At 71.2% G+C, this 114152-nt stretch carries 99 protein-coding genes, 11 tRNA genes, 1 other RNA gene, 3 pseudogenes and 1 riboswitch (1 of these 115 running past the window's edge); of the genes and pseudogenes, 64 read left to right on the forward strand and 50 right to left on the reverse strand.

Features of this window, described 5'->3' with window-relative positions; genetic code table 11:
- Positions 1–469 precede the first annotated feature (469 nt).
- Positions 470–1021, reverse strand: coding sequence for a MarR family winged helix-turn-helix transcriptional regulator (locus IE277_RS15135; RefSeq protein WP_189952610.1), 552 nt, complete (start codon positions 1019–1021; stop codon positions 470–472).
- 97 nt (positions 1022–1118) lie between these two features.
- Between IE277_RS15135 and IE277_RS15140 the strand changes: the two genes are divergently transcribed.
- Complete coding sequence (locus IE277_RS15140; RefSeq protein WP_229881554.1) at positions 1119–2408, forward strand: MFS transporter; 1290 nt, start codon at positions 1119–1121, stop codon at positions 2406–2408.
- Between the two features lie 59 nt (positions 2409–2467).
- Here IE277_RS15140 and IE277_RS15145 read toward each other — a convergent pair whose 3' ends face one another.
- Together IE277_RS15145 and IE277_RS15150 are read right to left on the reverse strand one after the other, a co-directional pair.
- Positions 2468–4129 (reverse strand): ATP-binding SpoIIE family protein phosphatase, encoded by a 1662-nt coding sequence (locus IE277_RS15145; RefSeq protein WP_189952612.1) that lies wholly within the window; start codon positions 4127–4129, stop codon positions 2468–2470.
- 131 nt (positions 4130–4260) lie between these two features.
- Complete coding sequence (locus IE277_RS15150) at positions 4261–5640, reverse strand: NAD(P)/FAD-dependent oxidoreductase (protein WP_189952614.1); 1380 nt, start codon at positions 5638–5640, stop codon at positions 4261–4263.
- A gap of 379 nt (positions 5641–6019) precedes the next feature.
- On the opposite strand from IE277_RS15150, the gene IE277_RS15155 reads away from it, so the two are divergent.
- Together IE277_RS15155 and IE277_RS15160 are read left to right on the forward strand one after the other, a co-directional pair.
- Positions 6020–6769: a TetR/AcrR family transcriptional regulator gene (locus IE277_RS15155; RefSeq protein WP_189952616.1), complete on the forward strand. Its 750-nt coding sequence runs from the start codon at positions 6020–6022 to the stop codon at positions 6767–6769.
- 248 nt (positions 6770–7017) lie between these two features.
- Entirely contained in the window at positions 7018–8925 is a 1908-nt protein-coding gene (locus IE277_RS15160) for a sigma-70 family RNA polymerase sigma factor (RefSeq protein WP_189952618.1), read from the forward strand.
- On the opposite strand, the gene IE277_RS15165 is transcribed toward IE277_RS15160, so the two are convergent.
- Both IE277_RS15165 and IE277_RS15170 read right to left on the reverse strand, forming a co-directional pair.
- On the reverse strand, positions 8912–12271 hold the full coding sequence (locus IE277_RS15165) for an AfsR/SARP family transcriptional regulator (RefSeq protein WP_189952620.1): 3360 nt from the start codon (positions 12269–12271) through the stop codon (positions 8912–8914). The genes IE277_RS15160 and IE277_RS15165 overlap by 14 nt on opposite strands.
- Before the next feature lie 210 nt (positions 12272–12481).
- The gene (locus tag IE277_RS15170; RefSeq protein ID WP_189952622.1) at positions 12482–14557 is read right to left on the reverse strand and encodes an asparagine synthase-related protein; all 2076 of its coding nucleotides are present in this window, start codon (positions 14555–14557) and stop codon (positions 12482–12484) included.
- 722 nt (positions 14558–15279) lie between these two features.
- On the opposite strand from IE277_RS15170, the gene IE277_RS15175 reads away from it, so the two are divergent.
- From IE277_RS15175 to IE277_RS15190, 4 genes are all read left to right on the forward strand, one after another.
- On the forward strand, positions 15280–16704 hold the full coding sequence (locus IE277_RS15175) for an NsdA family TPR-like regulatory protein (RefSeq protein ID WP_189952624.1): 1425 nt from the start codon (positions 15280–15282) through the stop codon (positions 16702–16704).
- A 62-nt stretch (positions 16705–16766) separates the two neighbouring features.
- The gene (gene lhgD, locus IE277_RS15180; RefSeq protein ID WP_189952627.1) at positions 16767–17984 is read left to right on the forward strand and encodes an L-2-hydroxyglutarate dehydrogenase; all 1218 of its coding nucleotides are present in this window, start codon (positions 16767–16769) and stop codon (positions 17982–17984) included.
- Positions 17985–18026: 42 nt separating this feature from the next.
- Positions 18027–18851 carry a tRNA (guanosine(46)-N7)-methyltransferase TrmB gene (gene trmB / locus IE277_RS15185; RefSeq protein ID WP_189952629.1) on the forward strand — a complete coding sequence of 275 codons (825 nt, stop codon included), beginning with the start codon at positions 18027–18029 and terminating at the stop codon, positions 18849–18851.
- 42 nt (positions 18852–18893) lie between these two features.
- Positions 18894–20207: a PrsW family intramembrane metalloprotease gene (locus IE277_RS15190; protein WP_189952631.1), complete on the forward strand. Its 1314-nt coding sequence runs from the start codon at positions 18894–18896 to the stop codon at positions 20205–20207.
- 85 nt (positions 20208–20292) lie between these two features.
- On the opposite strand, the gene IE277_RS15195 is transcribed toward IE277_RS15190, so the two are convergent.
- Positions 20293–21237, reverse strand: coding sequence for an aldo/keto reductase (locus IE277_RS15195; protein WP_189952633.1), 945 nt, complete (start codon positions 21235–21237; stop codon positions 20293–20295).
- A gap of 89 nt (positions 21238–21326) precedes the next feature.
- Entirely contained in the window at positions 21327–22349 is a 1023-nt protein-coding gene (locus IE277_RS15200) for a M23 family metallopeptidase (protein ID WP_189952635.1), read from the reverse strand.
- 9 nt (positions 22350–22358) lie between these two features.
- Positions 22359–22525: riboswitch (cyclic di-AMP (ydaO/yuaA leader) on the reverse strand.
- A gap of 343 nt (positions 22526–22868) precedes the next feature.
- Between IE277_RS15200 and IE277_RS15205 the strand changes: the two genes are divergently transcribed.
- Positions 22869–22942, forward strand: a tRNA-Met gene (locus IE277_RS15205).
- Between the two features lie 60 nt (positions 22943–23002).
- Here the strand turns inward: IE277_RS15205 and IE277_RS15210 are convergent.
- Positions 23003–24136 carry a dihydrofolate reductase family protein gene (locus tag IE277_RS15210; RefSeq protein WP_189952637.1) on the reverse strand — a complete coding sequence of 378 codons (1134 nt, stop codon included), beginning with the start codon at positions 24134–24136 and terminating at the stop codon, positions 23003–23005.
- A gap of 77 nt (positions 24137–24213) precedes the next feature.
- On the opposite strand from IE277_RS15210, the gene IE277_RS15215 reads away from it, so the two are divergent.
- On the forward strand, positions 24214–24729 hold the full coding sequence (locus tag IE277_RS15215; protein ID WP_189952639.1) for a MarR family winged helix-turn-helix transcriptional regulator: 516 nt from the start codon (positions 24214–24216) through the stop codon (positions 24727–24729).
- A gap of 113 nt (positions 24730–24842) precedes the next feature.
- A complete protein-coding gene (locus tag IE277_RS15220; protein ID WP_189952641.1) occupies positions 24843–25484 on the forward strand; it encodes a GTP cyclohydrolase II in 642 nt (213 codons plus the stop codon).
- Between the two features lie 73 nt (positions 25485–25557).
- Here the strand turns inward: IE277_RS15220 and IE277_RS15225 are convergent, their stop codons facing one another.
- Positions 25558–26865: a DHA2 family efflux MFS transporter permease subunit gene (locus IE277_RS15225; protein ID WP_229881643.1), complete on the reverse strand. Its 1308-nt coding sequence runs from the start codon at positions 26863–26865 to the stop codon at positions 25558–25560.
- Between IE277_RS15225 and IE277_RS47165 the strand changes: the two genes are divergently transcribed.
- The gene (locus IE277_RS47165) at positions 26864–27052 is read left to right on the forward strand and encodes a hypothetical protein (protein WP_229881677.1); all 189 of its coding nucleotides are present in this window, start codon (positions 26864–26866) and stop codon (positions 27050–27052) included. The two genes, IE277_RS15225 and IE277_RS47165, sit on opposite strands and share 2 nt — an antisense overlap.
- A 101-nt stretch (positions 27053–27153) precedes the next feature.
- Here the strand turns inward: IE277_RS47165 and IE277_RS15230 are convergent, their stop codons facing one another.
- Positions 27154–27762, reverse strand: coding sequence for an NADPH-dependent FMN reductase (locus IE277_RS15230; RefSeq protein ID WP_189953257.1), 609 nt, complete (start codon positions 27760–27762; stop codon positions 27154–27156).
- 209 nt (positions 27763–27971) lie between these two features.
- On the opposite strand from IE277_RS15230, the gene IE277_RS15235 reads away from it, so the two are divergent.
- Complete coding sequence (locus IE277_RS15235; RefSeq protein WP_189952645.1) at positions 27972–28691, forward strand: TetR/AcrR family transcriptional regulator; 720 nt, start codon at positions 27972–27974, stop codon at positions 28689–28691.
- A gap of 10 nt (positions 28692–28701) precedes the next feature.
- Here the strand turns inward: IE277_RS15235 and IE277_RS15240 are convergent, their stop codons facing one another.
- Positions 28702–29367, reverse strand: a complete 666-nt coding sequence (locus IE277_RS15240; RefSeq protein ID WP_229881557.1) for a TetR/AcrR family transcriptional regulator — start codon at positions 29365–29367, stop codon at positions 28702–28704.
- Between the two features lie 160 nt (positions 29368–29527).
- On the opposite strand from IE277_RS15240, the gene IE277_RS15245 reads away from it, so the two are divergent.
- The 4 genes and pseudogenes from IE277_RS15245 to IE277_RS48795 all read left to right on the forward strand — a co-directional run bounded on the left by IE277_RS15245 (position 29528) and on the right by IE277_RS48795 (position 31778).
- Positions 29528–30106, forward strand: coding sequence for a TetR/AcrR family transcriptional regulator (locus IE277_RS15245; protein WP_189952647.1), 579 nt, complete (start codon positions 29528–29530; stop codon positions 30104–30106).
- Between the two features lie 10 nt (positions 30107–30116).
- Positions 30117–30353, forward strand: a pseudogene (locus IE277_RS15250) (cupin domain-containing protein); the annotation flags it as partial.
- A 344-nt stretch (positions 30354–30697) separates the two neighbouring features.
- Positions 30698–31327, forward strand: a complete 630-nt coding sequence (locus tag IE277_RS15255; protein WP_189952649.1) for a DUF2637 domain-containing protein — start codon at positions 30698–30700, stop codon at positions 31325–31327.
- A 322-nt stretch (positions 31328–31649) separates the two neighbouring features.
- On the forward strand, positions 31650–31778 hold the full coding sequence (locus IE277_RS48795) for a hypothetical protein (protein WP_268252559.1): 129 nt from the start codon (positions 31650–31652) through the stop codon (positions 31776–31778).
- A gap of 171 nt (positions 31779–31949) precedes the next feature.
- On the opposite strand, the pseudogene IE277_RS15260 reads toward IE277_RS48795, so the two are convergent.
- Positions 31950–32586, reverse strand: a pseudogene (locus IE277_RS15260) (GyrI-like domain-containing protein); the annotation flags it as partial.
- Between the two features lie 142 nt (positions 32587–32728).
- Here IE277_RS15260 and IE277_RS15265 point away from each other — a divergent pair.
- Positions 32729–33622 carry an AraC family transcriptional regulator gene (locus tag IE277_RS15265; protein ID WP_189952651.1) on the forward strand — a complete coding sequence of 298 codons (894 nt, stop codon included), beginning with the start codon at positions 32729–32731 and terminating at the stop codon, positions 33620–33622.
- A 152-nt stretch (positions 33623–33774) separates the two neighbouring features.
- Entirely contained in the window at positions 33775–34536 is a 762-nt protein-coding gene (locus IE277_RS15270) for an SDR family NAD(P)-dependent oxidoreductase (RefSeq protein ID WP_189952653.1), read from the forward strand.
- Positions 34537–34855: 319 nt separating this feature from the next.
- Here the strand turns inward: IE277_RS15270 and IE277_RS15275 are convergent, their stop codons facing one another.
- From IE277_RS15275 to IE277_RS15285, 3 genes are read right to left on the reverse strand one after another with little or no spacing between them, the layout of a single operon-like run.
- Positions 34856–35281 (reverse strand): arsenate reductase ArsC, encoded by a 426-nt coding sequence (locus IE277_RS15275; protein WP_189952655.1) that lies wholly within the window; start codon positions 35279–35281, stop codon positions 34856–34858.
- A 28-nt stretch (positions 35282–35309) separates the two neighbouring features.
- Positions 35310–36044 carry an aquaporin gene (locus IE277_RS15280; RefSeq protein ID WP_189952657.1) on the reverse strand — a complete coding sequence of 245 codons (735 nt, stop codon included), beginning with the start codon at positions 36042–36044 and terminating at the stop codon, positions 35310–35312.
- Positions 36041–36412, reverse strand: coding sequence for an ArsR/SmtB family transcription factor (locus IE277_RS15285; protein WP_189952659.1), 372 nt, complete (start codon positions 36410–36412; stop codon positions 36041–36043). Before IE277_RS15285 ends, IE277_RS15280 begins: the two co-directional genes overlap by 4 nt.
- A gap of 106 nt (positions 36413–36518) precedes the next feature.
- On the opposite strand from IE277_RS15285, the gene arsM reads away from it, so the two are divergent.
- On the forward strand, positions 36519–37361 hold the full coding sequence (gene arsM / locus IE277_RS15290; protein WP_229881558.1) for an arsenite methyltransferase: 843 nt from the start codon (positions 36519–36521) through the stop codon (positions 37359–37361).
- 34 nt (positions 37362–37395) lie between these two features.
- On the opposite strand, the gene IE277_RS15295 is transcribed toward arsM, so the two are convergent.
- The 5 genes from IE277_RS15295 to IE277_RS15315 all read right to left on the reverse strand — a co-directional run bounded on the left by IE277_RS15295 (position 37396) and on the right by IE277_RS15315 (position 42781).
- Positions 37396–37468: transfer RNA gene (locus IE277_RS15295), tRNA-Lys, on the reverse strand.
- A gap of 110 nt (positions 37469–37578) precedes the next feature.
- Positions 37579–39093 (reverse strand): amino acid permease, encoded by a 1515-nt coding sequence (locus tag IE277_RS15300; RefSeq protein WP_189952661.1) that lies wholly within the window; start codon positions 39091–39093, stop codon positions 37579–37581.
- 118 nt (positions 39094–39211) lie between these two features.
- The gene (locus IE277_RS15305) at positions 39212–41434 is read right to left on the reverse strand and encodes a DEAD/DEAH box helicase (protein WP_189952663.1); all 2223 of its coding nucleotides are present in this window, start codon (positions 41432–41434) and stop codon (positions 39212–39214) included.
- 326 nt (positions 41435–41760) lie between these two features.
- A complete protein-coding gene (locus IE277_RS15310; RefSeq protein ID WP_189952665.1) occupies positions 41761–42285 on the reverse strand; it encodes a hypothetical protein in 525 nt (174 codons plus the stop codon).
- Positions 42286–42430: 145 nt separating this feature from the next.
- Positions 42431–42781 carry a metallopeptidase family protein gene (locus tag IE277_RS15315; RefSeq protein WP_189952667.1) on the reverse strand — a complete coding sequence of 117 codons (351 nt, stop codon included), beginning with the start codon at positions 42779–42781 and terminating at the stop codon, positions 42431–42433.
- Between the two features lie 82 nt (positions 42782–42863).
- Between IE277_RS15315 and IE277_RS15320 the strand changes: the two genes are divergently transcribed.
- The 9 genes from IE277_RS15320 to IE277_RS15360 all read left to right on the forward strand — a co-directional run bounded on the left by IE277_RS15320 (position 42864) and on the right by IE277_RS15360 (position 50040).
- Positions 42864–44516: a metallophosphoesterase family protein gene (locus tag IE277_RS15320; protein WP_373310794.1), complete on the forward strand. Its 1653-nt coding sequence runs from the start codon at positions 42864–42866 to the stop codon at positions 44514–44516.
- 80 nt (positions 44517–44596) lie between these two features.
- A tRNA-Glu gene (locus IE277_RS15325) sits at positions 44597–44669 on the forward strand.
- A 36-nt stretch (positions 44670–44705) separates the two neighbouring features.
- Positions 44706–44780: transfer RNA gene (locus tag IE277_RS15330), tRNA-Asp, on the forward strand.
- Between the two features lie 24 nt (positions 44781–44804).
- A tRNA-Phe gene (locus tag IE277_RS15335) sits at positions 44805–44878 on the forward strand.
- 55 nt (positions 44879–44933) lie between these two features.
- Complete coding sequence (locus IE277_RS15340; RefSeq protein WP_189952669.1) at positions 44934–45131, forward strand: hypothetical protein; 198 nt, start codon at positions 44934–44936, stop codon at positions 45129–45131.
- On the forward strand, positions 45128–45463 hold the full coding sequence (locus tag IE277_RS15345) for a hypothetical protein (protein ID WP_189952671.1): 336 nt from the start codon (positions 45128–45130) through the stop codon (positions 45461–45463). The genes IE277_RS15340 and IE277_RS15345 overlap by 4 nt, the downstream gene beginning before the upstream one ends.
- A gap of 127 nt (positions 45464–45590) precedes the next feature.
- Positions 45591–49535: an ATP-dependent RNA helicase HrpA gene (gene hrpA / locus IE277_RS15350; protein WP_189952673.1), complete on the forward strand. Its 3945-nt coding sequence runs from the start codon at positions 45591–45593 to the stop codon at positions 49533–49535.
- 97 nt (positions 49536–49632) lie between these two features.
- Positions 49633–49707: transfer RNA gene (locus IE277_RS15355), tRNA-Asp, on the forward strand.
- A 141-nt stretch (positions 49708–49848) separates the two neighbouring features.
- Complete coding sequence (locus IE277_RS15360) at positions 49849–50040, forward strand: DUF6274 family protein (RefSeq protein WP_189952675.1); 192 nt, start codon at positions 49849–49851, stop codon at positions 50038–50040.
- Positions 50041–50500: 460 nt separating this feature from the next.
- On the opposite strand, the gene bldC is transcribed toward IE277_RS15360, so the two are convergent.
- Together bldC and IE277_RS15370 are read right to left on the reverse strand one after the other, a co-directional pair.
- Positions 50501–50707 (reverse strand): developmental transcriptional regulator BldC, encoded by a 207-nt coding sequence (bldC, locus tag IE277_RS15365; protein WP_003949541.1) that lies wholly within the window; start codon positions 50705–50707, stop codon positions 50501–50503.
- Positions 50708–51238: 531 nt separating this feature from the next.
- A complete protein-coding gene (locus tag IE277_RS15370) occupies positions 51239–52081 on the reverse strand; it encodes a DUF8083 family protein (RefSeq protein WP_189952677.1) in 843 nt (280 codons plus the stop codon).
- 200 nt (positions 52082–52281) lie between these two features.
- On the opposite strand from IE277_RS15370, the gene IE277_RS15375 reads away from it, so the two are divergent.
- Both IE277_RS15375 and IE277_RS15380 read left to right on the forward strand, forming a co-directional pair.
- Complete coding sequence (locus IE277_RS15375) at positions 52282–53388, forward strand: Leu/Phe/Val dehydrogenase (protein WP_189952679.1); 1107 nt, start codon at positions 52282–52284, stop codon at positions 53386–53388.
- Positions 53389–53678: 290 nt separating this feature from the next.
- Positions 53679–53936, forward strand: coding sequence for a DUF3073 domain-containing protein (locus tag IE277_RS15380; RefSeq protein WP_071374783.1), 258 nt, complete (start codon positions 53679–53681; stop codon positions 53934–53936).
- Between the two features lie 63 nt (positions 53937–53999).
- Here the strand turns inward: IE277_RS15380 and purM are convergent, their stop codons facing one another.
- The 7 genes from purM to purS form a co-directional block, all read right to left on the reverse strand.
- On the reverse strand, positions 54000–55073 hold the full coding sequence (gene purM / locus IE277_RS15385) for a phosphoribosylformylglycinamidine cyclo-ligase (RefSeq protein ID WP_189952681.1): 1074 nt from the start codon (positions 55071–55073) through the stop codon (positions 54000–54002).
- Positions 55074–55107: 34 nt separating this feature from the next.
- Positions 55108–56637 carry an amidophosphoribosyltransferase gene (purF, locus tag IE277_RS15390; RefSeq protein ID WP_189952683.1) on the reverse strand — a complete coding sequence of 510 codons (1530 nt, stop codon included), beginning with the start codon at positions 56635–56637 and terminating at the stop codon, positions 55108–55110.
- Between the two features lie 223 nt (positions 56638–56860).
- The gene (locus IE277_RS15395; protein WP_229881561.1) at positions 56861–57220 is read right to left on the reverse strand and encodes an META domain-containing protein; all 360 of its coding nucleotides are present in this window, start codon (positions 57218–57220) and stop codon (positions 56861–56863) included.
- Positions 57221–57423: 203 nt separating this feature from the next.
- A complete protein-coding gene (locus IE277_RS15400; RefSeq protein ID WP_189952688.1) occupies positions 57424–58221 on the reverse strand; it encodes a maleylpyruvate isomerase family mycothiol-dependent enzyme in 798 nt (265 codons plus the stop codon).
- A gap of 124 nt (positions 58222–58345) precedes the next feature.
- Entirely contained in the window at positions 58346–60604 is a 2259-nt protein-coding gene (purL, locus tag IE277_RS15405; RefSeq protein WP_189952690.1) for a phosphoribosylformylglycinamidine synthase subunit PurL, read from the reverse strand.
- Positions 60601–61305, reverse strand: coding sequence for a phosphoribosylformylglycinamidine synthase subunit PurQ (purQ, locus tag IE277_RS15410; RefSeq protein ID WP_189952692.1), 705 nt, complete (start codon positions 61303–61305; stop codon positions 60601–60603). The genes purL and purQ overlap by 4 nt, the downstream gene beginning before the upstream one ends.
- Positions 61302–61574, reverse strand: a complete 273-nt coding sequence (purS, locus tag IE277_RS15415; protein WP_189952693.1) for a phosphoribosylformylglycinamidine synthase subunit PurS — start codon at positions 61572–61574, stop codon at positions 61302–61304. Before purS ends, purQ begins: the two co-directional genes overlap by 4 nt.
- A 310-nt stretch (positions 61575–61884) precedes the next feature.
- On the opposite strand from purS, the gene IE277_RS15420 reads away from it, so the two are divergent.
- The 8 genes from IE277_RS15420 to IE277_RS15455 all read left to right on the forward strand — a co-directional run bounded on the left by IE277_RS15420 (position 61885) and on the right by IE277_RS15455 (position 66531).
- Positions 61885–62202, forward strand: coding sequence for a histone-like nucleoid-structuring protein Lsr2 (locus tag IE277_RS15420; RefSeq protein WP_189952696.1), 318 nt, complete (start codon positions 61885–61887; stop codon positions 62200–62202).
- 205 nt (positions 62203–62407) lie between these two features.
- Positions 62408–62479: transfer RNA gene (locus IE277_RS15425), tRNA-Gly, on the forward strand.
- Positions 62480–62561: 82 nt separating this feature from the next.
- Positions 62562–62637: transfer RNA gene (locus IE277_RS15430), tRNA-Gly, on the forward strand.
- Positions 62638–62775: 138 nt separating this feature from the next.
- On the forward strand, positions 62776–63720 hold the full coding sequence (locus tag IE277_RS15435; protein ID WP_189952699.1) for an ABC transporter ATP-binding protein: 945 nt from the start codon (positions 62776–62778) through the stop codon (positions 63718–63720).
- On the forward strand, positions 63717–64550 hold the full coding sequence (locus tag IE277_RS15440) for an ABC transporter permease (protein ID WP_189952701.1): 834 nt from the start codon (positions 63717–63719) through the stop codon (positions 64548–64550). The genes IE277_RS15435 and IE277_RS15440 overlap by 4 nt, the downstream gene beginning before the upstream one ends.
- Positions 64551–64594: 44 nt before the next feature.
- Positions 64595–65821, forward strand: coding sequence for a sensor histidine kinase (locus IE277_RS15445; RefSeq protein WP_189952703.1), 1227 nt, complete (start codon positions 64595–64597; stop codon positions 65819–65821).
- Positions 65818–66432, forward strand: coding sequence for a response regulator transcription factor (locus IE277_RS15450; RefSeq protein ID WP_189952705.1), 615 nt, complete (start codon positions 65818–65820; stop codon positions 66430–66432). The genes IE277_RS15445 and IE277_RS15450 overlap by 4 nt, the downstream gene beginning before the upstream one ends.
- Positions 66433–66455: 23 nt before the next feature.
- Positions 66456–66531: transfer RNA gene (locus IE277_RS15455), tRNA-Gly, on the forward strand.
- A 36-nt stretch (positions 66532–66567) separates the two neighbouring features.
- On the opposite strand, the gene IE277_RS15460 is transcribed toward IE277_RS15455, so the two are convergent.
- The 6 genes from IE277_RS15460 to ffs all read right to left on the reverse strand — a co-directional run bounded on the left by IE277_RS15460 (position 66568) and on the right by ffs (position 75351).
- Positions 66568–67467, reverse strand: a complete 900-nt coding sequence (locus IE277_RS15460) for a phosphoribosylaminoimidazolesuccinocarboxamide synthase (RefSeq protein WP_189952708.1) — start codon at positions 67465–67467, stop codon at positions 66568–66570.
- A 102-nt stretch (positions 67468–67569) separates the two neighbouring features.
- Complete coding sequence (locus tag IE277_RS15465; protein WP_189952710.1) at positions 67570–69066, reverse strand: N,N-dimethylformamidase beta subunit family domain-containing protein; 1497 nt, start codon at positions 69064–69066, stop codon at positions 67570–67572.
- Between the two features lie 247 nt (positions 69067–69313).
- Complete coding sequence (locus IE277_RS15470; protein WP_189952712.1) at positions 69314–71128, reverse strand: M48 family metalloprotease; 1815 nt, start codon at positions 71126–71128, stop codon at positions 69314–69316.
- Between the two features lie 317 nt (positions 71129–71445).
- Complete coding sequence (gene purD / locus IE277_RS15475) at positions 71446–72714, reverse strand: phosphoribosylamine--glycine ligase (RefSeq protein ID WP_189952714.1); 1269 nt, start codon at positions 72712–72714, stop codon at positions 71446–71448.
- Positions 72715–72921: 207 nt separating this feature from the next.
- The gene (locus tag IE277_RS15480; RefSeq protein WP_189952716.1) at positions 72922–75216 is read right to left on the reverse strand and encodes a DNA polymerase III subunit gamma and tau; all 2295 of its coding nucleotides are present in this window, start codon (positions 75214–75216) and stop codon (positions 72922–72924) included.
- 38 nt (positions 75217–75254) lie between these two features.
- Positions 75255–75351: signal recognition particle sRNA small type (gene ffs, locus IE277_RS15485), an RNA gene on the reverse strand.
- Positions 75352–75471: 120 nt separating this feature from the next.
- On the opposite strand from ffs, the gene IE277_RS15490 reads away from it, so the two are divergent.
- Positions 75472–75556: transfer RNA gene (locus IE277_RS15490), tRNA-Ser, on the forward strand.
- A 187-nt stretch (positions 75557–75743) separates the two neighbouring features.
- On the opposite strand, the gene IE277_RS15495 is transcribed toward IE277_RS15490, so the two are convergent.
- The 3 genes from IE277_RS15495 to IE277_RS15505 all read right to left on the reverse strand — a co-directional run bounded on the left by IE277_RS15495 (position 75744) and on the right by IE277_RS15505 (position 76830).
- Positions 75744–76145 carry a PIN domain-containing protein gene (locus IE277_RS15495; protein ID WP_189952718.1) on the reverse strand — a complete coding sequence of 134 codons (402 nt, stop codon included), beginning with the start codon at positions 76143–76145 and terminating at the stop codon, positions 75744–75746.
- On the reverse strand, positions 76142–76390 hold the full coding sequence (locus IE277_RS15500; RefSeq protein WP_189952720.1) for a hypothetical protein: 249 nt from the start codon (positions 76388–76390) through the stop codon (positions 76142–76144). Before IE277_RS15500 ends, IE277_RS15495 begins: the two co-directional genes overlap by 4 nt.
- A gap of 128 nt (positions 76391–76518) precedes the next feature.
- Positions 76519–76830, reverse strand: coding sequence for a calcium-binding protein (locus tag IE277_RS15505; RefSeq protein ID WP_189952722.1), 312 nt, complete (start codon positions 76828–76830; stop codon positions 76519–76521).
- Positions 76831–77092: 262 nt separating this feature from the next.
- Between IE277_RS15505 and IE277_RS15510 the strand changes: the two genes are divergently transcribed.
- From IE277_RS15510 to IE277_RS15525, 5 genes and pseudogenes are all read left to right on the forward strand, one after another.
- Positions 77093–79939 (forward strand): SCO1167/SCO6262 family helicase, encoded by a 2847-nt coding sequence (locus tag IE277_RS15510; protein WP_189953263.1) that lies wholly within the window; start codon positions 77093–77095, stop codon positions 79937–79939.
- Positions 79936–81171, forward strand: coding sequence for an SWIM zinc finger family protein (locus tag IE277_RS15515; RefSeq protein ID WP_229881563.1), 1236 nt, complete (start codon positions 79936–79938; stop codon positions 81169–81171). The genes IE277_RS15510 and IE277_RS15515 overlap by 4 nt, the downstream gene beginning before the upstream one ends.
- Before the next feature lie 383 nt (positions 81172–81554).
- Positions 81555–84014: a helicase-associated domain-containing protein gene (locus tag IE277_RS15520; RefSeq protein WP_189953268.1), complete on the forward strand. Its 2460-nt coding sequence runs from the start codon at positions 81555–81557 to the stop codon at positions 84012–84014.
- Between the two features lie 27 nt (positions 84015–84041).
- Positions 84042–84362 (forward strand): annotated as a pseudogene (locus IE277_RS47170) (hypothetical protein); the annotation flags it as partial.
- The gene (locus IE277_RS15525; protein ID WP_229881565.1) at positions 84290–84637 is read left to right on the forward strand and encodes a CopG family transcriptional regulator; all 348 of its coding nucleotides are present in this window, start codon (positions 84290–84292) and stop codon (positions 84635–84637) included. The pseudogene IE277_RS47170 and the gene IE277_RS15525, both read left to right, overlap by 73 nt.
- A gap of 344 nt (positions 84638–84981) precedes the next feature.
- On the opposite strand, the gene IE277_RS15530 is transcribed toward IE277_RS15525, so the two are convergent.
- Positions 84982–85167: a hypothetical protein gene (locus tag IE277_RS15530; protein WP_189952723.1), complete on the reverse strand. Its 186-nt coding sequence runs from the start codon at positions 85165–85167 to the stop codon at positions 84982–84984.
- Between the two features lie 60 nt (positions 85168–85227).
- The gene (locus tag IE277_RS15535) at positions 85228–87582 is read right to left on the reverse strand and encodes an N-6 DNA methylase (RefSeq protein WP_189952725.1); all 2355 of its coding nucleotides are present in this window, start codon (positions 87580–87582) and stop codon (positions 85228–85230) included.
- A 426-nt stretch (positions 87583–88008) separates the two neighbouring features.
- On the opposite strand from IE277_RS15535, the gene IE277_RS15540 reads away from it, so the two are divergent.
- Positions 88009–88923, forward strand: a complete 915-nt coding sequence (locus IE277_RS15540) for a hypothetical protein (protein ID WP_189952727.1) — start codon at positions 88009–88011, stop codon at positions 88921–88923.
- Positions 88924–89421: 498 nt separating this feature from the next.
- Here the strand turns inward: IE277_RS15540 and IE277_RS15545 are convergent, their stop codons facing one another.
- The 5 genes from IE277_RS15545 to IE277_RS15565 all read right to left on the reverse strand — a co-directional run bounded on the left by IE277_RS15545 (position 89422) and on the right by IE277_RS15565 (position 95660).
- The gene (locus IE277_RS15545) at positions 89422–91200 is read right to left on the reverse strand and encodes a copper resistance CopC/CopD family protein (RefSeq protein WP_373310796.1); all 1779 of its coding nucleotides are present in this window, start codon (positions 91198–91200) and stop codon (positions 89422–89424) included.
- A gap of 111 nt (positions 91201–91311) precedes the next feature.
- Positions 91312–92106, reverse strand: coding sequence for an SDR family NAD(P)-dependent oxidoreductase (locus IE277_RS15550; protein ID WP_229881567.1), 795 nt, complete (start codon positions 92104–92106; stop codon positions 91312–91314).
- On the reverse strand, positions 92103–92579 hold the full coding sequence (locus IE277_RS15555; protein ID WP_189952729.1) for a cupin domain-containing protein: 477 nt from the start codon (positions 92577–92579) through the stop codon (positions 92103–92105). Before IE277_RS15555 ends, IE277_RS15550 begins: the two co-directional genes overlap by 4 nt.
- 202 nt (positions 92580–92781) lie before the next feature.
- Positions 92782–93384, reverse strand: coding sequence for a GNAT family N-acetyltransferase (locus IE277_RS15560; protein WP_189952731.1), 603 nt, complete (start codon positions 93382–93384; stop codon positions 92782–92784).
- Positions 93381–95660 carry a penicillin acylase family protein gene (locus IE277_RS15565; protein WP_189952734.1) on the reverse strand — a complete coding sequence of 760 codons (2280 nt, stop codon included), beginning with the start codon at positions 95658–95660 and terminating at the stop codon, positions 93381–93383. Before IE277_RS15565 ends, IE277_RS15560 begins: the two co-directional genes overlap by 4 nt.
- A 105-nt stretch (positions 95661–95765) precedes the next feature.
- Between IE277_RS15565 and IE277_RS15570 the strand changes: the two genes are divergently transcribed.
- The 6 genes from IE277_RS15570 (at position 95766) to IE277_RS15590 (ending at position 99376) form a co-directional block, all read left to right on the forward strand.
- Positions 95766–96365, forward strand: coding sequence for an HhH-GPD-type base excision DNA repair protein (locus IE277_RS15570; RefSeq protein WP_189952736.1), 600 nt, complete (start codon positions 95766–95768; stop codon positions 96363–96365).
- Positions 96366–96608: 243 nt separating this feature from the next.
- Positions 96609–97277, forward strand: a complete 669-nt coding sequence (locus IE277_RS15575; RefSeq protein WP_189952738.1) for an HdeD family acid-resistance protein — start codon at positions 96609–96611, stop codon at positions 97275–97277.
- Between the two features lie 97 nt (positions 97278–97374).
- A complete protein-coding gene (locus IE277_RS15580) occupies positions 97375–97695 on the forward strand; it encodes a hypothetical protein (RefSeq protein WP_229881570.1) in 321 nt (106 codons plus the stop codon).
- Positions 97696–97743: 48 nt separating this feature from the next.
- Complete coding sequence (locus tag IE277_RS48800; protein WP_268252509.1) at positions 97744–97866, forward strand: hypothetical protein; 123 nt, start codon at positions 97744–97746, stop codon at positions 97864–97866.
- Positions 97867–98338: 472 nt separating this feature from the next.
- Entirely contained in the window at positions 98339–98635 is a 297-nt protein-coding gene (locus IE277_RS15585; RefSeq protein ID WP_004943146.1) for a type II toxin-antitoxin system VapB family antitoxin, read from the forward strand.
- A gap of 105 nt (positions 98636–98740) precedes the next feature.
- Entirely contained in the window at positions 98741–99376 is a 636-nt protein-coding gene (locus IE277_RS15590; RefSeq protein ID WP_229881572.1) for a LytR C-terminal domain-containing protein, read from the forward strand.
- Positions 99377–99437: 61 nt separating this feature from the next.
- Here IE277_RS15590 and upp read toward each other — a convergent pair whose 3' ends face one another.
- The gene (gene upp / locus IE277_RS15595; protein ID WP_189952740.1) at positions 99438–100073 is read right to left on the reverse strand and encodes a uracil phosphoribosyltransferase; all 636 of its coding nucleotides are present in this window, start codon (positions 100071–100073) and stop codon (positions 99438–99440) included.
- Between the two features lie 103 nt (positions 100074–100176).
- Here upp and IE277_RS15600 point away from each other — a divergent pair, with 103 nt between their 5' ends.
- From IE277_RS15600 to IE277_RS15640, 9 genes are all read left to right on the forward strand, one after another.
- The gene (locus tag IE277_RS15600; RefSeq protein ID WP_373310804.1) at positions 100177–100401 is read left to right on the forward strand and encodes a hypothetical protein; all 225 of its coding nucleotides are present in this window, start codon (positions 100177–100179) and stop codon (positions 100399–100401) included.
- A 332-nt stretch (positions 100402–100733) separates the two neighbouring features.
- Positions 100734–101270: a tRNA adenosine deaminase-associated protein gene (locus IE277_RS15605; protein ID WP_189953279.1), complete on the forward strand. Its 537-nt coding sequence runs from the start codon at positions 100734–100736 to the stop codon at positions 101268–101270.
- 125 nt (positions 101271–101395) lie between these two features.
- Positions 101396–101887: a tRNA adenosine(34) deaminase TadA gene (gene tadA, locus IE277_RS15610; RefSeq protein ID WP_189952742.1), complete on the forward strand. Its 492-nt coding sequence runs from the start codon at positions 101396–101398 to the stop codon at positions 101885–101887.
- 57 nt (positions 101888–101944) lie between these two features.
- A tRNA-Ser gene (locus tag IE277_RS15615) sits at positions 101945–102029 on the forward strand.
- A gap of 314 nt (positions 102030–102343) precedes the next feature.
- The gene (locus tag IE277_RS15620) at positions 102344–102523 is read left to right on the forward strand and encodes a hypothetical protein (RefSeq protein WP_189952744.1); all 180 of its coding nucleotides are present in this window, start codon (positions 102344–102346) and stop codon (positions 102521–102523) included.
- 10 nt (positions 102524–102533) lie between these two features.
- On the forward strand, positions 102534–102827 hold the full coding sequence (locus tag IE277_RS15625; protein WP_189952746.1) for a Dabb family protein: 294 nt from the start codon (positions 102534–102536) through the stop codon (positions 102825–102827).
- Positions 102828–103013: 186 nt separating this feature from the next.
- Complete coding sequence (locus IE277_RS15630) at positions 103014–103856, forward strand: RNA polymerase sigma factor SigF (protein ID WP_229881649.1); 843 nt, start codon at positions 103014–103016, stop codon at positions 103854–103856.
- 348 nt (positions 103857–104204) lie between these two features.
- Positions 104205–105143, forward strand: coding sequence for an RNA polymerase sigma factor SigF (locus IE277_RS15635; RefSeq protein ID WP_189952750.1), 939 nt, complete (start codon positions 104205–104207; stop codon positions 105141–105143).
- 243 nt (positions 105144–105386) lie between these two features.
- Positions 105387–106088 (forward strand): hypothetical protein, encoded by a 702-nt coding sequence (locus tag IE277_RS15640; protein WP_308433384.1) that lies wholly within the window; start codon positions 105387–105389, stop codon positions 106086–106088.
- A 66-nt stretch (positions 106089–106154) separates the two neighbouring features.
- Here the strand turns inward: IE277_RS15640 and IE277_RS15645 are convergent, their stop codons facing one another.
- Complete coding sequence (locus IE277_RS15645) at positions 106155–106355, reverse strand: hypothetical protein (protein ID WP_189952752.1); 201 nt, start codon at positions 106353–106355, stop codon at positions 106155–106157.
- A gap of 206 nt (positions 106356–106561) precedes the next feature.
- On the opposite strand from IE277_RS15645, the gene IE277_RS15650 reads away from it, so the two are divergent.
- The 4 genes from IE277_RS15650 (at position 106562) to IE277_RS15665 (ending at position 111436) form a co-directional block, all read left to right on the forward strand.
- Positions 106562–107065, forward strand: a complete 504-nt coding sequence (locus tag IE277_RS15650) for a MarR family winged helix-turn-helix transcriptional regulator (RefSeq protein ID WP_189952754.1) — start codon at positions 106562–106564, stop codon at positions 107063–107065.
- 97 nt (positions 107066–107162) lie between these two features.
- A complete protein-coding gene (locus IE277_RS15655) occupies positions 107163–109679 on the forward strand; it encodes an MFS transporter (protein ID WP_506005342.1) in 2517 nt (838 codons plus the stop codon).
- Positions 109680–109815: 136 nt separating this feature from the next.
- On the forward strand, positions 109816–110637 hold the full coding sequence (locus IE277_RS15660; protein ID WP_189952758.1) for a YceI family protein: 822 nt from the start codon (positions 109816–109818) through the stop codon (positions 110635–110637).
- Between the two features lie 328 nt (positions 110638–110965).
- Positions 110966–111436 (forward strand): PPOX class F420-dependent oxidoreductase, encoded by a 471-nt coding sequence (locus IE277_RS15665; RefSeq protein WP_189952760.1) that lies wholly within the window; start codon positions 110966–110968, stop codon positions 111434–111436.
- Between the two features lie 223 nt (positions 111437–111659).
- On the opposite strand, the gene IE277_RS15670 is transcribed toward IE277_RS15665, so the two are convergent.
- The 3 genes from IE277_RS15670 to IE277_RS15680 form a co-directional block, all read right to left on the reverse strand.
- Positions 111660–112421, reverse strand: a complete 762-nt coding sequence (locus IE277_RS15670) for a TetR/AcrR family transcriptional regulator (protein WP_189952762.1) — start codon at positions 112419–112421, stop codon at positions 111660–111662.
- 112 nt (positions 112422–112533) lie between these two features.
- Positions 112534–113919, reverse strand: a complete 1386-nt coding sequence (locus IE277_RS15675) for an MFS transporter (protein WP_189952764.1) — start codon at positions 113917–113919, stop codon at positions 112534–112536.
- Between the two features lie 67 nt (positions 113920–113986).
- Positions 113987–114152, reverse strand: partial view of a glycosyltransferase family 39 protein gene (locus tag IE277_RS15680; RefSeq protein ID WP_189952766.1) — the final stretch only. It continues 1982 nt past the right edge of the window; 166 of the gene's 2148 nt are visible here — the last part of the coding sequence; the start codon falls outside the window, past its right edge; it ends in the stop codon at positions 113987–113989.

A 114152-nucleotide genomic window follows, 5' to 3' on the forward strand; every position in this document is an offset into this window, starting at 1 on the left:
TCGCTTCCTTTGTACTCACCCTCTCGGGCTTTCCTCCGGGCGCTTCCCTTCGGTCTTGCGCTTCCGACTCTATCAGATCTTTTCTCGATCCGATTTCCTCGGTGCTTTCCAGTTCCCCGCGTCTTTCTCGCGGTTTCCTTTCCGGCGGTTCCGACTCTATCAGATCCTTTCGGCGTCTGATCCCCGGTCAGCGGGGTTTGTCTTCCCGGCTGTTGGGCCGTTCCGACGCCTCAAACCTTAGCGGATCCGCTCGGCGATTCCCAATCGGGCCACCGGGCTTCCATTCGAATTGAATTCGGGCATGCCGAAATCGACCCGTACGGGAGATCGTGCTGAGGTGTGAGGGGGTGCCGCTCGAAGCGGCGGAGTTGCTGCCGAAGAACCGTTACGGCCCCGTGGCAACTCGGAGAACTTTACGGAACGGGTAGGGGCGTGTCAACCGATCCTGTCAAGATTTTTTTCGAGGGTCTCAGTCGAGGTCGCTGAGGCGGCCGCCGGCGTCCGGCTGGGCGTCCTCCACCCTGCGCAGAAGCCTCGTCAGGACCTCGCCGAGCACCGCGCGCTCCGCAGGGGTGAGGTCCTGGAGGAGGTCTCCCTCGAAGACCGTCGCCAGGCGCATCGCCTCCAGCCACTTCTCGCGGCCCTCGGGAGTCAGCTCGACGATGACCCGTACGCGGTTGGACTCATCACGCTCCCGGGTGACCAGGCCCTCGGTGACCATGCGGTCGATCCGGTGGGTCATCGCGGCCGGCGTGAGGCCCAGGCGCTTGGCGAGGTCGCTGGGGCCCAGGCGATACGGGGCGCCGGAGAGGACCAGTGCCTTGAGCACCTCCCACTCGGCGTTGCTGATGCCGAGGGCGGAGGTCTGACGGCCGTAGGCGACGTTCATACGGCGGTTGAGCCGGGACAGCGCCGACACGATCTTCTCGACCTGCGGGTCCAGGTCCTGGAACTCGCGCTGGTAGGCGGCGATCTGCTCTTCGAGTGTCGGCTCGGTGACGTCGGAAGCGGTATCGGCCATGGGCGCAGTATCGCACGCTGCTGCTTTGCGTTGAAGTCCTTCGCTGTGTACTCTTTAGCTTCGAAGTCTTCAGATCTAACTAGTGAGAGAGGTGAACGTGACCAGGGCGATGGGCGCAGCGATGCGCCGGATCCACGTGGGTAACGCACTCAGCGCGTTCGGGCTCGGCTTCACCGTCCCCTACCTGTACGTCTATGTGGCGCAGGTGCGGGGGCTGGGAGCCATGACGGCGGGACTCGTGCTCGCCGTCTTCGCCGTGGCCGCGCTGATCGTGCTGCCGTTCGCCGGCCGGGCGATCGTGCGGCGCGGCCCACTGCCGGTCCTGCTCGCCGCCCTGGTCACGGCCGCGCTCGGCGCGCTCAGCCTCGGTCTCGCGAGCAATGCCGTCGCCGTACTGCTGTCGGCCGCGGCGCTCGGTGCCGGGCAGGCCGTGATGCAGCCCGCGCTGGCGACGATGATCGTGGACTGCTCGACGGCCGACACCCGGTCGCGGGCGTTCGCGATGCAGTTCTTCCTGCAGAACCTGGGGCTCGGTGTCGGCGGCCTCATCGGCGGTCACCTCGTGGACACCACGCGCGTGTCGTCGTTCACGCTGCTGTTCGCGATCGAGGCGGCGATGTTCCTGCTGCTGGTCGTGGTGATGGCGACGGTGCGGATGCCGCATTCGCCGCGGCTGGAGGACGCACCCGCGGGTTCGGCCAAGGGCGGCTGGAAGCAGCTGCTCGGGAACCGGGCGATGGTGCAGCTGTGTGTGCTGGGCTTCGTACTGTTCTTCGCCTGCTACGGCCAGTTCGAGTCCGGGCTGAGCGCGTACGGCGTCGAGGCCGCCGGGATCTCCACCTCCGCGCTGGGGACGGCGCTTGCCGCGAACACGCTGATGATCGTGGTGGCTCAGTTCGCCGTGCTGAGGTTCGTGGAGCGTCGGCGGCGGTCCCGGGTGATCGCCGGGGTCGGGCTGATCTGGGCCGTGGCATGGGTCGCCGCCGGATACGCGGGGCTGGGCCACGGCAGCCAGGAGATGGCGACGGCCGCGTTCGTGTCGACGTACGCGCTGTTCGGGCTGGGTGAGGCGATGCTGTCGCCGACGGTCGCGCCGCTGGTCGCCGATCTGGCGCCGGAGGGGATGGCCGGGCAGTACAACTCGGCGTTCGCGCTGGTCAAGCAGTTGGCGTTGGCCGTCGGGCCGGCAGTGGGCGGGCCGCTAGGTGCGTCGCTGCATGCGCCGTACATCGTGACCTTCCTGCTGTTCTCGCTGGGGATCACGGCGCTGGCGCTGCGGCTGGGGCGGCGGCTCACCCCCGTCCAGGACCAGCCCTGGCTGGCGCGCGGGAGCCGTGTGGTCACGCGTGGCGCGGCGCCCGCGGAACCGGTGTCCGCGGAGGCGTAAGGCACCCGAGCGAATGCGGGTGGGCCACTGCCCCCAGGGGGCAGTGGTCCCCACGGTGTCTAGCCCTTCGGCAGGACAAACTCGCACCACACCGCCTTCCCGCCGCCTGGTGTCCTTCTCGATCCCCAGTTGGACGCGATCGTCGCCACGATGGCGATGCCTCGGCCGGACTCGTCGCCGGGTTCGGCGCGGCGGCGCCTGGGCAGGTGGTCGTCGCCGTCGGTGACCTCGATGATCAGGCGGCGGTCGGTGCGGCGGAGCCGCAGACGCATGGGCGGGGTTCCGTGCTGGAGGGAGTTGGCGACCAGCTCACTCGCGGCGAGGACACCGAGGTCGTGCAGTTCGGCCGGGAAACGCCAGCTCGTCAGCACGCCGGAGGCGAACGCACGCGCGCGGGGTGCTGCCTCGACGCCGCCGAGGAGTTCCAGGGCCGCGTTGCGGAAGAGGTCGCCGGCGGGGCCCGTACGAGCCGGGTGCTGGAGGACGAGGACGGCCACGTCGTCATCGTGGTCGGCGGTGACGCCGGCGGAGCGGACCAGGCGGTCGCACACGACCTGGGGGGTGCCGGTCGCGCCGGCCAGGGCGCGCTCCAGGGCGGCGATGCCCTCGTCCAGGTCCTCGTCGCGGCGTTCGACCAGGCCGTCCGTGTAGAGGACCGCCGTCGAGCCGGGGCCCAGTGCGATCGCACCCGATGTGTGGATCCAGCCGCCCGTGCCGAGCGGTGGGCCGGTGGGTTCGTCGGCGCGGGAGACCGTGCCGCTCTCGTCGCGGACCAGGATGGGGAGGTGGCCGGCGGAGGCGTACACCAGGCGGCCCTCGTTCGGGTCGTGGACGGCGTAGACGCAGGTGGCGATCTGGTTGGCGTCGATCTCGGTGGCCAGGCCGTCCAGCAGCTGGAGTACTTCGTGCGGGGGCAGGTCCAGGCGGGCGTAGGCGCGGACCGCCGTGCGGAGCTGGCCCATCACCGCCGCCGCGCGGACCCCCCGGCCCATCACGTCGCCGATGACCAGGGCCGTACGGCCGCCGCCGAGGGTGATCACGTCGTACCAGTCGCCGCCGACCGCGGCCTCGGTGCCGCCGGGCTGGTAGGTGGCGGCGATGCGCAGGTCGTCGGGCTGTTCCAGCTCCTGGGGGAGGAGGGAGCGCTGCAGCGTGACGGCCGTCTCGCGCTGGCGGCGCTCGCTGGCGCGCAGCCGCTCGGCGGCCTCGGCGTGGTCGGTGACGTCGGTGGCGAACACGAGGACGGAGCCGGTGCCGGAGCCGGTGTCGCGGTCGCCGTCCTCGGCGACGGGGGTGCAGGTGAACGTGTAGGAGCGGCCGTCGACGGCCTTGCGGGACTTCAAAGTGCGGGGTTTTCCGCTGCGCAGGACCTGGTCGAGGAGCGGGAGCAGGCCCAGTTCGGAGAGTTCGGGCAGCGCCTCGCGGGCGGGGGCGCCGGTGGGGCGGGTACCGAAGGCCGTGGTGTAGGCGTCGTTGACGTAGGCGATGCGGTGGTCGGGGCCGTGGACGAGGGCGACGAGGGCGGGGACGCGGTCGAGGACGTCGCGTGCGGGCAGTTGGTCGACGGCGGGCACCGGGGGTGTGTCGCCGGTCGGCTGTTCGGCGCGGGCCGCGGGCACCGAGCCTTCTCCCCGCCGGTCCGGGGAGACCGGGGTATCTGTCCGCGCGGCGGCGCGGCGCTGCGTTCCGGGGAGCCGGGCGCTCCAGCGCGTGAAGTTCACTTGGGAAGAAGCCTCGTGGGTGCTGAGGGCGGGTGGGTGGCCCGTCCGCGGACGTGGGGCAGTCTGGCAGGGGACACGCCGCGGCGACATCCGTCAGACGCCTGGGCGAGCCGGGGAGTTCCTGGGTCCGGTCAGGACGACCCCTTCGGGTCGTCCGAGGGGCTGTGAGGAGGCTTTCCACCGGCCGCGAGTTCGAACTCCGCTCGCGGATGTTCGAGTGAACCGAGCGAGACGATCTCCCGTTTGAAGAGCCCGGCGAGGGTCCATTCCGCCAGGACCCGGGCCTTGCGGTTGACGGTGGGCACCCTGCTGAGGTGGTAGACGCGGTGCATGAACCAGGCAGGGTAGCCCTTCAGCTTGCGCCCGTAGACCTGGGCGACGCCTTTGTGCAGGCCGAGGGAGGCGACCGAGCCGACGTACCGGTGGGCGTACGTCTGAAGCGGCTCGCCGCGCAGCGCGTGGGCGATGTTGTCACCGAGGACCTTCGCCTGGCGGACGGCGTGCTGGGCGTTGGGCGCGGTCTCGGCGCCGGGTTCGGCGGCGGTGACGTCGGGTACGGCCGCCGCGTCGCCGGCCCCCCAGGCGTGTTCCGCGCCGTCGACCGTCAGCTGTGCGGTGCACTTCAGCCGGCCGCGCCCGGTGAGCGGCAGATCGGTGGCGGCGAGCAGGGGATGCGGTTTGACGCCGGCGGTCCACACGACCGTGCGGGTCGGGAAGCGCTGGCCGTCGCTGAGGGCGGCGACCCGGCCGGTGCAGGAGTCCAGGCGGGTTTCGAGCAGGACCTGGATGTTGCGGCGGCGCAGCTGGGTGACGGTGTAGCGGCCCATCTCCTCGCCGACCTCGGGGAGGATGCGGCCGGAGGCCTCCACGAGGATCCATTTCATGTCCTCGGGGCGGACGTTGTGGTAGTAGCGCGCGGCGTAGCGGGCCATGTCCTCCAGTTCGGCGAGGGCCTCCACGCCCGCGTAGCCGCCGCCGACGAAGACGAAGGTGAGGGCGGCGTCGCGGATCGCGGGGTCGCGGGTGGAGGAGGCGATGTCCATCTGCTCGATGACGTGGTTGCGCAGGCCGATGGCCTCTTCGACGGTCTTGAAGCCGATGCCGTGGTCGGCGAGGCCCGGGATGGGCAGGGTGCGGGAGATCGAGCCGGGGGCGAGCACCAGTTCGTCGTAGCCGAGGAGTTCGGCCGCTCTGCCCTCCTCGGCGGTGGCGAGCGTGGAGATCGCGGCGGTGCGCACCCCGTGGTCGATGGCGGTGACCTCGCCGATGACGACGTGGCACCGGTCCAGAAGACGGCGCAGCGGTACGACGACATGACGAGGGGAAATCGAACCCGCGGCGGCTTCGGGGAGGAACGGCTGATACGTCATGTAGGGGTCGGGGGTGACGACCGTGATCTCGGCCTCACCCCGCTTGAGCTCGTCCTTCAGCTTCCGCTGCAGACGCAGGGCCGTGTACATCCCGACGTAGCCGCCGCCGACAACCAGAATGCGCGCACGTTCCTTCACCATCCCATGACGCACCCGGCGCAGTTGTTTGTCCACAGCCCCGGCAATTTGTGTGACTGGCGGCCGGGTGTGCGCGGGGGCGGCGGCGGTGTCGGGGCAGGACGAAAGGGGGCAGGTCAGCGGGGGCGGGCCAGGGCGTACGAAGGTGAGGAAACGGGATGTACGAGACCCGTACTCCGATCGGGGGGCGCACTGTGCGGAACCTGCCCCTTCTGAATTGACTTCCTCTCAACTATGTTCGTGTGTCGACGGGGTGTAGGGAATGTGGTCGAGCGGGTACCGCGACGGGCGGACCCGGTCGAGACCGACGACAGCTCCACGCACTCCCGATTCAGTGACGGGGAGAGTCTCCGGGGGGAGACGTCATTACCGGGGGAAACACATGCATGTTCAGGACGCACATTGGTCATCCGCAGCCGCCGTCGCGCCCGGTGGCGCGGCGATGAGCCCGACGGTGGGCAACCGACGCGCGGACGCGGCGCGTACGACGCCGCTGCGGGTCGACGCACAGCGCAATCTGGAGCACGTGCTGCGTGCGGCGCGTGAGGTCTTCGGCGAGCTGGGGTACGGCGCGCCGATGGAGGACGTGGCGCGCCGCGCCCGGGTCGGGGTCGGCACCGTGTACCGGCGCTTTCCCAGCAAGGACGTGCTGGTCCGGCGTATAGCCGAGGAGGAGACGGCGCGGCTGACCGAGCAGGCGCGGACAGCGCTCGGGCAGGAGGAGGAACCGTGGTCGGCGCTGTCGCGGTTCCTGCGGACGTCCGTGGCGTCGGGGGCCGGGCGGCTGCTGCCGCCGCAGGTGCTGGTCGGCTCCGCCGGTTCGGGCGGACCGGTGGGCTCCGCCGAGGAGGCCCGGGTGCCTCAGCAGCGGATGCAGCCGGGCGGCGGAGAACTGCGGCCGGCTTCTGCGGGGGCCGACGACGCCGGGGTCGGGGCGCTGCTCGAAGTGGTCGGGAAGCTGGTGGACCGGGCGCGGGCGGCCGGCGAGCTGCGGGCGGATGTATCCGTGTCCGATGTGCTGCTGGTGATCGCCACGGCGGCGCCGGCTCTGCCGGATGCGGCACAGCAGGCCGCCGCGTCCGCGCGGTTGCTGGACATCTTGCTGGAGGGGTTGCGGTCGCGTCCCGCGTAGGGGCTTGAGAGCCGGTTCGGGACGGATGGTCCACGTGGTTCCCGGACCGCGGACCGTATGTGGCTGGTTCGCAGTTCCCCGGGCCCCTGGGGAACTGCGGCTCACTCATTCGAGGAGTGGCCGCAAGGGTGTGCTGGCAAGGGGCCTCGGACGAGTGGATGCCGAGCACGAGGGGTCCTTGAACAAAAGACAATGTGGCACCCTGAGCCGGTAAGGGTTGGGCTGGCCGGTGTCGGGGGCGTTCCGCGATGGGCGTTGACGGGTGGGACGAGTCACGCGGTGACGACACGGGCACGGAATCAGCCGCGGGGTTGACCCCGCCTCAGGTGCCGCCTCAGGTGCCGCCTCAGGGCGGTCGTCCGGCTTCGTCCGCCGGCCGGAGCAGGCAGAGCGTGCCGGCGCAGCGTGAGGGCAGTGTGCTGCCACCGCGCCGGGGGCAGGCGCCCGACGACGGCGAGCTGATCGAGCGCATGCGCGGCGGTGACGACTCCGCGTACGAGGAGCTGTACCGGCGACACGCGGACGCCGTACGGCGCTACGCCCGCACCTGCTGCCGGGACGGGCACACCGCCGACGACCTCACCGCCGAGGTCTTCGCCCGGATGCTGCAGGCGGTGCGCGGCGGGTCCGGGCCCCAGCACGCCGTACGCGCCTATCTGCTGACCTCGGTGCGGCGCGTGGCCGCGCACTGGACCAGGTCCGCGCGGCGCGAGCAGCTCGTCGACGACTTCGCCGGCTTCGCCCAGCAGGCCGCCCGGGGCGCGGAGGTCTCCGACGACGACACCTTGGACCTCGGCGCCGATGTGCGGGCGATGCACGAGGCCGAGCAGTCGATGGCGATGCAGGCCTTCCGCTCGCTGCCCGAACGCTGGCAGGCGGTGCTGTGGCACACCGAGGTGGAGGACGAGTCCCCGAGCGAGGTGGCGGTGCTGTTCGGGCTGGATGCCAACGGCACCCGGGTCCTGGCCAGCCGTGCCCGCGAGGGCCTGAAGCAGGCCTATCTCCAGGCTCATGTCAGCGCCTCTCTCTCCGGTGACGAGGAGTGCGCCCGCTACGCCGACCAGCTCGGCGGCTACGCCCGGCGCAAACTGCGCGTCCGCGCCGAGCGGGGGCTGCGCAAGCACCTGGAGGAATGCGCGAAGTGCCGGCTGGCGGCCGCGCAGATCGAAGAGGTCGCCGGCGGTATCCCCGGAGTCGTCCCGGTCGCGGTCATCGGCTGGTTCGGGGCCGCCGGGTACGCCAAGGCGCTCGGGATCATCGCCGGCGGCGCCGGGGTCGGGGCCACTGGTGCCGCCGCGGCGGCCACCGGCTCCTCCGGCGGGGGCGGCGGTGCCGGCGGGGCCGCGGCCTCGGAGGGGCTCGGGGCGCCGGTGAAGGCGGGGATCGCGGCCGGTGTGGTCGCGGTGGCCGCCGCCGCGGTGGCCCTGGCCCTCGTGAACGACAGCCACCCGCCGGCGAAGGAGGTGGCGAAGCCGGCGCCGTCCGCGCCGGTCGTCCGGCCTCCGGCGCCGAAGCCGGCCCCGTCGAAGAAGCCCTCGCCGCAGCCGGTGGTGCGGGCCCCGAAGCCGGCGCCCACACCGACGCCGCCCCCCGCACCGAAACCCCCGCCCGAGCCTGCGCCGACGCCCACGCCGACGCGCCCCGCGCCCCCGAAGCCCACCCCCAAGCCGACGCCGACCCCGACGCAGCCGACCCCGACGCCCACTCCGCCGCCCGCGCCCACCGTCTACGAGGTGAGCGAGCTGAACTACGACATCACCGGCGACGGCACCAAGCCCGAGATCCGGCTCGGCGAGAGCAGCTGGGTGTGGCAGCACTACGGAATGTCGATCGGCGGCAGGCAGTACGCGCGCGGGGTGACCGTGCACGGCGAGTCCTCCGTGACCATCGCCCTCAACCGGCAGTGCACCGCCTACGACGCACGGGCCGGTGTCGACGACATGACGCTGGGCCTCGGCAAGGTGTCCTTCGCCGTCTACGCCGACGGGGTCCGGCTGTGGCAGTCCGGCATGGTCAAGGGAGACGATCAGGCCGTGCCCGTCCATGTGGATCTGACCGGGCGCGGGACCGTACGCCTCGTCGTGCGGCCGCACCGGGACCTCCTCGACGGGGCGGCGCTCGCCGACTGGGCGGAGTCCCGCCTCACCTGCCGCTGACCGGCCCCGATCCCGCCCCCCGACCTCGCTCGACGACGGCGGCCGGGCCGTCCAGCTCGCGCAGCACCTCGGCCACGCCGAGGGACGCGCCGCGGGCGCGCTCGGCCGCGTAACGGCCGGCCGGCAGTGCCGCACGGGCCTCGGCGTGCACCTGGGCGGCCTTGCCGCGCTCCGGCTCGGGGCGCTGATGGCCTTCGCGCCAGTGGTCCGCCGCGGCGTACAGCCGGATCGCGCCCGCCAGCTCGCCGTACCGGGCCAGCAGCATGGCAGCGCTGTCCACCAGTCCCGCCGTGACCGTCTCGGCGCACCGCTGCGCCACAGCCTCGCGCAACGCCTCGGCGAGGATCGGCAGCCCGTGCGCGGGACCCGACTCGGCGGCGACGACGAGCGCCTCCACCATGCGCAGTCCCGCCCCGAACGGTGGTGGCAGATTGTCGCCGCGCACCGCCGCGCGGGTCGCGTCGTACAGCTCACGGGCGCGGGCGGTCTCCCCGTCGTGCAGGGCGATCTGGGCGCGCATCAGCAGGACGAAGGCGGCCGACTCCGGTACCGCATAGCGGTCGGCGGCGGCTCCCGCCTCGTCCAGGGAGGTCAGCGCGGCCTTCGGGTCGCCGGAGCGGTAGGCGATCTCGGCGAGCCGCGCCATCAGGAACGGCGACTCGGCGTAGGCACCCACCTCGTAGGCGAGGCGCAGTGCCTCCTCGTACTCACCGCGTGCCTCCGCGTACCGGCCGCGCGCCATGGCCGCCTCGCCGGCCGCGCTGCACACCTGGGCCCGCATCCAGCGGTCCCCGACGCGCAGGCTGAGGGGGCGCAGCTCGGCCAGGTCCTCGTCCACGCCCCGCAGATTGCCCGCAGAGTCGACGGTCACATGGGTGCGGTACATCAGGGCGACCCCGATCTCCCAGTCGCCGCCGTGTCGGCGGCAGTTGGCGACGGCCGCGGCCAGGTCCGGGCCGGCCTCCCCCGAGCCGCCCAGGTAGTAGGCGGTCAGCGGCCAGACGATGCCGGGGAGCCGTGCCGCTCGGAGGCCTCCCTGTTCATAGGCGGCCCGCACGCGCGCGACGTACTGCGGGGCCCGCGAGTCGGCGGCGAGGTCGTCCGCGCCGGACTCGAAGGTCAGGAACAGATCGAGCATCCGCAGGTCCATCCGCGGCTCCCGCAGCGGATGCCCGGCCTCCCCGTCGGGGTCGGCGAGGAGGGCCCCGACCGGATCGGCCACCTCCACCAGGGCCGCCAGACCGCCACCGGTGCGCAGCGCGCCCGACATGCCGGACGCCCTCAGGGTGTCCAGGGCCACGCCCAGGCGCAGGACGAGACGGATCCAGGCGACCGCCTCCCGGCGGTGGTTGCGCAGCCACCAGAACCAGCCCATGGCGAGGGCGATCGCGGCCGCCTCCGGCTCGTCGGCGGCGCGCACCGCGCGGTCCAGGGCCGCCCGGATGTTGTCCAGTTCGCTCTCCAGGCAGGAGATCCATTGCAGTTGGGCCGCCGAACGCAGGAGCGGATCGGCCTCCTCGACCAGCGCACGCACCCACGCGCGATGGCGGCGCTCGGTCTCGGCGCGCAGTCCGGGGACCTCGGCCGCGCGCTCGACGGCGTACTCGTGGATGGTCTCCAGCATGCGGTAGCGCATGCCGGCGCCGGAGGCGTCGGGTGCGGCGACGACGAGGGACTTGTCGACCAGGGCGCCGATCAGGTCGGCCGCCGGGTCGCCGCACACGGCCTCGGCCGCCGCGAGGTCCCAGCCGCCGGCGAACACCGACACCTCGCGCAGCACCGTGCGCTCGCGCTCGTCGAGCAGGTCCCAGGACCAGTCGACGACCGCGCGCAGGGTCTGCTGGCGGGGCAGGACCGTGCGGCTTCCGGAGGTGAGCAGCCGGAAGCGGTCGTCGAGCCGGTCGGCGATCTGCCGTGGGGTCAGCAGCCGGAGCCGGGCGGCGGCCAGCTCGATGGCCAGCGGCAGCCCGTCCAGCCGGCGGCAGATCTCCGCCACGGCCCCGGTGTCGGCGAGCACCGCGCCGGCGTCGGGGCGGACGGCCTTCGCGCGCTCGGCGAACAGACGGTGCGCCTGCTCCGGGACGAGGGGCTCGACCGGGCGCACCGACTCACCGGGGACGCCCAGGGGTTCACGGCTGGTCGCGAGGATCGTGAGCCCCGGGCAGTGGGTGAGGAGGGTCTCGGCGAGGGCGGCGGCCGCGCCGATCACATGCTCGCAGTTGTCAAGGATCAGGAGTTGGCTGCGCGGGGCGCAGTACTCGATCAGCAGGGCGACGGGGTCGGCCTGCGGGGTCGCCAGTTCGTTGGTCAGCAGCACGGTCTCGCGCAGACCGAGGGCGCTGACCACCGCGCCGGGCACCGCCTCCGGATGGTCGAGCGGGGCCAGCTCGACCAGCCATGCCTGGGGGAGCCCTGCAGCGGTCTCCTCGGCGAGACGGGTCTTTCCGGAGCCGCCCGGTCCGGTGAGCGTGACCAGGCGGGCCCTGTGCATATCGGAACGGATGGCGTCGAGTTCGGGTTCCCGCCCGACGAACGAGTTCAGACGGGGACGGAGATTTCCGGTGCGCTCGGGGGGTTGAGCGGGTGCCGGTGCCTTCGCGGGCCGCGGCCGTGGTGGTGGCTGCGGTTCCTTCTGTTCGAGCAACGACGTGTGCAGGGCGGTGAGTTCCGGGCCCGGATCGGTGCCGAGGGTGTCGGCGAGGGTGCGGCGGGCGGACTCGTACGCGGCGAGGGCGTCGGCGGGGCGGCCCGTGTCGCGCAGGGCGCGGATGAGCAGGGCGTGCAGGGGCTCGTCCAGCGGATGGGCCGCCGTCAGCTCCGTCAGCTCCGGTACGACGTCCGGGGCGCGGCGGAGATCGAGGGCTGCGGCGGCCCGGGCGCGGCTCGCCTCCAGGCGCAGGGCCCTTGGGCGGCTGGCGGCGGTGCGGTCGGGCAGGTCGGCGAGGGCGGGGCCGTGCCAGAGGGCGAGGGCCTCGGTGAGGGTGCGGTGGGCGGTGGCCGGGTCGCCTGTGGTGAGGGCTTTGGTGCCGGTGCGGACGAGCCGCTCGAAGACGTACAGGTCCACGTCGTCCTCGGTGGCCTCCAGGCGGTAGCCGCCGGGGGTGGAGACGATGGTGTGCCGGCCGAGGGTGCGGCGGAGGCGGCCGACCAGGGCCTGGAGGGCGGCGGGGGCGTCGTGGGGTGGGTCGTCCGCCCAGATCTCGTCGATCAGGGTTTCGGGGGTGGTGGCGCGGGAGGGGTGGAGGGCGAGGGCGGTGAGCAGGGTGCGCAGGCGGGGGCCGCCGATGGGTATGGGGATGCCCTGGTCGTCCACGGCTTGGGTTACGCCCAGGATTCTGTATCGCACCTGGTCATTGTCGCGGGGTGCGGAGTTCTGGGCACGGGGTTTCGTGAGCGGCGCGTGATCGGTGCCCTGTGCTGCTGCGGCTGGGCGGGGGGCGCGCGCTGCTCGCTGGGAGGTGCGTCCCCCCGAGGGAGTACCCCCCTGCGCCCACCCGTGCCACCCGAGCGGCACGACTGTCCGCAGCTGCGGCGGCATGCGGCTGCCCGCGGACGCTCACGCGCCGGAGGCCAGCGCGCCCTTCCTCGGCTGGATCCCGGAGGGCACCGCACGCGCGCGTGCCGGGGTTCCCGTCCAGCACGTGCCGCGGCGGGAGAGGAGGCGGTGGAGCCAGAGTTCGAGGGAGATGAGGTCGGCGAGGCCGTCCAGGGGGACGGGGTCGCCGGCGGCGGCCGCGCTCAGGGCCTCGCGGATGACGCGGGCCTCCACCAGGCCGGCGTCGGCGAGGAGGGGCGTGGCGAAGAGGTCGAGCAGGGGGTCGGCGGCCATGCGCAGACCCGCGCGTGCGGCCGCCGCCGAGGAGGCGTGGGAGGGGGCGCCCCAGCCGGGCGGGAGGTCGGCGACGCCGGCGCCCTCCAGGACCGTACGGAGTATGGCGGCACGGGCGCCGGGCTGGACGCGCAGGGCCTGCGGGAGGGCACGGCAGGCGCGGACGACCTGGTTGTCGAGGAACGGCGCGTGCAGGCGCTGGGAGCGGATCTCGGCGGCCTGTTCCAGGACGCGCAGGTCGGCGGCGTGGCGGGCGAGGGCGGCACGCGCGCGATAGTCGCCGGGACGCTGTACGCCGGTCGCGGAGCGGTCTGCCTCCGCCTGGAGAAGAACCGATACTTCAGCCAGCGCCTCCCCGGTCAGCCAGCGCGCCGCCGGCCCCGGTCTCGCCCAGGTCAGCGCGGCGAGGGAGGCACCGACGGCGCCCTTGGGCTCATCGAAGCGGCGCCGCATCAGCCGCTCGGCCAGCACCTCCAGACCGGCCCGGTACGGCGTGCGGGCGAGCCGGCGGGCGGCGCCGTACACGCGCGCCGGGACCAGCACCGATCCGTCGGCCTTGGCGAGCGCCGCGACCGGGCGGACCAGATGGCGCCGTTTGCGGTCCATGAGGAGGTCGGCGAGGCGGGCGGGGTGGGCGTCCAGGACCTGGCGGGCGCCGTGGCCGGTGAAGTGGTCGGCGCTGCCGGCGGCGAGCCGGGCGCGGTGCCGGGCGGCGGTGACCAGGGAGGGTCCGGGTTCGTCGGTGAGGGGGCCGTCGAGCTCGGCGTACGGCAGGGTCTCCTCGGCGCCGGTGACCACCACGTGGTGCAGGCGCGGGCCCGCGGCCAGGGCTCCGGCGCGTTCGACCTCGGCCTCGCGGCCGCCTACGGCCAGGTCGTTGAAGGTGACCGCGAGGAGCCGTTCGCCCGCGCCCGTGCCGTGCCCGAGCAGGGTGCCGGGTCTGCCGGGCAGCCCGGCGGCCAGCAGCGCGAGGGTGCCGGAGGCGGGGCCGCCGGAGAGGTCTGCGCCGATGCCGGGCACGGGCATCCCGCGCCGGGCCCGCCGCTCGGCCGGGCCCATGCCGGGTACCGGGCCGGGGTCGAGGTCGGGCACATGGCGGGGTGCGGACAGCCGGGTGCGGACCGCCTCCACCAGGGCGTCGCGTACGGCGTCGACGGCGCGGTCGGGCTCGGCCGGGGGCGCGGCCACGGCGAGGGACGCGACCGGTTCGTACCCGGCGATCTCGCGCGCCCCGGCGCGCAGCACAAGCGCGTGCCCCGGCGGAACGCGCCGCACGCCGTCGTACGGGGTGGTGTCGCGCAGCGCGGCCGGCACGTCCGGGGCGGCGAGCAGGGCGGCCAGGTGACCGAAGTCGAGGTTGGCCTCGATGAGGTCGGCGAGGGGCAGCGCGGCGGTGGCGTAGGCCGTGCCGCCCGCCCAGGGGGTGTGGAACACCGGGCGGGCGCCCGCGAGATCGCCGCAGACGGTGATGCGGCGGCCGACCTGGACGACGGCGGTGTAACTGCCCGGCCAGGTCGTCAGATGGCGCAGTGCGCCCCCGCGCGCGGTGAACAGTCCGCGCCGCAGCTCCTCGTCGGAGGCGCCGCAGATGCCGAGGACGGCGATGCGGTTGTCCGCGTCGGCCCGCACCACGCGGATCTCGTCCGGGCGCCAGTCGCCGACGGCCCACAGCGGATCCGGGTCTCCCCACAGGAGTTGGGAGCCGACCGGATGCAGGGTCTCGCCGTCGTAACCGGTGGCACCCGCGGAGCCGATCCGGGCGGCGCCCGCGGCGGTGCTGCTCCAACCCACCAACCACCGCATCGACGCCTCCACAGGCTGTGGACAACAGTGCACCGTACGAACCGGCTCCTCATGCTGCCATGAAAGGCGCGGCGTGGAGGGGCGACGGCACCGGCTCGGATCGAGGGAAGCTCACGGCGAACGCCCGGGGCCGCCAGGGGAGTCGGCGGGCGGGACGGGCGCCGGCCGCCGGATGTTCATGAGGAGTACGACGCGAATGCGCCCCCTGTGCGCTCCCTCAAAACGCCCTTCACGCCCTCAAGTTGCGTGGTCGGAGCGGAATCCAACCCCGGCGAGCAGGGTCTATTTTCGGCCAAACATATGGCGGCGTCCGGGATTTGAGCACGCTCCGTACAGGCCTTCGGCGAACGCGGTGGCGCAGACACGCGCACAGTCCGGGAGGCGGGCAGCGCCTCCCGGACCGGTCCGCCACCCGCGGGGATGAAGGTGGCGGTGTCCCCCAGCCCACTGGATCCAGTACAGCGGGCCGACCCACGCAAGAGCCATGGAACCGCTCCCCCGATGGCCGGAGAAGAGCGCACGGACAGGCGCACGGCCACACGTGCGGGGGCACGCGGCGACAGGCCGTGCACGGTGCGTACATGACCGCACTTCCGTACGGACCACAATCCCGCCATCCGGAACAATGCCCCTTAACGCTTGGGATGCGGCGAACTACGCTGGGTTTACGAATGCCGCGTGGTTATGCCAGCGCGGCAGCCGTCTGTGTCGAGGGGTGGCGCATGTCCAGGGAGCAACGCGGGCCGAACGAAAAGCTCGGCGCCGTTCTCGCCCTCGCGGGAATCAGCAACGCAGGACTCGCACGACGCGTCAACGACCTTGGCGCCCAACGCGGGTTGACTCTTCGCTACGACAAGACCTCCGTGGCGCGCTGGGTGTCGAAGGGGATGGTGCCGCAGGGCGCGGCGCCGCACCTCATCGCGGCCGCCATCGGACAGAAGCTCGGCCGCCCGGTGCCGCTCCACGAGATCGGCCTGGCGGACGCGGATCCCGCCCCCGAAGTGGGTCTCGCCTTCCCCAGAGACGTCGGACAGGCGGTGAAGTCGGCGACCGAGCTGTACCGTCTCGACCTCGCCGGCCGCCGGGCCGGCTCCGGCGGCATCTGGCAGTCGCTCGCCGGATCGTTCGCAGTGAGCGCATACGCAACGCCTGCCTCACGATGGCTGATAACCCCCGCCGACAGCTCGGTCGCGCGGGAGGCGGGCTCCGCCGAGGGCACCGGCGCACCGATCAAAGTCGGCCACAGCGATGTGCAGAAGCTGCGGGAGGCCGCCGAGGACGCCCGGCGCTGGGACTCCAAGTACGGCGGCGGGGACTGGCGTTCGTCGATGGTGCCGGAGTGTCTGCGGGTCGAGGCGGCGCCACTGCTGCTCGGGGCCTACTCCGACGAGGTGGGCCGGGCGCTCTTCGGCGCCTCCGCCGAACTCACCCGGCTCGCCGGGTGGATGGCCTTCGACACCGGCCAGCAGGAGGCGGCGCAGCGGTACTACATCCAGGCGCTGCGGCTCGCGCGCGCGGCGGCGGACGTACCGCTCGGCGGCTATGTGCTCGCCTCCATGTCGCTCCAGGCGACCTATCGCGGCTTCGGCGACGAAGGGGTCGATCTGGCGCAGGCGGCGCTGGAGCGGAACCGGGGCCTGGCGACCGCGCGCACGATGAGCTTCTTCCGGCTGGTGGAAGCACGGGCACACGCGCGTGCGGGAGACGCACAGGCGGCGGGTGCGGCCCTGAAGGCCGCCGAGGGGTGGCTCGAACGATCCCGGGAGGGCGACAACGATCCTTCTTGGCTTGGTTTTTATGGCTATGACCGGTTTGCCGCTGATGCGGCGGAGTGCTATCGGGATCTGAAGGCTCCCCGGCAGGTGCGACGGTTCACCGAGCAGGCGCTGTCGAAGCCGACGGAGGAGTTCGTGCGCTCGCACGGACTGCGGCTGGTGGTGTCGGCCGTGGCCGAGCTGGAGTCCGGGAACCTGGACGCCGCGTGCGAGCAGGGCCGGCGGGCCGTGGAAGTGGCCGGGCGGATCTCTTCGGCCCGGACCACGGAGTATGTGAAGGATCTGCTGCACCGGCTGGAGCCGTACGGGGACGAGCCGCGGGTGGCGGAGCTGCGGGAGCGGGCCCGGCCGCTGTTGATGACCACGGCCTGATAACCCGCACCGCCCGCGTTTGAAGGCGTTGTCAGTGGCGCAGTGCACTATCGAAGTGGGAGGTGGTGCAGGTGCCGGTCGAGGCGTACGACTGTGATGTGCTCGTGGTCGGTGGGGGGATCGTCGGGCTGTCCACCGCGTATGCGATCACGCGGGCCGCGCCGGGCACCCGGGTCACCGTGCTGGAGAAGGAGCCGGGCCCGGCCCGCCACCAGACAGGGCGCAACAGCGGGGTCATCCACAGCGGGATCTACTACCGGCCGGGCTCGCTCAAGGCGCGGTATGCCGTGCGGGGCGCCGCCGAGATGGTGAAGTTCTGCGCCGAGTACGGCATCGCGCACGCCGTCACCGGCAAGCTGATCGTCGCCACGGAGCGGGAGGAGCTGCCGCGCCTGCACGCGCTCGTGCAGCGCGGCCGGGAGAACGGCATCCCGGTGCGGGAGCTGGGCGCCACGCAGATCGGCGAGTACGAACCGGAGGTGCGCGGGCTCGCCGCGATACACGTCGGGACGACCGGGGTGTGCGACTTCGTGGGAGTCGCCCGGCAGCTCGCCCGGGCCTCGGGGGCCGAGATCCGTTACGGCGCCCGGGTCGTGCGCGTCGACCGGCGCTCCGACCGGGGCGTGGCGGTGCTGACCTCGGGCGGGGACGTGGTGCGCGGCCGGGTGCTGGTCAACTGCGCCGGGCTGTACTGCGACGAGGTGGCGCGGCTGACCGGCGATGAGCCCGAGGTACGGATCGTGCCGTTCCGCGGCGAGTACTACGAGCTGGCGCGGCCCGACCTGGTGCGGGGGCTGGTGTACCCGGTGCCGGACCCGGCGTTCCCGTTCCTCGGGGTCCATCTGACCCGGGGCATCGACGGCGGTGTGCATATCGGCCCCAACGCGGTGCCGGCCCTGGCCCGCGAGGGGTACGGCTGGGGGGTCGTACACCCCCGTGAGCTGGCCGGGACCGTGGCCTGGCCGGGGTCCTGGGCGATCGCCCGGCGGCACTGGAGATACGGGGCGGGGGAGCTGCACCGCTCGCTGTCGAAGGGAGCCTTCCTTCAGGCCGTGCGGCGGCTGCTGCCCGCGGTGGAGGAGGCGGACCTGGTGCGGGCCCCGGCCGGGGTGCGGGCACAGGCGGTGCTGCGGGACGGGACGCTGGTGGACGACTTCCTCATCCGGGAGGGGAGCCGCGCGGTGCATGTCCTCAACGCGCCCTCGCCGGCCGCCACGGCCTCCCTGCCGATCGGCAGAGAAGTCGGGCGTCGGGTGCTGTCCATGCTCGGCTCGCTGTAGTACCCGGCAGTACCCGGCGAGCGCCGTAAAATCGGTTCTACTGTGTCTGACTTCCTCAACGCCCCCGCAGCCCCCACGCCGGCCTCCCACGCCCCCGGTGTCTCCGTCCGGCATACCCGGGCCAAGGGGGAGCCGCGGTTTCCGGACGGGCCGAAGGCCGATCCCGCCGGGTCGCACTTCGAGCGGCGGATCCGGAGCTTCCAGCCCCGGCGCAGCCGGGTGACCGCCGGGCAGGCGGACGCCCTGCAGCGGCTGTGGCCCCAGTGGGGGCTCGACATCGACGGCCGGGGGATCATCGACCTCGGCGAGCTGTTCGGCAACGACCGGCCCGTCGTGCTGGAGATCGGGTTCGGGATGGGCGAGGCGACCGCGCAGATGGCCGCCGCCGACCCGGACACCAATGTCCTCGCCGCCGATGTGCACACCCCGGGGCAGGGCAATCTGCTGAGCCTCGCCGACCGCAACGGCCTGGCCAACATCCGGGTGGCCAACGGCGACGCGATCATCCTGCTCAGGGAGATGCTCGCCCCCGACTCGCTCGACGGGCTGCGCGTGTACTTCCCGGACCCCTGGCCCAAGAAGCGGCATCACAAGCGGCGGCTCATCCAGCCCGAGTTCCTGACGCTCGCCGCGACCCGGCTGAAGCCCGGTGCGCTCGTGCACTGCGCGACCGACTGGGAGCCGTACGCCGAGCAGATGCTGGAGGTGCTCGGCGCGCACCCCGACTTCGAGAACACGCAGGAGGACGGCGGTTTCGCACCGCGCCCGCAGTACCGGCCGCTGACCCGTTTCGAGGGTCAGGGACTGGACAAGGGACATGTGGTGAACGATCTGCTGTTCCGTCGCGTACCGCACCAGGGCCGGTAAACCGCTCCAGCCCCTCGTCCCGTCACCGTTAGGGTCGATGCCGTGGCCACCAGTCCTCCGTTTCCGACGTATCCCCCGGGCCCCGAGGGCCTGGTGCTCCGCCATCCGCACTGGTGGCAGCGCACGTGGGTGCGGTACGGGGCACTGATCACCCTGCTGGCGCTGTCCGGGCTGGTCATCCTCGCGCTGGTGCGCAGGCAGACCGGCACCGAGGGCTTTCTCGTCGGGATCGCGCTGGCCATGCTGCCCGTGCCATGGCTCATAGCCGCGTTCCGCTGGCTGGACCGGGTGGCGCCGGGCCCCTGGCGGAACCTGGTCTTCGCCTTCGCCTGGGGGGCGTGCGCGGCGGCGCTGATAGCCATCGTCGCCAACAGCTTCGCGACCAAGTGGATAGCGACCGCCACCGCCGATCCGGCCAGTGCGAACACCCTCGGCGCCACCGTGATAGCGCCCGTCGTGGAGGAGTCCGCCAAGGCCGCGGCGGTCCTGCTGGTCTTTCTCTTCCGCCGGCGTGACTTCACCGGGATCGTGGACGGCGTGGTGATAGCGGGGATCACCGCCACCGGGTTCGCCTTCACCGAGAACATCCTCTATCTGGGTACGGCCTTCGGGACCGACCAGCTCACCGGCGGCCGTGGCATCGCCTCCGTCACCGCCGCCACCTTCTTCGTACGCATCGTGATGTCGCCGTTCGCGCACCCTCTGTTCACCACCCTCACCGGGCTCGGCTTCGGCACCGCCGCGCTCTCCGCCGAGCGGCAGCGCCTGCGGCGGGCGCTGCCGCCGGTCTGCGGTCTGCTGCTCGCGATGAGCATGCACGCCTTCTGGAACGGCTCCTCCACCTTCGGCGAGTTCGGGTTCTTCGCCGTGTACGGCGCCTTCATGATGCCCGCCTTCGGGCTCCTGACCTGGCTCGCGATCTGGACGCGGCAACGAGAGCTGCGGACCGTGCGGGAGGAGCTGCCGGCGTATGTGCTGGCCGGGTGGCTGGGGCCGGCCGAGCCGTTCGCGCTGGGCTCGATGGCGGCGCGGCGAACGGCCCGTGACTACGCCCGGCACCACCATGGCCGGCCGGCGGCGCGAGCGGTGGCGCAGTACGAGGCCTGCGCCACCTCGCTCGCGTTTCTGCGGCACCGGGGGCGCCAGGGGAAGGCCGGGGCCGACTTCGTCGTACGGGAGCGGGAGCTGCTGGATCAGCTGTGGAAGGGGCGGGACGCGGCCCGGCCCGCCCTGGAGTACGCGGCGCGGGTGGCCGCGCCGGTCTGGCCGGTGCAGCAGGCACCGGTGGCGACGGCGTGGCCGGGGTACGGCTATCCGGCGGCGCCCTACTCCGCGTACAACCCGTATCGGTCGTAACGGAACCGGCGGACCGGCGGACCGGGAAACCGACGGACCGGCAGACCGTGAAATCGACAGACCGTCGGACCGGCAGACCGGCGGGCTAGGCCGACGCCTCCGTCAGGCTCGCCACTTCCTTGTCCGTCAGCTTCAGGTCCGCCGCCGCCAGCAGCGCCGGGAGCTGCTCGACCGTGCGGGCCGAGGCGATCGGCGCGGTGATCGTCGGCTGGGCGGCGAGCCAGGCGAGGGCGACCGTGGCGACAGGGGCGTCGTGCGCGGCGGCGATCTCGTCCAGGGCCGCGAGGACCTTCTGGCCGCGCTCGGAGTCCGCGTAGCCCTGGGCGCGGCCGGCGCGGGCGCTGTCGACCGTGGTGCCGGGGCGGTACTTGCCGGTGAGGAAGCCCGCGGCGAGCGAGAAGTAGGGAACCGCGGACAGGCCCTCCTCGGCGGCCAGGTCCTGCAGCGGGCCCTCGTAGGTGTCGCGGGAGACCAGGTTGTAGTGCGGCTGGAGGGCGACGTAGCGGGCCAGGCCCTCACGGTCGGAGAAGTCGAGGGAGGCCTTGAGCCGCTCGGGGCTGATGTTGGAGGCGGCGATGTGCCGGACCTTGCCCGCCTTCACCAGCTCGTCGAGGGCGCCGATGATCTCCTCGACCGGCACCTCGGGCTGGTCGAAGTGGGTGTAGTAGAGATCGATGTGGTCGGTGTCCAGGCGGCGCAGGGAGGCGTCGGCGGCGGCCTTGATGTTGGCGGCGGACAGGCCCTGGTACTCGGGGTGCTGGCTGACCTTGGTGGCGATGACGACATCGTCGCGGTTGCCGCGGGCCCTGACCCACTTGCCGATGATCGTCTCGGACTCGCCGCCCTGGTTGCCCTCGATCCACGCCGTGTAGGAGTCGGCGGTGTCGACGAAGTTGCCGCCGGCGGCCGCGTAGGCGTCGAGCACGGCGAAGGAGGTCTCCTCGTCGGCGGTCCAGCCGAAGACGTTGCCGCCGAGGGAGAGCGGGAAGACCTGGAGGTCGGAGGAGCCGAGTGTGCGCAGAGAGGTCATGTCGTACGTCAACGCCGGCGGTGGATGATCGATTCCGCCGCCGGCGCCGAGTTCACCCGGATGTCAGGAGTCAGAGGCAGGGGTCGGGGTCAGGGGTTGAGGCCCTTGTCCCGCAGCCACGGGGCCGGGTCGATGGCGGTGGCCTGTCCGTCCGGGTGGACCTCCAGGTGGAGGTGCGGGCCGGTGACGTTGCCGGTGGCCCCGACGCGGCCGATGACCTCGCCGGTGGAGACCTTCTGGCCGACCGAGACATTGATCGAGGACTGGTGGCAGAACCACAGCTCGGTGCCGTCGTCCAGGGTCACGACGGTGCGGTAGCCATAGGCGCCGGCCCAGCCCGCCTCGGTGACCGTGCCGCTGTGGACGGCCTTGATGAGGGTGCCGGTGGGGGCGGCGAAGTCGAGGCCCGTGTGGTAGCCGGAGGACCACATCGCGCCGGGCTGACCGAAGGTGCCGGTGATCGTGTACGAGACGACGGGCAGCTGGTACTGCTTGGCCAGCTCGGCCAGCCGCTTGGCCTCGGCCGCCTTCTTGGCGTCGGCCTCCGCCTTCTGCTGGGCGGCGGCGGCCTTGGCGGCGGCGTCCTTCTCCGCCTTGGCGGCCGCGTCGGAGGTCTGCTTCTCGGCGGCGGCGAGCGCGGCGGCGGTGGCCTTGCTGTCGGCCTTGCTCTGCTGCTGGTCGGCCTGGGCCATGATCCGGTTGCGCAGGGCCTCGCCGGCGTCACCGCTGTCGGCGCTCTCGGAGGTCACACCGACCTTGCTGAGCCCGGTGGCGGTGGTCTTGGGCGCGTCCGGGGAACCCTCCCCGAAGAAGTGGGTCACGGAGTCCGGCAGCGATATGGAGACCGGCGGCTTGCCGGTGTTGGCGCTGGCCATGCCGCCCGCGCCGACCGCGGCCATCACGCCGACGCCGAGGACGGTGGAGCTGCGCTTGAATCCGTTGCGCTGCTTGGCGACGCGGTGTCGGCCACGGACCGGGGGGAGGGACTCCTCGGTGGGGTTCCACTCCTCCCAGGGGCCTTCATCGGTGCCATAGGCGCCATAGGCGAAGGTCTCGGGATCGGTCCCCGCGGGGGCGAACGGGGCTTCTGGGGCAGGCGGGTTGGACGCCACTCGGGCGTGCTCCTTTCCTTCCTCCGCCTACCGGGTTAGCTGACGGGTTCGGAGCAGGAAGGTCTCCTACGCGCGTATACCGGGCGTGGACTCCGCGAGTTCACGACGATATGTGCGCGATTCACCCCAAGGTGGTGGTTCCCCGGTTCCCTCGCGGGATTCGGCGCGTGCGCACGGAGCCGCCTCGGGTGACGGCTGGGACGACCGCGCTGCGTTATCGAACGTTAATAGACCCGTGAGTGAGTTTCCAAGCCGTTCCACTTGATCATTAACGTTTTCCGCCCCGGACTTACCGGTCAGGAGCGCAGCAAACCGGGCGAGTTGACCGTCGTACAGTAGCGTCGAGTCGTTTGATGGTGACTCAGATGTGATGCGGAGGGCGGTCGTCCGGTCACTGTCGGTGAGGTCGCCCATGCCGATGGCGCCCCATTGACCCGAGCGGATGACACCGGCCCGCACCTCACGGTTAACCGATGTGCAAGAAGTCCCGCGCATGGAGTACAGTAGTGAACACAACGACGCGGGGTGGAGCAGCTCGGTAGCTCGCTGGGCTCATAACCCAGAGGTCGCAGGTTCAAATCCTGTCCCCGCTACTGAAGACTCAGGGCCCGGAAGCCAATGGTTTCCGGGCCCTGAGTGTTGTCCGGGTGGATTCACCCCACCAGATGCCGGTTCGGCGCCTTGGCCTGCTCCTCGCACTCCGGCAGTACGACCACCTCGGCGCCCCCCTTCGCCAGAATTCCCGTGCCGTCGGCCCCCGCCACGAACGTGTCCGGCTCCTGCCACGCCGTGACCACCCGCCGTACCCCCGCCCGCAGGATCAGCTCGGCGCACGGCACGGGGCGGGAGGCCCGACGGGCGCACGGCTCCAGGCTGCTGTAGACCGTGGCGGCGGCCAGCCGCGGATCCGCCGGGTCGATCTTCGCGAGCGCGGCCTCCTCCGCGTGGACCACAGGGTCCTCGCCCTCCCGGGAGTGGCCGCGGGCCAGCTCGGTGCCGTCGGCGGCGACCACCACCGCCCCCACACTGAACGCCGTGGGCGACGGCGGGCACAGCGCGGCCAGCTCGCATGCGGTGCGCAGCCAGTGCCGGTCGGCGGCGGCGGGGACACGCCCGGTGCCGGGGGCCGTGGGCTCGTAGCGCATGAGGACCACGTCCTCGATCCGGCGGGTCTCGGCCAGGCGCAGCCGGCCGCCCTGATAGCCGCCCGGACCGAACAGGCGGGGCGCGGCCGGATCGCCGACGAACAGCGGGGCGAGGACCAGCTGCAGCTCGTCGGCGAGCCCCTGCTGGAGCAGCTGGGTGTGGACCGTGCCGCCGCCCTCGACCATCAGCCGGCGCACCCCGCGCACGTCCCGCAGGTGGGACAGCAGGGCCCGCCAGTCGAGGCCGGGGCCCAGCGGGACGATGTCGGCGGCGGTGCCGAGGCGACGGGCGGCCTGCTCGGCGCCCCGGTCGGTGGTGTAGACGAGCTTGTCGCCGCCGGCGTGCCAGAAGTTGGCGGCGGGGTCGAGGTCGCCGGTGGCGGTGACGGTCACCTTCAGCGGGTACGCGGGCCGGCCCTCCTGGACCCGGGCCGCTCGGCGCTCGGCGGAGTTGACCAGCAGCCGCGGGTTGTCGGCGCGGATGGTGCCGGCGCCGATCAGGATGGCGTCGGCGGAGGCCCGTACCGCGTCGACCCGGTCGAAGTCGGCTGGGCTGGACAGCAGAAGCCGTTCGGGGCCTGTGTCGTCCAGATAACCGTCGAGGGAGACGGCGGCGGACAGCAGCACGTACGGGTAAGACATCGGCGCGCTCTCCCTGGGAAGTATGCGAAGTCTGCGTCACTCTTGGTTCAAGTTTTAAACAAACCTACACTGGCGGTATGACGACCCGCTGGCTCACCCCCGAGGAGCAGCGCGCCTGGCGCGCGTATCTCGCCGCGACGCACCTCCTGGAGGACGCGATCGACCGACAGCTCCAGCAGGACGCCGGCATGCCGCACCTGTTCTACTCCGTGCTGGCCAATCTCTCCGAGGCGCCCGAGCGGCGGCTGCGCATGACCGATCTCGCGGAGACGCTGAAGATCACGCGCAGTCGGCTGACGTATGCGGTGACCCGCCTGGAGCGGGACGGGCTGGTGCGCCGGGAGGACTGCGCCTGGGACAAGCGCAGCAGTATCGCCGTACTGACGGACGAGGGCACGGAGGTGCTGGAGCGTTCGGCACCCGGGCATGTGGAGACGGTGCGCGCCACCCTGTTCGACCGGCTCGCGCCGGAGCAGGTGCGGCAGATGGAGGAGATCTTCACGGGGGTCGTGCGGGGGCTGCAGGGTGACGGCGCCGAGCCCGGGACGGACGACGTCCCCTGGCGGCGCCGGTCGTCCTGTTCCGGCTCCTGAGCCACACCCGGCACCCGGAAAACAATTGCTTTAAGTTTGAAACATGGGGTAGGGTCACCTCCTGTCATCGCTGCTTCAAATCTGAAGCAGCCGCCGCTCCTGGAGGGACCCGCATGCCCGACACCCCCGCCGCCACGCCGCGCGCCCGCGTCCGGGTACCGCTGCGCTTCCACGACGGCTACAGCGTCGACGCCGAACTCGTCACCTTCCACGGCCTGGCCGACGGCCAGGAGCACGTCGCCGTCGTCCTCGGCGACCCGGCCCCGGACGCCGTCCCTCTGGTGCGCCTGCACTCCGAGTGCCTGACCGGCGATGTCTTCGGCTCGGCCCGCTGCGACTGCGGTCCCCAGCTGCGCGAGGCGGTCGAGCGCATCGCCGAGCGCGGGGGCGTGCTGCTCTACCTCCGCCAGGAGGGCCGCGGCATCGGCCTGTACAACAAGCTCGACGCCTACGCCCTGCAGGACCAGGGTCTCGACACCTACGAGGCGAACGCCGCGCTCGGCCTGCCGGAGGACGGCCGCGACTACACGGCCGCCGCGCAGATGCTCACCGCCCTCGGCATCGGGGAGCTGGACCTGCTGTCCAACAACCCCGACAAGGCGGAGCAGTTGCGCGAGCTGGGCGTCGTCGTACGGGACCGGGTGCCGACCGGTGTCTTCACCACGGCGCACAACGTGCGCTATCTGCGGGCGAAGGTCCTGCAGACCCGGCACACCCTGCCGCTCGCCGAACTGACGGAGCTGAACGCGGGCTGACGCACGCGGGCTGACGCACGCGGGCTGACGCACGCGGGCTGATGCGCGCGGGCTGACGCACGCGGGCCGCCGGTCAGCCCGGGGGGCGGCGGCCCGGCAGCCGCAGCGACGGCAGCACCGCCAGGGCCAGCAGGGCCGCCGCGACGGCGTACGCGGTCCGGAAGCCGGCCGGGGTCAGGCCCGCCTGGCCCAGCACCACCGACAGCACGGCCGTCCCGACGGACGCCCCCAGCTGGGAGTTGATGCTCAGCGCGGTACTCGCCGCGGCCAGTTGCGGCGCTGGCAGTTCCCGGCTCGCGGTGGTCATCGTCGGCATCAGCGCCGTGCCGGCGCCGACACCCAGCACCATGGCCGATACGACCATCCGCCAGGACGCGACCCCGGGCACCCCGGCCTGCCAGGCCAGCAACGCCATCCCGAGGGCGGCCACCGCGATCCCGGCCGGGATCAGCCGGCGTGGCGCCACCTTGTCGATCCGCCGCGCCGCGATCTGCATGGTCGTACCGACGACCAGGCCCGTCGGCGCGCCCAGCAGACCGGCCGCCGTGGCGCTCAGCCCCCGCTCCTGCTGCCAGTACAGCGGGCCGAGCAGCATCGCGCCGAAGTAGCCGCTGGTGAACAGGGCGAGGGTGCCGACGGCGGCGGCGAAGGTACGGTCACGCAGCAGCCGCAGGTCCAGCAGCGGTGCGGACGCGGTGAGCGCGCGGCGTACGAAGCCCGCCGCGAGGGCCACGCCGGCGAGCGTCGGCACCAGCGCACCGGGCGCGGTGAAGTCGCCGCGCTCGCCGCCCCGGGCCAGGCCGAACAGCAGCAGGGCGAGGCCGGGCGAGAGCATCAGCAGGCCGGGGAGGTCCAGCCGGGCGGCGGTCCGCCCGGTGCCGGTCGTCGGCGCGTGAGCCGGCAGCAGCCGTAGTCCGAGCGTCAGGGCCAGGGCGCCGACGGGCACGTTGACCAGGAAGATCCAGTGCCAGGAGACGGCGTCGACGAGCCAGCCGCCGAGCACAGGACCGGCCACCGGACCGACCAGGACGGGCAGGCCGGCCACGGCCATGGCGCGGCCGAGCCGGTCACGGCCGGCGGCGCCCATCACCATCGTCATGCCGACCGGCTGCAGCAGTCCGCCGCCGAGTCCCTGCACCGCCCGGAAGGCGATGAGGCTGCCCGCGTCCCAGGCGCAGGCGGCGAGCAGCGAGCCGAGGGTGAAGAGCGTGAGCGCGGTCAGATAGGCGCGCTTGGCGCCGAGCCGGGCCATGACCCAGGCGGCGGTCGGGATGACGGCGGCCAGCGCGAGCGTGTACGCGGTGGCGGTCCACTGGATGGTCTCCAGCGAGGCGCCGAAGGACTGCGAGAGCCGGCGCATCGCGACGTTGACGATCGTCATGTCCAGCATCGCCATCACCGCGCCGATGACGGTGACGGCCAGGGTGCGGTTCAGGACCGTGGACGAAGTCTCCGGGGTCGCCGGGTTCTCCGGGTTCTCCGGGTTCGATCGGATATCCGGGTTCGCTGGGTTGTCCGGGTTCGCTGGGCTGTCCGGGTTCGCTGAGATATCCGGGTTCGCTGAGTGATCCAGGTCCGCTGGGTGATCCAGGTCCGCTGCCGGTCGGGCCGGTGTCGCGGCGGACGCGGTCGTACGCATCTCCCCCACCTCTCCTCCCCCTCCCCGCCCTCAGCCCTCGTACGGGCGCTCGGCCCGCGCGGAGCGCAACGCCCGGCCCCACCAGGTGAGTTGGCCCAACATGCCCTTGAGGGCGCCGGTGCACACGGCCGTGTCCCGCGGGGTGCCGTCCTCGCCGAGGCCGGACCAGGGGCCGTGCAGGCTGACCGAGTCGCGCACGGTCATGGCGTGCAGTTCGGCGAAGACCAGCCGGAGCTGCTCGACCGCGCGCAGCCCGCCGCCGAGGCCGCCGTAGGAGACGAAGCCCACCGGCTTGGCCTGCCACTGGGCGTGGTGCCAGTCGATGAAGTTCTTCAGGGACGCCGGGAAGCTGTGGTTGTACTCGGGCGTGACGACGACGAACGCGTCGGCGTCGGCCAGCCGCGGCGAGATGTCGCGCAGCGCGGCGACGGCCCCGGGGCTCGGCGTGCCGCCGAAGGAGGGCAGCGCCATCGGGAGGTCGATCCCGGCAAGGTCGATGACGTCGAGGTCGAGACCGGCGTCGCCGGCGGCGGCACCGAGGAACCACTCGGTGACGGCCGGGCCCAGCCGGCCCTCGCGGACGCTGCCGACGAGGACGGCGACGCGCAGCGGCGCCTCGTCGGACACCGACACGGACATGGGCATGGACATGGACACGGACACGGCTTCGTTGCTGGTGACAGACACAGGTGTCCCCCCTTCTGCCGGACTCTTCCGGCTTCTTCCGGCTTCTCCCGGTGGGCCGGCCGCCCTTCGCGGCCTTCCGCACAGCAAGGTACAACGGTCGTTGTAAAAAATACAACGCCCGTTGTAAACCGGATAGAGTGGCCGACCAGAAGGGGGCGGGTGTGGGCGAAACGAACGAGTCCCGGCTGACGCAGGCGCGAGGCGAGGTCTCACCGCGCAAGCTGGAGAAACAGATGGCGATCGCGAGCGCGTCCTGCACGCTCTTCGGCCGCGAGGGCTATGCGCGCGCCTCGATCGACGCGCTGGCCGCACAGGCCGGCGTCTCCACGCGCACGCTGTACAACCACTTCCCCGGCGGCAAGGCCCAGCTCTTCCAGACGGTGGTGACCTGGACGTCCAACGAGGTCCGCGACGCCCAACTGGCGCGCCTGCGCGCCGTGCTGGACCCCGAGCGGCCGCCGCGCGCCGAGGACCTGGAGCGCGATCTGGTCACCCTGGCCCGCGCGTTCGTCAGCCTCATGGCCGACTACCCGTACCACTTCGCGCTCGTCCGCCATATCCACGCCGAGGCCGACCATGTGCCGCCGGAGGTCCTCAAGGCCTGGTACGAGGCCGGTCCGGGACCGGTCGGCCGGGCCGTCACCGAGGCGATGACGCACCTCGCGGACGCGGGCCTGCTCGATCCGCACGGCGACGCGGCGATGGCCGCCGCCCACTTCACGGCCCTGACCACCCACACGATCGTGCAGTTCACCAACTACGGCGTCCATCCCCTCCCCGCGGCGGAGACGGACCGTCTGATCCGGGGCGGCGTGGCGGCGTTCCTGCGGGCCTACGGACGCACGGACCTCAGTCGGGCCGACCTCGGCCGGGCCGGCTGATCCGCACGCGTCACCGCGCCCCCCGGAGGAACCCCTCCACCACCCGGCGCACCTTCCTGGCGGCGCCGTCGTCCCCGAGCCGCATGGCGATGTTGGCCGCGTTGCAGACGGCGTCCAGCTGGAAGACGGTCAACTCCACGTCCAGAGGGGCGATTTCATCGTCCCCGACGGCCCGCCGCAGCTGTTCGCCGATGAGTTTCAGCCATGCGTCGCGGTGGGCGAGCAGGGCGTCGCGGACCGCGCCGGGGCGGCTGTCGTAGGCGGGAAGGTTGGCGGACCAGAAGCAGCCGCCGGCGAACAGGGGCGTCTGCGCGTAGACGATCCAGTGCTCGGTCAGCGCCCGCAGCCGGGCGGAGCCCGCGGGGAAGGACCGCGTGGGCCGCACGACCGCGCGCTCGAACTCCCGGTGCGCGCTCTCGGCGGCGGCGAGCTGCAGGTTCTCCTTGGTACGGAACAGCGTCTGGACACCGCTCTTGCTCAGCCCGAGGTCGGCGGCGAGCCGGCCGATGCTGAGCCCGTCGAGCCCGTCCAGCGAAGCGATGTCGACGGCGTGCCGGGCGACCCGCTGCCGGGCGCGGGCGCCGCGCACCAGCCGCAGATCGGTCACCTCGGGACCCTCGGCACCCAGGATTCCCCGTCCCGCGTCGCGCTCCGGGCCGTGTCGTTCGCTTTCCATTCCCGCCATCGTGCCACACGCCGGAGAAGATGTACGTCCGGTCGTATGTTTTGTTCGGTCCTGTTCGACCGCGCCCCGGCGAGGCCTCTGACAACTTCATACGGAGTACTCTGACCGGAGTGGTTTTCGATGAGTACCCGCACACGGAGCCGGACATCCCATGGTGAGACGCAATGACCAGCGACGGGCGGCCCTCGTCGACGCCGCGATCGAGGTGCTGGCGCGGGAAGGCGCCCGCGGACTGACCTTCCGGGCGGTGGACGGGGCGGCCGCCGTGCCTCCCGGTACGGCGTCCAACTACTTCGCCGGCCGCGACGAGCTGCTCACCCAGGCCGGAGCCCGCGTCTACGAACGGCTCCAGCCCGACGAGGCCACGATCGCCCGCCAGCGGACGGCCGGCCGCGACCGGGAGACGTACGCGGTGCTGATGCGTGAACTCGTCGGCCGTATCGCCTCCTTCCGCACCGGCTACCTCGCGCTGCTGGAACTCCGCCTGGAGGCCACCCGCCGCCCGGAACTGCGCGCGGTGCTCACCGAGCGGGTCCGCGCCGACCTCGCCGCGAACGTGGCCTATCACGAGGCGTCCGGCCTGCCCGGCGACGCCACGGCCGTCAAACTGCTCTACCTCGCCCTGAACTGGCTGATCGTCGAACAACTCACCCTGCCGGACGTGCTCTCCGAGGCGGAGCGGGAGGAACTGGTGACGGCGGCGGTGGAACGGATCGTGCCGGAGGTCTGAGGCCTGAGGTCTGGAACCGGACGAGGAGTACCCCAGCCACCCCCATCAGGCAGGGGTCGTGGAGACCGTCAGTGTGACCGCCGGCCGGATGACCCTGGTCGTCGACGGCACCGAGCACCCGCTCGCGGCGGGCCAGACCGCCACGTTCGACGACGACACCGCGCACACCTGTCGCGGCGCGGGCACCGGGCCCGGCCATCTGATCATGACGGTCCAGCTGCCGCCCGGCCCCGCGCGGGCCGAGTGATCTCTATATTCACGGAATGTATTTTTCTGCCTATTCGCATTTTCTCCGATTGTCGCGACCGGTCCGTTGCTGCGATCGGCCCCATCGGATACTGCTTTTGAGCAACAAAAACACCCGAATGCCCGACATCCGCCCACCCGGAGGCATTCGTTAGGCGGGCGTGACACGGACTGAAGGACTCACCGTCGGGAATCTCCGCTCGACGATCACATTTAATACACGGCTCGACGAAAGCGAGGTGTTCATTGACGGATGTTCTGATCTTCTCGACGACTTCCTGAGAAGAATGACCCAGCTGGAGAGCGAGTACCTGCAGGCGATGGTCGGGCTATAGGAAGTACTCGATGGACAGGACTCACAGCGAAGACATCTTCCTCGACACTGAGTTCAGCACGCTCGAGATGCAATGGGACCCGGTCGAGGAACTGGCCCAGATGCTGTCCGCAGCGTCCAGCCCCGATCCCGAACCGAGCCCGCCGCACGAACGGTCCAGCCACCGGAGGACCCGGCAGCGACTCCGTGCGGAATCTCGGTCGCAGGACAACAATCGGGGCACGCATGTCACGATCCTGATCGCGACCATCTCGGTGTGCGCGGTCTGCATGTTGGGCTGGTCATTCTCGTATTCGTATGCCCAGCTCCGCGCCACCGCGTCCTCCGTACTGCCGGCGAGATTGGCCCAGTGGTGGCCGCTGACGGTGTACGGGCCCTGGCTCGTGGCGGCTCTGTCCATTCTGCGGGCCACCGTCCAGAATCGGAGTGCGCGAAGGTCCTGGGGCGTGGTGCTGGCCGCCTCCGCGATGGCAGTGGCCCTGTGCGTCAGCCACTCACCGCACTCACTGCTTTCCTGGATCATCTTCGGAATTCCGCCGATCACCGCACTGGTGTGTTTCTGGGAGATCGTCGGCCAGGTGTCGTCCAAGGTCGCCAAACCCCGGCACGCCGCACAGGCCCGCCGCCCCACCAAGCCGTAGCGCGACGGCGGCCTCCACGGGCCGCCGTTCGCCGTCACACGCCAGGCCCGCAGCCAGAACGCTCGGGCCCGGCGCGTGACCGTCCCCGCGTCGTGGCCGGCCCGGCGTCGTGACCGACCCGGCGTCGTGACCGACCCGGGTTTCGCGCCCGCAACCGATGGACTAACGGAGAGACACGCGCCGACCTGGGACGATGATCGAATGGGCGAGGTTCGACATGCGGCCTGTGCGGGGCTGCGCAAGCCTGGGAGACATTCCCCCAAGACGCGCGTCTTGCCCCAAGACACGCGTCTTGCCGAGTCCCCAGAAAGGACCGCTCACCATGCGACGACACCTCTCCACCCTCTTCATCGCTGCGATCCTCACCGCCCTCGCGGTCCCCGCCGCCTCCGCCGGCGAGGGCCCCTCCCATGTGTGTGACACCCACACGATCAGCTCGCTCTGCTGGTGACCTCTTCTTGACCGGGGACAGGCCGCCGGCCGTGGCGGTCGCGGCCTGTCCCCACGCCCTGCACAACGGGAACGCCCCAGCTCCTTCGCGCCGATGGACTGGGGCGTTGCCCTGCGCCGTGAAGACCCGGGCCGTCGCGTGACGCCCGCTCAGGCGGCTGGACGGCGGACCGTTCGACGGGAACCACCGGTGGACACGCCCCGCCACAGGTGCTGAAGCGCCTGCGGCAACGGACCGGAGTTCTCGAAGACCGCTCATATCCCGGCCGGGACGGCGAGGACGTCCATGTCCTCGGGCGCCTCGGCGCACGTCACCACGCCGTGGTGGTAGTCGAGTTCGGTCCCCTCCGCCCGGCTCGGATCGAGCCGGTCGCTCACCCCGACGATCCCCGCCGGCCCCTGGTCGGACAGCGCCGTGATCCGGCCCAGCGTCTCGGGTCCGATGCCCCGGACGAACCCGGCGATCGCCGGGTTGCCCCCCTCATGGACGAGCGGGACACGGGCCTTCCTGCCGACCACACGGAACTCCTCCTTCTCCACGATCCTGTATCGCATACTGCTGCTCCCTTCGGTGATGAGCCGGAAGGACATCCGGGGCCGGGAGTGCAGCGCCGCACCGGTGCGCCGGGCCTCACCGGACCCACACCGTGGACGGCGCGGAACGCACGGGCAAAGGCCTCCCCCGAGCCGTAGCCGTAGCCGTAGCGCGTCGCGACATCCAGCAGCCTCCGCTCACCGGCGAGGACTTCGGCGCCCGCCAAGGCCGGCTGTCTGCGGCGGATACACTCCGACAGCGGGACACCCTGCATTAAAAGTCCAGGTCAGGGCTTACCGGGTGTTTCCGGACGCTGTTTCGACGTCCGGAAGTGAAGCGAAGGCTGCCCAGGCATACGCAACCAGCTCGAACAGCCGTTCCAAACCCTCCCTCGGCCGCGATGCTTAAATCGGTACATGGCGCTCGACGAACTGTGCACACTGCTGGCCCGTCACGCCCGAGCCGACACCACGACAGCCATCGAGAACTTGCTGATCGGGCGGGAGGAGGCGGACTCACCGGCGCCGCCGGCGACCGGGACGTTCATGGCGTTGATCGCCCAGGGCGCCAAACGTATGGCGTATGGCGATCATGTGTACGACTACCGTGCCGGGCAGTACCTGGCCGTATCCGTCGCCATGCCTCTGAAGTGCCGCTTCATCGAGGCCACTCCGGAGCGGCCGGTGTTGGGGCTGTGCCTGCGTCTGCAGCCCTCTGAGGTCGCCGAGGTGATGTTGCAAGCCGCTCCCGGCACCATTGCCGACAGCGATGACGCCGCAGCACCTGTCTTCGCCTTCAGTCATGCCTCGGACGAGCTGCTGGACGCCGCCGTGCGACTGGTGCGCCTGCTTGATCAGCCACGCGACAGGGACATGCTCGCCCCGCTCTACAAGCGCGAGATCCTGTGGCGCCTGATCACCAGCGAGCACGGCGCGACGGTTCGCCGGATCGGTCTTTCCGACAGCAAGCTCTCCCCCGTCGCCAGGGCTGTCCAGTGGATCCGGGAGAACTACCGAGAGCCGTTCCGGGTGGAGGACCTGGCCGAGCTGATCGGGATGAGTCCCTCCGCTTTCTACCGGAACTTCCAGGCTGTCACCCGAACGACTCCGATCCAGTACCAGAAGAAGATCAGGCTCCATGAGGCCCGGCTGCGTCTGGCCGCGAATCCCAAGGACGTCGCGCACATCGGATACCTCGTGGGGTACGACAGCCCGTCCCAGTTCAGCCGGGAGTACCGCCGCCTCTTCGGCGCGCCGCCCAGCCAGGACGCGATGCGATTGGCGGCGCGCAGCGCCGACGAAAAGGGTTGACCTGCCGGACCACGCCCTCGCTGCCGTGGCTGGCGTGGCTGGCGTATACGCGAGGATCGTGCAAGGCCCAGCGAGCATCGTTCTAACGTTTTCGCAGGTCACGCGGTTGAATCGGTTCTGGTCGCCATGACTGCAATCGAAAGGCTTGAACCATGACCCCTCGTCTTGCAGGAACCGTCGCCCTGGTCACCGGGGCCTCCAGCGGTATCGGCCACGCCACCGCCCTGGAGCTTGCCCGCCAGGGCGCGTCCGTGGCCCTGGTCGGCCGACGTGAGAACCGGCTCACCGACCTCGCTGCGGAGATCACGGGTGTCGGCGGGCGGGCTCTGGTCGTGCCCGCCGACATCACCGACGCCCAGGCCGCCGCGGAAGCGGTCGAGCGGACCGTCGAGGGCCTGGGCCGCCTGGACACCCTGGTCAACAACGCCGGTCTCATGCTGCTCGGGCCCGCCCCCGGCGCGGACCTGAACGACTGGCGCCGCATGATCGACATCAACCTCATGGGCCTGATGTACACCACCCACGCGGCCGTCCCCCACCTGGTCAAGGCAGCCACCGAGGCCCCGCGCCAGGTCGCCGACATCGTCAACATCGGCTCACTCGCCGGCCGCAACGCCTACGCCATGTCCGCCGTGTACAGCGCCACCAAGTTCGGCGTCGGCGCCTTCAGCGAATCCCTGCGCCAGGAACTCGCGCGCCAGCACGTCCGCGTCTGCGTCATCGAGCCGGGCAGCGTCGACACCGAACTGCGCACCCACAACCCCGACGTCATCCAGCAGCACATCACCGCCGCCCTGGGCGACATCGACCGACTGCAGAGCCAGGACATCGCCGACACCGTCGGCTACATCGTCACCCGCCCCCGGCACGTGGCCGTCGCCGAGCTGCTCGTACGCCCCACCGAGCAGATCTGATCTCCAGGCCCAAGGCCAACTCCGGGCCGGGCAGGGACGCATGACGGCCGCCCGTACCCCTCTCACACCGGCCGGCATCATCGTCCGTGTCTGCCTGCCGGCGGCGACTGCCATCGCGCTCGGAGGCGGCGGCGACCTCCACACGGGTGAAGGAGACGCTCCGGCACTCCACCATCACGCTGGCCTCGGACACGTACACGAGCCTGCTCCCTGAGCCGGACCGTGAGATCGCCGAGCAGGCAGCGAGGCTGATCCCTCGGTCTCGCCCGACTGCCGAACAGGCAGTCGAGCCGCCGGTCGAGCCGACCCTGGTACCGGCTCAGGCCGATGCCGCCGGAATCCCGAACTCGGCCAGCAGAGCGCGCACTCGACGCTCGATCTCGTCCCGGATCGGCCGCACGGCGTCCACACCCTGGCCCGCCGGGTCATCGAGCCGCCAGTCCAGGTATCGCTTGCCGGGGAAGACGGGGCAGGTGTCCCCGCAGCCCATCGTGATCACCACGTCGGAGGACTGTACGGCCTCGGTGGTGAGGATCTTCGGCGTTTCGGCGGAGATGTCGATGCCGACCTCCTTCATGGCCTCCACCACAGCCGGGTTGACGGCGTCGGCGGGCGCGGAGCCTGCCGAGCGCACCTCGACGGCGTCCCCGGCGAGGTGGGTGAGGAAGGCGGCGCCCATCTGGGAGCGGCCGGCGTTGTGGACGCAGACGAACAGCACGGAAGGGCGCGGGGCGGCGTTGCTCATGGCGGGTGTCCTTGCGGGCGGAGCGCGGTCAGGAGGAGGAGAGTTCAGGCTCGCCGTGCGGGACGACGACGTCGTCCGGCGTGCGAGCAGGGCATCCGTACACCACCGCCACGGCACCCAGCCCGAGCGCGGTGCCGACCAACTGGGCCGCGATGAACGGGACGAGCGAGGCGGGAGCGATCCCGGCGAAGGTGTCGGTGAAGGCGCGGCCGACGGTCACCGCCGGGTTGGCGAAGGAGGTGGAGGAGGTGAACCAGTAGGCGGCCCCGATGTAGGAGGCCACTGCGACCGGGGCCAAGGACGCCCGGCCGATGCGGTCCAGGCCGAAGATCAGCAGGATCAGTCCGGCCGTGGCGACGACCTCGCCGAGCCACAGATGACCGACGGAACGGTCGTGGGTGGAGAACCTGACCAGGGGCCTTGCGAACATCGCGTCGGCCAGCATCGCGCCGCCGATCGCCCCAGCCACCTGTGCGGGAACGTACGCGGCCACCTCGCGAAGGGCCGGGCCATCACCGGCGCGGCGGCGTGTGAACCAAGCGGCCAGGGTGACGGCTGGGTTGAAGTGTGCTCCCGACACCGGCCCGAGCAACGTGATCAGCACCCCCAGGCCGAAGACGGTGGCCAGTGAATTGGCCAGCAACTGCACGCCGATGTCGTGCGACAGCTCGGTCGCCTGGATACCTGAACCCACGACCACGGCCACCAGCGACCCGGTCCCCACCGCTTCGGCGGCGACACGACGGACGAGGGACGCCGTCACGCCGTCACTCCGGCGGTCTGCGGGGTGGTCAGGAAAGCGGCGAGCCGGTCCAGGGCGCCGGGCAGCGCCCAGTAGTACACCCAGGTGCCGCGGCGCTCGCAGTCGATCAGGCCGGCCTGCCTCAGCAGCTTGAGGTGGTGGGAGACCGTCGGCTGGGAGAGGTCGAAGGCCGGCGTCATCTCGCACACGCAGACCTCGCCGCCCTCTCGCGAGGCGATCATCGACAGCAACCGCAGCCGGACCGGATCGCCCAGCGCCTTGAAAACCTTCGCCAGCTCCGAGGCGCGTTCCTCGTCCAGCGGCGCGCCGGCCAGACCCTGGCAGCAGGTGGCGTCCTGGCCGACCACCTCAAGCCCTTGCTTCGACATGCATCTATGTTGACGTTTTTCGATCCAGTGCGCAATGTTGCATCAACAAACGTCAATACAAGCCGTTCCAGGGCACCGCCATACCCCGTCTCCGAGGAGGGAAGTCATGAGCGAGCAGTCCACCGACCTGCGCGAAACCGTCCGCGAGCGGTATGCGGCCGCAGCCGTCAAGGTCACCGAAGGCGGCGCCGCCTGTTGCGGGCCCCAGCCCGTCGAGGTCGACGAGAACTTCGGCTCCACCCTCTACGCCGCCGACGAACGCGACGCTCTACCCGCCGAAGCGGTCGCCGCCTCCCTCGGCTGCGGCAACCCCACCGCCGTCGCCGAACTCCGCGAAGGTGAACGCGTCCTCGACCTCGGCTCCGGCGGCGGCATCGACGTCCTGCTCTCCGCCCGGCGTGTCGGCCCGACCGGCAAGGCGTACGGACTGGACATGACCGAGGAGATGCTCACCCTGGCCCTGGCCAACGCCGAGCAGGCAGGCGCCAGGAACGTCGAGTTCCTGAAGGGCGCCATCGAGGCCATCCCCCTCCCGGCGAACACCATCGACGTCGTCATCTCCAACTGCGTGATCAACCTGTCCGTCGACAAGCCCGCCGTCTTCGCGGAGACCTTCCGCGTCCTGCGGCCCGGCGGTCGTATCGGCGTCTCGGACGTCGTCGCCGATGACGCGCTCACCCCCGAACAGCGTGCCGAGCGCGGTGACTACGTCGGCTGCGTCGCCGGCGCGCTGTCCTTCTCCGAGTACCGGGCGGGCCTCGAAGCCGCCGGATTCACGGACGTCGAGATCACCCCGACGCACTCCGTCGCAGACGGCATGCACTCCGCCATCGTCCGGGCCACCAAGCCCACCACTCCGGGCGCGACCTCCGAGATGAGGAACTCGAAGGTCGCGCCCGAAAACGACTCAGCGCCCGAGCCAGCCGAAGCCGACCCGAGCGCTGCGTAGCAGGTCAGAGGGCATATGCCCCGCCTACCTCCCGTAGGCCCTGTGGGACTCGAACCCACAACCAATGGATTAAAAGTCCACTGCTCTGCCAATTGAGCTAAGGGCCCAGGCGATGTTGCCTGTCCGAGCATAGCCGGACGCGGCCGTGTCTCCGATCGGGTATCGGTGACCCGGCCGCGTCGGGGGGAGCCGAGGCGGTGAAGAGTGGGCGGGATGCTCACTTTTGGGCAGGTTCCGGGGCCGGCGCGTGCTCGCCGGTGAGGAACCAGCGACGCGCCGAGGCCAGCCACCAGGTCGTCGCGAAACCGACGACGACCAGGACGGCGACGGGGGCGTAGTTGAAGGTCTCCCAGGTGACCGGGGAGACCTGCGGGAGCATGAAGAGGATCGTGATCAGGACGACCCAGGTGACGGAGACGACCCCGATCGGGCCCGACCAGCGGCCCAGATGCCATGGCCCGCGGTCGAAGGCGGCACCCTTGCGGACGCGGAGGAAGGTCGGGATGACGTACGCGATGTAGAGGCCGATGACCGCGATCGACGTCACCGCCGCGTACGCCGTCGAGTTGATGAGATACGGCAGGCCGAGGGCGAGGGCGCCCAGCGCGGCCAGCCAGACCGCCGCCACGGGGGTCCGGGTGCGCGGGCTGACCGTGTGCCAGATGTGCGAGAACGGCAGCGCGCCGTCGCGGGAAAAGGCGTAGATCATGCGGCTGTTGGCCGTCACCGACGCCATACCGCAGAAGAGCTGGGCGCCGATCACGACCAGGAGGAGGAGTTTGCCGGTCGTGGCGCCCAGTGCGTCCAGGAGGATCTGGGCCGGGGGCGCGCCCGTCGGGGACGCCAGCTCCTTGTCGTACGACTGGATCGCGAACGTGAAGCCCAGCAGGAGCACGAAGCCGGCGATCCAGGACGTCCAGATCGAGCGGACGATGCCCTTCGGGCCCGCCGTCGACGCGTCGTGGGTCTCCTCCGTCATATGAGCCGAGGCGTCGTAGCCCGTGAAGGTGTACTGGGCCATCAGGAGGCCGAGGAGGACGACGTACGGGCCGCTGCCCCAGCCCGTCTCGTTCACGAACTTCGTGAAGACGAAGGACGCCGAGCGGTGGCGGTCGGGGACGAAGGCGAGCGCGCCGACGATCACCGCGACGCCGAGCACGTGCCACCACACGCTCACGCCGTTCAGGAACGCGACGATCCGCACGCCGAAGGTGTTCAGCAGGCCGTGCAGGATCAGGATCGCGGCGAAGAGCAGGACCGTGCGGCCGGGGGTCACCCCGAAGCCGAACTGGAGGTTCAGCCAGGCGCCCAGGAAGGACGCCGCGCCGAAGTCGATGCCGGCGGTCACCGCGACCTGGCCCAGCACGTTGAACCAGCCGGTGAACCAGGCCCAGGCCGCCGCCGAGCGGGGTGGTGCGAGGCGGTGGGCCCAGAAGTACAGGCCGGCCGAGGTGGGATACGCCGAGCAGATCTCGGCCATCGACAGCCCGACGGCCAGCGTCATCAGGCCGACGGCCACCCAGCCCCAGGTGATCACCGCGGGTCCGCCGGTGGTCATGCCGAAGAGGTACAGCGTGAGACAGCCGGACAGCACCGAGATGATCGTGAAGGAGACGGCGTAGTTCGAGAACGCCGACATCCGGCGGGCGAGCACCTGGGTGTAGCCGAGCTGGGCCAGCCGCTCCTCGTCCGACAGGGCCGGCGCCTCGCTCACTCTCGCTTCATCTGTCATGCCCCCAGCAATTCCCTCCCCGGAGGCGTGACATGCGTCACGCTATGGCCAAAAAGGGCCCGTACGACGTGATGTCGTACGGGCCCTTCTCAGGTCACTCGGCGGGGCTCACCCCGCGTCAGCCGTTGCGCTTCCAGCGCGGCTTGTCCTCGCGGCGGCCGAAGGAGCCGTTGCCACGGTGGTCGTCACGGCGGCCGTAGGGGCGGTCGTGGCCGCCGGAGCGGAAGCCCGGACGGTCGTCACGGCGGTCGCGGTTGAACGGGCGGTCGCTGCCACGGTGGCCGCCGCGCTCGTCCCGGCGGAAGCCGCCACGGTCGTCACGGCGCTCGAAGGAGCGGCCGCCACGGTCGTTGCCACGGTCACGGTCGAACGGACGACGCTCGTCGCGACGCTCGAAACCACGGCCCCCGCGGTCACCGCGGTCACCACGGTCATCACGACGCTCGAAGCCACCGCGGTCGTCACGGCGGTCGTCACGGCGCTCGAAGGAGCGGCCGCCACGGTCGTTGCCACGGTCACGGTCGAACGGACGACGCTCGTCGCGACGCTCGAAACCACGGCCGCCACGGTCACCGCGGTCGTCACGGCGGTCGAAACCACCGCGGTCACCGCGGTCGTCACGGCGCTCGGCACGGTCCCGGTCGAACGGGCGACGCTCGTCACGGCGCTCGAAACCACGGCCCCCGCGGTCACCGCGGTCATCACGACGCTCGAAGCCCCGCTCGGCACGGTCACCACGGTCCCCGAAGCCACGGCGCTCCCGGCGCTCGTACGGCGCCGAAGCCGCCGGACGCTCCTCGCGCTCGGCCCGCTTCTCGGCGGCAGCGGCGGCCTCGGCGGCCGCCAGCTCCTGCGCGGCGGTCGCCTGCGCCTCGGCCACCGCGGCCTCCGGGTCCTCGCCGCGCTCGCGGGCGACCCGGGCGACCAGCCGGTCCGACTCCTCGCGCAGCTCGGCGGCGCGGCGCTGGGCGCGCTCCAGCTGCTTGGTGAGCTGGGCGACCTCGCGCTCGGCCTGCTGCGCGGCGTTGTTCGCGGACTCGGCCTGGACCTCGGTCATCGAGCGGGCGCCGGTGATCTCGGCGACCTCCGGGTCGAAGGCGCCGGCGCCCTGGATGATGTGGCGCGCGGCGTCGACGCCGGCGTCCTCCATCAGGCGGAAGATCTGGCGGCGCTGGTGCGGCAGGGACAGGGAGACGACCGTGCCGGTGCGGCCCGCGCGGGCGGTACGGCCGGCGCGGTGGAGGTAGTCCTTGTGGTCGCCGGCCGGGTCCACGTTCAGGACCAGGTCGATGCCGTCGACGTGGATGCCGCGGGCGGCGACGTCGGTGGCGACCAGGACGTTGACGTAGCCGTCCTTGAAGTCGGCCAGGGTGCGGGTGCGGGCGCCCTGGGTCATGCCGCCGTGCAGCGCGTCGGACTTCACACCGGCCTCGCGCAGCTGCTCGGCCACGCGGTCGGCGCCCAGCTGGGTGCGGACGAAGATGATCGTGCGGCCCTTGCGGGAGGCGATCGCGGCGGTGACCGGCGCCTTGTCCTTGGGCTTCACGATGAGGATGTGGTGCGACATGGTCGTCACCGCGCCCTGGGCCGCGTCCACCTCGTGCGAGACGGGGCTGTTCAGGTAGCGGTCGACGAGGGTCTGGATCTCGTTCTCCATCGTGGCGGAGAAGAGCATGCGCTGGCCGCCGGCCGGGACCTGGTCGAGCAGCTCGGTGACCTCGGGCAGGAAGCCCAGGTCGGACATCTGGTCGGCCTCGTCCAGGACGGCGATCTGCACGTCCTCCAGGGAGCAGGCGCCGCGGTTGATGATGTCGCGCAGGCGGCCCGGGGTGGCGACGAGGATGTCGACGCCGCGCTCCAGGGCGTAGATCTGGTTGCCCATGGAGGTGCCGCCGCAGACGACCTTCATCTTCAGGCCGACGACGTCGCCGTACGGCTGGAGCGCGTCGGCGACCTGCATGGCCAGCTCGCGGGTCGGGGTGAGGATGACGGCGCGGGGCCGCTTCTTCTCGGTGCGGCCGCCGGCCAGCGTGGCCAGGGTCGGCAGACCGAAGGAGAGGGTCTTGCCGGAGCCGGTGCGGCCACGGCCGAGGATGTCCTTGCCGACCAGGGCGTCCGGGATGGTCGCGGCCTGGATCGGGAAGGGGGTGGTGACGCCGTTCTGCGCGAGCTTGCGCACAACACCCTCGGGCAGGCCGAGGTCGGCGAAGGTGGTCTGGGGGGTGGTGTCAGTGGCCTCGTCGGCCTCGGTGATCTCGTTCGTCTCGTCGGCGAGTTCGTTCTCAAGCTCGGTGAGCTCGTTCTCGGACACGACAAACTGATCAGTACTGGACACGGACATGCGAATGCGAAACCTTCCGGAGTCTCGTCGGCACGCGCCCGTCAACTCCGTGATTCGCTCACGACCGCCTCAATGCGGTCCGCCACGGCAAGGGAGAGTACGCGCCACACGGCGCGCTCTGTGGTGGCGCCGGGCAAATGGGATCAAACGATCTACCACCATACGCACCCACCACCCCTGAAGGCAAACCGGACCGCATCACCGCAGGTCGAACCGCATGGCCGGGGGTCACGCGAACCGCGTGTCCGGGGGTCACGTGAACCGTATGTCCGGTGTCCGGGTGTCACGCGACCCGCATGTCCGGGGATCCGCTCCGGCCCGGCCGCTCACGCCGGTGCGCCCGCCGTCGGTGCCGGCTCGCGCTGGACGAGCTGTGGGCCCGTCTCCTCGTGCGCCGAGGAGGACGGCTCGGCCGTCGGGGGCTCGGAGGTCGCCGGCGGCGGGGTGGACGCCGGGGGCTCGGGCGGGGCGGAGGTGGCCGGGGGCGTCGGCGGGGCCTCGGTCGGCGCCGGCTCCCCGGGATCGACGGTCCTGCCCGGCTTGCCGGGTTTCGCCGGAGCCGGGCGCGCACTGCCCTCACCCTCGGACGGGGTGGCCGACGCGGAGGGCGACTTCCCCGGCTTCGCCTTGCCGCCGTGCTCGTGCTTACCGCCGCCCACCTTGTCGTCGTGTCCGCCGAAGCCCCCGGCGCCGGCCACCGGGACGCCGTCGGGTGCCGCCCCGCCGTGCCGCCCCGCCGAGTGCGAGGGTTTGGCCGGGCCCGCGTCGTCACCCACGTTCACACAGCCGGCGGCAGCGGCGAGGGCCAGCACCGTGACGGTGAGGCGGACGGGTACGGGCAAAGGGCGCACGGCGGCCACCTCCGCTGGCAAGGAAAGGAGTCAACCTCCCCAACTCCCGCCGCCCGCAAGAAGACACGCGCCCCGTCCGCATCAATGCCCACCCACAAGCCGACATCCGTCCACGGCCCCTCAGCCGTCGTGCGTAGCCCGTTGCTCACCCATAGCCGAGCGCATGCAGCCGGGCGTCGTCGATGCCGAAGTGGTGGGCGATCTCATGCACCACGGTCACCTCGGTCTCCGCGACGACATCCGCGCGGCTGTCGCACATCCTCAGCGTCGGCCCGCGATAGACGGTGATCCGGTCCGGCAGCACGCCCGCGTACCACTCGCCGCGGTCGGTCAGCGGTGTGCCCTCGTACAGGCCGAGCAGCTCGGGGTCGCCGGCGGGCGGTTCGTCCTCCACGAACACCGCCACGTTGTCCATGAGCCGCGTCAGCTCCGGCGGAATCCGGTCGAGCGCCTCGGCGACCAGTTCCTCGAACTCCTCGCGTGTCATCTCCAGCACACGGTCATTGTCCGGTACGGGGACCCGTACGAAAGCCGTGCGGCACCGCATATCCACGCCCGGACACGGGCATACGGCCCCAATGGTCCGCGTTCCCGTCGCAGCCCTCCGCACGATGACGCACCGTATGCGCCCCAAGCACCTCATGCACCACGTGCTCCCCAAGCGCCTCACGCACCCCGTGCGCCCCAAGCGCCCCGCCGGCCACCGCACCCGCCCGCTGCCCGTCCCGGAACCCACCCTCCGCTCGCGCCCCTGGCCGCGTGCCCTCGGTCTCGCGCTCGTCGTCCTCGTCGGCGCCTGGCTGGGCCTGCTGATCGTCGGGAACGTACGGACCCCGGTCGGTCCGATGAACACGACGATGGCGCTGCGGCCGTCGCTCTCCGGCGGCACGAAGATCAATATCTCGCCGCTGGGCGCGCTCACCCTGGACAGCCATGTGGCACCCGTCCGCCTCGACGTGAACGTGGACCAGCTCGACCCGCTCCGCTCCCAGGCCCTGGTCGACCACCCCGAGCGGATCTCCGGGCTGCAGGACGAGGTCGCCAAAGACGTCGAGCACGGCACGCTGGACCTGGCCGTGCGCTCCTGTGTGGCCGTGGTCGCCGGCGCCACGGCCCTCGGTCTCGCCGTCTACCGCAGCCCCCGCCGGGCCCTCGCCGCCGGCGGTCTCGCCCTGACCCTGCTGGCCGCGTCCGGGGCGAGCGCGGCCGCCACCTGGAACCCGAAGTCGATACTGGAGCCGAGGTTCTCCGGGCTGCTCAGCTCCGCACCGTCGGTGGTCGGCAACGCACGCAGCATCGTCAGCGACTTCGACGTCTACCAGAAGGAACTGGCCCGCCTGGTGACGAACGTGACCAGGCTCTACAACGTCACCTCCACGCTCCCGGCCTACCAGCCGGACCCCTCCACGATCCGGGTCCTGCATGTGTCGGACATCCATCTCAACCCGGCGAGCTGGAAGATCATCGCCTCGCTGGTGGAGCAGTACAAGGTGAACGTGATCGTCGACTCCGGCGACACGATGGACCACGGGACCGCGGCGGAGAACGGCTTCCTGGACCCGATCCGGGACCTGGGAGTGCCGTACGTCTGGGTGCGCGGCAACCACGACTCACGGGCCACCCAGCGCTATCTGGAGCGCATGAAGAACGTGCGCGTCCTGGACGACGGCCGGGCACAGACGGTCGCGGGTCTGCGTTTCGCGGGGACCGGCGACCCGCAGTTCACCCCCGACCGCTCGGTGGTGCCCGGCGGCGACGCGGCCGAGCAACTGGCGGGCGACCGGCTGGCCAGCGCCCTGCGCGACCAGAAGGCCCGGCACACCCCGGTCGACATCGCCGTCGCCCATGAGCCGGCCGCGGCCCGCGAGACGGACGGCGAGGTGCCGCTGGTGCTGTGCGGGCATCTTCACCACGAAGGGGACGAGGTGCTGCCGTACGGCACGAGGCTGCGCATGGAGGGCTCCACGGGCGGCAGCGGGCTGCGTGCGGTGGAGCGCGCCTATCCGGCACCCATCGAGGCCTCGATCCTCTACTTCGACCGCGACAGCCGCCGCCTCCAGGCCTGGGACGCGATCAAGCTCGGCGGCCTGGGCGAGACGACGGCCGAGGTCAGCCGCCACCTTGCCGACGACGCCATCGAGCGGCGGGCCCGCCACGGGCACCGAGGCGCCGCACCCACCCCGACGGCCCCGTCCCCCGCCTCCCCCGCCTCCTCCGCCCCTTCGCCGTAAACCGTTTTGGCGATAGCCCTCGCCATCCCATATGCTTCTCACGTCCCCGACGCGCTGAGAAGCGCCCAGGCGGGCCGATAGCCCTCATCGTCTAGCGGCCTAGGACGCCGCCCTTTCAAGGCGGTAGCACGGGTTCGAATCCCGTTGGGGGCACGCAAGATCGTGTGCGACACTGTTGCACGCAAGCTTGGTCCTGTGGAGCAGTTTGGAGTGCTCGCCACCCTGTCAAGGTGGAGGCCGCGGGTTCAAATCCCGTCAGGACCGCTGGTGTTTCACGTGAAACACCGTGGCTGGGTAGCTCAGTTGGTACGAGCGTCCGCCTGAAAAGCGGAAGGTCGCCGGTTCGACCCCGGCCCCAGCCACAGCCACGAAGGCCCCGTTCGACGAACGGGGCCTTCGTCGTCGTAGGGGGCATGTATGGCGGACGACTTCCAGGGTTTCGAGATCGCCCGGCGCGGTTACGACCGCTCTCAGGTGGACGCCTATCTGGTCGGCCTGGCCGAAGGCACCTCGCCCATGGCACCGCCGGTTTTCGACATCGTCCGACGCGGGTACGACCGAGCCCAGGTGGACGCACGGGTCGCACAACTGCTGAACGGGGGTACGGGGACATGAGCCAGAACCAGGCCGCCGCCGTCACGGCGGATGCCCAGCTGGAGAAGATCCGGGCACGGTACGGGCTGCTCGCGGTCATCGTCAGCAATGTCACGATCACCGCGGTCGCGATCGTCGGGGTGTGGCGGCTCGGCGGCGACAAGTCCGTGATGGTCGGCATCCTGACCGCCGCATTCACCGCGGTCAGCAGCATGACCACGGCCTACCTCGGCATCAAGGCGATCTCCAACACCGCGAAGTCGATCGCGCTGGGGCAGCAGAACGCCGCGACGGCCGCCACGTCGTCGGCCACAGCGCCGGCCACAGCGCCGCCGGCCCAGCGCACCACCTGAGAGTCCCTGAACGACGCACGGCAGTGCCCTGGTCGGCGTACGACCTCGCCGTCCCGGGCCGGGCCGATCCCGCCCCGCGTCAAATCGTTCGCATGTTTTTCGGACGGGGTGAGATCCTGGACCGCGTATGTCTACGCATCCCGCCCCCGCTCTCGGCACCCTCGCCCCCCGTCTGACCGAGCTGTCGCTGCGCGACGCACATCGGCTCGGCCGGCGGCTCGAGGGCGCGCGCAAGATCCGTAAGCCGGAGGCCCGCGCCGCCGTCCTCGCCGAGATCGAGGCGGAGGTCGGCAAGGCCGAGGCCCGGATCGGTGAACGGCTTGCCCGCGTGCCCGCCGTCTCGTACCCCGAGCAGCTTCCGGTCAGCCAGAAGAAAGACGCGATCGCGGCGGCCATCCGCGATCACCAGGTCGTCATCGTGGCCGGTGAGACCGGGTCCGGCAAGACCACCCAGATCCCCAAGATCTGTGTGGAGCTGGGCCGGGGCGTGCGCGGCATGATCGGGCACACCCAGCCCCGCCGTATCGCCGCCCGGACCGTCGCCGAGCGCGTGGCGGAGGAGCTGAGCACACCGCTCGGCGAGGCCGTCGGCTGGAAGGTCCGCTTCACCGACCAGGTGAACCCGGACGCCACGTTCATCAAGCTGATGACGGACGGCATCCTGCTCGCCGAGATCCAGACCGACCGCGAGCTGCGCGCCTACGACACGATCATCATCGACGAGGCCCATGAGCGGTCCCTGAACATCGACTTCCTGCTCGGGTATCTCGCGCAGCTGCTGCCCAAGCGGCCGGATCTCAAGGTCGTCATCACCTCGGCGACCATCGATCCCGAGCGTTTCTCCCGGCACTTCGGCGACGCCCCGATCATCGAGGTCAGCGGCCGGACGTATCCGGTGGAGGTCCGCTACCGCCCCCTCCTCGAAGAGGACTCGGACGACGCCGACCGCGACCAGATCACCGCCATCTGCGACGCGGTGGAGGAACTCCAGGCCGAGGGCCAGGGCGACATCCTCGTCTTCCTCTCCGGCGAGCGGGAGATCCGGGACACGGCGGACGCGCTGGAGAAGAAGAAGTACAGATTCACGGAGATCCTGCCCCTCTACGCCCGGCTCTCGCACGCCGAGCAGCACCGGGTCTTCCAGCCGCACACCGGGCGCAGGATCGTTCTGGCCACGAACGTCGCCGAGACCTCCCTCACCGTCCCCGGTATCAAGTACGTCATCGACCCCGGCTTCGCCCGGATCAGCCGCTACAGCCATCGCACCAAGGTCCAGCGGCTGCCCATCGAGCCGGTCTCCCAGGCCAGCGCCAACCAGCGCAAGGGCCGCTGCGGCCGGACCAGCGACGGTATCTGCATCCGGCTGTACGCCGAGGACGACTTCCTCGGCCGCCCGGAGTTCACCGACGCGGAGATCCTCCGTACGAACCTCGCCTCCGTCATCCTGCAGATGACCGCCGCCGGTCTCGGCGACATCGAGAAGTTCCCCTTCATCGACCCGCCGGACCACCGCAACATCCGCGACGGTGTGCAGCTGCTGCAGGAGCTGGGCGCGCTGGACCCCGCGCAGAAGGACGCCCGCAAGCGGCTCACCGACACCGGCCGCAAGCTGGCCCAGCTGCCCGTCGACCCGCGTCTGGCCCGGATGGTCCTGGAGGCCGACCGCAACGGCTGTGTCCGCGAGGTCATGGTCATCGCGGCCGCGCTGTCCATCCAGGACCCGCGCGAGCGCCCGGCCGACAAGCAGACCCAGGCCGACCAGCAGCACGCCCGCTTCAAGGACGAGACCAGCGACTTCCTCGCCTATCTGAACCTGTGGCGGTACGTCCGCGAGCAGCAGAAGGAGCGGGGATCGTCTTCCTTCCGGCGGATGTGCAAGCAGGAGTATCTGAACTTCCTGCGCATCCGCGAATGGCAGGACATCTACACCCAGCTGCGCACGGTCGCCAAGCAGATGGGCATCCACCTCAGCGAGGACGACGCCCCCGCCGACCGCGTCCATGTCTCGCTCCTCGCCGGCCTGCTCTCCCACCTCGGGATGAAGGACGTCAAGGACGGCAACAAGAACGAGTACCTGGGCGCCCGCAGCGCCAAGTTCGCGATCTTCCCAGGCTCGGCGCTGTTCAAGAAGCAGCCGAAGTTCGTGATGTCGGCCGAGCTGGTGGAGACGAGCCGGCTGTGGGCGCGGGTCAACGCGAAGATCGAGCCCGAGTGGGTCGAGCCGCTCGCCGAGCACCTCCTGAAGCGGACGTACAGCGAACCGCACTGGGAGAAGGACCAGGCGGCCGTGATGGCGCACGAGAAGGTCACGCTGTACGGCGTCCCGATCGTCGCCCAGCGCAAGGTGAACTACGGCCGGATCGACCCCGAGGTCAGCCGCGAGCTGTTCATCCGCAACGCGCTGGTCGAGGGCGACTGGCGGACGCACCACAAGTTCTTCGCCGACAACCGCAGACTGCTCAGCGAGGTCGCGGAGCTGGAGAACCGGGCGCGGCGCCGGGACATCGTGGTCGACGACGACACGCTCTTCGACTTCTACGACCAGCGCGTGCCCGAACACGTGGTCTCGGGTGCCCACTTCGACTCCTGGTGGAAGCACAAGCGACACGAGCAGCCGGACTTCCTGGACTTCGAGCGGGAGATGCTCATCCGGGAGTCGGCGGAGGCGGTCACCAAGGCCGACTATCCGGACTCCTGGCGGCAGGGGCAGCTCACGTTCCGGGTGACGTACCAGTTCGAGCCGGGCGCGGACGCGGACGGTGTGACGGTCCACATCCCGCTCCAGGTCCTCAACCAGGTCACGGACGAGGGCTTCGAGTGGCAGATCCCGGGCCTGCGCGAGGAGGTCGTGACGGAGCTGATCCGCTCCCTGCCCAAGCCGGTCCGCCGCAACTACGTGCCCGCGCCGAACTACGCGAAGGCCTTCCTGGACCGGGCGGTGCCCCTCCAGGAGCCGCTGGCCGTGACGATGGCCCGCGAGCTGAGGCGGATGGTCGGCGTGCCCTTCGAGGCGGACGACTTCGACTGGTCCAAGGTCCCCGACCACCTCAAGATCACCTTCCGGATCGTCGACGAGCGGCGCCGCAAGCTGGCCGAGGACAAGGATCTGGAGGCGCTGAAGCTCCAGCTGAAGCCGAAGGCGCGCAAGGCCCTCTCCCAGGCGGCGGCCGCCACCGCGTCCCGTGAGGGCGGCGAGTCCCTGGAGCGCAAGGGCCTCACCGACTGGACGATCGGGACACTCAGCCGGGTCTTCGAGACCCGCCGCGCCGGCCAGCCGGTGAAGGCGTACCCGGCCCTGGTGGACGACGGCGACACGGTCTCGGTGCGGCTCTTCGACACGGAGGCCGAGCAGGCCGAGGCGATGTGGAAGGGCACCCGGCGCCTCATCCTGCGCAACATCCCGGTGAACCCGGCGAAGTTCGCGTCCGAGAAGCTGACCAACGCCCAGAAGCTCGCCCTGTCGGCGAACCCGCACGGCTCCATCCAGGCCCTGTTCGACGACTGCGCGATGGCCGCGGCGGACAAGCTGATCGCGGACTTCGGCGGGCCGGCGTGGGACGAGGAGTCGTACCGGAAGCTGTACGACAAGGTGCGTGCGGAGATCGTCGACACGACGGTCCGTACGGTCACCCAGGTGCAGCAGGTCCTCGCCGCCTGGCAGGCCTGTGAGCGTCGTCTGAAGGCCACCCGCAGCCCGGCGCTGCTCGCGAACCTGACGGACGTGCGGGGCCAGCTGGACGCCCTGGTGAAGCCCGGTTTCGTGACGTGGGCCGGGATACGCCGCCTGCCCGACCTGATGCGCTATCTGGTGGCCGTGGACCGGCGTCTGCAGCAGATGCCGACGAACGTCCAGCGGGACACCACGCGCATGGAGAAGGTCCACGAGATGCGGGACGAGTACGCCTGGCTCCTGGAACAGCTGCCCAAGGGGCGCCCCGTGCCGCGGCAGGTCCTGGACATCCGCTGGATGATCGAGGAGCTGCGGGTCAGCTATTTCGCCCACGCCCTGGGCACGGCGTACCCCGTCTCCGACAAGCGGATCGTGAAGGCGATCGACGCTGCCGTACCGTAGTCATCCACGCACAGGGGGTGAGTTCGACCAGGCGGCCCCACCTCCTGTACAGTCTGTTCTCGCAGCGCAACGCACCAAACCAAGCGCCGCGAAACCTGGTCCTGTGGAGCAGTTTGGAGTGCTCGCCACCCTGTCAAGGTGGAGGCCGCGGGTTCAAATCCCGTCAGGACCGCATCTGCGAAGGCCCTCGTCCCATCCGGACGGGGGCCTTCTTTTGCTTTCGCCGCATGCGTCCGCGCCCTTGACGGCGTCACATTCGCTCGGTACCCAAGGACCAGGGCCCGTTCCCCTGTGCGGTCCGCGGAGGTGGCATATGGCGGCATCGGCCAGGCACGAGACGCGGGCACTGCTGAGGGCCCATCTGTCGGCCGCCACGTCCTACCGGCATCTCACCCGCCACTGCCCCATCTGTCATCACCTGCTGCGGCTGGCGATGGACACCGCCCCACGCGCCCAGGAGACGGGCGAGGGGGAGCTGGAGGACGAAAGTCCCCGCACCGCGTGACCAAGGCCGGTCCCAACGGCCCGCCCGGCGTGGCACGCTGGAACGGATCGCTTCTCTAGCGCACACATGCCGCGGGCAACAACCGGCGAGACATGTGACGGGAGTCACCGCATGAGTTTTTGAAAGGACGGAACTTACCCCCGTCCTACAACAGGTCAATTTAATATGTGCAATTGCACCCTCATCAGATGTCACGCACAGCCGTTCCGACAGCCCTGCCCAGACTCCGACAAGGCCGCTCACAGCGCCCCATCACCACCCGCGACCAGCGCACAAAAAAGATCGCGCTGGACCCGGCGGAGTCCAGCGCGATCTACGACGCACCCTGTGTCGCTGCCTAAACGTTCTCTTCGGCTTGGGCGTGGGGCCTGTTGGGGCAGGTCCCGCGTCGCTTGGAGCTAGGGTTCGGGCGCCTCGACAGGTTGGGGGACCTGCCGCTTTTGCCCGGTTATGCAGTTGTTCAGGCCTCGCTGCGCTGCTGCGGGATGCCCGCGAGCAGAGCGCGGACCTCGGCCTCGCGATAGCGGCGATGCCCGCCGAGCGTTCGAATGGACGTGAGCTTGCCGGCCTTCGCCCACCGCGTGACCGTCTTCGGGTCCACGCGGAACATCGTGGCGACCTCAGCCGGGGTCAGCAGCGGCTCGGCATCAGGGGTGCGAGCGGTCATGAGCGGCCTCCTCGGGAGAACCGAACCTTCTCGGTTCTTTCCTCTAAATTCTGCACCTTGACCCACGTTGCCCGAAATGGCGGACGCGGGCCGAGTCGGTTATAGGACGAACGGCTTGTCCTCGGCACTACAACTACACCATCTGTCCAGCCACGTCGGCCAAACCGATGGAATTGCCCTCCCAGGTGTTCATCAGCGACGGAAGCCGATGGACCATGCCATAGCGGACAGTCACGCCACTGTGACGATCAGTCACAGGGCGATCAGGAGTCACCAGACCCCCCAAAGCGTGCAATGCTGAGATTCCGCCCATGGTGGAGCATAGTTGGGCGGAAGGAGTCCTCCCCGGACTCCTTGTCCTATTTTGGCATGAGGGGTGCCAAGAGGCGCAAGGGCCGGGTAAGTGCCGTCCATCACCCTTGAGGCAAAAGTCCAGATCGGGACCAACGTCCCCTCACATGGGCAAGTGCCGTAGACCGTACGTCGTTCGACGCCGTTCGAGCCGTGATGTAGATCACAGTCTTACGTCACTCAATTCGCGGAACGCCGGTCCCGTACCGCCCGCCAGCGCTCGACCAGCCGCACATAGGCCTCCCCGGCCGCCGCCCCGTCGCCCCGGCGCAGCGCCTCGATGCCGTCGGCCACGTCCGCCGCCGAGTGGTCGCCCTCCAACTCACCGGCCGGCAGCACATGCACCAGGCCGCCGTAGTCCAGCTCCACCAGCGAGCGCGGATGGAACTCCTCCAGCCAGCGGCCGACGTCCACGAGACCGTCGATCAGCGGCCCCTCTTCCACGGCGTCCTTCAGCGTGCGCAGCGCCCGCGCCACCCGCCGCCGGGCCTGCACCATGGGCGTGCGGTAGCGCAGCACCGGCGGCACCTCGGCGGTGCCCTTCTCATAGCGCCGCTCCTCGTCCGAGACGAGCACGAACCAGTTCAGCGGCACCTGCCAGGTCGAGGTGCGGATCCAGGGGCGGGCGTCGGGATTGCGGTCGAGCCAGCGCTCGTAGTCCTGGGCGGCCTGGCGGCGTACGACCGGGGGCAGCGCCGCGTCCAGGACCGGCGCGGGCAGTTCCTCCGCCAGCTCGCCGAGCGCCTGCCAGCCGCGCAGCCGGGTCCGCCAGGGGCACACACAGACCACGCCGTCGACCTCGGCCACGAAGGCGTCGCTGCTCTCGTGCACGGGCACCGCGACCGGCGGGGTCGGCAGCAAGTCGGCAAGGGAGCGGCGCAGTTCGTCCTGATAGGAGGGACGGTCGGGGCGGCGGGCGTAGCGCGCCCAGTGGCTGCGCTCCGGCTCCGGGAAGGCGCCCAGCGGCTCGTACACGCGCAGGTACGCGGCATAGGGGACTACCACGGAGGACACCTTCGGCACGCCTGCTCCCTCCCCATCGGGCCCCGCTCGAAACCACTGCAAATCGTCCCACGGACATGCGTGCGCCGAAGGCGCGCGAGAGTGATCCTGAACACTGCACAGATGGTGGTCCTACCGAGGCTCTACGCTCAGGGCACGGCGCCCCGCCACCTGTACGGGGTTCCGCCCCACTCGCCGCTATTTACACAGGAGTCACCACAGTGACTGACGTAACCGGCGCGCCTGCTGATGTCCTGCACACCCTGTTCCACTCGGACCAGGGCGGCCATGAGCAGGTCGTGCTCTGCCAGGATCGTGCGAGCGGCCTCAAGGCCGTCATCGCCATCCACTCCACCGCCCTGGGCCCGGCCCTCGGCGGCACGCGCTTCTATCCCTACGCCACCGAGGCCGAGGCCGTCGCCGACGCCCTCAACCTGGCGCGCGGGATGTCGTACAAGAACGCCATGGCCGGTCTCGACCACGGCGGCGGCAAGGCCGTGATCATCGGCGACCCGGACCGCGACAAGTCCGAGGACCTCCTCCTCGCCTACGGCCGTATGGTCGCCTCGCTCGGCGGGCGGTACGTCACGGCGTGCGACGTCGGCACCTATGTCGCCGACATGGACGTAGTGGCCCGCGAATGCCGCTGGACCACCGGCCGCTCCCCCGAGAACGGCGGCGCCGGCGACTCCTCCGTGCTCACCGCCTTCGGCGTCTACCAGGGCATGCGCGCCTCCGCCCAGCACCTGTGGGGCGACCCCTCGCTGCGCGGCCGCAAGGTCGGCATCGCGGGCGTCGGCAAGGTCGGCCACCACCTGGTGAAGCACCTGCGCGAGGAGGGCGCCGAGGTCGTCGTCACGGACGTGCGCACGGACGCCGTCCAGCGGATCCTGGAGCAGTATCCGGCGGGCGTGACGGCGGTCGCCGACACCGCGGCGCTGATCCGCGTGGAGGGCCTCGACATCTATGCCCCCTGCGCGCTCGGCGGTGCCCTGAACGACGACAGCGTGCCGGTGCTCACCGCCAAGGTGGTGTGCGGCGCGGCCAACAACCAACTCGCGCACCCGGGTGTGGAGAAAGACCTCGCCGACCGCGGGATCCTCTACGCGCCGGACTACGTGGTGAACGCCGGCGGCGTCATCCAGGTCGCCGACGAACTGCACGGGTTCGACTTCGACCGGTGCAGGACGAAGGCGGCGAAGATCTTCGACACCACGCTGGCCATATTCGCACGTGCGAAGGAAGACGGGATTCCGCCGGCCGCCGCGGCCGACCGGATCGCCGAGCAGCGCATGGCCGAGGCCCGCGCGGGACGCATCGCACACTGACCGTTCGCACACATGAGCGGTACCCGTCGGCGGGAACTTAGAGAGAACTCTCACTTCCACCGGCGGGTCGTTCCCCGATAAGTGGTTAAAATCGCCACTGACCAGCGAGGACGGGGCGCCTCGAAGGTCCTGTGCACACGCGCGTGCTGCGGGCGACGTACCGTATGGGCGCGGGCTCAGGTACCGTGGAAGCCCTACGGACCGGCCTCTCTATTGAGAGTCCGTTCCAGATCATGAACGCGTGTCAGACTCTGGGGCCGTTGAGCCCCTGTCACCGAGGGGGTCGAGCCATGGGGCGCGGCCGGGCCAAGGCCAAGCAGACAAAGGTCGCCCGCCAGCTGAAGTACAACAGCGGTGGGACTGACCTGTCACGTCTGGCCAGTGAACTGGGCGCATCGACGTCGAACCAGCCGCCGAACGGCGAGCCGTTCGAGGACGATGAGAACGACGAGGACGATCTCTACTCTCGTTATGCCGACCTCTACGAGGACGACGACGAGGAAGAGGACGACAAGGATCCTCACCAACAGCACCGTCGCGGCGCTTGACCTTGCAGTGACCAGCCCGGTCGGTGGCAGAGCCACCGACCGGTTTCTGTGCTGTCCGCGGGGTCAGACCGCGTAGTCCCCGACCAGCTCGGCGCCGGTCGTCTTCGTGCCCCGGTCCGTGATCTCGCCGGCCACCCAGGCGTCCACACCGCGGTCGGCCAGGGTCGCGAGGGCCACCTCGGCGGACTCCTCGGGGACGATCGCCATCATGCCGACGCCCATGTTGAGGGTCTTCTCCAGCTCCAGGCGCTCGACGTCCCCGGTCCGTCCGACCAGGTCGAAGATCGCGCCCGGGGTCCAGGTGGAGCGGTCGACCGTGGCGTGCAGCCCGTCCGGGATCACCCGGGCCAGGTTGGCCGCGAGCCCGCCGCCGGTGATGTGCGAGAAGGCGTGTACATCGGCGGTGCGGGTGAGCGCCAGGCAGTCCAGCGAGTAGATCTTGGTCGGCTCCAGCAGCTCCTCGCCGAGGGTGCGGCCGAGCTCGGCGACCTCCGACTCCAGGGCCAGGCCCGCCGTGTTCAGCAGCACATGCCGGACCAGGGAGTACCCGTTCGAGTGAAGCCCGGAGGACGCCATGGCGATCACCGCGTCACCCTTACGGATGCGATCCGCGCCGAGCAGCCGGTCGGCCTCCACGACACCCGTGCCGGCGCCGGCGACATCGAAGTCGTCCGCGCCCAGCAGCCCGGGGTGCTCGGCCGTCTCGCCGCCCACCAGGGCGCACCCGGCGAGCACACAGCCCTCCGCGATGCCCTTCACGATGGCCGCGACGCGCTCGGGGTGGACCTTGCCGACGCAGATGTAGTCCGTCATGAACAGCGGCTCGGCACCGCACACCACGATGTCGTCCATGACCATGGCGACCAGGTCGTGGCCGATGGTGTCGTAGACGCCCATACGGCGGGCGATGTCGACCTTGGTGCCGACGCCGTCCGTGGCGGAGGCGAGCAGCGGACGCTCGAAGCGCTTGAGGGCGGAGGCGTCGAAGAGACCGGCGAACCCGCCGAGGCCGCCGAGGACCTCGGGGCGCTGGGTCTTCTTCACCCACTCCTTCATGAGTTCCACGGCGCGGTCGCCCGCCTCGATATCGACACCGGCAGCCGCGTAGGAAGCACCGGGTACAGCAGTCTCAGACATTGCCTGGGATCTTTCGGGTTGGTTTCTACGAGGCTTACGGGCGACGGATCGCGTCGGCGGCGGCCGTCGCGGCGGGCCCCGCGGCCAGCTCGGTCTCCAGCAGCTGCTTGCCGAGCAGCTCGGGGTCCGGCAGCTCCATCGGGTACTCGCCGTCGAAGCAGGCGCGGCACAGGTCGGGCTTGGCGATGGTGGTCGCCTCGATCATGCCGTCGATGGAGATGTAGGAGAGCGAGTCGGCGCCGAGGCTGGTACCGATCTCCTCGATGGTCATGCCGTTGGCGATCAGCTCCGCGCGCGTGGCGAAGTCGATGCCGAAGAAGCAGGGCCACTTCACGGGCGGCGAGGAGATCCGGATGTGGACCTCGGCGGCGCCGGCCTCGCGGAGCATGCGCACCAGGGCGCGCTGGGTGTTGCCGCGCACGATCGAGTCGTCGACGACGACCAGGCGCTTGCCCTTGATGACTTCCTTCAGCGGGTTCAGCTTCAGGCGGATGCCCAGCTGGCGGATGGTCTGCGAGGGCTGGATGAAGGTCCGCCCGACGTAGGCGTTCTTCACCAGGCCGTTGCCGAAGGGGATGCCGGAGGCCTCCGCGTAGCCGATGGCGGCCGGGGTGCCGGACTCCGGGGTGGCTATGACCAGGTCGGCCTCGACCGGGGCTTCCTTGGCGAGCCGGCGGCCCATCTCCACCCGGGAGAGGTACACGTTCCGGCCGGCGATGTCGGTGTCCGGGCGGGCCAGGTACACATACTCGAAGACACAGCCCTTGGGCTTCGCTTCCGCGAATCGGGAGCTGCGCAGGCCGTTCTCGTCGACGGCGATGAACTCGCCCGGCTCGATCTCGCGGACGAAGCTGGCGCCGCAGATGTCCAGGGCGGCGGACTCGGAGGCGACCACCCAGCCGCGCTCCAGGCGGCCGAGGACCAGCGGGCGGATGCCCTGCGGGTCACGGGCGGCGTAGAGGGTGTGCTCGTCCATGAAGACGAGGGAGAAGGCGCCGCGCACCTTCGGGAGCACCGCGTGCGCGGCCTCCTCGATGGTCAGCGGCTTGCCGTCGTCGTCGACCTGGGCGGCCAGCAGGGCCGTCAGCAGGTCGGTGTCGTTGGTGGCCGCGACCCGGGTGGAACGGCTGTTGTTGTCGTTCGGCAGGGCGGCGACCATCTCGGCGAGCTGCGCCGTGTTGACCAGGTTGCCGTTGTGGCCGAGCGCGATCGAGCCGTGCGCGGTGGCGCGGAAGGTCGGCTGGGCGTTCTCCCACACGGAGGCGCCGGTGGTCGAGTAGCGGGCGTGTCCGACCGCGATATGACCCTGGAGCGAACCGAGCGAGGTTTCGTCGAAGACCTGGGAGACCAGGCCCATGTCCTTGAAGACGAGGATCTGGGAGCCGTTGCTGACCGCGATTCCCGCGGATTCCTGACCCCGGTGCTGGAGGGCGTAGAGCCCGAAGTACGTGAGCTTTGCGACCTCTTCGCCCGGAGCCCAGACACCGAAGACGCCGCAAGCGTCCTGGGGGCCTTTCTCGCCGGGAAGCAGATCGTGATTGAGTCGACCGTCACCACGTGGCACGGCACCGAGTGTAGGCGAGGTCGACCACTGGTCCGAATTGGGGATACGCGCTTCTTACGGAACGCCTGACACCGATCATTTTGTCGCTTTCCTCGTTTGCACTGGTCAGCGAGGTGACCTATGCCCTTCGGCGCACGCAGGAGGTCTGTCCCGTGGCGGCGTCCGCCCGTTCGCCGGGTCGGTGAGTGAGGTGTCGCACACCATTCGGGGGTACTGCGGGTGATCAACCGGGCGTACCACGGCTGAGCTGGATGCGGTCGCCGGCGCCGTCGGTGAGCGTCAGCTTCCCGTCGTCGGCCTTGGCGAGAAGCGTGCCGGTGGTCAGGGCGCGGGAGAGGGCGCGCTCGAAGTCCATCCGGTCCGGGGCGCAGGCCATCCTGGTCGTGCGCAGATCGCCGAAGGTGAGGTGGTCGCCGTGGACCGTGACCCGGGCGCTGAACTGGTTGCAGCCGAGGTTCCCGGCCGCCTTGCCGTCCGCGTCGATCCGCAGCCGGGCGACGGCCGGCGCATGCCGGGTCGTGTCGCCGACGGTGAGGCTGTCGACCCGCCAGTCGACGCCGGTCACGGGCTGGGGAACGCTCACCGCACCACTGTCCGCCCTCCCGTTTCCACATGCCACCGTGAGCACGGCGAGAGCGGCGGCCACTGTCGGGATCATGCGCTGCTTGTACCGGTTCATGGCGATTCGACGCTCCGGCGGCACGACCGGTTCCGCTACGGCCGCTTCCCTGCGCCGGCTTCCCTGCGCCGGCTTCCCTACGGCTGCTTCCGCTACGGCTGCTTCCGCTACGACATCAGCGGCAGCAGCCCCCCGATGTCAGCCCGCTCCCCACTGGCGCTGACCTTGGCCTGCGCCACGGCGTCCGGGAAGCTCACCCGCCCGGTGGCGAGCCGGACGAAGGTCAGCGGGTCGGTCTCGACGACGTTGGGCGGGGTGCCACGGGTGTGCCGTGGCCCCTCGACGCACTGCACGACGGCGAAGGGCGGCACCCGCACCTCGGTGGAGCCGCCGGGCGCCTTCACGGCGAGCGCGTCGGCGAGCAGCCGGGTGGCGGCGGCCAGGGCCTGACGGTCGTACGGCACGTCCAGACCGGGCACGGCGGCGTTGAGGTCGTCGGTGTGGACGACGAGTTCGACGGCGCGGGTGACCAGGTAGTCGTCCAGGGGCAGCGCGCCCGCGTTGGTCTCCAGGAGCCGGCCGCCGGGGTGCTCGGCGAGCAGGGTGCGCAGGGACGCCTCGACGTCGGCGAGATAGCCGCCGAGGTCGGGCCGGTCCGCGGCGAGGCCTCGGGTGAACTCGTCGATGGCGGCGGCGCTGGCGGCCGTGGCGAAGGGCCACTGCACGACCGTCACGTCCTGCCTGGGCGGCGCCGGCCGGTCGAGGGCACGGTGCACGGCGGTGCCCGCCATGCCGATGTGCGCGATCAGCTCGCGTACCGTCCACGCGCCGAGCCGGGTGGGCAGCGCGAGCTGCTCGGGCCCGAGGCCGTGGACGGCCTCCCGTACGTTCCCGAGCTGGGCGAGGACCGCGGCGCGGGTCCTTGTGGGGTCGTATGCGCGAGCGCGCTTCTTGGCCGGTGGCATGGCGGCGAGCCTATGCCGTCACGGTGTGGCCCTTCAGGCCGTTTTCCCGGGCCCGGGAGGCCGTCGCGGCACGGGGTTGCGGCCCCGCCCGGTGTCCGGACGGGGCTGCACCGACGTACGCCGGTCACGCCAGCAGCGCCGGGATGGTCTCCTCGTGCGCCGTGCGCAGCTCCTCCAGGGTGAGCGCGAACTCGCCCTGGATCTCGACCGCGTCACCGTCCACGACACCGACGCGGGTGGCCGGCAGGCCGCGCGCACCGCACATGTCGTTGAAGCGGACCTCCTCCGAGCGCGGCACGGCGACGATCGCACGGCCGGCGGACTCGGAGAACAGGAAGGTGAAGGCGTCCAGACCGTCCGGTACGACCAGCCGCGCGCCCTTGCCGCCGAGCAGCGCGGACTCCACGACCGCCTGCACCAGACCGCCGTCGGACAGGTCGTGCGCGGAGTCGATCATGCCGTCGCGGGAGGCGGAGATCAGGATCTCGGCCAGCAGCCGCTCCCGCTCCAGGTCCACCTGCGGAGGCAGACCGCCGAGGTGGTCGTGGACCACCTGCGACCAGGCCGAGCCGCCGAACTCCTCGCGGGTGTCGCCGAGGAGGTAGATCAGCTGGCCCTCCTCCTGGAAGGCGACCGGGGTGCGGCGCGCCACGTCGTCGATCACACCGAGGACGGCGACCACCGGGGTCGGGTGGATGGCCGCCTCGCCCGTCTGGTTGTACAGCGACACATTGCCGCCGGTGACCGGGGTGCCCAACTGCAGGCAGCCGTCGGCCAGTCCGCGCACCGCCTCCGCGAACTGCCACATCACCGCCGGGTCCTCGGGCGAGCCGAAGTTCAGGCAGTCGGAGACCGCGAGCGGCTTGGCGCCCGTCGTCGCCACGTTCCGGTAGGCCTCCGCGAGCGCCAGCTGGGCGCCGGTGTACGGGTCCAGCTTGGCGTACCGGCCGTTGCCGTCCGTGGCGATCGCGACGCCGAGGCCACTCGACTCGTCGACGCGGATCATGCCCGAGTCCTCGGGCTGGGCGAGCACCGTGTTGCCCTGCACGAAGTGGTCGTACTGCTGGGTGATCCACTTCTTGGAGGCCTGGTTCGGCGAGCCGACCAGCTTCAGGACCTGGTCCTTCAGCTCGTCCGAGGACGTGGGCCGGGGCAGCTTGTTCGCGTCGTCGGCCTGAAGGGCGTCCTGCCAGTGCGGGCGGGCGTACGGGCGCTCGTAGACCGGGCCCTCGTGCGCGACCGTGCGCGGGTCGACGTCGACGATCTTTCCGCCGTGCCAGTAGATCTCCAGGCGGTCGCCGTCGGTCACCTCACCGATGACGGTGGCGATGACGTCCCACTTCTCGCAGATCTCCAGGAATCGGTCGACCTTCTCCGGCTCGACCACCGCGCACATGCGTTCCTGCGACTCGCTCATGAGGATCTCCTCGGGCGAGAGCGTCGAGTCACGCAGCGGGACGTCGTCCAGGGTCACCCGCATGCCGCCGGAGCCGTTCGAGGCCAGCTCGGACGTGGCGCAGGACAGGCCCGCCGCGCCCAGGTCCTGGATGCCGACGACGAGCTTCTCGCGGAAGGCCTCCAGGGTGCACTCGATGAGGAGCTTCTCCTGGAAGGGGTCGCCGACCTGGACGGCGGGGCGCTTCGAGGGCTTCGCGTCGTCGAAGGTCTCGCTCGCCAGGATCGAGGCGCCGCCGATGCCGTCGCCGCCGGTCCGGGCGCCGTACAGGACGACCTTGTTGCCCGCGCCGGAGGCCTTGGCGAGGTGGATGTCCTCGTGCCGCATCACACCGATGGCACCGGCGTTGACCAGCGGGTTTCCCTGGTAGCAGGAGTCGAAGACAACCTCGCCGCCGATGTTGGGCAGGCCCAGGCAGTTGCCGTAGCCGCCGATGCCGGCGACGACGCCCGGCAGGACGCGCTTGGTGTCGGGGTGGTCGGCGGCGCCGAAGCGCAGCGGGTCGACGACCGCGACCGGGCGGGCGCCCATCGCGATGATGTCGCGGACGATGCCGCCGACGCCGGTCGCGGCGCCCTGATACGGCTCGACGTACGACGGGTGGTTGTGCGACTCCACCTTGAAGGTGACCGCGTAGCCCTGGCCGACGTCCACCACGCCCGCGTTCTCGCCGATGCCGACGAGCAGGGCGTCGCTCTGCGGGGCCTTCTCGCCGAACTGGCGCAGATGGACCTTGGAGGACTTGTACGAGCAGTGCTCGGACCACATGACCGAGTACATGGCGAGTTCGGCGCCGGTCGGGCGGCGGCCGAGGATCTCCACCACCCGCTCGTACTCGTCCTTCTTCAGGCCGAGTTCGGCCCAGGGCAGCTCGACGTCGGGGGTCGCGGCCGCGTGCTCGACCGTGTCCAGAGGCGTCCGGCTCATGCGTTGACCAGCTTCTTGAGGATCGAGGTGAAGAACGGGAGGCCGTCGGTGCGGCCGGTGCCGATCAGCGGCTCCACGGCGTGCTCGGGGTGCGGCATGAGGCCTACGACGTTCCCGGCCTCGTTGGTGATGCCGGCGATGTCGCGGAGCGAGCCGTTCGGGTTGCCGCGTTCATTGGCGACTCCGTCGCGGGCCATGTACCGGAAGACGACCCGCCCCTCGGCCTCCAGCTTGTCGAGGGTGTACTCGTCGGCGACGTACCGGCCGTCCATGTTCTTCAGCGGGATGTGGATCTCCTGGCCGGCGCGGTAGTCACCGGTCCAGGCGGTCTCCGCGTTCTCCACCCGCAGCTTCTGGTCGCGGCAGATGAAGTGGAGGTGGTCGTTGCCGAGCATCCCGCCCGGGAGGAGGTGGGCCTCGGTGAGGACCTGGAAGCCGTTGCAGATACCGAGGACCGGCAGCCCGGCCTTCGCCTGCTCGATGACGGTCTCCATCACCGGCGAGAACCGGGAGATGGCACCGGCCCGCAGATAGTCGCCGTAGGAGAAACCGCCGGGAAGGACCACGGCGTCGACCTGCTTGAGGTCCTTGTCCTTGTGCCACAGGGCGACGGGTTCGGCACCGGCGAGGCGGATCGCGCGCTGGGTGTCCCGGTCGTCGAGACTCCCCGGGAAAGTGACGACGCCAATACGAGCGGTCACTTCGCGGCCTCCGCGACTTCCGCCGCCTCTTCCACCTTGACGGTGAAGTCCTCGATCACGGTGTTGGCGAGGAAGGATTCCGCGAGATCACGGATGCGGGCGAGCGCCGCCTCGTCGAGGGGCCCGTCAACTTCCAGTTCGAAACGCTTTCCCTGACGTACATCCGAGATCCCGTGGAAACCCAGGCGCGGCAGCGCACGCTGGACCGCCTGGCCCTGGGGGTCGAGGATCTCCGGCTTGAGCATGACGTCGACTACGACGCGTGCCACTGGCACTCCCGGTGTGTGGTGCTGAGCAGGTTCCTTCAGACTACCCGTACAAAATTTCTACGCGGGTAGAGTTGTAGGAAACTACGTGAGTCGCATCACGATCCGGTGTCGGAGCCGTGACGCCATGAAAAGTTCTGGGAAAGTTCGACGGTTCGCCCGGTCCGCCTATTGTGTTCGGACACGCGGGCGGATTTAGTCGGGCTTCACTTTGCATTGCCGGGCACTGTACAAATGAATTGGCAATAGCCGATACTCGGCACGTCATCACCGTTGAGCTGTATCGACGTGCCGCACGAAGGGACCGATATTCGTGGCGCAAAAGGTCGTGGTCACGCTCTTTGACGACATCGACGGCTCGGAAGCGGCGGAAACGATCGCCTTCGGACTCGACGGCAAGTCGTACGAGATCGACCTGAACTCATCCAACGCCAAGAAACTGCGCAAGGCGCTCGCGCCCTACGTGGACGCCGGCCGCAAGCGGTCGAGGTCCGGCAAGGCGTACAAGCAGACGGAGGTCGCGCCCGACCCGGCGGCCGTCCGCGCCTGGGCCCAGGCCAACAAGATGGACGTCCCGGCCCGCGGACGCATCCCCAAGAAGGTCTACGAAGCCTTCAGCGCCGCGCAGTGAGCCCCCGCCGGGGGCGGCGGAGAAAAGCCCGCGAAGGGGCAGTCCTCAGGGTCCGTCAGCGGGCCCTGAGGACCGTGCACTTGGCCGGGCGGGAGCCGGCCGGCGGGCCCGCGGGGGAGCCGACTTGCGCTACCCCCCTGCTGATCAGCTAATGTCTGGGACACGCCGAGGGGCGAGGCCGAAAGGCCGAAACCCCGAGGATCGTGCGGGTGTAGTTCAGTAGCAGAACATCCCCCTTCCAGGGGGAAGGCGCAGTGTGCGATTCCTGTCACCCGCTCTGGCACCGGTCAACACGACCACTCATGTGGATCAGGTAGGCTGGTGCTCGCACCGATCGGTGGGAGCCGGTCGGGAGCAGTGCGGACGTAGCTCAGTTGGTAGAGCGCAACCTTGCCAAGGTTGAGGTCGCGAGTTCGAGCCTCGTCGTCCGCTCCATGAAAGAGACCCCGGTCCACTGGACCGGGGTCTTTTCGTATGCCCCGGTCGTATGCGCCGGCCTTCTCTGACATTTGTCATGCCGGGCGGTGACATCGCGCACTGCCGACCCACGCCGGCCGCCGGGACGCTGGGTTCATGTACAACGACGAACACGAAGACGTGATTGAGGTCACCGATCTCAGGCGTGTCTACGGGGGCGGGTTCGAGGCCGTACGCGGAATCACCTTCTCCGTGGCCCGCGGGGAGATCTTCGCCCTGCTCGGTACGAACGGAGCGGGCAAGACGTCCACGGTCGAACTGCTGGAGGGCCTCGCCGCACCCGCCGAGGGCCGGATCCGGGTCCTCGGCCACGATCCCCACCGGGAACGCGCCGCCGTACGCCACCGCACCGGGGTGATGCTCCAGGAGGGCGGCTTCCCGGCCGAACTGACCGTCGCCGAGACCGCCCGGATGTGGGCGGGGTGCACCAGCGGGGCACGGCCCGAGGCCGAGGTGCTGGAGCTGGTCGGGCTCACCGGCAAGCACGGGGTCCGGGTCAAGCAGCTGTCCGGCGGCGAGCGGCGCCGGCTCGACCTGGCACTCGCCCTGCTCGGCGGCCCCGAGGTGCTCTTCCTCGACGAGCCGACGACCGGGCTCGACGCGGAGGGCCGCCGGGACACCTGGGAGTTGGTGCGCGCCCTGCGCGACGCGGGCACCACCGTGCTGCTCACCACCCACTATCTGGAGGAGGTCGAGGCCCTCGCCGACCGGCTCGCCATCCTCCACAAGGGCCGGATCGCCGTCTCCGGGACCCCGGCCGAGGTCACCGCGGGCCGGCCCTCCCGGATGTCCTTCGAACTGCCCGACGGCTATTTCCTCGGCGACCTTCCGCCGCTCGCCGACCTCGGCGTCTGCGGCCACGAGAGCGACGGCGGGGTCGTGCGGCTGCGGACCACTCAGCTGCAGCGGACCGCGACCGGCGTGCTGACCTGGGCCGAACGGACCGGAGTCGAACTGCGCGGACTGGATGTGCGCTCCGCCTCGCTGGAGGAGGCGTTCCTGGGGATCGCACACGAACAGGCACAAGGGGTGGCGGCATGAACGGAACCGGCATGACAGCGCAGAGCCGTACGACGGGCCGCGCCCGAGGGTCGGAGCGCGGCGGGGGGACGACGCCGGGCCGGCGGCTGTGGGCGCTCGGCCGGGCCGAACTCACCCTCCTCGGCCGCAACCGCGGGGTGGTCTTCACCGCGCTGGCCGTGCCGCTGCTGCTGCCGTTCACTGTGCGGCCGGCCATGGACCAGGTGGATCTGAAGAAGCAGGGGCTGACGCTCGGCACCACCCTGCTGACGGCCGCGATCGGGTTCTCCTTCCTCTTCGCCGTCTACACCTCGCTGGTCAACGTCTACGTCGCCCGCCGCGAGGAACTCGTCCTCAAGCGGCTGCGCACCGGTGAGCTGTCCGACACGGAGATCCTCGCCGGCACCGCGCTGCCCGCGCTCGTCATCGGCCTGGCCCAGGCGCTGGTGCTGTGCGTCGGGTGCGTGGCCCTGCTGCACATCGGCGCGCCCAAGGCGCCGTATCTGCTGCTGCCCGGGCTGGTGGCCGGGTATCTGGTGAGCGCCGCGCTCGCCGCGCTCACCGCTTCCTTCACCCGGACCGTGGAGAGCGGCCAGGTGACCGCGCTGCCGCTGATGTTCGTGTCGATGGCCGGCTCCGGGATCACGGTCCCGACCGAGGTCATGCCGCACAACCTGGCCAGCGCCTGCGAACTGCTCCCGCTGTCCCCGGCGATCCGGCTGGTCCGCGGCGGCTGGACCGGCCAGTTGAGCGCGCACGACACACTGGGCGCCCTCCTGACCGCGCTGGCCTGGACGATCCTGGCCGTGTTTGCTGTACGGCGGCGGTTCCGGTGGGAGCCGCGGCGGTAAGGCACGGGGCGTGACAGGAACGGGGTGCGACGGGGGATGCGGGGATGAGCGGACCGCGCGGCTGGTGGCGGGGCAAGAGCCGACCGGAGCAGGTGGAGACGTACACCCGCTGGTCGTTCTACTTCTTCTCCGTCGTCGAGATCATCGGAGTGGGACTGCCCGCCATGGGGCATGTGCCGCCGTGGCTCGCGGGCCTGGTGGTCGCCATGGTCGTCGGGCACGCGGTGCTGACCACGGTGACCTCCGCCCTGGCCCTGAACTGGCGGCGCGGCCGGCGCGCCCGGCCGGTGGCGGCCCTGTGGCTGCTCGGCATCGTCACGTTCGCCCTGGCGGTGACCGTCCTCCTGTTGCACCGGTACGCCTCCGTGGGCCGGGGCACCGGGGGCCCCGTCGGCACCGTCTTCGGCGGTCTGATGTCCTGGGGCGGGGGCATGCTGACGCTGGGCGTCCGCAGCCGGCGACGCATGCTCGCGATCGTGTCCGGCTTCGCCGCCGCCGCGGGGCTGGTCTCCCTTCCGCTGGGTGCGCCCTGGCCGGTCGCGCTGGTCGCGGCGTTCATGGTGTTCCTGAGCGCCGGCTTCCTCGCCATCACCTGCGTGTTCTCCGTGTGGCTGGTCGACTGCGTGTACGAGCTGGACGAGGCCCGCGAGACCCGGGCCCGGCTCGCCGTCGCCGAGGAGCGGCTCAGGTTCGGGCGGGATCTGCATGACGTCCTCGGCCGGAATCTGTCCGTGATCTCGCTCAAGAGCGAGCTGGCCGTCCAACTGGTCCGGCGGGGGCGGCCGGAGGCGGTGGAGCAGATGATCGAGGTGCAGCGCATCGCGCAGGAGTCCCAGCGCGAGGTGCGGGCCGTCGTACGCGGCTACCGGGAGGCCGACCTCGGGGCCGAACTGGCGGGCGCACAGGGGGTGTTGGCGGCCGCCGGGATCGACTGCGAGGTGCGCGCCGAGACGGCGGGGCTGCCCGCCGGCGTGCAGTCCGCGCTGGGCTGGGTGGTGCGCGAGGCCACCACCAATGTGCTGCGGCACGGCGACGACGGCGGACGCTGCGTGCTGTGTCTGAAGGTGTTTGAGGGGCGTGTGGTGCTGACGGTGGAGAACGACGGAGGGTCCGGAACCTCCCACGGGGGTGGGGGTTCCGGGCTCGCCGGACTGCGGGAACGGCTGGCGGTCGTGGCCGGGACGCTTCAGGCCGGGGCCGTCGCCGGGGGCCGGTTCCGATTGGTGGCCGAGGTGCCCCTGGGGCAGAAAGTGAGTGAAGTCACATCATGAGTACTCCGGTACGGCTGTTGCTCGCCGACGACGAGCATCTGATCCGGGGCGCGCTGGCCGCGCTGCTCTCGCTGGAGGACGATCTCCTCGTCGTCGCCGAGGCGGCCAGCGGACCCGAGGCGCTGGCGATGGCGCGGGCCCATGAGCCGGACGTGGCGGTACTGGATCTCCAGATGCCGGGCGCCGACGGTGTGAAGGTCGCCACAACCCTGCGCGCCGAACTGCCCGGCTGCCAGGTGCTGATCGTCACCGGGCACGGGCGGCCCGGCCATCTGAAACGGGCGCTCGCGGCCGGTGTGCGTGGATTCGTCCCGAAGACGGTCAGCGCCCAGCGGCTCGCCGAGATCATCCGCACCGTGCATGCCGGAAACCGCTATGTGGACCCGGAGTTGGCCGCCGACGCGATCTCCGCGGGGGACTCCCCGCTGACCGCCCGGGAGGCCGAGGTGCTGGAGCTCGCGGCCGAGGGGGCGCCGGTCGCGGAGATCGCCGAGCGGGCCGCGCTGTCGCCGGGGACGGTGCGGAACTACCTCTCCTCGGCCGTCACGAAGCTCGGCGCGGAGAACCGTCATGCCGCGGTACGTCTCGCACGGGCACGAGGTTGGGTATAGTTGCTCTCGCGCCACGGCGCAGTGCGGACGTAGCTCAGTTGGTAGAGCGCAACCTTGCCAAGGTTGAGGTCGCGAGTTCGAGCCTCGTCGTCCGCTCCATACAGAAGGCCCCCGGTTCTCCGGGGGCCTTCTTCGTCACGCCCAGACGATGCCCGTGAGGCGCTCGTACGCCTCCACGTACTTCTGCCGGGTCCTCTCGACGACGTCGTCCGGCAGCGGCGGCGGGGGTTGCTCGCTCTTCCGGTCCCAGCCCGACTCGGCCGAGGTCAGCCAGTCGCGCACGAACTGCTTGTCGTACGACGGCTGGGTGCGGCCCGGCTGCCACTGGTCGGCCGGCCAGAAACGGGAGGAGTCCGGGGTGAGCACCTCGTCGGCGAGGACGAGGGTGTCCCCGTCGAAGCCGAACTCGAACTTGGTGTCCGCGAGGACGATCCCCCGGTCGCGGGCGATGTCCCGGGCGCGCGTGTACACGGCGAGGGTGGCCTGGCGCAGCTGGGCGGCGGTCTCGGCGCCCACCTGGCGGGCGACCTCCTCGTAGGAGACGTTCTCGTCGTGCTCGCCGACCTCGGCCTTGGTGGCCGGGGTGAAGATCGGGGCGGGGAGTTCGGAGCCGTCGACGAGGCCTTCGGGGAGGGCGAGGCCGCAGACCGTACGGGACTCGTTGTACTCCAGCAGGCCCGAGCCGGTCAGATAGCCGCGGGCCACGCACTCGACCGGGACCATCCTCAGCTGCTTGCAGACCAGGGTGCGGCCCGCCCAGTCGGCCGGGGCGCCCTCGGGCAGCTCGGTGCTGATGACGTGGTGCGGGGCGAGGTCGCGGAGCCGGTCGAACCACCACAGGGAGAGCTGGGTGAGGACGCGGCCCTTGTCGGGGATCTCGGTGGGCAGCACCCAGTCGTAGGCGGACATACGGTCGCTGGCGACCATCACGAGGTCGCCCGCCTCGTTCTGGTACAGCTCGCGCACCTTTCCGGTGTGCAGGTGCACCAGGCCCGGAACCTGGATCGGCTCGGGCTTTTCTACGAATCCGGACACGGTTCCTCCCCGTGGTTCTGTCCAAGTGCCCTCGATTCTCCCTTATCGGGGGGATCGGTTTCGGACAGGGGTCACCGAGGGTGCGGCCGCGGGCGTTCGCGGTCAGTCGCGTTTGCAGATGCGGTCCAGGAGGTTCGCGGTGGCCCGCTGGATCCGGGGGTCCACATGGCCGGGGCGGTCCAGGGCCGGGGACCAGGCGAAGGTGCCGGAGGCGAAGACCCAGGCGCCGGAGGGCGCGCGGTACAGCGAGGTCTCCTGGTGGCGCAGGGCGCCGTCGTTGTCGGTGTAGGGGGAGTGGGCGAGCAGCATGCGCTCCTCGTGCACGGGCAGTGCCGTGCGCGGGAAGTACCGGTCGGCCTCGCCGGCCACGAGGCCCTGGATCTCGTCGCCCTCGTGCGCGCCGGTCGCCTCCCACAGCCAGTGGCCGGCGTTGCGGACGACCAGCGGGTGCGGCTCGGGCACCCGGCCCGCGTACTGGATGCCGACCAGTTGCTGCTCGGGCCGGTCGATCTCGCGCCACAGCACCGGCTTTCCGGGGCCCTTGCGCTTGCGGCAGGTCAGCAGCCGGTCCGGGACACCGGACGGCGACGGGCCCAACTCCACCTGCCAGTACATGGTGTTGGCGGAGAGGAAGACCAGCGAGGTGCCGCGGTCGCGGGCGTCCTCGACGGCCCGGCGCATCGGCACCGACCAGTACTCGTCATGGCCGGGGAAGACCAGGCCCCGGTAGCGGGTGGGGTCGATACGGCCGGCGTGCAGATCGCGGGCCTCGGCATAGGCGAGGTCATAGCCGTAGCGCTCGGCCCAGCGGATGAAGTCGTAGGCGTGGCCGACATGCAGGGGCAGGCCCGCGCCCGCGTAGGGGCGGTCGAAGGAGATCGTGGTCGCCGCGTCGGCCTCGCCGAGCAGCCGGCCCTTGTCGTCCCAGGCGTGGTAGAGGCTGGCACCGGTCCGGCCGTCCTCCGGATACAGGTTGTACGCCTGCCAGGTGATGTCCGGCAGCAGCAGGAGCAGATCGGCGGGCTGTTCGTCGCGGACCGTGAACGGCACATGGGAGCGATAGCCGTCGGCGGTGGTGAGGACGGCCACATAGGCGCCGATACGCCAGTGCGGGGGCACCTGCAGCCGCCAGGACAGCCACCAGTGGTGGCACGAGACGGTGCGGGCGACGGCGAGCGGCGAGGGCTGGACGATGCCGGACAGGCGCGGGCTGGTGGTGATCTTGGCGGCGCCGTCGCCGCCGTAGTGGCCGATCCGGTAGATGTCGACGCTGAACTCCTGGGGCGGGTCGACCGTGATGTGGAAGTCGAGCGCCTCGCCGGGGGTGACCGCGCCGGTGGAGGTGAAGCCCTTGATCTGGCGGTGCACATCGTCGGCCGAGCGGGGTCCGGTGCCGCCCGAACGCTGCGCGGGCACCCGGCGCCCCCCGTCGGCGACCTGCTGCGGGCTCGGGTCCACGTACCAGGGCACGACATGACCGGTGTCGTCGAAGTAGGTCTCACTGCCGCGCAGCCAGGGCACCGGGCCCTGGCCGAAAGGGTCGGTGACGGCGTGCGCGAGCGCTCCTGACTCCCAGCGGCGGATGTGGTCCGAGGCCATGGTCGCTCCCCTCCCTCAGCCCCCGTGTCGTCCTGTCTCGGTGGTGCTCGCCGTGCTCGGCCGTACGGGCGGTGCCTGGTCGCGCTCGCGATGCCGGTCGTGCTCGCGGTGCGCGCTGTGTTCGGCAGTGCTGTCGTATGTCGCACGCCTTTGCCACGTGCGTGGTCGCTCCCCAGCACATCACATAACGCACGGGCTCGGTCACTAGTCGTTGCGAATTGACCTGAAGTGGAAGACAGTGCTCCCGTTAGACGAGCCGAACCGGCTTCTCGGGGCGTATCCCCGATGCGGCCAGCCAGTCGCGCAGCGGGCCCGGGTCTCCCTCCTCGATCAGGCTGAGCACCTTGGGTGTGAGGTCGGCGGCGCGCTCGCCGCCGAGCAGCAGGGAGGGACCGTCCAGCCAGTCCAGGGCGGGCACCGCGCCGCCCGTGTCGACGGCCGCGCAGCACACCATCGCCTTGACATGCTCGGTGAGCAGCTCGCGGGCGGTGCGCGGGGGCTGGAGCGGGAAGAGCGGCAGTCCGCCGTCGTCCCACAGGGCGTTCTCGGCGCTCGCTCCGGTGGCCGTCGCGCCGGTTCTCGGCACACCGGCCTCCTCCCGGGCCAGCTCGGCGCTCAGCCCGGCGGCGAGGGCGGCACTGCGCTCCGTGCCGGGGTCGGTGTCCGCGCCGTCCTCGTCCTCGTCCTCGCCAACGGCTACGGCTACGGCGTCGTCGGCGTCAGCGTCGGCGTCTTGGCCGGAATGCGGGGGGCCGCCGGGGTGTGGGAGAGCGCCGCCGGCCGTGGCGGGCTCGGTGAGATGGTCCAGGACGCGGGCCAGGGTGGGGCCGCCCGGGTCGGGGGCCGCGGGGTCGAGGGAGGGGCGGACGCCGAGGGAGTCCAGGACGCGGTGCAGACGGGCCGCGTCGGCGCGCCAGGTGCGGTCCACGACCTCCTCCGGATACGCCTGCCAGTCCACCGGCGCCCAGTCCGGACCGCACTCCGCCGGGCCGCCGTGGAAGAGGCGCGCGGCGAGCAGCGAGGCGGCCTCGTCCACCGCGCCGGGCTCCTCCAGCAGATCACAGGCGGGGCGCTCGCCGAGCCGGGAGGTGAAGCCCTCGGCCAGCCGGTCGCGCCGGGACAGCTCGGTGAGCGCCGCCACCACACCCGCGTCCAGCCGGGCGGGCCAGCGGCCCATGCGCCAGGCGGGCAGCGCCACCCTGGTCAGCAGCCGGTCCCAGCCGGCGTAGGCGAGGCCGACCTGCTCCTGGGCGACGATCCGCAGGCCGTAGTCCACCGCCTGGGCCCGCTCGGCCGCCGCCGCGGCGACCCCGCGCTCCATCTGCGTCGCATGCTCCCGGCAGCCGCGCAGCAGCAGCCGGGCCACCCAGCCGACGGCCGCGCACCCGGCGCGGGTCAGCGCACGGCGGCCCGGCACCGATTCGACCCCGGCCGCCGCGTCCAGTCCTCGCACGAAGCGCCGGGCGGCGGCTATGTCCGGGTGGGCCGAAGGGCCCGTACCGGCGATGACCGGGGCGAGGACCGCGCGCAGCTCGCCGACCCGCATCCACCACAGGAACGGGGAGCCGATGACGAGCACCGGGGCGACGGGGACGCGGCGGCGGCCCGGTCCCGCTATCTCGTCGGGCGCGGGGCGCGGCGGCGGGCCGTGGGCCGTATGCGCGCGGTCCTCCAGCCAGCTGTCGCAGTCCGGGGTGAGCGCTATGGCCGAGGGCGCCGGCACATCCAGCCGGTCGGCGAGGTCGCGCACCATCCGATAGAGGTCCGGGGCGGACTCCTCGGGGATCGGCACCGTGGGGACGACGGCGGGGCGGGCCCGGGCCACGGCCAGGGCGACACCGGCGGCCGCCAGCAGCACCAGCACGGCGAGCACGCCGACGACCAGGCGGGCGGTGTCCCAGCCCCGGCCGACGAGATGTCCGGTGGAACCGCCGGTCAGCAGGATCACCCAGGCAGCCGCGGGCAGCAGGGCCACGGCCAGCGCCCGGCCCCGGACCCGCAGTACGGCAAGGGCCCGGGAGCGCGCGGCCCGCGCGCCTGCCTCTGCTCCGATTCCGCTCACGTCCCGCTCTCACCCCCTCGCCGCCGAAGCCGTGCTGTCCTGGTGGTGCTCACTCCCCCACTGTGGCACCCACCACTGACATCGCAATGCCGGTGGGCCAAGTGCCGGAACGCTTGCGCGGCACCCTAGTTGGGGCCCAGAGCCCCGTCAGCCGTATGGCTGATTGCTCACTCGATGGAATGGCTTTGGTCAGAGGTGGGTGACAGACAGCAAAGATCAGGCCCCGGATTGGACGTCCGGGGCCTGAAACCGCTGGATGTAGGAGAGCACGCAGGAGACCACGGGAGAAGACAGGACGGGGGCGGGACGGGGGCAGGTCAGGCGGTAGCCGTCTGCGCGGACTGCGCCGCGCGCGCGGCGATGTCGGTGCGGTGCTGGGAGCCGTCCAGCCGGATCCGGCCCACCGCCCGGTACGCCCGTTCGCGCGCCTCGGTCAGATCCTTGCCGGTGGCGGTGACGGACAGCACCCGCCCGCCGGCGCTGACGACCGCGTCGCCGTCCCGCTTCGTCCCGGCGTGCAGGACATACGCGTCCGGGGCGTCCTCGGCTGCGACCTCGTCCAGCCCGGTGATGGGGTCACCGGTGCGGGGGGTGCCGGGGTAGTTGTGCGAGGCGACGACGACGGTGACGGCCGCGTCCTCGCGCCAGCGCAGGGGCGGCTGATCGGCGAGGGTGCCGTTCGCGGCGGCGAGCAGGACACCCGCCAGCGGGGTCTTCAGCCGGGCCAGTACGACCTGGGTCTCCGGGTCGCCGAAGCGGGCGTTGAACTCGATCACCCGGACCCCGCGGCTCGTGATCGCCAGACCGGCGTACAGCAGACCGGAGAAGGGGGTGCCGCGCCGGTGCAGCTCGTCCACGGTCGGCTGCAGGACCGTCCGCAGCACCTCGTCGACCAGCTTCGGCTCGGCCCAGGGCAGCGGCGAGTAGGCGCCCATGCCGCCGGTGTTCGGACCCTCGTCGCCGTCCAGGGCGCGCTTGAAGTCCTGGGCGGGCTGGAGCGGTACGACCGTCTCGCCGTCGGTGATCGCGAAGAGGGACACCTCGGGGCCGTCGAGGAACTCCTCGATGACCACCCGGTCGCAGCCGGCGGCGTGCTGCTCCGCGGCGTGCAGATCGTCGGTGACGACCACGCCCTTGCCCGCGGCGAGGCCGTCGTCCTTGACGACATAGGGGGCACCGAAGGCGTCGAGGGCCTCGGCGGTCTCCTCGGCGGTCGTGCACACATAGGAGCGGGCGGTCGGCACGCCGGCCGCCGCCATGACGTCCTTGGCGAAGGCCTTGGAGCCCTCCAGCTGCGCGGCCTCCCGCGAGGGGCCGAACACCGGGATGCCCGCGGCGCGGACGGCGTCGGCCACACCGGCGACCAGCGGGGCCTCCGGGCCGACGACGACCAGGTCGGCGCCGAGGCCTGCGGCCAGCTCGGCCACCGCATCGCCGTCGAGCGCGTCGACCGGGTGCAGATCGGCGACCTCGGCGATGCCGGCGTTGCCGGGGGCGCAGTGCAGCGCGGTGACGTCGGGGTCGAGGGACAGGGAGCGGCACAGGGCGTGTTCGCGGGCACCGCTGCCGATGACGAGGACCTTCACGGGGGTCAGCCTAATGGCAAGGTTGCCGAAAGCCGGGGGCCGGGCAAGTTGTGCGTTCCTACCAAGGGCGCCCGGTGCCGATGTGCCCCACCTGGGGGCTCCGCCCCCAGCCCCCCCCCGCTGGCCCGCGCCCCCAGTCCCCCGCCGGCCCACCTGCTGGCCCATCGGCCCGACTCGGCCGGCCACAAGCGCCGACGGCTCGGATGGTCACTCGTTCGAGAACTCCTCCATCACCGTCGCTCCCAGCTCCCGGACGATCAGGTCGTGGCCGGAGAGGGCCGACTCGTCCAGGTCGGGGTCGTCGTCCTCCGGGATGTCGTCCTCGGGGGCGGGTGCGGGGCGGGGGGCCGGGGCGGGCGCCGACGGAGCGGCCGTGGGGCCGGGCTGCGGCGACGCGGAAGGCTGCGAGGCGGCCGGCTGGGGAGCCGGGGGGCGGGGGGCCGCCGGGGCGCCGTAGCCACCGCCGCCCGAGGCGGGAGCGCCGTAGCCGCCTCCGCCGCCGAAGCCCGGGCCCCCGGCGGGCGGGGGCGCGGCCCCGCCGCCGGACGGGTCGATGATCGCCTCGATCTTCCACTGCACGTTGAACTGCTCCGCGAGCGCCGCCCGCAGCACGTCCTCGCTGCCGCTGCCGGCGAAGTTGTCACGGGCACCGGCGTTGACGAAGCCGAGTTGGAGCGTGGTGCCGTCGAAGCCGGTCACCTGGGCGTTCTGGCTGAGCAGGATCCAGGTGAAGCGGCGGCGGTTCTTGACGGCCTCCAGGATGTTCGGCCAGACCATGCGCGGGTCGAGGCCGCCGGCCGGGGCGGCCGCGGGCGGTGCGGAGGGCACCGGGGCCGCGGGGGCCGCCTGGTGCTGCGGCTGGGCGGGCTGGGCAGGAGCCTGGCTCTGCTGGGCGCCCGCCGGCGCCGCGGCCGTGGGCCAGCCGCCGGGGCGCCGACCGCTGCCGGCCGATGCGGCCGTGGGCCAGGCGCCGGCGGGCGGACCGGCTGGGGCCGGGGCCGGGGTCTCACCGGCGGGAGGCGCGGAAGGCGCTGCCGGGGCCGGTGCGGGCGCCGTGGGGGCAGGGGCGGGGGCAGGTACCGGGGCGGCCGGAGCCGCGCCGTCGGCACCGCCACCGGGGCCACCGGGGCCACTGGCACCGGGACCTGCGATTCCCTGGCCTGCACCGGCCGTACCACCCGTATCACCCGGGCCACCCGGGCCACCCGGACCCCCGGACCCTCGTACGGCCGCGCGGGCCGCGGCCGGGCCGCCGCCAGGGGGTACGGAGGGCAGCGGGGCGCCGGCGTGGGCTTCGGGGCCGGGGACGTACCCCATCGCCGGGGCACCGCCGCCGGAGAAGTTGACGCCGCGCTCCAGGCGGTCGAGGCGGGCCATCATCGACCGCTCGTCTCCGTACGCGGCGGGGAGCAGCACGCGCGCGCAGATCAGTTCCAGCTGGAGGCGGGGCGAGGTGGCGCCGCGCATCTCCGTCAGGCCTTCGTTGACGAGGTCGGCGGCGCGGCTCAGCTCGGCGGCGCCGAAGGTGGAGGCCTGGGCCTGCATACGCTCCAGGACGTCGGCCGGGGCGTCGAAGAGCCCCTTCTCCGCGGCGTCCGGCACGGCGGCGAGGATCACCAGGTCGCGCAGCCGCTCCAGCAGATCGGCGACGAAGCGCCGCGGGTCGTTGCCGCCCTCGATGACACGGTCCACGACCTCGAAGGCGGCGGCACCGTCACCCGTGGCGAAGGCCTCGACGACGGAGTCGAGAAGAGACCCGTCGGTGTAGCCGAGGAGGGAGGTGGCCATGGCATACGTCACACCCTCCTCGCCGGCGCCGGCGAGGAGCTGGTCCATGACGGACATGGAGTCACGCACGGAACCGGCGCCGGCGCGCACGACGAGCGGGAGCACGCCGTCCTCGACCGGGATGTTCTCCCGCCCGCACACCTCGGAGAGGTAGTCCCGGAGGGTGCCCGGCGGCACGAGCCGGAAGGGGTAGTGATGCGTACGCGACCGGATGGTGCCGATGACCTTCTCGGGCTCGGTCGTGGCGAAGATGAACTTCAGATGCTCCGGCGGCTCCTCGACGACCTTCAGCAGCGCGTTGAAGCCGGCCGACGTGACCATGTGGGCCTCGTCGATGATGTAGATCTTGTACCGGCTGCCCGCGGGGCCGAAGAAGGCCTTCTCGCGCAGCTCACGGGCGTCGTCCACGCCGCCGTGCGAGGCCGCGTCGATCTCGATGACGTCGATCGAGCCCGGTCCGTTGCGGGCGAGGTCCCGGCAGGACTGGCACTCGCCGCAGGGGGTCGGGGTGGGACCTTGCTCACAGTTCAGACAGCGGGCGAGGATGCGCGCGCTGGTCGTCTTGCCGCAGCCGCGCGGACCGCTGAACAGGTACGCGTGATTGACCCGGTTGTTCCGCAGCGCCTGCTGCAGCGGGTCGGTGACATGCTCCTGCCCGATGACCTCGGCAAAGGTCTCCGGGCGATAGCGGCGGTACAACGCGAGAGACGACACGCATACGAGGTTATAGGCGCCCACTGACAACCCGGGAAAACAAGGGCCCCCCACGCACCCGCCAGAGCCGACCTACCCTTGCTGCCTTCCGGCCCTGGGGGAGTTCAGTCAGATAGCGCCACGTGAGGGGCTGCGCCCCACAGTACCCGATCCCGGACCGCACTCAGTACCCGATCACCGACCGGGGTCGCATCCGATCCGGGCCTGCGGGAACGAGTTCACGAGCACCCCCCACAGTCATGTAATGTTTGCGGCGGAGGATTCGCCTAGAGGCCTAGGGCGCACGCTTGGAAAGCGTGTTGGGGGCAACCCCTCACGAGTTCGAATCTCGTATCCTCCGCAGCCGCCTGAACAGGCGAAACGAAGAGTCGGACCGCTTAGTGCGGTCCGACTCTTCGGCATGCCCTGGTTGCAGTTTCGGTTGCATTTATAGGCGACATTCGAGGCATACCCATCAAGCAGGAAAGGCGCACGCTTGCGTCCGCGGGGCGAGCGACGCAGACTCCGTGACGGAGTCACGGCAGCGGTCAGAGCCCTATCATCCGGACCTCGCTGCCGCACAGCCGGGTCATGTCATCGACATCCGACGTGAGGATGGCGACCGGGCCAGGCTGATGCAAGGCCGCTTCGGCGACGGTGGCGTCGATCGCGTACTTGTGTCCGTGCAGACCGGCACTCTTGAGCAGTTGTGCCGCAGCCCTGGCCGCTGCCTCCGTGACCGGCTCCACCTTGACCCGGGAGAGCGCCCATTGCAGTCGGGGCAGGTTCACCCTGGCGTGACTCACCTCCACGATGGTGTTGGCGCTGACGACAAGGTCCGCTCCCATGTCGTGGAACACCTGGAACATCGCCAGAACCTTCCGGTCCTGCGCCACCCAGGCCGACAGCCCCTCGCTGTCCAGGACGACGGTCTCAATGTGCCCGCTCACGCGGCGCTCGCGCCGCCGGCGGCCTGCGTCGTACCGAAGATCCGCGCCCGCGCCTCGGCCAGCTCTTCCTCACTGAAGGCCCCGTGCTCGGCTGTGTGGCTGCGCAGGTCGGCCCCCAGAAGCTGGTGCCGGATCTGCCTGGCGACCGCTTCGGCCACGTAGCCGGAGATGTTGTCCGTGATCTTCTTCAGCTCCGCCACCTGCTCGGTGGGGAGCGTCACCGTGATGCGTGTGGTGTCAGCCATACCGGTAAGCATACTGCGGTATGCGCGCCACGTGCTTTCTGTTTCCCGCAGTCGGTCCGGTCAGCGGCAGTCGGGGCGGCGGTCCGTTCGAGCACGGGCTCAGCTGGGCCGTTGTGCGACGCGCCAGTTCAGCGGGTCCAGTAGCGGTATGCCTCGATCCATTGCGAGCCCTCGGGGGCGGGTTTCGGCAGCGGCAGGTCCAGAATTCCGATGTCCTGTCGGACCGACCCCCGGGCGCAGCGTGCGACCACGCGCCCGTCCTCGGCCAGATCGACACCGACCACGCTCACCTCGACGCCGAGAACAGTCGTGGTGAACGGCACGGCAAGGCTTTCCTCGATCATCGTGAAGAAGCCGGTGAGCTGCTCATCCTCGCCGTAGGCGTCGACGGTGGCCTCTTCGATCAACGCCTCCAGCGCGGCTGGGTCCCAGGTGCTCATGGCCTCACCGTAGCGCCGCACCGTGCGGTTGAGGACCGGTGTGTTCAATAGCGGCACATCCGCCGTAGCACCGTCGCCAGCAGTCAAGCAAAGGCCCGCGGTTGCCAGCGTGTGACGTTGCCTGGTGGGGTTCGGCAGTGAGCGGGCCGGGGGGAGGGTCCGGCAAGCGACAGGGTGGAAGAGAGTGGCACGAGTCGTCGTACGAGAGCCGAGTACGGGCGCGAGCGCACCGCCGCCGGCCCGGCAGGAGACATCCGCCTTCGTGAGGGAGTTGCTCGGCGCCGGCTGGGCGGCGGTGTTCCTGCCCGGTGAACCCGCCCGCCTTGGGCGGCTGCTGCTGTGGAAGCCGACCGGGGCAGCAGGCGGAGACAGTACGGCGCCCACCGGCCTGGTGACCGAGGTGGTGGAGCTGGTCCTGCCACACGGCCGCTCGGTCAGGCGGCGCAGGGTCGAGGGTTACGCGCTGCCTGTCGCCGTCGCTGTCTCCGCCCTGGCCGATGCGGAGCCGACGCATCCCTCCGGCGCCGCCTGGCAGGCCGCCACTCGCTTCGCGCTCCGGCTGCTCGCCGACGGCCGCCTCCACCCGGCCCTCACCCCCGCCGGTTACGACACCTGGCAGGTGGGTCCGTTTACCGCCGCCCAGCGCCAGACGCTGGACGCCCTGGCCGCCGCGTTCCCGCCGCACGCCCACTGCCTGCCCGAGCCAGGCCCTGCGCCCGTACGGATCACCGAACCGGCCGCGCTGGTACGCCAGTTCTGCGACGCGGTCGCCGATGATCTGGTCCGTACGCCGGCCGCGCCGCTCGCCATGGGAGCGCTGCCGTACGCCTGGCGCGAGGCCCGTGCCGTGCCCGCCTTGCGTGAGTGGGCCGAGGAAACCCAGGCGGCGCTCACCGCCGAGGTCGGTGTCTCCCTGCGCGTCGACGTACCCGAAGGACGCCGACGGCAGTTCCGGGCCGTCCTGCAACTGCACACCGCGGCGGACCCGGCGCTCGTCATCGAGGCCGCACGGCTGTGGAGCGAGCCGACCGAAGTGGAGCGGCTGCTCGGCCCGCGCGCCGAGACCGAGACCCTGCTCGCCCTGCGCCGCGGCGCCCGCGCCTGGCCCCCGCTGCGGAGGCTGCTCGACGATGCCGCTCCCGATCAGCTCCGGTTGACCGACGACGAAGCCTTCGAACTCCTCGGGGACGCCACGGACGCGCTGCGCGCGGCCGGTGTCGACGTGCACTGGCCGCGCGAACTGGTCAAGGCACTCACCGCGACCGCGGAGATCGGGCGACACACTGCCCCTGGTTCCACCGCGGGCGGCCTGCTGGACACCGAGGCCCTCCTCGACTTCCGCTGGCAGGTCTCCCTCGGCGGCGAGCCGCTCACCGAGGCCGAGATGGATGCCCTCGCGGAGTCACGCCGTCCCCTCGTCCGGCTTCGCGACCAGTGGGTGGTCGCCGACCCGAAGCTGGTGGCCCGCGCCAAGCGCCGCCGGATGGAACCGCTCACCCCCATGGAGGCGTTGAGCGCCGCACTGACCGGCGAGGCCGAGCGAAGCGAGATGGGGGTCCCCCCGGCCGGAGGCTGGGGGAGGGACGGTGACCGGATCCCCTGTGCGGCGGTCGGTGCGTTCGGCGACCTGGTCGCTCGTATCCGCGATCCCGAGTCCCGCACCCCCGTGCCCCAGCCCGCCGCCCTCAAGGCCACATTGCGCGAGTACCAGAAGCGGGGCCTGGCCTGGCTGGCCGAGATGTGCTCACTCGGCCTCGGCGGCTGTCTCGCCGACGACATGGGCCTGGGCAAGACCATCACCTTGCTCGCTCTGCACCTGCACCGCCAGAGCGACCCGACCACCGCGGGCCCCACCCTTGTCGTCTGCCCGGCCTCCCTGCTCGGCAACTGGCAGCGCGAGGCCGCCAGATTCGCACCGTCCACCCCCGTACGCCGCTACCACGGCGGCGACCGCCACCTGGGGGACCTGGCCGGCGACGAGATCGTCCTGGTCACCTACGGGGTGCTGCGCCGTGACCGCGAAGTGCTCGCCGGGACAGCCTGGTCCCTGGTGGCCGCCGACGAGGCCCAGCACGTCAAGAACCCCTACGCCGTCACCGCCCGCGAACTGCGCGCCCTGCCCGCCCGCGCCCGCGTCGCTCTCACCGGCACCCCCGTGGAGAACAACCTCTCCGAGCTGTGGGCCCTGCTCGACTGGACCACCCCCGGGCTGCTCGGCACACTCACCGCCTTCCGTGACCGGCATGCCCGCACCATCGAGGCGGGCGAGGATCCCGAGGCAGCCGAGCGCCTGACCCGTCTCGTACGTCCCTTCCTGTTGCGCCGCAAGAAGTCCGACCCCGGCATCGCGCCCGAACTGCCGCCCAAGACCGAGACCGACCATGTCGTCCCGCTGACGGCCGAGCAGACCAGCCTGTACGAGGCACAGGTCCGCGAGACCATGGCGAAGATCGCGGAGTCGGAGGGCATCGCCCGACGCGGTCTGGTACTCAAGCTGCTCACCGCACTGAAGCAGATCTGCAACCACCCCGCCCAGTATTTGAAAGAGCACAGCCTGCGCCAGTCCGCTCCCCTGCGGGGCCGCTCCGGCAAGCTCGACCTGCTCGACGAACTTCTCGACACCATCACCGCCGAAGGCGAATCCGTGCTGGTCTTCACGCAGTACAAACAGATGGCGGCTCTGCTGGAGAAGCATCTCGCCGAGCGCGGCGTCCCCGCTCTCTTCCTGCACGGCGGCACCCCCGTCGCGCGGCGCGAGGAGATGGTGGACCGCTTCCAGCGCGGTGAAGTGCCGGTGTTCCTGCTGTCGTTGAAGGCCGCGGGCACCGGACTCAACCTCACCCGCGCCACTCACGTCGTGCACTACGACCGCTGGTGGAACCCGGCCGTCGAGGACCAGGCCACCGACCGCGCCTACCGCATCGGCCAGGACACACCCGTCCAGGTACACAAGCTCCTCGCGGAGGGAACCGTGGAGGACAAGGTGGCGAAGCTGCTCGAAGCCAAGCGCGCCCTCGCCGACGCCGTCGTCGGCTCCGGCGAGGCAGCCCTGACCGAACTGTCCGACGCCGAACTCGCCGAACTCGTCGCCTTGGGAAGGCGGTCATGAGCCCCGCTGTCCCCGGCCCGCGCCGTGCGCCCACCCGCGGCAAGCGAGCCTTCGCCGCGACCTGGTGGGGGCAGGCATGGGTGGCCGCCCTGGAGGACTCCACCCTGGACGCCGGACGGCTCGCGCGCGGACGCACCTACGCCCGCAAAGGCATGGTCGGCTCGGTCACCATCGCTCCGGGCCAGGTCAAAGCCGCTGTCCAGGGCAGCCGCCCGCGCCCGTACCGCTCCTCAGTCCACCTGCCCGTCCTCACCGACCCTCAGTGGGACACCCTGCTCGACACGATCGCGGCCCGCGCCGGGCATCTCGCAGCACTTCTCGACGGCGAGATGCCCACCGAACTCGTCGACGACGCCCGCCAGGCAGGCGTCCCCTTCCTCCCACAACCCACCGAACTCGACCCCGAGTGCTCCTGCCCCGACTGGGGACACCCCTGCAAGCACGCCGCCGCGCTCTGCTACGCCATCGCCGCCACCATCGACGCCGACCCGTTCGTGCTCTTCGCGCTGCGCGGACGCGGTCGCGAGGAGGTCTTCGCCCGGCTGCGCGCACTCCGTGCGGCAGCACAGGAGACCGCCGCCGCACCGGTGCCGGCCGGCATCCCGGCCGCCGTCGCGTACGCCCACTGGGCCGAAGAACCCCCCGAACTGCCCGAACTCCCGGAACCCGCCGCCCACACCACGGCACTGCCCGTCGCCCCGCCACCCGGCAGCGGCCTGGCCGCCGCGGACCTGGAACGCCTCATGGCCGACGCCGCCGCGCGCGCCGCCCGGCTCATCGCCGGCGACACCACCGACCTGCACCTGACTCAGCACCAGGACGCCGTCCGCATCTCCGCGAGCGACCCCGGACCCGAGTGGTTCCACCTCCTGATCCAGAACACCGGCGCCAACCCCACTGCCTTCGCACGCCTCACCCGCGCCTGGCGCCACGGCGGCCCCACGGGCCTCACCGTCGCCGAACAGCCCCACACCCCCGACCCGACGGTGATGAAGGCCACCCGCACCGCCCTGGAGGCGGCCCTCGCCGAGATGACCGACTCCCCCACACACCTCAGAGCCTGGCGCAACCGCCTCACCCTCACCCACCACGGCGTCCAGCTGCGCCTGGGCCCCGACGCCCGCTGGTACCCCTACCTCCAGGACGACGACGGCGAATGGTGGCCCGTAGCACCAGCCGACAGTGACCCGGTCACCGCGCTCACCGCGGCCTGGTCGCAGAACGGGGAGTAAGGAGGCGATTCCCCGCCGACCAGGAGCCACGAGCAGAAGCTGGACACATTCACGCTGCTCCGCTTCCGTGGTTGCAGTTCTGGTTGCATTCACCGGCGTACAGCACCGTTCAGAAGCTCCGCCCGCACCCGCTGCACCGCAGGTCAGGACGTTCCCGTACGCTCCAGGACCCCCTCTCAGTCCTGGTCTCATTCATTTCCGGTATGGGGGATAGTTCACCCGCGCTGGTGTCGAGGGTCGAGCCGCAGGATGCGCCTTCACTCGGAAGCGGGTTCCTGTCGCCGCAGGGCACGGGCGTCCCGCGGATGCGCCATTCTGGGTCTTGTTAACCGGACCCGTTCTGGTCCGGAGACCAACGGTGCTCGTGCATGTGAGGTGCCCCGATCAGCAAGCACAGCGGATCCACTCTGACCACGTGGCTGAGCGGTCTGGAGAACGACCGACTTGAGCGGGTCCTGGCAGCTCGCTCTGATGCTGTGAGCCCGCCGGAACCACGATCGTTCGGCGAACTGGCGGACCGTCTTCAGCGCCCAGGATCGGTGGTCCCGGCGCTGGCTCGGCTCGCGCTGCCGCAACTGCAAGTGGCCGAGGCACTGGCGGCGCTGGGGCCCGTGCCCCGTGCCGCTCTGGCCGATCTGCTGGACGCGACCGGAGCGGAGAGCGCTCGCGGGCTGGACGCGGCCCTGGGGTCGTTGTCCGATCGCGCGTTGGTCTGGCCGGACGGCGAGGGGCTGTTGCACATGGCTGCGCCGTTGCGGCAAGCGTGGAAGCGGCCGCTGGGGCTGGACGCGCCGCTCGCCGTGCTGTTGGCGGACACGGCCTCCGAGGAACTGCGCCGCATGCTGATGGCTCTGGGCGTCCCTTCGCCGGGCACCACCAAGAAGCAGCGACTGACCGCCCTGCTGACGCACCACAGTGATGCGGAGCGGGTTGCCGCGGTGCTCGCTTCGGCGCCGGCGACCACACGGAAACTGCTTCAGCAGCAGGTCCGCCACCGCCCTGAACAGCCGCGATCGGCATCGGAGTTCGTCATCCTCGGAGGCTCTGGTACCGACGCCGCGGCGGGTGAGCGCTGGGCCCTGGATCGGGGGCTGCTGGTCCGGAGCCGGTACGGGTACGGACCCGCCCGTATGCCGGCCGAGGTGGCGCTCGTGCTGCGCGGGCCCGACTGGCACGCCCCTTTCGCTCCGGCTCCGCCCACCGTGCGGACGGTGTCCGTCACCTCGGCGGAGGTGGACCGGGAGGCAGCGGCCTCGGCGACGGCGTTCGCCGCGCACGCCGCTTCGGTCCTGGCGGTGTGCTCCGAGTCTCCGCCCGCCGTGTTGAAGTCCGGCGGGGTCGGAGCGCGTGAGCTGTCCCGGATCGGCAAGGCGGCGCGGTGCGAAGACCTCGTCGTACGCCTTGTCCTGGAGACGGCGTACGCCGCCGGGCTGCTGGCCAGGGACGGCAACCAGGTCGTGGCAACGAGCGGGTACGACGCCTGGGCGGAGCGAGAGCCCGCGGAGCGGCTCATCGTGCTGCTCACGGCGTGGCGGAGGCTGCCGCTCACCCCGTCCCAGACCCGCGACGCGGACGGCAAAGCGCTTCCCGCACTCGCCGGAACACCGCCCTGCCGAGCCTGTGTGCAAGCCCGGGAGGGGCTCCTCACCGGGGCGGCAGGGCTCCCGGCGGGGCAGGGGGCGAAGAATCCCGTGGAACTGGGGGCGCTGGTCGGCTGGCATCGGCCGCTCGCCGATGAACTCGCCCAGGACACCACACCGTTCGCCACCGCGATCCACGAAGCGGAACTGCTCGGCGTCATCGCCCGCGGCGCCCTGTCCCCCTTCGGCGCCGCCCTGCGCACCGAGGGCATCGGTGGGGACGTCGATGCCGAAGCGCTGGCCGCGGCCTGTGCGCGGCTGCTGCCCACGGCCACCCGGGCAGCCCGCTTCGGCGCCGATCTCACCGCCGTCGTCACCGGCACACCGACCGCCCCACTCGCCGCGCTGCTGGACACTGTCGCGGACCGGGAAGCCGGCGGCACGGCATCGGTGTGGCGGTTCGGCCCGGGTACCGTCCGCCGTGCCCTGGACGCGGGCCGCACGGCCGATGCGATCGAGGCCGACCTGGCGGCCGTCGCCGTCGGCGCCCTCCCGCAGCCGCTGTCGTACCTGATCCACGACACCGCGCGCCGACATGGCCGTATGCGTGTCACCGCAGCGCCCTGCGTGATCCACGGCGAAGACCCCGCCCTCCTCGCGGAGGTCGCCGCACACCGGAAGTTCGCCGCCCTCGGCCTGCGGCTGTTGGCACCGACCGTGCTCGTCAGCCGGACCCCGCTCGACAAAACAATCGCCACACTGCGGGCCGAGGGCTACGCCCCCGTCGCAGAGAGCGCCGACGGGACCGTGCGTGTCGACACGGCCCGACGCCGCCGGGCCGTGGCCCCGGTACCGCCCCCACGCGAGTCCGGCGGCACAGCTCGCCACCGGACCACCGGTGCCCCCGTGGTCCCGGCTCCGGCGACCGTTGACGTGGGTGCCCTTGCCGCCCGGCTGAGGGCCGCCCCGACCAACCCGCCAGAACCCGACCCGGGGAGCGGAGTCCCGTTCGGCACCGACACCGAGGAGATCGTCGCCGGGTACGCCCGGTCGCTCTCCCTCACCGACGTCCGTCAGCTGGCCCACTGCATCGACGAGGGCCGGGCCGTCACCATCGAGTACCTCGCCGCCTCGGGCAGCCGCACCGTACGCACCCTCAGCGAGCTCGATCTCGACCCGCCCTACCTGCATGCCTGGTGCCACTTGCGCGACGACGAACGGATCTTCGCCCTTTCCCGCATCCACGGCGTCATGCCCGTGTAACCCCGTGCCATGCTTCCGATCGTCCCGGCGCGGCGCCTGCTCGACCTCCACTTCGCGCCCTCGCTCCACCGCGAACTGTGCGAGGCCGTCGGTCTGGAACTGGAGCCTGCCGAAACCGGACAGTTCTCGGCGGTCGCCCGAGAGCACGTCATAGCACTCGCGGGTCGCCCGCTCATCGGACCTCAGCCGGGTGTCCACCCCGTCGCGGAGACTCACCGCTCCTGGCACACCAATCAGGTCTTCCACGGCATCCCACGTCCTGCCACGGTCGCGCGATGGCCATACGTCCCGCTGGTAAGCAGTTCGACACCAAGAGCATGGACGCTTATATGGCGACCAAGAAGGTGACGGTGACCATTCCTGAGGATCTCCTCGACGAGATCCGTGCGGAGGCCGCGGAGCGGGGCCTGTCGGCGTATGTCGCCGAGGCGCTGCGCTTCAAGCGCGACCGGGACCGGCTGCGCGAACTGGTCGACTGGCTGCAGGAAGAGCACGGTCGCGTCACCGAGGACGAGGGTGCGGCGGCCTTCGCGGAGTTGGAGGAACTCGACGCCGAACACGAGCGGCGCCGGAGCACCGCAAGCACGACGCCGGAGAGGCTGCGTGAAGAAGCGAGCCGGTGAGCACAGGCAGCGGCCGTTTCGCGTCTTCGTGCTGGACCGTGAAGCCCTGTCCCTCGCCGTGCGGGGCGATCGGAAGATGATCGCCTGACTCGACCTCGCGGCGCGAGGAGAAGCCGAGGTGGTGATGTCCCCGATGCCATTGTCGAGGCGCCCGTCGGCTCCTGTCCGACGCCAAGCTCCACGGCCACAAGTACGCGATCGACGCGGTGCTCGTCAAGCGGGTATGACCGGCGCTCTGGTCTCAGTTCTGGTCTCATTCCTCCGCCGGCCCTCTGGCGTTGCCGGGCCCGGACCATGGGAGCGGTCCGGGCCTTCGTCGTGGGCGGGATCGTTCGGCCCGGACGTCAGCCGCCGAGGCTCTTCAATTCCCGAATGGCGGCCGGCACCGCCAGACACAGGCCGAAGGTCGTCGCGAACGCGGCACCGGCAGACAGGAGCGCATCGGCCATGTCGCCCCTGGCCCGCACCTTGATCAGGGCCACGGCCAGGGCAGCCACGACGGACAGCAGGGTGGCGATGCCCAGCCACAAGAGCCAGACGCGTGAACGTGCCGGGGACGGATGTGTGACCACGGAGGGTCCTTTCGTCAGTCAGAGGGGCTGGGCGGACGGGGCGAGCGGCTCATCCGCCGAAGGCCCGAGCATCAGATGCTTCAGGAGCTCCTCCCGAGAGCGGACGACGGCGTCCGCGTACTCGCGGTGCAGCACAGCCTGCCTGCGCAGAAGCGCGCTCACTCGGACGATCTCCTGCTGCTCCGACATCGACGGGAAGCGGACCGGCAGATGGCCGAGGGCATCGCGGCTGAGCGAAGGGGCGGCGGTGGCCTCTGCGCGGTTCCGCATCCACTGCATGCTGTGCGGCAGCGAAAGGTGGTCCACGAGGAAACCCGGATCCACCCCGACGCCCTCACGCACGCGCAACCGGACCAGGTTGGTACTGAAGAGCCATCCCTCCTGCTCCGGCTCCACCAGTGCGGGCGGACGAAGCTCCCCCGTCCGGACGCAGACGACGTCCCCGGCCGTCAGCCTGAAGTTGGCGAGCTCCTGGGCCTTCTCGCGGAAGGCCTGCTCTTGCTCGAGGAACAGGATCCTCCCGCCCTCCAACTGACGGGGGAAGATCACAGGCACTTCGCCCCCCGGCGACCGGTCGGCCCTGCCGAGACGGGTGTAGGAGGGGCCCGGCTGAATCTCACACAGCTCGGCCAGCCGAACTTCCGTCCAACCTGGCGGCAGCGGGCCCGGGGCCCCTCGCACGCCCATGAGCGAGGACCAGGCGAGGCCGGCGGCATCTGCGTCCGCCTCCTGCACCAGGCGACCGAGCCGGACGGCCTCCCCGTGAGTCCGGATCAATTCCTCGCGAGCGGGCTGGGCAGCAGACAGAGACTCCGGAATGTGATCCATGGGACTCAAGGAGTAGCCGGACTCAACGAACGCTCCCCGCGACACCAAGGTCGTGTGGGGACATGACTCGCTGTGCGCGACCGAGCCCAGCGCAGGTCCGAACAGCCACGGCCTCACGACCTCCAGGATGGCACCGAGTCCGTCGTCGCCGACCACGTTCCTTCTGCCCGTCCCGGTGCCGAGATGCCGGGCGTCCACCAGGAGTACCTCGGGACGCGGAGTCTTGTTGCGCCGGAGGCACCACAGAGCAACCGGCACCGGAGTGGCGGAGAACAGCCGGGGCGGCAAGGCCACGACACACTCGACCGCACCACGCTCGATCAGGTTACGCCGGATCTCCCGTTCGGCGGTGTTGACCGAATTGCCCGCCTTTACCGGCATCACCATGATGGCTCGCCCGCCTGGTTTGAGCGCGTTCAACACATGCTGCACCCAGGCCAGGTTGTCGTTGCCCTGGGGCGGCGCGCCGAACTCCCAGACGCCGTGCGCTCGCTCCGCCCCCGCGGTGTCGCTCATGTTGAACGGCGGATTCGTCAGCACCACGTCGGCAAAGCCGGAGCGAGCCCCCTCGGATGCCCACGGCATGGCCCGGGAACTGCGAAGGACCGCTGGTGCGCCGTGCAGCGCGATGTTCATCCCGGCGAACCGCAGCGTGTCCCTCCGTGGACTCTCACCGTGGAGCGTGGTTCCGGGCCCGACGGTGCCGCGCCGCACCGCCACCGCAGCCAGCATCTCCCCGCCCCGCACGTACGGGTCGTAGACCGATGCGTTCTTCTGTCCCGCCCCCAGTGCCAGTTCCACGGCCAGCCGTACGACCCCCCGCGGGGTGAAAAACTCTTCACTCCGCAAGCCGGCACGGTCCTCGTACTGGTCAAGGATGAGACGGAATGCCCCTCTCGGTAGTTTCACCGTGAGCCTCACGACTCCCACCAGGTCGCGGTAGGAACGGGGTTCGAGCCGCATCAGGCTCTCCCGCATCCCTGGCGGCACCCCATGCCGGCGCAGCTCCCTGTCAGCGACGGCACCGATGCACGCAAGCAACCCCGCCATGTGCTCTGCGCCCGTTCCCTTCGTCGCAGCGTCCTCCACATCTCGCCACGCTGCCGGGGCGGTCTCCCGGAGAAACACGAGAGACACAATCAGGCTGAGGAAGTCCAGCATTGAGGCCGACCCGCGCACACGATCCGCGTGCGCGCCCATGAGCTCGTTCACCAGCACCATGCCGGTGACGGGGTCTCCTTCTACGCCCCGCACTCCGGGCTCGATCTGCGTCGGGACCTGCACGAAACCCTGCTGCTCAAGGATCCGGACCCGGTATGTCGTCCCCACCGTTTCGCCGGGTCGCAACTGGCTTCGCGGGACGGTGCGCGCGCCCAACCAATCCAACACCTCGGAGAGGTGGAAGTATTCGGCGCCACCGGATCGCACCGGGGTGGGGAAGTCACCGTGCCGCTTCTCCCAGGTGGTGACGGTCGGGCGGGCGACTCCTGCTTGCGCAGCGAGTTCCGCACGGCTGATCAACGGATCCCGCTTGTCTAACCCCATCGCGCAGTGCTCCTTCGTCCATGCCTGTGCTGACATCCAGAACGCTAGGGATGCAGTGTCTGGGCGTCCACTGCGCATGACGAATGCGCAATGACAGTGCGGCAGCCGCCACAGGGAGCCTCACACGGCTTAGAGCCAGGAAATAGCTGAACAAATTCCCCCATCACTCTCTAACTTGCACCTCCCCGCCTCCGCTCAGTGGACATGAGGGTTAGCAGATGCCCATGCCATGACCCCGCCCACTGCACAGGGCGCATGCACGACAGCCGAGGCAGCGGAGAAATCAGGAAAGTGGCCATTATCGGGCAAGACCTGCCACATTTCGATCAGCCGGCCTCAGGGGCAGCCCACACCTGCAATGCTCCGAGACAGGACAGACGGACTTAGGCCAGCTACAACCTTTTTGGAACCGGAGGGATTCCGTCCATGCGCACCGAGACGATGACGGTCACGCCTGACATCTGCACCAACTGGATGAAAAACAGGGTCTGCAACCGTGTGCCGTTGCGTAGTTACAACGTCGAGAAGTTCCGGGAGATCCTGCGGGCCGGACAATTCCGGACGACTCATCAAGGCTTCGCACTGGACTTGCACGGTTGCCTTATCGACGGACAGCATCGAGCACAGGCCATCATCGACACGGGAGTCTCCGTGACCGCACAGGTCACATATGACCTCGAACCAGATGCCTTCGCCGCCATCGACGGGGGCCGCGTACGGACTGCGGGCGACCACGTGGCCAAGGCATCCGGCATGGCGCAGAACAACGCCAACTACTACGGTGCGACGCTGAAGATCCTGCGTAATCGAGCCGAGGGCCTGCACTGGACCCGTTGGACCACGGGCAAAATCACGGCTGCCGAGGTTCCCGCCCTCATGGCGTCCTGGCCCATCCCGGAATCCCGCATCAACTACATGCTCGCGAAGGGGCGTCAGTGCCATGCCAGCGGCACGGGACTGCTCATCAGCCACCAGATCATCCTGGAGAAGTGGCCCGAGCACGTCGCCAAGCTCTTCTTCGGAGGCATCGGTGACGCAAGTCGCGAGTACGTCGGCAAGGATCCCCGGGCCGTTTACACGAACACCATGCTCAACGTGAACAAGGGCGTCATCAGCAGGGACAGCGTCCAACAGTCGGCACAAGCAATCAAGGCCTTCAACGCGCTCATCGCAGGTGAGACCATCGGCACCCTGAAGAAGATGAAGATGGGCGGCGTCAAGGTGGTGCGTAACCGCGAGACCGGCGAGGAGATGGAGCAACAGTACCTCGCAGATCGCTACCCCAGCGTCATCGACGTACAGGATGTCAGCCAGAACTGGCCACACGTCACAGACCACTAGCAACGCTTCGCCGGGTTGATTGATCCTGAGTACTCAGGATCAATATGGCGCCGTGGGAATCCGGGGCAGTTCAAGCACCTCCGACTATCCGCGGAGCAGCTGCGAAGCCTGCAGCTCAATCGACCGGAAGATGTCTAAGGAGTCTCATCGCTACGAAGAGCACCTATCCACGCCCGTCCGTGCATGCGCCGGCAAGGATAGACGGCATGCCGTGACGGAGTCGCCCTCGGCAGGATGGGCAGGCCGGGAAAGCACGCGCCATGGCCTTCCTCGGTGGCCCACGCCCCGCCACAGCCGGCCGACCTCAGGCGGCGACTGGGATGGGCTTTGACACCTGGAGCATCGTGGACTCTATGGCGACCAAGAAGGTGACAGTGACGAACCCCGCGGATCTCCTCGACGAGATCCGCGCGGACGCGGCTGCCTCAAAGTCGCCGGCACCCCCTCACGAGTTCGAATCTCGCACGCTCCGCCTCAGCCCACCAGGGCAGTCGAGGGCTACCCCGTCACCCGCACCGCCGTCGATACCGTCACCTGGTCCAGTTCTGACACCCGGACCGTCGCCTTCATCGTCCAGGTGCCCGGGAGGGGGAGGTCGAAGGCGTCGGTGGCCCAGTAGCCGCCGTGGTCGGTGACCCTGGTGTCGAGGGGGCCGATGCGGCGGTCGCGGAGGGTGAGAGTGATGCGGAGTTCGGGGACCGTGGACAGGCCGCCGTCGGGGCCGTAGACGACCGCCTGGACGGAGGTCCGGCCCACGCGGCCCGGGTCCAGGGTGATCTGGACCCTGCCGTGGCCGCCGGGGGTGCCGAGGGCGAAGGGGATCGTGGTGACGGAGGCCGTCGGGATGCCCGCCGTGGGCGTCCCGGACTGTGCCGCCTCCTCGGCCGTGCGGCCAGGCACCGTGCTCGTGAGCAGGGTCGTCAGGGCCAGTACGACCACGCCGACGGCCGCCTCCGCCAGCACCGAGCGGCGCAGGGACTCGAAGGGGGGTTCCGGGGGCGTGGGCGCGGCGGTGGGCTCCGGGGGGAGCGCGGGGCCGGTCGCCGGTTCGGGGACGCGGGCGGCGGGCGCCGACGCGGTCGCCTCGGCCCTGACCGCGCGGGTCGTCCAGGCGCGGGAGCAGGCCGCTGCCAGCAGGAGTGCGGTGACCGCGGCGAGTTTGGTCAGCAGGGTGCGGCCGTACGTCGTGTCCGTGAGCGCCTGCCAGGAACCGAGGCCCCGCCAGGACTGGTAGACGCCGGTCAGGACCAGGACCGCCACCGACGCGAAGGCCAGGCGGGAGAAGCGCGCCACCGTCGTGAGGGAGGTGCGGCCGAGCGTGCGCAGCAGACAGGCCAGGCCGCCGAGCCAGACCGACATGGCCAGCAGATGGAGGGTGGCGGAGGTGATCGCCAGCGGGACCTGGAGGCCCGCCGAGGCGTGTTCGGCCGCCGTCCAGGTCAGGGCGAGGGGGAGGGAGACGGCCGCCGCGATCGCCAGGGTGGTGCGGCGCGGGAGTCTTCTGCGGCGGGAGCGCAGGACGGCGACGGCGGCCGCGGCGAGGGACAGCAGCGCCAGGCGGGCGAGCAGGAGTTCGCCGGGGCGGGTCGTCGCCGTACGGGTGAGGGAGGCGAAGGCGAGGGCGTGTGCCGGTGCGGTGCCTTCCTCGTACGGGGCGCGCAGGACGAACAGGGCGGCCGTCGAGGCCATGAGGGTCCAGGCGGCGGCCAGGACGGGGCCGCGCAGGCGGGCCGTCTTCGGCGGGCGGCAGTACGCCACGAACGCGGCCGTGCCGAGGACGAGGGCCACGCAGAGACAGGCGAGCCAGCGGGCGATGTTGTACAGGGCCGCGGTGGCCGGGTTCTCCGTGTCGTCGGGGGCCGGGGCCGCCGCCGTCGCCGTGCGGCTGCCGACCGAGAAGGTCAGCGCGCCGGACACCGGGTGGCTGTCGGCCGACACCACCCGCCAGGCCACCGTGTAGGTGCCGGTGGCGAGCTTGGCGGGGAGGGCGGCGCGGGCGGTGTCCGAGCGGCCCGGGGCGTGCTCGGCGGGGCCCGTGCGCAGCCGGTGGTTACGGGGGTCGTAGACACGGAAGGAGTCGGTGAGCAGGCCGACCGACTCGGTGAAGGTGAGGGTCACCTGTCGCGGGGCGGTTCTGAGGACGGTTCCGTCGGCGGGGTCGGTCGTGCGCAGGGCCGCGTGGGCCGACGCGGGAGCCGCCGTGCCGAGCAGCAGGAGGAACAGGCCCGCGCAGAGCAGGGCCAGCCGTCCTGCCCGACGGTGTCGGTCGCGCAGCACCTCGTCCCCTCCCTTCCCCTGTGCCTTCCCCTGTGCCTTCGTCGGGCCTTCGTCGGGCCTCCGTATAGGTACGCGGCGATCGGCCGCGTTGCTCACCAGGTGCCGCGTTGCTCACCAGGTCGGGCGGGCCGAGATGCCGCCGTCCACGGTCAGGTCGTGGCCAGTGATCCAGCCGGCGAGCGGCGAGGCCAGGAAGACGCAGGCGTCGGCGACGTCCTCGGGGCGGCCGAGACGTCCGGTGGGGGCGGCGGCCAGCCAGCGGCGCACGCCGTCCGGCCAGGCCTGGGCGAGGCCCGGCCGGTCGATCAGGCCGGGCGAGACGGTGTTGACGCGGATGCCGTCGGGGCCGTACTCCAGGGCGGCCGCGCGGGCGTGCATGACGACCGCCGCCTTGGCGGCGCTGTAGTGGGCGTGGCCGGCCGCGGGGTGGGCGGCCTCGATGGAGGCGATATGGGTGACGGTGCCGCCGCCGTGCGCCCGCATCGGAGCCACGGCGGCCTGGGTGCAGGCGAAGACGCTGGTGAGGTCGGTGTCGACGACCGTGCGCCACTCGGCCGCGGTCATCGCGGGCAGGGGCTGCACGGGCTGGACGGCCGCGTTGTTGACGAGGGCGGTGAGCCGGCCGCCGGACCAGTCCGTCACCTCCCGGACCAGACGGTGGCAGGCGTCCTCGTCCGTCAGGTCCGCCCGGACCACGACCGCCTCGCCGCCCGACTCCCGGATACGGGACGCCACTTGCCCGGCCGCGTCCACCGCCGTACGGCAGTGCACGGCCACCGCGGCGCCGTGCTCGGCGAAGCGCAGCGCGATGGCCCGGCCGATGCCACCGCTCGCGCCGGTCACCAGGGCGGTCTGCCCGTGCAGAAGTGCGCGGAGCTTCTCGGGGTGGTTCATGGGGTGGTTCATGGGCGGCACAGCTCCATGATGCGGGCGGCCTCGGACGGGTATCGCGCCGTCAGTTCGTGTGCGTCGCCGTGTTCGTAGTCCGTGTCGGTGAATCCGGGGGCCATCGTGGTGCCGAAGAGCGTCCAGGCGCCGCCCCCGGCGACCCGTGCGCCCATCCAGGTGCCGGCCGGCACGGTCAGCTGGACGTGCTGGCCGGACAGCGGGGCGGGGCCGAGCACGGCGGTGCGGGCGGTGCCGTCGGGGGCGAGCAGCAGGAGCTGGAGCGGGTCGCCGAGGTAGAAGTGCCAGATCTCGTCGGTGGGCAGGCGGTGCAGGGCGGAGAAGTCGTCCGCGGTGAGCAGGACGACGATGGCCGAGCCCTCGGGGTGGCCGTCCGGGCGCGCGGGCCCCATCCAGGTGCGCCGGTACAGGCCGCCTTCGCGGGGGAGCGGTTCGAGTCCGTAGTGCGCGATCAGCTCTTCGGGCGTCGTCATCCGACGAAGGCTAGAGGAAGGAAGGCTAGGGCCTGTTGCGAAAGTCCCGTCGTCCGCCCGGAGGGCGGGCCGAGCGGCGTCTGGTGCGTGCTCTCGGCGTGCTGGGCGGAAGCCCTCGTACTGGTTGTACGTGGGCTTTCGGCCGGTGCGGCGAGAGGGCGTGCCGGGCGTCGCGACAGGGCGAACGTTGCCTGTTGGGGCACTAGTCGCCCGGCAGGGCCACCGTGCGGGGCAGGAAGGCGAGTTGGGCGTGCTTCCGGGGGAGGTGGACGTCGGGCAGGTCCACCTCGGGCAGGACGACCGCCGGGCCGCGCACGAAGCCCTCGCGCTCGAAGCGGGCGATCGCCCGGGTGTTGCGGATGTCCGGGTCGACGACGAGCCGCTGCCGGTCCAGGGTGCGCAGCGCGTACGTCGTCATCGCGGCCAGCAGCGCGGACGCCCAGCCGGGGCGCCCGCCCGCGGGGCCGGCGGGGGCGAGCAGGACGTGGACGCCGAGGTCGCCGGGGAGTACGTCGTAGCACTCGCCGACCCGGTCCGCGGCCGGTTCGTACGTCTGGAGCAGGGCCGCCGGGGCGTCGTCCCGGGTGACGAGGAGGGCGTGATGGGTGTCGAGGCCGGCCATGTGGGTGTAGATCTCGGCGACCTCGTCCCGGGTGAGGCCGGTCATGCCCCAGAAGACGGCGCGTTCCTCGCTCACCCAGCGGTGGATCACGTCCGCGTCGCCGGCCGGGTCGAGGGGCCGGATGCGGACGGTGCCGAAGCCGGGGACGTGCTGTTCGTAGAGGTGGGCGCGGGGGTCGGTCATCGGGTCTCCTCGGTGCGTTCCAGCAGGGTCAGCCGGGTCCAGTCGGTGATGACGGGGACCAGCTCTCCCCCGCGCCACAGGGGGAGTTGGTCGCGGTGGTGGGGTGCGCCGGGGACGCCGTCGGCGCCGAAGGGGACGACCCAGCGGCTGTTGTCGCGGTCGGCGAGGTCCCAGACGTAGCGGGCGGCCGGGCCGCGGGCCGCGCGGTCGGTGAGACCGGGGACGGCGGAGGTGCACAGCACACAGTCGTGGTCCCCGGCGAGGCCGGGTTCGTCGTACGACTCCCCCGGCAGCGAGCGCCAGGGGGCGAGGCGGTGGGTCTCGGACCAGGTGCCGGACGCCGGGGCGGCGGCCACCTCCTCCAGGGCCGCGCGTACGGCGGCGGGGCGGTCGATGCCGTACAACTCCTCGGCGCGCAGCAGGTGTTCGAGGGCGTATCCGATGCGCGGGGCGAGGGCCAGCCAGGGGAGCAGGACCTGCGGGTAGGCGGGGGGTTCGCGGAGCGCGGCGAACACCGGGTGCGCGGCGAGCCGGCGTACGAGCGCGGAGCGCACCGCCGCGTAGCCGGCCGCGTCGGTGCTGTCGGCGTCCATACGGCGGTCCCAGGCGAGGAGGCGCTCGCGCAGCCGGGCCGCCTCGGGGGTGAGGCCGTCGAGGGCGGCGAGGTGGTCGAGGAGGGGCGCGGCGGAGGCGAGGTGGGTGTCGGTGTGGATCGCCGGCAGGGCGTCGGCGGTCCAGGTGCGGCGCGCGTCCAGGAGGGCGTGGATGCGGTCGGCGCGGTGCGGCGGGGCGAACTCGACGCCGAGGGGGGTGGCGAGGCCGCGCTGGTTGGCCATCACGGCGATGCCGTCCGGTACGGGCGCGTACGGCGAGGGGTGCCGGCCGTGCCAGTCGTGGCCGGGTTGCCAGGCGGGGACGGGGTGGAGGCGGTTGGCCCGGGAGCGGACGGGGACGTGGCCGGCGACGCGGTGGAGGGTGGCGCCGGTGGTGTCGGCGGCCTGCACCACGTTGACGGGCTCGGCCCAGGCGTCCAGGGCGCGGTCGAGGTCGGCGACGGTGCGGGCGCGGAGGAGGGGGAGCAGGGCGCTGAAGCCGAGGTCTTCTGTGACGCGGGGTGGGTACCGCAGGGACAAGGCCGTGTTCCCACCCGCACCACCGGGACCACTCGCACCACAGGCACCACCGGCACCACCAGGACCACCCGGACCACCCGGACCACCCGCACCACCCGCACCACTTTCGTCGTCGGGCGCGGGTGGCCCCTGGGGGGTGTCCTCGCCGGTGGCGGCCTGCGGACCGTGGTCGAAAACCCCCGCTTCCGGGCCTACGGCGCCCACCACCCCGGACACCAGGCCCTCCGGGCCCCCGGCGATCAGTGGGCCCCGGGGGGTCTCGATCAGCTCGATCTCCAGTGGGGGTTCTCCGGATATGTGGATGGTCTCCGTGTGCCGGGCGGCGCGGTGCCAGCGGCCGTCGGGGCCGAGGGCCTCGACCCCGGCGCCGGTGCGCCGCAGGCGTTCGCGGTACAGGTCCTGGTAGTCGGCCATGGCGTTGGTGATGGCCCAGGCGACCGTGCCGGTGTGGCCGAAGTGGGCGATGCCGGGGACGCCGGGCACGGCGAGGCCGACGACGTCGAACTCGGGGCAGGAGAGATGGATCTGCTGGTAGACGCCGGGATCCTCGATGATGCGGTGCGGGTCGCCGGCGATCAGGGCGTGCCCGGTGGCGGTGCGGGCGCCGGAGACGAGCCAGCCGTTGCTGCCGGCGGTGCCGGGGCCGTCGGTGGCGAACAGGCCGACGGCGTCGGGGCCGAGGTGCCGTATCGCCTGCTCGCGCCAGAGTTTGGCCGGGAAGCCGGCGAACAGGATGTGCGTGGCGAGCCAGATGCCGAGCGGGGTCCAGGGCTGCCAGCGACCCGGGGCGAGGCCCGTACGGGTGAATTCCGGGGCGCGGCCGGCGCCCTCGGGCAGGCCCTCGTTGACGCCGTCGACGTATGCGCGGACCCAGTCGGCCGTCTCGGGATCCCGGCGTTCCAGCGCGGCGAAGCAGCGGCGGGCGGTGTCGTCGAGGCGGGCCCGGCGGGCGAGCACGTCCCAGGAGACGGCGTCGGCGCCGAGGAAGGAGGCCGAGGTGCCCTGGGAGCGGTGGCGCTCGACCTCCAGCTGCCAGGCCCGGTCCAGGGCGGTCACCCGGCCCTGGGCGCGAGCCAGGGCGAGGACGTCACAGGCGCGCAGATGAGGGATGCCCCAGGCGTCGCGGTATATCTCGGTCGTCACCCGGAAGCCCCACTTCATTTTAGGTTAGCCTTGCCTAACTATTTCCGTTCCACCGGGGATCGTACGCGAGGTGTGGACCCGGCGGGCGCGCGGGATCATCGACGCATGGACGTCACCCTGCATCTCGCCCAGGACCCCGAGGCCGACGCGCTGCTCGGACGCTCACCGCTCGCCGCGCTGGTGGGCATGCTGCTCGACCAGCAGGTCCCGATGGAGTGGGCGTTCAAGGGGCCCCGCACCATCGCCGACCGGCTCGGCGCCGGTGCCGCCGGAGATCTCGACGCGCACGACATCGCCGCGATGGACCCGGAGGCCTTCGCCGCGCTGCTCTCCGAGAAGCCGGCCGTGCACCGCTACCCGGGCTCGATGGCCAAGCGCATCCAGCAGCTGTGCCAGTACCTCGTCGAGCAGCACGACGGGGACGCGGAGGCGGTCTGGCGGGGCGTGGGCAGCGGCGCCGAGCTGCTGAAGCGGCTGGAGGAGCTGCCCGGGTTCGGCAAGCAGAAGGCGCAGATCTTCCTCGCGCTGCTCGGCAAGCAGCTCGGGGTGGCGCCCGCGGGCTGGCGGGAGGCGGCGGGCGCGTACGGCGAGGCGCGGTCCTTCCGCTCCGTCGCCGACATCACCGGGCCGGAGTCACTGGCCAAGGTCCGCGCCCACAAGCAGGAGATGAAGGCGGCGGCGAAGGCGAAGGCCGCCGGCAAGTGAAGGCGAACACCTCCGGCGAGGAAGGCCGACGGCACGCCGGGCCGCGGGACCGCGGGACCGCGGGACCGCCGGCAAGCGGGGCTTCCCGCGCGTAAGGCCGGAGGCAAGGGATCCCACGTGCAGGGCCGGAAGCAAGGCACCCCGCACGTAGAACCGGAAGCAAGGCATCCCACACGTAGGGCCACGTCACCCGGCCGGCCCACTCGGATGGCACGGCCGCCACCCTCGGTCACAGCATGGACCATGACCGAGGTACCGAACAGCGGTCCGAACCGGGGCCGCGAATACGACGACCGAAACGTCCACGCGAGCCGGCCGCCCGGCGAGCGGCCGGAGCCCGAGCCGCCCTTCGAGGGCCCTCTGCACGCCCTGTCCAGGGCCGCCTGGCAGGTGGTCCTGGTCACCGGGATCGCCTCGCTGATCCTCGGCGTCCTGGTGCTCGTCTGGCCCGGCGCCTCGCTGCTCGCCGCCGGTGTCCTCTTCGGGCTCTACCTCGTCATCAGCGGCATTTTCCAGCTGGCCTCCGCCTTCGGTACGCACATGGCGACCTCGCTGCGCGTGCTGGCCTTCATCAGCGGCGCCCTGTCGATCGTGCTCGGCCTGTTCTGCTTCCGCGGGCCCATGCAGTCGATCCTGCTGCTCGCGCTGTGGATCGGCATCGGCTGGCTGATCCGCGGGATCACCCAGACCCTGGCCGCGCTGCACGACCCCCGGACGCCCGGCCGCGGCTGGCAGATCTTCCTCGGGATCATCACGTTCATCGCCGGCATCGTGCTCATCGACTCGCCGTTCCGGTCGGTCGGCGTGCTGACCCTCGTCGCCGGCATCTGGCTGGTCGTCGTGGGCGTCACCGAGATCGTCACCGCGTTCAGCATCCGCAGCCGGGCCAAGGAAGTGCCCCAGACGCTGTGAACGCCGCCGTCAACCTCGGGCCCCGCGAGTACGCCGCGCGAGCGATTCTCGGGCCCGGCATGCTGCACCGGACGCTCCTCGCGGGCAGAGACCTGCCGTGAGCGGGATCGCGGGCCTGACCCGCAGCCGTACCTGGCTGCGGGTGTTCGTGCTGCTCCTCGCCCTGTGGGTGCCCTGTGTCCATGCGCAGGCCCAAGCGGCCCCCGTGCTGGGCCTGTCGGCCGAGACCTTCGAGCACGACGACCTCGACTCGATCCTGCGGCCGCCCGCCCTCGTCGTCCACCGGGCCGACGTGGCCGAGCGCCCCGCACCCCTGCCCGACCCGGCGCCCGCCCGGCCTGCGCCCCGCGCCCGCCCCGGCACACCGCCGGTGCCGTACGCCCCGCACCTGCTGTGCACGGTGGTCCTGCGCTGCTGACAGACCCGCGCCCCCACGCAAGGTCAGTCAGACGCAAGGAGCACAGCCATGCCCACAGATCCCTACGCCGTCCTGCGCGCCCTGCTGCGCGCGGAGGCCCGACGCACGACCGCCCCCCGGCCGGAACCGAAGGACCAGCCCCAGCCGACCCCCGGCGACCCCAACCGCTGACCCCAGCCACCGCTGGCCCCACCACCGCTGCCCCCGACCCGGCGGAGGCCCCCGACCGCCTCCGCCGGCCCCACCGCTTCCACAGCCTGTGCACAACGGGCGTAGCGCGCCGGGCGTAGCACAACGGCCGTAGCGCGCCGGGCGTAGCGCGCCGGGCGCTCACCGCGCGGCCGACGACGTGCGGATGCTCCTCGCCGAGGAACCCTCGGCCGTACGGAGGAAATCCGCCGTGTCGAATTCCGGCTCCCCTCAGAAGTCCGCCGCACCGGGGCGCCGTGGCCCCGGCCGCCGCGCCTCGGTGGGGAGCACGGCGGCGCTCTCGGGTGTGGCGGGCGGCCCGGTCCCGCTGTCACTCATCTCGGCCACCGGTTCCCGTTAACAGCTTGTATAGGCCCTTTTGTGGCACCTTTTCGAGCGTCGGACTCCGCCGCCATGGCTGCGCCCGGAACGTCTTGACCGGTAGGCTTTCCGTGTGATCTTCAAGCGCATCGGAAACGGCCGGCCGTACCCCGACCACGGCCGGGAAAGCACCCGGCAGTGGGCGGACGTCGCACCGCGCCCGGTCCGCCTCGATCAGCTCGTGACCACCAAGCAGCAGCTTGATCTGGAGACCCTGCTGGCGGAGGACTCGACGTTCTACGGCGACCTCTTCGCACACGTCGTGAAGTGGCAGGGTGACCTCTATCTGGAGGACGGGCTGCACCGCGCGGTCCGCGCCGCCCTTCAGCAGCGCCAGGTGCTGCACGCACGCGTGCTCGAACTCGACTGACCGGGCCCGGCACGGCCGTTGGCCCTTGACCCTTTCGGGTTCCGCTGAGCGGCATCGACTGATCATCTAATAGGCATCGTCGCTCGGGCGCACTACGCTGCGCCCATGAGCATGCTGACTCCCCCAGGCATGGGCGGCCAGTACCGGATCACGGGGGACAAATACCCTCGGATGCGTCCGCCGCGCCGACACGGCAGGCTCGTGGCCGCCGTGGTGGCGTCCGCCGCCGCGCTCGGCCTCATCGGCTGGGGCACCCTGCAGCTCATCGGCGTCTTCACCGGTCACACCGAGAAGACGACGGCGTCCGGCACCAAGGCGGACTGCCGGGCCAAGGCCCAGACGGCCGCCCAGGTCACGGCCCTGCCCAAGCCCGGCGAGATCACGGTGAACGTCTACAACGCCACCGCGCGCACCGGGCTCGCCAAGGACACCGCGGACGAGCTGAAGAAACGCGGCTTCAAGATCGGCGACGTGGGCAACGCGGGCAAAGAGTTCGACAAGAAGGTGAAGAGCGTCGGGGTGCTCGTCGGTCCGGTCACCGAGCAGAACACCTCACTGGCGGTCCTCGGCACCCAGCTGGCCGGCGCCCAACAGCGCGCCGCCGCCGGCCGCAAGGCCAACGACCTCGACCTCGTCCTCGGCGACGGCTTCAAGGGCCTGACCAAGCCGATGGCCGCGAACCAGGCCCTGACGGCCCTGACCGCCCCCAGGCCGTCGGCGTCCACGAAGAAGGACTGCTGAGCGAACCCGGGGGCACGAAGCTCTGACCTGCCTGTTCGGCGGCGGCCTACTCGGCGGCGGCCTATTCGGCGGCGCCGTAGAGGCGGTCTCCCGCGTCTCCCAGGCCCGGCACGATGTACCCGTGCTCGTTGAGGTGGTCGTCCACCGCGGCGGTGACCACGGTGACCGGCGTCCCCGCCAGCTCCCGCTCCATCAGCGCGACGCCCTCGGGAGCGGCCAGCAGCACCACCGCGGTCACATCGTCCGCGCCGCGCTTGATCAGCTCCTGGATCGCCACGACCAGCGTGCCGCCCGTGGCCAGCATCGGGTCCAGCACATAGACCTGACGGCCCGAGAGGTCCTCCGGCATGCGCGAGGCGTACGTGGAGGCCTGCAGCGTCTCCTCGTTGCGGATCATGCCGAGGAAGCCGACCTCGGCGGTCGGCAGCAGCCGGACCATGCCGTCCAGCATGCCGAGACCGGCCCGCAGGATCGGCACGACCAGCGGGCGCGGACGGGCGAGCTTGACGCCCGTCGTCGGGGAGACCGGGGTCTGGATGTCGACGGCCTCGGTGCGCACGTCCCGCGTGGCCTCGTAGGCCAGCAGGGTGACCAGCTCGTCGGCCAGCCGACGGAAGGTCGGGGAGTCGGTGCGCTGGTCGCGCAGCGTGGTGAGCTTGTGGGCGACCAGGGGGTGGTCGACGACGTGGAGACGCATGCCCATAACCGTACCCGCGCTCAGCACCCCCTGGTGCTGGCGTCAAACCGCCCGAACGAGGGAAAGTGGGAGGGACGGACTGGGGTGGTGTGACGTGCCCGATCTGCCTGACAACGCGCCCGGAGACGCCAGGGACTCCCGCGACACCGGTGAGCCCGCGATACGCGGCGCCGACGCACCCGAGACGGAGGCCGAGCGACGGCGCCGCCGCGCCCGGTTCCTGCGTGACCTCGCGGAGGCCCGTGAGCTGCGTGCCCGGGTCCAGCCGCGACGCGCCAAGGCCGCCCGGCTGCGCCACGCGATGCGCATGCGGACGTTCCGCTGGTAGGCCGCCGGAAGGGGGAACCTCTTGGGCAGGTCCCGGTAAGGGAGTTCGGGCGAGGAAGATCCACGCCCGCGGCGGCGTTTGCGAGGTGGGCGTGCGTGAGTGCCTGCAAAAGCCGCGTACGATCCGCAGGTGGCGGTAACGAGTGGTCGGTTGCGTAGATGACGGATCCACGATCGAAACAGCAGACACAGGGGGCCGAAGACGTCCCCTGAAAGCCTTGTTTCTGCCACGATTCCGAGTGGGTGGGGCTCGGAGCCCAGGCTCTCTCCGCCCACGTACCTCCGCCGGGGGGACCCCCAACCGGCACGCCTATGACCAGTGGGAGAGTCACGGTGTACTTCGCCGCACTGCTCGCGCGCACCGAAGACGGGTGGGAAGCGAGCGACACAGAGCTCGACGATGTGGAGACCTTGTCGGATCTGGCCGACCTGGCCCGGGAAGCCTCTCCCGACGACGACACGGTGCTCGTCCTGATCGAGCAGGAGGACGCCTGGTTCGGCGTCGTCCGCGTGGACGGCGAGGACGACCCTCGCATCTACGTCTCGGACGCGGCCGCGGCCCAGCGCAGCGCGTACGGCGAGCTGCTGCTCACCGACGAGCTGCTCGGCCGGGATCCGGGCGCCGACGATGTCGCCGACCTGGACTCCCTGGACCTCGACGGCACGGAGGACGGCGAGTCTGAGTCCGACGAGGACGACGGGGAGGAGGGCGATGCCGGCGATGCCGTCGCGCACAGCCCGGTGGGCGACAGCGAGATCCTTTCCGACCTGGGTGTCAACGGCAAGGAGCTGCTGGCCCTGGACGGGGACGCGCTGGGCACCATCGCCGACGCCCTGGGCTGCACCGACGTGCTGGAGTCCGTCCGCTGACCGCACCACAGGACCCGAAGAACCCACAGGACCCACAGGACCCACAGGACCCACAGGATCCGAAGAACCCTCAGGCTCCACAGGCTCCACAGGCCCCTCAGGTCTCACAGGGTCCGCCGGTCCCGATGGTCCCGCAGGTCCCGCAGGTCCCGGTGGACCCTGTACGTGACCGCTGGCAGGCGGCGATGCGGCTCGCCCTGGACGAGGCCCGACGGGCCGTCCGGGGCGGGGACGTCCCCGTCGGCGCCGTCGTGCTGTCCCCGGACGGTACGACGGTCCTCGCCACCGGCCACAACGAACGCGAGGCCACCGGTGACCCCACGGCCCACGCGGAGATCCTCGCGATCCGGCGGGCCGCGGCCCGGCTCGGGGAGTGGCGGCTGAACGGCTGCACGCTCGTCGTCACCCTGGAGCCGTGCACGATGTGCGCGGGCGCGATCGTGCAGTCCCGGATCGACCGGGTCGTGTACGGCGCCCGGGACGAGAAGGCGGGCGCGGCGGGCTCGCTGTGGGACGTGATCCGCGACCGCCGGCTCAATCACCGCCCGGAAGTCGTCGAGGGCGTGCTCGCGGCGGACTGCGCCCGGCTCCTCACCGACTTCTTCCGGGACCGCTGACTACGTCCCCGAATTCCGATTTCAAACCATGCCCCACCTTGCTGTAAGGTCTCCCTCGGTAGCGTGTCCGAGCGGCCGAAGGAGCTCGCCTCGAAAGCGAGTGTGGCGCAAGTCACCGAGGGTTCAAATCCCTCCGCTACCGCTCGAAGAAGGGCCCCGTCGACAGACGGGGCCCTTCGTACGTCCTGAGGAAGGGACGCAGGGGACCGGCCCCTCAAGTGCGCGCCGCCGTCGGGGGGATGCCGCGGCCCGCACCCCGCAGTCGGGGCCCTGTCCCCGCCCCGCGGATTCCTGCCAGACCCTCCGGGGGCTCTTCCATGGTGCGCCGCGCGGCGGCTGTGCGGGCCCCGCAAAAGACCCGGGACGGCGGGCCGTTGGTCCTCAAAAGGGGCGTGAAGGTTACACTCGCCGCCGGCAGCAGGGGCAGACAGGACAGGCAGCGCAGGGGAGGCCGCGGTGGCGGTGAACGCCAAGAAGATCGCCATATACGTGCTCGTGGTCTTCTGTCTGTACGTGATCATCACGGACCCGCCCAAGGCGGCCCACTACGTCCAGATAGTCTTCGAGGGCATATCGGACGCCGCCAAGGCCGTCGGCGACTTCATGACCTGGGTCGCCAACGGTGGAAAGAGCTGAGGTACATCCCATGATCCGCCATCTGGTCCTCTTCAAGCTCAACGAAGGCGTCGAGCGCGACGATCCGCGGGTCGTGGCCGGCGTGGCGGCCTTCGAGGCCCTCGGCGGCCAGGTCGAGGAGCTACGGTTCTGGGAGTGCGCCTGGAACATCAGCGACCGGCCGATCGCCTACGACTTCGCGATCAACTCGGCGGTCGAGGACACCGACGCCCTCAAGCGCTATCTGGAGCACTCCGCCCATCAGGCCGGCGTCGCGCTGTGGCGCGAGTTCGCCACGTGGGTGATCGCCGACTACGAGTTCTGAGCCCCTCGGGACCCCTTCGCGGGACACAGCCCTCCGCCGGATCGGCGGGGGGCTTTCGTGCGTCTTACGCCCCAACTTGTCAGAGTTGGACAACAACACGGCGTTATGCGGTGCTTGCGCACAGTGCACATCTCTTGTGATGCTATGACCACTTTTGACGGATAGTTGACCGATGAAGAGGTGGCGTTGACCGTGTCGGCCAGTACTGCGCCGCCCCAGGAAGAGGCGCCCGCGCCCGCCCCCGCTCCGGCGCCCCCCGAGAAGCGGCGCGGCGCCGACACCCGAGCCCTCACCCAGGTGCTCTTCGCCGAGCTGAAGGAGCTGACCCCGGGCACGCCCGAGCACAACCGGGTACGGGGGGCGCTGATCGAGGCGAACCTGCCGCTCGTGCGCTACGCGGCCGCCCGCTTCCGCTCCCGCAACGAGCCGATGGAGGACGTGGTCCAGGTCGGCACCATCGGCCTGATCAACGCCATCGACCGCTTCGATCCGGACCGGGGCGTGCAGTTCCCGACCTTCGCGATGCCCACCGTGGTCGGCGAGATCAAACGGTACTTCCGGGACAACGTCCGCACGGTCCACGTACCGCGCCGGCTGCATGAGCTGTGGGTGCAGGTCAACAGCGCGACCGAGGACCTGACCACGCTCTTCGGCCGCTCCCCGTCCACCGCCGAGATCGCCGAGCGGCTGCGGATCAGCGAGGAGGAGGTGCTCAGCTGCATCGAGGCGGGACGGTCGTACCACGCCACCTCACTGGAGGCCGCGCAGGAGGGCGACGGGCTGCCCGGCCTGCTGGACCGCATCGGCTACGAGGACCCGGCCCTGGACGGCGTGGAACACCGCGACCTGATCCGGCATCTGCTCGTCCAACTCCCCGAACGCGAACAGAGAATCCTTCTCCTGCGCTACTACAGCAATCTCACCCAGTCACAGATCAGCGCGGAACTCGGGGTCTCCCAGATGCATGTCTCCCGGCTCCTCGCGCGCAGCTTCCAGAGGCTCCGCTCGGCGAATCGAATCGACGCATAGCGCCACTCGACACGGAGCACAGCGGGCGCTCATCCGAAGCATGACGGGCGCACGGAAGCACACACGGGAACACACCCTGCATCGCATACCCGATCGATGCATCACTGCCGTGGGCGAATCGCTCACCAGCACAGATGCCGACAGTTCGGACCCGAAATAGCGTCAGACCCCGTCTTTCCAGGGCCGATTCGCATCTCGCATGTCGACATGTCACTACAGCGCGTTGCCGACATGTGACATTCTGCGGGAGACGCGTTTGCCGGGCCTTCCGCTCCGGTATTCAGGTGAAGGCTGCGTTGCCGGAATGGCGGCGCCGCCCCGACCGTCCCGCGACCCAAAGGGGGTGGCATGTCCGCAGACCAGGGCAGCTCGAAGGTGCTGACGCCCGCGAAGAGCGAGGCAGCGCCCAAGGAGCTCGACGCGCTCGACGTCCTCGACGGCATCGAGGGCGTCACGGCCCTCGACGCCGTGCCGGCCCCGCCCGCCCCGGCGGCCGCCGACCTGCCGGCCCTGCCGGCCTCGGGGGACATCGACACCCGGACCCTGTCCCGCTCCCTCTTCCTGCGGCTCGCCGCCCTCGGCGAGGACAGCCCGGAGCGGGCCTATGTCCGGGACACCCTGATCGAGCTGAACCTGCCGCTGGTCCGCTACGCGGCCGCGCGCTTCCGCTCCCGCAACGAACCGATGGAGGACATCGTCCAGGTCGGCACCATCGGCCTGATCAAGGCGATCGACCGCTTCGACTGCGAACGGGGCGTGGAGTTCCCGACGTTCGCGATGCCGACGGTGGTCGGCGAGATCAAGCGCTTCTTCCGGGACACCTCGTGGTCGGTCCGGGTGCCGCGCCGGCTGCAGGAGCTGCGCCTGGCGCTGACCAAGGCCAGCGACGAGCTGTCCCAGAAGCTGGACCGCTCCCCGACGGTGACGGAGCTGGCCGCGGTGCTCGGCGTCTCCGAGGAGGACGTGGTCGACGGCCTCGCGGTCGGCAACGCCTACACCGCCTCCTCGCTGGACTCCCCGGCCCCGGAGGACGACGGCGGCGAGGGTTCCCTGGCCGACCGGCTCGGCTATGAGGACACGGCCCTGGAGGGCGTCGAGTACCGCGAGTCCCTCAAGCCCCTGCTGGCCAAACTGCCGCCCCGCGAACGCCGGATCATCATGCTCCGTTTCTTCGCGAACATGACGCAGTCGCAGATCGGCGAAGAGGTCGGCATCTCCCAGATGCACGTCTCCCGCCTGCTCACCCGAACCCTGGCCCAGCTCCGCGAAGGCCTGATCTCGGACTGAGGGTCCGTTCCGAGGGTTGAGCTTCGAGGGTTGAGCTTCGAGGGCTCGGTTCCGAGGGTTCAATTCTGACGGTTCGTCAGTGACACTGGCCCGATGCTGCGAGCGACAGGGTCGGACGACACCGCGCGAACGCCAGACACGACAGACACGACAGACGCGATAGATGCGACACGTGCGACATGGACACGTGGCCGCCGAGGCGCCGTCACGGCAGCGTCGGCGGCCGTCGTCGTTCTGGGCGGGGTGGTCGCCGCGTGCGGAGCCCACGGCCCGGGCGGCGGTTTCGTCGCGGTCGGCGCGGCGGGCGGCCCGGCGCGCAGCGGTACGGCGAAGGCGACCCCGACCGGCTCGGTGTCGCTGGTTCCGCTGGACGGCGGCACGGAGGGTTCGGGCGCGCCGAGCGGCTCGCCCGGGCAGGCCGGCTCCCCGGCGGACACGCCCGGCCCGGGGCGATCGAGCGCACCGCCCGCCGGCGCCGGTGCCGACACCGGCGCCCCGGAGCGGACCACACCGCCGTCCGGCCCGCCCAGCCCTTCCGCCGGCGCGTCCGGTCCCACCACACCCACGACACCCGCCACACCCACGCCGACCGCGTCCGGCACGCCCGCACCGACTCCCGGCCGCAGCACGACACCCACCCCCGCCGCTCTCGTCTGGGGCAGGCCGACCACGAAGGCCGTGGATCAGCGCTGGTGCCAGAAGGTGACCGTAGGCTTCCGCAACTCCGGGGGCACGGCGGTGCGTTCGGGTTCGGTGACGTTCGGGACGCACATCATCGGCGCGCTCGGCATCGACTGGGGAACGGTCGACTCGGCGGCCGACCTCCCGGTGCCGATCACGCCGGGCGCGCACAAGAGCCCCACCTGGACGGTGTGCATCGACGCCTGGCGCGTGCCGCTCGGCATGCACATCGAGACGCGGGACGTGTCCGTCCGGTGGAAGTAGCGGGAGTGGCGGGAGCAGGGGCAGTAGCGGAAGCAGGGACAGCGGCCGCCGAGAGCGCCGTACCCCTTACGCGAGCGCCAGCCAGGCGACGCCCGCCACCACGGCGAGGGCGACGATCACACCGATGATCACGCCGATACGGGGACCGGAGGAGGCGGCCGGCTGCTGCTGGCGGCGCCCCTGGGGAGCCTCGTCGACGAACGCGCGGAACATCTGGGTGCTGCCGGCGGGGTCGTAATTGCCCTGGGGGCCCTGGGTGTTAGCCATGGCCCGAGACCTTAGCGAAGTCGGGCCGGGGCGCCCAAGTGGGGGGCCACCGGGACAGACGGGGGCACCTCACCCGCACCGACCTGCACGTTTACGTTTGCAATACTTGCCTTTGCCAAGTTTTTGCGCCGCCGGATGCCGATTTGTTTGCCTGCAGCAACCAAACAGGCCTATGGTTGCCCCAAGCAACGAATTCGGGAGGTGTGATGGCCGAGCAGGCGCAATTCGAAGAGCTGGCGCGTCAGCTCAGTGCCGTCGGAGCCGTGAAACGGGACATGGGACGGATCCTGCCGCCCGACTGTCCGGCCGGTTCGGCCGCCGTGCTGACACTGCTCGGCCGCCACGGAGACATGCGCATGAGCAAGCTCGCGGAGCTACTCGCCGTGGACATGTCGGTCACCAGCCGGCATGTCGCACATGTCGCCGCACGCGGCTGGATCGAGCGGCACCCGGACCCGGCGGACAAGCGCTCGCGCATCCTGCGCCTGACGCCCGCGGGCCTGGCGCAGCTGGACGAGCTGTCCCGGCGCACCACGCATCTGCTCGCCGAGCGGCTCGCCGACTGGAGCGACGACGAGGTGAGCCAGCTGATCCGGCTGATGACCCGGCTGCGCGACTCGTTCGGCGACTGCCGGTCCGCGCCGCCGCGGCACGCCGCCGCGGCCGCCCCCGTGTTCGAAGAGACCACCCGTACACCCGCAAGCGCATAAGACGCACAAGAGAAGGAAGCCCATGGCAACGACCACACCAGCCGGTGTGCGGGCTCACGCCAAGCACGGGGGAGGCTCCTCCGCCGAGCACGGCCCGATGACCCACCGGCAGATCATGGAGGCCCTGTCCGGCCTCCTCCTCGGCATGTTCGTGGCGATCCTGTCGTCCACGATCGTCTCCAACGCCCTGCCGCACATCATCGGAGACCTCGGCGGCGGCCAGTCCGCCTACACCTGGGTCGTCACCGCCGCCCTGCTGTCGATGACCGCGGCCACCCCCCTGTGGGGCAAGCTCGCCGACCTGTACAGCAAGAAGGCTCTCGTCCAGATAGCCCTGGTCATCTATGTCCTCGGCTCGATGGCGGCCGGCCTGTCGCAGAACGCCGGCATGCTGATCGCCTGCCGTGTGGTGCAGGGCATCGGCGTCGGCGGTCTGTCCGCGCTGGCGCAGATCGTCATGGCCGCGATGATCTCGCCCCGCGAGCGCGGGCGTTACTCCGGCTACCTGGGCGCGACCTTCGCCGTCGCCACCGTCGGCGGCCCGCTGCTCGGCGGTGTCATCACCGACACCTCCTGGCTGGGCTGGCGCTGGTGCTTCTACGTCGGTGTGCCGTTCGCGATCATCGCGCTGATCGTGCTGCAGAAGACCCTGCACCTGCCCGTGGTCAAGCGGGAGGTCAAGGTCGACTGGGGCGGTGCGTTCTTCATCTCGGCCGCGGTCTCGCTGCTGCTGATCTGGGTCACCTTCGCCGGTGACAAGTACGACTGGCTGTCCTGGCAGACGTACACCATGGTCGCCGGTTCGATCGTCCTCGGCGCGCTGTTCGTGCTCGTGGAGTCCAAGGTCAGCGAGCCGATCATCCCGCTGCGCCTGTTCCGCAACCGCACCATCACGCTGGCCTCGCTGGCCTCGCTGTTCGTCGGTATCGCGATGTTCACCGGCACGGTGTTCTTCAGCCAGTACTTCCAGCTGGCCCGGGACAAGTCGCCGACGATGTCCGGCGTCATGACCATCCCGATGATCGGCGGCCTGTTCGTCTCCTCCACCGTCTCGGGTCAGTTCATCACCCGCACCGGCCGCTGGAAGGCATGGCTGGTCAGCGGTGGCGTCCTGGTGACGGCCGGCCTGTGCCTGCTCGGCTCCATCCGGTACGACACCGAGTACTGGAAGATGGCGATCTTCATGGCGCTGCTGGGTCTCGGCATCGGCATGATGATGCAGAACCTGGTGCTCGCCACGCAGAACCAGGTCGCCCCGTCCGACCTCGGCTCGGCCAGCTCCACGGTCACCTTCTTCCGCTCCCTCGGCGGTGCGGTCGGCGTCTCCGCGCTCGGCGCGGTGATGTCCCACCGGATCACGCACTACGTCCAGGACGGCATCTCCGCCCTGAGCCCGAAGTACCAGGCGGCTCTGGCGGGCTCCAGCTCCACCGACAGCATCCCGGACATGAGCAAGCTGCCGGCGCCGCTGCGGACACTGCTGGAGAGCGCCTACGGCCACGGCATCGCCGATGTCTTCTTCATCGCCGGCTGCCTCGCCGCCCTCGCCTTCCTGATCACCCTGTTCATCAAGGAGGTCCCGCTGAAGACGAAGGGCGCGCTCGCCCAGGCCGCCGACGGCGAGACCCCGGCCGCCGCCCCCGCGCAGACCACCGCCGCTCCCGCGGAGACCGCCGTGGAGACCCTGGAGAACCTCGTGCAGGAGCCCGCGCAGCAGCAGGTGCCCAGCTGGGCCGAGCCCGTCGTCTCGGCGGCCGGCTCCCCCGAGGCACCGGCCATGGCCATGGCCGCCGCCGCGGCGCCGGCGGCGACCGCCGTCGCCACGCTCGTCGAGCCCGCCTCCGGCGCGGGCGGCGGCACCCCGGTGCACGGCTTCGTCCGCGGCGCCGAGAGCGCCCCGGTCCCGCAGGCCGCGGTCACCCTGATCTCGCTGGCCGGCCGCCAGCTGGGCCGCTCGGTCGCCCAGTTCGACGGCTCCTACTCCGTCGCCGCCCCGGGCACCGGCTCGTACGTCCTGATCGCCTCCGCCGACGGCTACCAGCCGCAGGCCTCCACGATCATCGTGGGCGAGCAGCCGCTGTCGTACGACATCCTGCTCAGCGGCACCAGCGGGCTGACCGGTGTGGTCCGGGCCGCGGGCAGCGCGCTGCCGGTCAAGGACGCCATGGTGATCGTCACCGATGTCCGCGGTGACCTGCTGGCCACCGCCGCCACCGGCGAGCAGGGCGAGTTCGCCTTCGCCGACCTGGTGCCCGGCACGGTCACCATGGCCGTCAACGCGAGCGGGTTCCGGCCGCGCGCGCTGCCGATCGAGGTCGGCGCCACCGGGATCACCCGGATCGAGATCGACCTGGACGCCGGCGCCCGCCTCCAGGGTGTCGTCAAGGCCCCGCACGGACCGCTGGCCGACGCCCGCGTGACCCTCGTCGACCAGGCGGGCAACGTGGTCGGCACGGCCACCACCGGCACGGACGGCGCGTACGCCTTCACCGACCTGGACAGCGGCGAGTACACCGTCATCGCGACGGGCTACCCGCCCATGGCGACGGCCCTGACCGTGGCCGGCACCGGAGTCGACGGCCACGACATCCAGCTCGCCCACCCCGGCGAGTAGTTCCACCCGGCCCGTGGCGGGGCACGCTCCGACCGGAGGGGCCCCGCCACGGGCCGGTTCGCTCCACGACCACTGTGGCCAGCCGACCCACGTTGGCCATGCGACCGATTTGTAAGGCTTTGCAGGGAGAAACGGGATGGGACTGACCGCGAAGATCCGTACGCGGGACGGGTGGGCCGTGTCGCACGCGGTCGTCACGGTGACCGACATGACCGGTACGCAGGTGCTGCGCGCCGAGGCGGATGCCGAGGGGGCCGTGCGGGATGCCACCGAGCTGGCGCCGGGGGCGTACACGGTGATCGTGACGGCCGTGGGATACGCCCCCGCGGCCTCCTCCTCGATCGTCACCGCGAGCGGCCGGGCCGAGGTCGGCACGGTCACCCTGGCCCGGCAGGGCGGCAGCGAACTGCCGCCGCCCGGGCCCTGGACCATCGACCCGGTGCACTCCTCCGTCGCCGCGGTCGCCCAGCACCTGGGGATCTCCAGCGTGCACGGCCGGTTCGCGGAGTTCGGCGGCACGATCGAGATCGCGCCGGACGACGTCACCAAGTCCCGGGTGGAGGCGGTGATCAGGGCGGCGTCCGTCGACACCGGCAACGGCATGCGCGACACGCATCTGAAGTCCGGGGACTTCCTGGACGTGGAGAACCACCCGGAGATCACCTACCGCTCCACGGGGCTGACCGCGGCCGGCTCGGACCGCTGGACGGTGCACGGCGAGCTGTCCATGCACGGCGTCGTACGCCCCGTCGACCTGGACCTGGCCTATCTCGGCACCGGCGCGGACCCGTGGGGCGGCACCCGCGCCGCGTTCCGCGCGACCGCCGAACTGCACCGCGAGGACTTCGCGATGAACTACAACCAGGTGCTGCAGGCCGGGATCGCCGCGATCGGTACGACGCTGAAGGTGGAGCTGGACATCCAGGCGGTGCAGGGCGACTCCCTGCCCCAGGCGTAGGCCCCCGGACGTAGGCACAGCAGGGTCAGCCACGGGGGCGGCCGTTGCCCCTAGGGCCTGTCGTCAAACTCCCGTCGTCCGCCCGGAGGGCGGGCCCGGCGGGGTCTGGTGCGTGCAGCTGCAAGGCGGAGGAGGGAGTCGACGGTGGGGGTGCCCCCGCGGTGGGGGTCCCCCCGCGCGAGCGAAGTCGAGCGTGGGGGAGCAGCCGAGCGTGGGGGAGCGTCGGCGACCGACGACAACGCGGCTGGGGGTGCCCCCTCTGGGGGAGTGCGTGCCAGACCCCGCCGGGCAGGCGGGAGTTTGACGACAGGCCCTAGGCTGCCTGGCCATGGCACCGAACATCGCTACCAACACCCGTGTATCGCTGGACGAACTGCTGGACTTCGTACGGCCCCGGCACCGGGCCCTGCTGATCACCCGCCGCGCCGACGGCGGCCCGCAGGCCTCCCCGCTGACCTGCGGCGTGGACGACTCGGGACGGATCGTCGTCTCGACCTACCCCGAGCGCGCCAAGACCCGCAACGCCAAGCGCGACTCCCGGGTCAGCCTGATCGTCCTGAGCGACGAGTGGAACGGCCCCTGGGTCCAGATCGACGGCACGGCCGAGGTCATCGACCCTCCGGAGTCGGTGGAACCCCTGGTCGAGTACTACCGCAACATCGCCGGCGAACACCCCGACTGGGACGAGTACCGGGCGGCCATGTTGAAGCAGGGCAAATCCATCATCCGGGTGACACCGCAACGCTGGGGCCCCGTAGCCACCGGCGGATTCCCGGCACGGCTGATGCCGGACCAATAAACACCGCCACGCACCCGACGGACGGAGTCCGGCGCAGCGCCCCGAAGCCTGCGAAGCAGCGCAAGGGGCACAGACAAAAGAGGCCCGGGCGGCCATGTCGAAGCAGGGCAAATCCATCATCCGGGTGACACCGCAACGCTGGGGCCCCGTAGCCACCGGCGGATTCCCGGCACGGCTGATGCCGGGCGAGGAGTAGTCGGCGGGAGTGGTCGGCCAGGAGGGGTCAGCCTCGCTCGACCATGGCCTCGATGCCGGCGATCAGCAGGTCCAGGGCGAAGGTGAAGTCGCGGTCCAGCATCTCGGCGACCGTGTCACCGCCGCGGGCCGCCAGGAGGTCCTTGGACTCCTCGACGGCCTCGGCGGTCCCCGGGGCCTCGGCCACCATGGCCATGGCCTGCCGGTAGTACTCGTCGGCGCTCAGCCCGGTGTCCGCGATCCGGGCGGAGAAGTGACCCTCGATCGTGCCGTAGCCGTACACGAACTGGAAGACGGCCGAGATCGCCCCCGTCACCCCGTGCGCGGGCAGCCCTGCGCGGCGGACCACCCGCTGGACCACCCGGGAGAAGGCCAGCGCGTACGGGCCGATGTTGAGATAGCGCCCCACCAGCGGCGACAGCCAGGCGTGGCGCACCAGCAGCGCCCGGTACCCGGTGGCCAGCCCCCGCAGCTGCCCGCGCCAGTCCTCGCCCGCGGCCTCCGGGTCGGGCAGCCGCAGCTCGCCGAAGGCGGCGTCCAGGGCGAGTTCGAGCAGGTCGTCCTTGGTGTCGACGTACCAGTACAGGGACATCGCGGTGACGTTCAGCTCCGCGGCGAGCCGCCGCATGGAGAACTTCGCCAGCCCCTCGGCGTCGAGCAGCCGCACGGACGCCCCGGTGATCCGCGCCCGGTCCAGCCCGGAGGGCTGACTGCCGCTACGACCCCCCTTGCGGGCCTTCTCCTCCAGCCAGACACTGGCCCTCGCCGACCGCGCACCCTGCTTCACCATCGGCGCACCCTCCTGAAATCCCGGCCAAGTGGTCCAACTCTAGGGGCGCGGGGAACTGCGCGATCAAGCACATACGACCCGCAGTCGCACCATTGCCCGCGGCCCCGAACTCTCAGGCGACCAGCCGCTCCGCCCGCCGAAGCAGCCCCGCTGCCACAACGCCCCCGATCAGCACAGCGACCGCCCCCACCATCTGACCGGCCCCGAGCCCGGCCGACAACGACTTCCCCGAGTCCACGGAAGAGCTGAGCACAGCCCCCAGAACGGCGACACCGAGACCGTTCCCGAATTCCGCGAGGGTGCCGTTGATACCGGCCCCGACCCCCGCCTTCTCCGGAGGAATCGCGCTCATGATGGCGTGCGCCATCGCCGGGTTGGCGATCGCGCACCCCGCGCCGATCAGCAGCAGACCGAGCAGGGTCCCGCCGTATCCCCCGGAGTCCAGCTCCGCTATGGCCACCAGTCCGCAGGACATCAGCACCATCCCGAGCGCGATGGACACCGGCGTACCCAGCCGGCCGGACCACTTCGCCGACAGCCCGGAGAAGTTGAGCACCACGACGGTCAGCGCCAGCGGAGCGGTCCGCAGGCCCGCCTCCAAGGGCCCGTATCCGAGCACGAACTGCAGATGCTGGGTCAGCAGGAACAGCGCCCCGCCCATGCCGAAGGTGATGAGCACCGCCCCGGCGATCGCCCCCGTGAACCGCTGGTCCCGGAAGAAGTGGAGGTCGAGCATCGGCTCGGCCACCCGGCTCTCCCACCAGGCGAAGGCACCGAGCACCACGACCGCCACAGCGGCCGTACCGAGCGTGCGCGCCGAGGTCCAGCCGTGTCCGGGCCCGGAGATGATCGCGAAGACGAGCGCGGCCATGCCGATGGTCGACAGCAGCGCGCCCGGCAGGTCGGGCCGATCGCCGCGCGGGTTCTTGGACTCCGGTACGAGGGCCACGACCGCGACCAGGCCCAGCGCCGCGACCGGGATGTTGATCAGGAAGATCGCACCCCACCAGAAGTGGTTCAGCACGAACCCCCCGATGAGCGGACCGCCCGCGAAGCCCAGCGCGGCGACCGCGCTCCAGATCCCGATCGCCTTCGGCTGCTCCTCGGGCGTGAAGATCTGCATGGCCACGGCGAGGGTGGTGGTGAGCAGCAGCGCGCCGCCTATGCCCATGCCGGCCCGCGCGGCGATCAACTGGCCGGTGGAGCCGGCGAGTCCGGCTGCCAGTGAGCCGGTGCCGAACAGGGCGAGCCCGGCGACGAGCATCTTCTTGCGGCCGTAGCGGTCGGCGGCGCTGCCCGCGGTGAGCAGCAGCCCGGACTGCACCAGGGAATAGGCGTTGATCATCCATTGGATGTCGGAGGTGGCCGCGTGCAGCTCGTGGGTGAGCGAGGGGATGGCGACGTTCAGGACGGTGTTGTCGAGCAGCACCGTGAGCTGTGCCAGACAGATCACGCCGAGGATCAGCCAGCGCTGGGGATGACCTTGGGAAGCAGACATGTCGTACACCGTATAGCGGCCCCTATACGGTGTACGACTGGTTTTTCCGCCGGCAGCTCTCCCGCTCTCAGCCGCCCTTCTTCTGCGTGAGGTCGTAGAAGGTGGCCGAACCGACCGTGACCTTCCTGAAGGTGCTCTGGACCCACGAGCTGATCGGGGAGGCCGTACCGCTGCTGCCGCCGCTGTTGCCGCCGCCCATGCCTCCGAAGCCGCCGCCCGAGATGAAGTAGTGG

It is taken from the genome of Streptomyces alanosinicus (assembly GCF_014650595.1).
GTDB lineage: Bacteria > Actinomycetota > Actinomycetes > Streptomycetales > Streptomycetaceae > Streptomyces > Streptomyces alanosinicus.

Bases quoted from the DNA above. Each gene is read 5' to 3' on its own strand.
- IE277_RS15270 (WP_189952653.1), top strand. From the start codon at position 33,775: ATGACCCCTCGTCTTGCAGGAACCGTCGCCCTGGTCACCGGGGCCTCC.
- IE277_RS15220 (WP_189952641.1), top strand. From the start codon at position 24,843: ATGCCCGACACCCCCGCCGCCACGCCGCGCGCCCGCGTCCGGGTACCG.
- IE277_RS15635 (WP_189952750.1), top strand. From the start codon at position 104,205: ATGTCCGCAGACCAGGGCAGCTCGAAGGTGCTGACGCCCGCGAAGAGC.
- IE277_RS15515 (WP_229881563.1), top strand. From the start codon at position 79,936: ATGAGCCCCGCTGTCCCCGGCCCGCGCCGTGCGCCCACCCGCGGCAAG.
- IE277_RS15195 (WP_189952633.1), bottom strand. From the start codon at position 21,237: ATGACCTCTCTGCGCACACTCGGCTCCTCCGACCTCCAGGTCTTCCCG.
- IE277_RS15505 (WP_189952722.1), bottom strand. From the start codon at position 76,830: ATGAGCACCTGGGACCCAGCCGCGCTGGAGGCGTTGATCGAAGAGGCC.
- IE277_RS15465 (WP_189952710.1), bottom strand. From the start codon at position 69,066: ATGGCCTCGGACCACATCCGCCGCTGGGAGTCAGGAGCGCTCGCGCAC.
- IE277_RS15555 (WP_189952729.1), bottom strand. From the start codon at position 92,579: ATGACGACGCCCGAAGAGCTGATCGCGCACTACGGACTCGAACCGCTC.
- IE277_RS15150 (WP_189952614.1), bottom strand. From the start codon at position 5,640: ATGGTGAAGGAACGTGCGCGCATTCTGGTTGTCGGCGGCGGCTACGTC.
- IE277_RS15655 (WP_506005342.1), top strand. From the start codon at position 107,163: ATGACCCACCGGCAGATCATGGAGGCCCTGTCCGGCCTCCTCCTCGGC.
- IE277_RS48795 (WP_268252559.1), top strand. From the start codon at position 31,650: ATGCGACGACACCTCTCCACCCTCTTCATCGCTGCGATCCTCACCGCC.
- IE277_RS15500 (WP_189952720.1), bottom strand. From the start codon at position 76,390: ATGGCTGACACCACACGCATCACGGTGACGCTCCCCACCGAGCAGGTG.
- IE277_RS48800 (WP_268252509.1), top strand. From the start codon at position 97,744: ATGCCCACAGATCCCTACGCCGTCCTGCGCGCCCTGCTGCGCGCGGAG.
- IE277_RS15435 (WP_189952699.1), top strand. From the start codon at position 62,776: ATGTACAACGACGAACACGAAGACGTGATTGAGGTCACCGATCTCAGG.
- IE277_RS15345 (WP_189952671.1), top strand. From the start codon at position 45,128: ATGAGCCAGAACCAGGCCGCCGCCGTCACGGCGGATGCCCAGCTGGAG.
- IE277_RS15525 (WP_229881565.1), top strand. From the start codon at position 84,290: ATGGCCATACGTCCCGCTGGTAAGCAGTTCGACACCAAGAGCATGGAC.
- IE277_RS15650 (WP_189952754.1), top strand. From the start codon at position 106,562: ATGGCCGAGCAGGCGCAATTCGAAGAGCTGGCGCGTCAGCTCAGTGCC.
- IE277_RS15625 (WP_189952746.1), top strand. From the start codon at position 102,534: ATGATCCGCCATCTGGTCCTCTTCAAGCTCAACGAAGGCGTCGAGCGC.
- purM (WP_189952681.1), bottom strand. From the start codon at position 55,073: ATGTCTGAGACTGCTGTACCCGGTGCTTCCTACGCGGCTGCCGGTGTC.
- IE277_RS15440 (WP_189952701.1), top strand. From the start codon at position 63,717: ATGAACGGAACCGGCATGACAGCGCAGAGCCGTACGACGGGCCGCGCC.
- IE277_RS15560 (WP_189952731.1), bottom strand. From the start codon at position 93,384: ATGACCGACCCCCGCGCCCACCTCTACGAACAGCACGTCCCCGGCTTC.
- IE277_RS15665 (WP_189952760.1), top strand. From the start codon at position 110,966: ATGGCACCGAACATCGCTACCAACACCCGTGTATCGCTGGACGAACTG.
- IE277_RS15255 (WP_189952649.1), top strand. From the start codon at position 30,698: ATGGACAGGACTCACAGCGAAGACATCTTCCTCGACACTGAGTTCAGC.
- IE277_RS15575 (WP_189952738.1), top strand. From the start codon at position 96,609: ATGACCGAGGTACCGAACAGCGGTCCGAACCGGGGCCGCGAATACGAC.
- IE277_RS15550 (WP_229881567.1), bottom strand. From the start codon at position 92,106: ATGAACCACCCCATGAACCACCCCGAGAAGCTCCGCGCACTTCTGCAC.
- arsM (WP_229881558.1), top strand. From the start codon at position 36,519: ATGAGCGAGCAGTCCACCGACCTGCGCGAAACCGTCCGCGAGCGGTAT.
- IE277_RS15245 (WP_189952647.1), top strand. From the start codon at position 29,528: ATGGTGAGACGCAATGACCAGCGACGGGCGGCCCTCGTCGACGCCGCG.
- IE277_RS15155 (WP_189952616.1), top strand. From the start codon at position 6,020: ATGCATGTTCAGGACGCACATTGGTCATCCGCAGCCGCCGTCGCGCCC.
- IE277_RS15300 (WP_189952661.1), bottom strand. From the start codon at position 39,093: ATGACAGATGAAGCGAGAGTGAGCGAGGCGCCGGCCCTGTCGGACGAG.
- IE277_RS15450 (WP_189952705.1), top strand. From the start codon at position 65,818: ATGAGTACTCCGGTACGGCTGTTGCTCGCCGACGACGAGCATCTGATC.
- IE277_RS15230 (WP_189953257.1), bottom strand. From the start codon at position 27,762: ATGTCCGTGTCGGTGTCCGACGAGGCGCCGCTGCGCGTCGCCGTCCTC.
- IE277_RS15570 (WP_189952736.1), top strand. From the start codon at position 95,766: ATGGACGTCACCCTGCATCTCGCCCAGGACCCCGAGGCCGACGCGCTG.
- IE277_RS15590 (WP_229881572.1), top strand. From the start codon at position 98,741: ATGAGCATGCTGACTCCCCCAGGCATGGGCGGCCAGTACCGGATCACG.
- IE277_RS15210 (WP_189952637.1), bottom strand. From the start codon at position 24,136: ATGTCTTACCCGTACGTGCTGCTGTCCGCCGCCGTCTCCCTCGACGGT.
- IE277_RS15675 (WP_189952764.1), bottom strand. From the start codon at position 113,919: ATGTCTGCTTCCCAAGGTCATCCCCAGCGCTGGCTGATCCTCGGCGTG.
- IE277_RS15160 (WP_189952618.1), top strand. From the start codon at position 7,018: ATGGGCGTTGACGGGTGGGACGAGTCACGCGGTGACGACACGGGCACG.
- IE277_RS15540 (WP_189952727.1), top strand. From the start codon at position 88,009: ATGCGCACCGAGACGATGACGGTCACGCCTGACATCTGCACCAACTGG.
- IE277_RS15670 (WP_189952762.1), bottom strand. From the start codon at position 112,421: ATGGTGAAGCAGGGTGCGCGGTCGGCGAGGGCCAGTGTCTGGCTGGAG.
- bldC (WP_003949541.1), bottom strand. From the start codon at position 50,707: ATGACCGCTCGCACCCCTGATGCCGAGCCGCTGCTGACCCCGGCTGAG.
- tadA (WP_189952742.1), top strand. From the start codon at position 101,396: ATGGTCCCGCAGGTCCCGCAGGTCCCGGTGGACCCTGTACGTGACCGC.
- IE277_RS15265 (WP_189952651.1), top strand. From the start codon at position 32,729: ATGGCGCTCGACGAACTGTGCACACTGCTGGCCCGTCACGCCCGAGCC.
- hrpA (WP_189952673.1), top strand. From the start codon at position 45,591: ATGTCTACGCATCCCGCCCCCGCTCTCGGCACCCTCGCCCCCCGTCTG.
- IE277_RS15340 (WP_189952669.1), top strand. From the start codon at position 44,934: ATGGCGGACGACTTCCAGGGTTTCGAGATCGCCCGGCGCGGTTACGAC.
- IE277_RS15360 (WP_189952675.1), top strand. From the start codon at position 49,849: ATGGCGGCATCGGCCAGGCACGAGACGCGGGCACTGCTGAGGGCCCAT.
- IE277_RS15400 (WP_189952688.1), bottom strand. From the start codon at position 58,221: ATGCCACCGGCCAAGAAGCGCGCTCGCGCATACGACCCCACAAGGACC.
- IE277_RS15445 (WP_189952703.1), top strand. From the start codon at position 64,595: ATGAGCGGACCGCGCGGCTGGTGGCGGGGCAAGAGCCGACCGGAGCAG.
- IE277_RS15380 (WP_071374783.1), top strand. From the start codon at position 53,679: ATGGGGCGCGGCCGGGCCAAGGCCAAGCAGACAAAGGTCGCCCGCCAG.
- IE277_RS15275 (WP_189952655.1), bottom strand. From the start codon at position 35,281: ATGAGCAACGCCGCCCCGCGCCCTTCCGTGCTGTTCGTCTGCGTCCAC.
- IE277_RS15305 (WP_189952663.1), bottom strand. From the start codon at position 41,434: ATGTCCGTGTCCAGTACTGATCAGTTTGTCGTGTCCGAGAACGAGCTC.
- IE277_RS15320 (WP_373310794.1), top strand. From the start codon at position 42,864: ATGGTCCGCGTTCCCGTCGCAGCCCTCCGCACGATGACGCACCGTATG.
- IE277_RS15240 (WP_229881557.1), bottom strand. From the start codon at position 29,367: ATGGAAAGCGAACGACACGGCCCGGAGCGCGACGCGGGACGGGGAATC.
- upp (WP_189952740.1), bottom strand. From the start codon at position 100,073: ATGCGTCTCCACGTCGTCGACCACCCCCTGGTCGCCCACAAGCTCACC.
- IE277_RS15170 (WP_189952622.1), bottom strand. From the start codon at position 14,557: ATGCGGTGGTTGGTGGGTTGGAGCAGCACCGCCGCGGGCGCCGCCCGG.
- IE277_RS15175 (WP_189952624.1), top strand. From the start codon at position 15,280: ATGTCCAGGGAGCAACGCGGGCCGAACGAAAAGCTCGGCGCCGTTCTC.
- IE277_RS15645 (WP_189952752.1), bottom strand. From the start codon at position 106,355: ATGGCTAACACCCAGGGCCCCCAGGGCAATTACGACCCCGCCGGCAGC.
- IE277_RS15215 (WP_189952639.1), top strand. From the start codon at position 24,214: ATGACGACCCGCTGGCTCACCCCCGAGGAGCAGCGCGCCTGGCGCGCG.
- IE277_RS15285 (WP_189952659.1), bottom strand. From the start codon at position 36,412: ATGTCGAAGCAAGGGCTTGAGGTGGTCGGCCAGGACGCCACCTGCTGC.
- IE277_RS15135 (WP_189952610.1), bottom strand. From the start codon at position 1,021: ATGGCCGATACCGCTTCCGACGTCACCGAGCCGACACTCGAAGAGCAG.
- IE277_RS15660 (WP_189952758.1), top strand. From the start codon at position 109,816: ATGGGACTGACCGCGAAGATCCGTACGCGGGACGGGTGGGCCGTGTCG.
- IE277_RS15535 (WP_189952725.1), bottom strand. From the start codon at position 87,582: ATGGGGTTAGACAAGCGGGATCCGTTGATCAGCCGTGCGGAACTCGCT.
- IE277_RS47165 (WP_229881677.1), top strand. From the start codon at position 26,864: ATGTCCAGCATCGCCATCACCGCGCCGATGACGGTGACGGCCAGGGTG.
- IE277_RS15225 (WP_229881643.1), bottom strand. From the start codon at position 26,865: ATGACGATCGTCAACGTCGCGATGCGCCGGCTCTCGCAGTCCTTCGGC.
- purL (WP_189952690.1), bottom strand. From the start codon at position 60,604: ATGAGCCGGACGCCTCTGGACACGGTCGAGCACGCGGCCGCGACCCCC.